The organism is Agarivorans litoreus (assembly GCF_019649015.1).
Classification (GTDB): domain Bacteria; phylum Pseudomonadota; class Gammaproteobacteria; order Enterobacterales; family Celerinatantimonadaceae; genus Agarivorans; species Agarivorans litoreus.
In genome coordinates this window covers 750,515-865,857 of sequence record NZ_BLPI01000001.1, presented here as the reverse complement: position 1 = coordinate 865,857, position 115,343 = coordinate 750,515, and the positions used below count along the sequence as shown (strand labels likewise).

104 protein-coding genes, 3 tRNA genes, 1 pseudogene and 1 other annotated feature (1 of these 109 cut by a window edge) are annotated in these 115,343 nt (G+C 44.0%); of the genes and pseudogenes, 83 read left to right on the top strand and 25 right to left on the bottom strand.

The window, feature by feature from the left end:
* From K5L93_RS03980 to K5L93_RS03965, 4 genes are all read left to right on the top strand, one after another.
* Positions 1-1,151 carry the 3' portion of a methyl-accepting chemotaxis protein gene (locus tag K5L93_RS03980; RefSeq protein ID WP_220718563.1) on the top strand. The gene continues 886 nt to the left of window position 1, outside the view, so the window shows 1,151 of its 2,037 coding nt (coding positions 887-2,037); the start codon falls outside the window, past its left edge; the stop codon is at positions 1,149-1,151.
* Positions 1,152-1,738: 587 nt separating this feature from the next.
* On the top strand, positions 1,739-2,089 hold the full coding sequence (locus tag K5L93_RS03975) for a hypothetical protein (RefSeq protein ID WP_220718562.1): 351 nt from the start codon (positions 1,739-1,741) through the stop codon (positions 2,087-2,089).
* Between the two features lie 42 nt (positions 2,090-2,131).
* Positions 2,132-4,204: a protein-disulfide reductase DsbD family protein gene (locus K5L93_RS03970; RefSeq protein WP_220718561.1), complete on the top strand. Its 2,073-nt coding sequence runs from the start codon at positions 2,132-2,134 to the stop codon at positions 4,202-4,204.
* Positions 4,205-4,300: 96 nt separating this feature from the next.
* Positions 4,301-4,798: a protein disulfide oxidoreductase gene (locus K5L93_RS03965; RefSeq protein WP_220718560.1), complete on the top strand. Its 498-nt coding sequence runs from the start codon at positions 4,301-4,303 to the stop codon at positions 4,796-4,798.
* Between the two features lie 36 nt (positions 4,799-4,834).
* On the opposite strand, the gene K5L93_RS03960 is transcribed toward K5L93_RS03965, so the two are convergent.
* From K5L93_RS03960 to K5L93_RS03950, 3 genes are all read right to left on the bottom strand, one after another.
* Complete coding sequence (locus K5L93_RS03960) at positions 4,835-5,617, bottom strand: substrate-binding periplasmic protein (protein ID WP_220718559.1); 783 nt, start codon at positions 5,615-5,617, stop codon at positions 4,835-4,837.
* A 105-nt stretch (positions 5,618-5,722) separates the two neighbouring features.
* The gene (locus K5L93_RS03955) at positions 5,723-6,253 is read right to left on the bottom strand and encodes a dihydrofolate reductase family protein (protein ID WP_220718558.1); all 531 of its coding nucleotides are present in this window, start codon (positions 6,251-6,253) and stop codon (positions 5,723-5,725) included.
* Positions 6,254-6,379: 126 nt separating this feature from the next.
* Positions 6,380-7,012: a glutathione S-transferase gene (locus tag K5L93_RS03950; RefSeq protein WP_220718557.1), complete on the bottom strand. Its 633-nt coding sequence runs from the start codon at positions 7,010-7,012 to the stop codon at positions 6,380-6,382.
* Positions 7,013-7,181: 169 nt separating this feature from the next.
* Here K5L93_RS03950 and K5L93_RS03945 point away from each other — a divergent pair, with 169 nt between their 5' ends.
* The 3 genes from K5L93_RS03945 (at position 7,182) to K5L93_RS03935 (ending at position 9,610) form a co-directional block, all read left to right on the top strand.
* Positions 7,182-8,126 carry an L-lactate dehydrogenase gene (locus K5L93_RS03945; RefSeq protein WP_220718556.1) on the top strand — a complete coding sequence of 315 codons (945 nt, stop codon included), beginning with the start codon at positions 7,182-7,184 and terminating at the stop codon, positions 8,124-8,126.
* 269 nt (positions 8,127-8,395) lie between these two features.
* Positions 8,396-9,076, top strand: coding sequence for a YoaK family protein (locus tag K5L93_RS03940; protein ID WP_220718555.1), 681 nt, complete (start codon positions 8,396-8,398; stop codon positions 9,074-9,076).
* Between the two features lie 51 nt (positions 9,077-9,127).
* Positions 9,128-9,610 carry an RHS repeat-associated core domain-containing protein gene (locus K5L93_RS03935; protein WP_220721441.1) on the top strand — a complete coding sequence of 161 codons (483 nt, stop codon included), beginning with the start codon at positions 9,128-9,130 and terminating at the stop codon, positions 9,608-9,610.
* On the opposite strand, the gene K5L93_RS03930 is transcribed toward K5L93_RS03935, so the two are convergent.
* Both K5L93_RS03930 and K5L93_RS03925 read right to left on the bottom strand, forming a co-directional pair.
* Positions 9,605-10,705 (bottom strand): ISAs1 family transposase, encoded by a 1,101-nt coding sequence (locus K5L93_RS03930; RefSeq protein WP_220721412.1) that lies wholly within the window; start codon positions 10,703-10,705, stop codon positions 9,605-9,607. The genes K5L93_RS03935 and K5L93_RS03930 overlap by 6 nt on opposite strands.
* A 512-nt stretch (positions 10,706-11,217) precedes the next feature.
* Positions 11,218-12,429: an IS256 family transposase gene (locus K5L93_RS03925; RefSeq protein WP_220718244.1), complete on the bottom strand. Its 1,212-nt coding sequence runs from the start codon at positions 12,427-12,429 to the stop codon at positions 11,218-11,220.
* A 194-nt stretch (positions 12,430-12,623) separates the two neighbouring features.
* On the opposite strand from K5L93_RS03925, the gene K5L93_RS03920 reads away from it, so the two are divergent.
* A complete protein-coding gene (locus K5L93_RS03920) occupies positions 12,624-12,974 on the top strand; it encodes a hypothetical protein (protein WP_220718554.1) in 351 nt (116 codons plus the stop codon).
* 346 nt (positions 12,975-13,320) lie between these two features.
* On the opposite strand, the gene K5L93_RS03915 is transcribed toward K5L93_RS03920, so the two are convergent.
* Positions 13,321-15,309 (bottom strand): methyl-accepting chemotaxis protein, encoded by a 1,989-nt coding sequence (locus tag K5L93_RS03915; RefSeq protein WP_220718553.1) that lies wholly within the window; start codon positions 15,307-15,309, stop codon positions 13,321-13,323.
* Between the two features lie 640 nt (positions 15,310-15,949).
* Between K5L93_RS03915 and K5L93_RS03910 the strand changes: the two genes are divergently transcribed.
* The 5 genes from K5L93_RS03910 (at position 15,950) to K5L93_RS03890 (ending at position 19,413) form a co-directional block, all read left to right on the top strand.
* Positions 15,950-16,414: a hypothetical protein gene (locus tag K5L93_RS03910; protein WP_220718552.1), complete on the top strand. Its 465-nt coding sequence runs from the start codon at positions 15,950-15,952 to the stop codon at positions 16,412-16,414.
* Between the two features lie 185 nt (positions 16,415-16,599).
* On the top strand, positions 16,600-17,868 hold the full coding sequence (locus K5L93_RS03905; protein ID WP_220718551.1) for an ABC transporter substrate-binding protein: 1,269 nt from the start codon (positions 16,600-16,602) through the stop codon (positions 17,866-17,868).
* 86 nt (positions 17,869-17,954) lie between these two features.
* A complete protein-coding gene (locus tag K5L93_RS03900) occupies positions 17,955-18,581 on the top strand; it encodes a helix-turn-helix transcriptional regulator (protein ID WP_220718550.1) in 627 nt (208 codons plus the stop codon).
* Positions 18,574-19,017 carry a hypothetical protein gene (locus K5L93_RS03895; protein ID WP_220718549.1) on the top strand — a complete coding sequence of 148 codons (444 nt, stop codon included), beginning with the start codon at positions 18,574-18,576 and terminating at the stop codon, positions 19,015-19,017. The genes K5L93_RS03900 and K5L93_RS03895 overlap by 8 nt, the downstream gene beginning before the upstream one ends.
* 21 nt (positions 19,018-19,038) lie before the next feature.
* Complete coding sequence (locus K5L93_RS03890) at positions 19,039-19,413, top strand: DUF924 family protein (RefSeq protein ID WP_246614976.1); 375 nt, start codon at positions 19,039-19,041, stop codon at positions 19,411-19,413.
* Here the strand turns inward: K5L93_RS03890 and K5L93_RS03885 are convergent.
* Entirely contained in the window at positions 19,383-20,414 is a 1,032-nt protein-coding gene (locus K5L93_RS03885) for an IS630 family transposase (protein ID WP_220718548.1), read from the bottom strand. The two genes, K5L93_RS03890 and K5L93_RS03885, sit on opposite strands and share 31 nt — an antisense overlap.
* A gap of 29 nt (positions 20,415-20,443) precedes the next feature.
* Here K5L93_RS03885 and K5L93_RS03880 point away from each other — a divergent pair.
* The 7 genes and pseudogenes from K5L93_RS03880 to pstB form a co-directional block, all read left to right on the top strand.
* Positions 20,444-20,677, top strand: a pseudogene (locus K5L93_RS03880) (DUF924 family protein); the annotation flags it as partial.
* Positions 20,678-20,785: 108 nt separating this feature from the next.
* Entirely contained in the window at positions 20,786-22,525 is a 1,740-nt protein-coding gene (locus K5L93_RS03875) for a L,D-transpeptidase family protein (protein ID WP_220718546.1), read from the top strand.
* A gap of 154 nt (positions 22,526-22,679) precedes the next feature.
* Positions 22,680-23,246, top strand: a complete 567-nt coding sequence (gene mepK, locus K5L93_RS03870) for a peptidoglycan L,D-endopeptidase MepK (protein WP_246614975.1) — start codon at positions 22,680-22,682, stop codon at positions 23,244-23,246.
* Positions 23,247-23,463: 217 nt separating this feature from the next.
* Positions 23,464-24,279 carry a phosphate ABC transporter substrate-binding protein gene (locus tag K5L93_RS03865; RefSeq protein WP_220718545.1) on the top strand — a complete coding sequence of 272 codons (816 nt, stop codon included), beginning with the start codon at positions 23,464-23,466 and terminating at the stop codon, positions 24,277-24,279.
* A 77-nt stretch (positions 24,280-24,356) separates the two neighbouring features.
* Positions 24,357-25,292 (top strand): phosphate ABC transporter permease subunit PstC, encoded by a 936-nt coding sequence (gene pstC / locus K5L93_RS03860; RefSeq protein WP_220718544.1) that lies wholly within the window; start codon positions 24,357-24,359, stop codon positions 25,290-25,292.
* Positions 25,292-26,134, top strand: coding sequence for a phosphate ABC transporter permease PstA (gene pstA, locus K5L93_RS03855; protein WP_016402867.1), 843 nt, complete (start codon positions 25,292-25,294; stop codon positions 26,132-26,134). The genes pstC and pstA overlap by 1 nt, the downstream gene beginning before the upstream one ends.
* Before the next feature lie 9 nt (positions 26,135-26,143).
* Positions 26,144-26,893, top strand: coding sequence for a phosphate ABC transporter ATP-binding protein PstB (pstB, locus tag K5L93_RS03850; protein WP_220718543.1), 750 nt, complete (start codon positions 26,144-26,146; stop codon positions 26,891-26,893).
* A gap of 69 nt (positions 26,894-26,962) precedes the next feature.
* Here the strand turns inward: pstB and K5L93_RS03845 are convergent, their stop codons facing one another.
* Positions 26,963-27,175, bottom strand: a complete 213-nt coding sequence (locus tag K5L93_RS03845; protein ID WP_220718542.1) for a DUF1289 domain-containing protein — start codon at positions 27,173-27,175, stop codon at positions 26,963-26,965.
* A 34-nt stretch (positions 27,176-27,209) separates the two neighbouring features.
* Positions 27,210-28,154, bottom strand: coding sequence for a tRNA-modifying protein YgfZ (ygfZ, locus tag K5L93_RS03840; protein ID WP_220718541.1), 945 nt, complete (start codon positions 28,152-28,154; stop codon positions 27,210-27,212).
* A gap of 155 nt (positions 28,155-28,309) precedes the next feature.
* On the opposite strand from ygfZ, the gene K5L93_RS03835 reads away from it, so the two are divergent.
* A complete protein-coding gene (locus K5L93_RS03835; protein WP_220718540.1) occupies positions 28,310-28,555 on the top strand; it encodes an FAD assembly factor SdhE in 246 nt (81 codons plus the stop codon).
* Positions 28,556-28,989: 434 nt separating this feature from the next.
* Here K5L93_RS03835 and nadB read toward each other — a convergent pair whose 3' ends face one another.
* Positions 28,990-30,603 carry an L-aspartate oxidase gene (gene nadB / locus K5L93_RS03830; protein WP_220718539.1) on the bottom strand — a complete coding sequence of 538 codons (1,614 nt, stop codon included), beginning with the start codon at positions 30,601-30,603 and terminating at the stop codon, positions 28,990-28,992.
* A 202-nt stretch (positions 30,604-30,805) separates the two neighbouring features.
* Between nadB and rpoE the strand changes: the two genes are divergently transcribed.
* From rpoE to K5L93_RS03770, 12 genes are all read left to right on the top strand, one after another.
* Complete coding sequence (gene rpoE, locus K5L93_RS03825) at positions 30,806-31,384, top strand: RNA polymerase sigma factor RpoE (protein WP_220718538.1); 579 nt, start codon at positions 30,806-30,808, stop codon at positions 31,382-31,384.
* Between the two features lie 22 nt (positions 31,385-31,406).
* Positions 31,407-31,943, top strand: a complete 537-nt coding sequence (locus K5L93_RS03820) for a sigma-E factor negative regulatory protein (RefSeq protein WP_220718537.1) — start codon at positions 31,407-31,409, stop codon at positions 31,941-31,943.
* 32 nt (positions 31,944-31,975) lie between these two features.
* Entirely contained in the window at positions 31,976-32,989 is a 1,014-nt protein-coding gene (locus tag K5L93_RS03815; RefSeq protein ID WP_220718536.1) for a MucB/RseB C-terminal domain-containing protein, read from the top strand.
* Positions 32,990-33,026: 37 nt separating this feature from the next.
* Positions 33,027-33,437 (top strand): SoxR reducing system RseC family protein, encoded by a 411-nt coding sequence (locus K5L93_RS03810; RefSeq protein ID WP_220718535.1) that lies wholly within the window; start codon positions 33,027-33,029, stop codon positions 33,435-33,437.
* 200 nt (positions 33,438-33,637) lie between these two features.
* Positions 33,638-35,437, top strand: coding sequence for a translation elongation factor 4 (gene lepA, locus K5L93_RS03805; RefSeq protein ID WP_220718534.1), 1,800 nt, complete (start codon positions 33,638-33,640; stop codon positions 35,435-35,437).
* A 1-nt stretch (position 35,438) separates the two neighbouring features.
* Positions 35,439-36,353 (top strand): signal peptidase I, encoded by a 915-nt coding sequence (gene lepB / locus K5L93_RS03800; protein ID WP_220718533.1) that lies wholly within the window; start codon positions 35,439-35,441, stop codon positions 36,351-36,353.
* Positions 36,354-36,360: 7 nt separating this feature from the next.
* Positions 36,361-37,035, top strand: a complete 675-nt coding sequence (gene rnc / locus K5L93_RS03795) for a ribonuclease III (RefSeq protein WP_220721439.1) — start codon at positions 36,361-36,363, stop codon at positions 37,033-37,035.
* Complete coding sequence (gene era, locus K5L93_RS03790; RefSeq protein WP_220718532.1) at positions 37,032-37,931, top strand: GTPase Era; 900 nt, start codon at positions 37,032-37,034, stop codon at positions 37,929-37,931. Before rnc ends, era begins: the two co-directional genes overlap by 4 nt.
* A 2-nt stretch (positions 37,932-37,933) precedes the next feature.
* Positions 37,934-38,641 carry a DNA repair protein RecO gene (gene recO, locus K5L93_RS03785; RefSeq protein ID WP_220718531.1) on the top strand — a complete coding sequence of 236 codons (708 nt, stop codon included), beginning with the start codon at positions 37,934-37,936 and terminating at the stop codon, positions 38,639-38,641.
* A gap of 23 nt (positions 38,642-38,664) precedes the next feature.
* A complete protein-coding gene (gene pdxJ / locus K5L93_RS03780; RefSeq protein ID WP_220718530.1) occupies positions 38,665-39,405 on the top strand; it encodes a pyridoxine 5'-phosphate synthase in 741 nt (246 codons plus the stop codon).
* A gap of 3 nt (positions 39,406-39,408) precedes the next feature.
* Positions 39,409-39,783 carry a holo-ACP synthase gene (gene acpS / locus K5L93_RS03775; RefSeq protein WP_220718529.1) on the top strand — a complete coding sequence of 125 codons (375 nt, stop codon included), beginning with the start codon at positions 39,409-39,411 and terminating at the stop codon, positions 39,781-39,783.
* 14 nt (positions 39,784-39,797) lie between these two features.
* Positions 39,798-40,097, top strand: a complete 300-nt coding sequence (locus K5L93_RS03770) for a hypothetical protein (RefSeq protein ID WP_220718528.1) — start codon at positions 39,798-39,800, stop codon at positions 40,095-40,097.
* Between the two features lie 75 nt (positions 40,098-40,172).
* Here K5L93_RS03770 and barA read toward each other — a convergent pair whose 3' ends face one another.
* Entirely contained in the window at positions 40,173-42,950 is a 2,778-nt protein-coding gene (gene barA, locus K5L93_RS03765) for a two-component sensor histidine kinase BarA (protein WP_220718527.1), read from the bottom strand.
* 94 nt (positions 42,951-43,044) lie between these two features.
* On the opposite strand from barA, the gene rlmD reads away from it, so the two are divergent.
* The 14 genes from rlmD to rpoS all read left to right on the top strand — a co-directional run bounded on the left by rlmD (position 43,045) and on the right by rpoS (position 57,045).
* Complete coding sequence (gene rlmD / locus K5L93_RS03760; RefSeq protein ID WP_220718526.1) at positions 43,045-44,355, top strand: 23S rRNA (uracil(1939)-C(5))-methyltransferase RlmD; 1,311 nt, start codon at positions 43,045-43,047, stop codon at positions 44,353-44,355.
* Between the two features lie 51 nt (positions 44,356-44,406).
* Positions 44,407-46,626: a GTP diphosphokinase gene (gene relA / locus K5L93_RS03755; RefSeq protein ID WP_220718525.1), complete on the top strand. Its 2,220-nt coding sequence runs from the start codon at positions 44,407-44,409 to the stop codon at positions 46,624-46,626.
* Positions 46,627-46,648: 22 nt separating this feature from the next.
* Positions 46,649-47,464 carry a nucleoside triphosphate pyrophosphohydrolase gene (mazG, locus tag K5L93_RS03750; protein WP_220718524.1) on the top strand — a complete coding sequence of 272 codons (816 nt, stop codon included), beginning with the start codon at positions 46,649-46,651 and terminating at the stop codon, positions 47,462-47,464.
* 134 nt (positions 47,465-47,598) lie between these two features.
* Positions 47,599-49,230, top strand: a complete 1,632-nt coding sequence (gene pyrG / locus K5L93_RS03745; protein WP_220718523.1) for a CTP synthase — start codon at positions 47,599-47,601, stop codon at positions 49,228-49,230.
* Positions 49,231-49,293: 63 nt separating this feature from the next.
* A complete protein-coding gene (gene eno, locus K5L93_RS03740) occupies positions 49,294-50,592 on the top strand; it encodes a phosphopyruvate hydratase (RefSeq protein WP_220718522.1) in 1,299 nt (432 codons plus the stop codon).
* A 136-nt stretch (positions 50,593-50,728) separates the two neighbouring features.
* Positions 50,729-51,016, top strand: coding sequence for a cell division protein FtsB (ftsB, locus tag K5L93_RS03735; protein WP_016402841.1), 288 nt, complete (start codon positions 50,729-50,731; stop codon positions 51,014-51,016).
* A 23-nt stretch (positions 51,017-51,039) separates the two neighbouring features.
* A complete protein-coding gene (gene ispD / locus K5L93_RS03730) occupies positions 51,040-51,744 on the top strand; it encodes a 2-C-methyl-D-erythritol 4-phosphate cytidylyltransferase (protein ID WP_220718521.1) in 705 nt (234 codons plus the stop codon).
* Positions 51,745-52,227, top strand: a complete 483-nt coding sequence (gene ispF / locus K5L93_RS03725) for a 2-C-methyl-D-erythritol 2,4-cyclodiphosphate synthase (RefSeq protein WP_220718520.1) — start codon at positions 51,745-51,747, stop codon at positions 52,225-52,227. It begins immediately after the preceding gene.
* Positions 52,224-53,279 (top strand): tRNA pseudouridine(13) synthase TruD, encoded by a 1,056-nt coding sequence (gene truD / locus K5L93_RS03720; protein WP_220718519.1) that lies wholly within the window; start codon positions 52,224-52,226, stop codon positions 53,277-53,279. Before ispF ends, truD begins: the two co-directional genes overlap by 4 nt.
* The gene (surE, locus tag K5L93_RS03715) at positions 53,260-54,015 is read left to right on the top strand and encodes a 5'/3'-nucleotidase SurE (RefSeq protein WP_220718518.1); all 756 of its coding nucleotides are present in this window, start codon (positions 53,260-53,262) and stop codon (positions 54,013-54,015) included. The genes truD and surE overlap by 20 nt, the downstream gene beginning before the upstream one ends.
* Positions 54,015-54,656: a protein-L-isoaspartate(D-aspartate) O-methyltransferase gene (locus K5L93_RS03710; RefSeq protein ID WP_040307426.1), complete on the top strand. Its 642-nt coding sequence runs from the start codon at positions 54,015-54,017 to the stop codon at positions 54,654-54,656. The genes surE and K5L93_RS03710 overlap by 1 nt, the downstream gene beginning before the upstream one ends.
* On the top strand, positions 54,653-55,231 hold the full coding sequence (locus K5L93_RS03705) for a YqaA family protein (protein WP_220718517.1): 579 nt from the start codon (positions 54,653-54,655) through the stop codon (positions 55,229-55,231). The genes K5L93_RS03710 and K5L93_RS03705 overlap by 4 nt, the downstream gene beginning before the upstream one ends.
* Positions 55,232-55,235: 4 nt before the next feature.
* Positions 55,236-56,039, top strand: coding sequence for a peptidoglycan DD-metalloendopeptidase family protein (locus K5L93_RS03700; RefSeq protein ID WP_220718516.1), 804 nt, complete (start codon positions 55,236-55,238; stop codon positions 56,037-56,039).
* A 55-nt stretch (positions 56,040-56,094) separates the two neighbouring features.
* On the top strand, positions 56,095-57,045 hold the full coding sequence (gene rpoS, locus K5L93_RS03695) for an RNA polymerase sigma factor RpoS (RefSeq protein WP_016402833.1): 951 nt from the start codon (positions 56,095-56,097) through the stop codon (positions 57,043-57,045).
* 48 nt (positions 57,046-57,093) lie between these two features.
* On the opposite strand, the gene K5L93_RS03690 is transcribed toward rpoS, so the two are convergent.
* On the bottom strand, positions 57,094-58,404 hold the full coding sequence (locus K5L93_RS03690) for an IS4 family transposase (protein ID WP_220718387.1): 1,311 nt from the start codon (positions 58,402-58,404) through the stop codon (positions 57,094-57,096).
* Between the two features lie 494 nt (positions 58,405-58,898).
* Entirely contained in the window at positions 58,899-61,463 is a 2,565-nt protein-coding gene (gene mutS / locus K5L93_RS03685) for a DNA mismatch repair protein MutS (RefSeq protein WP_220718515.1), read from the bottom strand.
* A 170-nt stretch (positions 61,464-61,633) separates the two neighbouring features.
* Between mutS and recA the strand changes: the two genes are divergently transcribed.
* The 17 genes from recA (at position 61,634) to luxS (ending at position 78,967) form a co-directional block, all read left to right on the top strand.
* Positions 61,634-62,677, top strand: coding sequence for a recombinase RecA (recA, locus tag K5L93_RS03680; protein ID WP_220718514.1), 1,044 nt, complete (start codon positions 61,634-61,636; stop codon positions 62,675-62,677).
* Positions 62,678-62,711: 34 nt separating this feature from the next.
* Positions 62,712-63,161: a regulatory protein RecX gene (locus tag K5L93_RS03675; protein ID WP_220718513.1), complete on the top strand. Its 450-nt coding sequence runs from the start codon at positions 62,712-62,714 to the stop codon at positions 63,159-63,161.
* A gap of 142 nt (positions 63,162-63,303) precedes the next feature.
* Positions 63,304-65,928, top strand: coding sequence for an alanine--tRNA ligase (gene alaS / locus K5L93_RS03670; RefSeq protein WP_220718512.1), 2,625 nt, complete (start codon positions 63,304-63,306; stop codon positions 65,926-65,928).
* 38 nt (positions 65,929-65,966) lie between these two features.
* Positions 65,967-67,181, top strand: coding sequence for an aspartate kinase (locus K5L93_RS03665; protein WP_220718511.1), 1,215 nt, complete (start codon positions 65,967-65,969; stop codon positions 67,179-67,181).
* A 107-nt stretch (positions 67,182-67,288) separates the two neighbouring features.
* Complete coding sequence (gene csrA / locus K5L93_RS03660; RefSeq protein ID WP_016402827.1) at positions 67,289-67,468, top strand: carbon storage regulator CsrA; 180 nt, start codon at positions 67,289-67,291, stop codon at positions 67,466-67,468.
* Positions 67,469-67,711: 243 nt separating this feature from the next.
* A tRNA-Ser gene (locus K5L93_RS03655) sits at positions 67,712-67,804 on the top strand.
* A gap of 11 nt (positions 67,805-67,815) precedes the next feature.
* A tRNA-Arg gene (locus K5L93_RS03650) sits at positions 67,816-67,892 on the top strand.
* A gap of 58 nt (positions 67,893-67,950) precedes the next feature.
* Positions 67,951-68,027, top strand: a tRNA-Arg gene (locus K5L93_RS03645).
* A 351-nt stretch (positions 68,028-68,378) separates the two neighbouring features.
* Positions 68,379-68,621: an OadG family protein gene (locus K5L93_RS03640; RefSeq protein WP_246614974.1), complete on the top strand. Its 243-nt coding sequence runs from the start codon at positions 68,379-68,381 to the stop codon at positions 68,619-68,621.
* A 20-nt stretch (positions 68,622-68,641) separates the two neighbouring features.
* Positions 68,642-70,417: a sodium-extruding oxaloacetate decarboxylase subunit alpha gene (oadA, locus tag K5L93_RS03635; protein ID WP_220718510.1), complete on the top strand. Its 1,776-nt coding sequence runs from the start codon at positions 68,642-68,644 to the stop codon at positions 70,415-70,417.
* Positions 70,418-70,429: 12 nt separating this feature from the next.
* A complete protein-coding gene (locus K5L93_RS03630; RefSeq protein WP_220718509.1) occupies positions 70,430-71,560 on the top strand; it encodes a sodium ion-translocating decarboxylase subunit beta in 1,131 nt (376 codons plus the stop codon).
* 632 nt (positions 71,561-72,192) lie between these two features.
* Positions 72,193-72,798 (top strand): beta-phosphoglucomutase family hydrolase, encoded by a 606-nt coding sequence (locus K5L93_RS03625; RefSeq protein WP_220718508.1) that lies wholly within the window; start codon positions 72,193-72,195, stop codon positions 72,796-72,798.
* Between the two features lie 9 nt (positions 72,799-72,807).
* Complete coding sequence (locus tag K5L93_RS03620) at positions 72,808-73,239, top strand: YqaA family protein (protein WP_220718507.1); 432 nt, start codon at positions 72,808-72,810, stop codon at positions 73,237-73,239.
* Between the two features lie 24 nt (positions 73,240-73,263).
* The gene (locus K5L93_RS03615; RefSeq protein ID WP_246614973.1) at positions 73,264-76,110 is read left to right on the top strand and encodes a M16 family metallopeptidase; all 2,847 of its coding nucleotides are present in this window, start codon (positions 73,264-73,266) and stop codon (positions 76,108-76,110) included.
* A gap of 86 nt (positions 76,111-76,196) precedes the next feature.
* Positions 76,197-77,774, top strand: a complete 1,578-nt coding sequence (gshA, locus tag K5L93_RS03610) for a glutamate--cysteine ligase (protein ID WP_246614972.1) — start codon at positions 76,197-76,199, stop codon at positions 77,772-77,774.
* A complete protein-coding gene (locus K5L93_RS03605) occupies positions 77,761-78,405 on the top strand; it encodes a transglycosylase SLT domain-containing protein (RefSeq protein WP_246614971.1) in 645 nt (214 codons plus the stop codon). The genes gshA and K5L93_RS03605 overlap by 14 nt, the downstream gene beginning before the upstream one ends.
* 52 nt (positions 78,406-78,457) lie before the next feature.
* A complete protein-coding gene (gene luxS / locus K5L93_RS03600) occupies positions 78,458-78,967 on the top strand; it encodes an S-ribosylhomocysteine lyase (protein WP_016403969.1) in 510 nt (169 codons plus the stop codon).
* 63 nt (positions 78,968-79,030) lie between these two features.
* Here luxS and K5L93_RS03595 read toward each other — a convergent pair whose 3' ends face one another.
* Together K5L93_RS03595 and K5L93_RS03590 are read right to left on the bottom strand one after the other, a co-directional pair.
* Positions 79,031-80,308 carry an HlyC/CorC family transporter gene (locus K5L93_RS03595; protein WP_220718506.1) on the bottom strand — a complete coding sequence of 426 codons (1,278 nt, stop codon included), beginning with the start codon at positions 80,306-80,308 and terminating at the stop codon, positions 79,031-79,033.
* Positions 80,309-80,379: 71 nt separating this feature from the next.
* Positions 80,380-81,171, bottom strand: coding sequence for a cytochrome C assembly family protein (locus tag K5L93_RS03590; protein ID WP_220718505.1), 792 nt, complete (start codon positions 81,169-81,171; stop codon positions 80,380-80,382).
* A 142-nt stretch (positions 81,172-81,313) separates the two neighbouring features.
* On the opposite strand from K5L93_RS03590, the gene ffh reads away from it, so the two are divergent.
* Entirely contained in the window at positions 81,314-82,711 is a 1,398-nt protein-coding gene (gene ffh / locus K5L93_RS03585; protein ID WP_220718504.1) for a signal recognition particle protein, read from the top strand.
* 162 nt (positions 82,712-82,873) lie between these two features.
* Here ffh and aroF read toward each other — a convergent pair whose 3' ends face one another.
* Both aroF and hpf read right to left on the bottom strand, forming a co-directional pair.
* Positions 82,874-84,877: a 3-deoxy-7-phosphoheptulonate synthase gene (gene aroF / locus K5L93_RS03580; protein ID WP_220718503.1), complete on the bottom strand. Its 2,004-nt coding sequence runs from the start codon at positions 84,875-84,877 to the stop codon at positions 82,874-82,876.
* Positions 84,878-84,894: 17 nt separating this feature from the next.
* Positions 84,895-85,023, bottom strand: a sequence feature (Phe leader region).
* A gap of 85 nt (positions 85,024-85,108) precedes the next feature.
* Positions 85,109-85,483, bottom strand: coding sequence for a ribosome hibernation-promoting factor, HPF/YfiA family (hpf, locus tag K5L93_RS03575; protein WP_220718502.1), 375 nt, complete (start codon positions 85,481-85,483; stop codon positions 85,109-85,111).
* A gap of 539 nt (positions 85,484-86,022) precedes the next feature.
* On the opposite strand from hpf, the gene K5L93_RS03570 reads away from it, so the two are divergent.
* The 5 genes from K5L93_RS03570 to K5L93_RS03550 are packed head-to-tail and all read left to right on the top strand — an operon-like array spanning position 86,023 to position 93,508.
* Positions 86,023-87,795 (top strand): extracellular solute-binding protein, encoded by a 1,773-nt coding sequence (locus tag K5L93_RS03570; RefSeq protein ID WP_246614970.1) that lies wholly within the window; start codon positions 86,023-86,025, stop codon positions 87,793-87,795.
* A 7-nt stretch (positions 87,796-87,802) separates the two neighbouring features.
* Positions 87,803-88,894 carry a microcin C ABC transporter permease YejB gene (locus tag K5L93_RS03565; protein WP_220718501.1) on the top strand — a complete coding sequence of 364 codons (1,092 nt, stop codon included), beginning with the start codon at positions 87,803-87,805 and terminating at the stop codon, positions 88,892-88,894.
* Position 88,895: 1 nt separating this feature from the next.
* A complete protein-coding gene (locus tag K5L93_RS03560) occupies positions 88,896-89,948 on the top strand; it encodes an ABC transporter permease (RefSeq protein ID WP_152781599.1) in 1,053 nt (350 codons plus the stop codon).
* A gap of 10 nt (positions 89,949-89,958) precedes the next feature.
* Positions 89,959-91,530 carry an ABC transporter ATP-binding protein gene (locus tag K5L93_RS03555; RefSeq protein ID WP_220718500.1) on the top strand — a complete coding sequence of 524 codons (1,572 nt, stop codon included), beginning with the start codon at positions 89,959-89,961 and terminating at the stop codon, positions 91,528-91,530.
* A gap of 37 nt (positions 91,531-91,567) precedes the next feature.
* On the top strand, positions 91,568-93,508 hold the full coding sequence (locus tag K5L93_RS03550; protein ID WP_220718499.1) for a transglycosylase SLT domain-containing protein: 1,941 nt from the start codon (positions 91,568-91,570) through the stop codon (positions 93,506-93,508).
* Here K5L93_RS03550 and pdxH read toward each other — a convergent pair.
* Entirely contained in the window at positions 93,498-94,151 is a 654-nt protein-coding gene (pdxH, locus tag K5L93_RS03545) for a pyridoxamine 5'-phosphate oxidase (protein ID WP_220718498.1), read from the bottom strand. The genes K5L93_RS03550 and pdxH overlap by 11 nt on opposite strands.
* A 196-nt stretch (positions 94,152-94,347) precedes the next feature.
* Here pdxH and K5L93_RS03540 point away from each other — a divergent pair, with 196 nt between their 5' ends.
* The 6 genes from K5L93_RS03540 to msrQ all read left to right on the top strand — a co-directional run bounded on the left by K5L93_RS03540 (position 94,348) and on the right by msrQ (position 100,688).
* Positions 94,348-95,367: a LacI family DNA-binding transcriptional regulator gene (locus K5L93_RS03540; protein ID WP_040307276.1), complete on the top strand. Its 1,020-nt coding sequence runs from the start codon at positions 94,348-94,350 to the stop codon at positions 95,365-95,367.
* A 447-nt stretch (positions 95,368-95,814) separates the two neighbouring features.
* Positions 95,815-96,648, top strand: a complete 834-nt coding sequence (locus K5L93_RS03535) for an SDR family oxidoreductase (RefSeq protein WP_220718497.1) — start codon at positions 95,815-95,817, stop codon at positions 96,646-96,648.
* Positions 96,648-97,661 (top strand): low-specificity L-threonine aldolase, encoded by a 1,014-nt coding sequence (gene ltaE, locus K5L93_RS03530; RefSeq protein WP_220718496.1) that lies wholly within the window; start codon positions 96,648-96,650, stop codon positions 97,659-97,661. Before K5L93_RS03535 ends, ltaE begins: the two co-directional genes overlap by 1 nt.
* 12 nt (positions 97,662-97,673) lie before the next feature.
* Positions 97,674-98,954 (top strand): CinA family nicotinamide mononucleotide deamidase-related protein, encoded by a 1,281-nt coding sequence (locus tag K5L93_RS03525; RefSeq protein ID WP_220718495.1) that lies wholly within the window; start codon positions 97,674-97,676, stop codon positions 98,952-98,954.
* Positions 98,955-99,031: 77 nt separating this feature from the next.
* The gene (gene msrP / locus K5L93_RS03520; protein ID WP_220718494.1) at positions 99,032-100,039 is read left to right on the top strand and encodes a protein-methionine-sulfoxide reductase catalytic subunit MsrP; all 1,008 of its coding nucleotides are present in this window, start codon (positions 99,032-99,034) and stop codon (positions 100,037-100,039) included.
* 10 nt (positions 100,040-100,049) lie between these two features.
* Positions 100,050-100,688, top strand: a complete 639-nt coding sequence (msrQ, locus tag K5L93_RS03515; protein ID WP_220718493.1) for a protein-methionine-sulfoxide reductase heme-binding subunit MsrQ — start codon at positions 100,050-100,052, stop codon at positions 100,686-100,688.
* A gap of 148 nt (positions 100,689-100,836) precedes the next feature.
* Here msrQ and K5L93_RS03510 read toward each other — a convergent pair whose 3' ends face one another.
* From K5L93_RS03510 to K5L93_RS03500, 3 genes are all read right to left on the bottom strand, one after another.
* The gene (locus K5L93_RS03510; protein ID WP_220718492.1) at positions 100,837-101,802 is read right to left on the bottom strand and encodes a GGDEF domain-containing protein; all 966 of its coding nucleotides are present in this window, start codon (positions 101,800-101,802) and stop codon (positions 100,837-100,839) included.
* A 158-nt stretch (positions 101,803-101,960) separates the two neighbouring features.
* Entirely contained in the window at positions 101,961-102,416 is a 456-nt protein-coding gene (gloA, locus tag K5L93_RS03505; protein ID WP_016402238.1) for a lactoylglutathione lyase, read from the bottom strand.
* 38 nt (positions 102,417-102,454) lie between these two features.
* On the bottom strand, positions 102,455-104,329 hold the full coding sequence (locus K5L93_RS03500; RefSeq protein ID WP_220718491.1) for a hybrid-cluster NAD(P)-dependent oxidoreductase: 1,875 nt from the start codon (positions 104,327-104,329) through the stop codon (positions 102,455-102,457).
* 166 nt (positions 104,330-104,495) lie between these two features.
* Between K5L93_RS03500 and dinB the strand changes: the two genes are divergently transcribed.
* Complete coding sequence (gene dinB / locus K5L93_RS03495; protein WP_220718490.1) at positions 104,496-105,590, top strand: DNA polymerase IV; 1,095 nt, start codon at positions 104,496-104,498, stop codon at positions 105,588-105,590.
* Positions 105,591-105,654: 64 nt separating this feature from the next.
* Here dinB and K5L93_RS03490 read toward each other — a convergent pair whose 3' ends face one another.
* Positions 105,655-107,115, bottom strand: a complete 1,461-nt coding sequence (locus K5L93_RS03490; RefSeq protein ID WP_220718489.1) for an aminoacyl-histidine dipeptidase — start codon at positions 107,113-107,115, stop codon at positions 105,655-105,657.
* Positions 107,116-107,520: 405 nt separating this feature from the next.
* Between K5L93_RS03490 and K5L93_RS03485 the strand changes: the two genes are divergently transcribed.
* From K5L93_RS03485 to K5L93_RS03460, 6 genes are all read left to right on the top strand, one after another.
* Positions 107,521-108,810, top strand: a complete 1,290-nt coding sequence (locus tag K5L93_RS03485) for an NCS2 family permease (protein ID WP_220718488.1) — start codon at positions 107,521-107,523, stop codon at positions 108,808-108,810.
* A gap of 95 nt (positions 108,811-108,905) precedes the next feature.
* Positions 108,906-110,135 carry an alpha/beta hydrolase gene (locus tag K5L93_RS03480; protein ID WP_220718487.1) on the top strand — a complete coding sequence of 410 codons (1,230 nt, stop codon included), beginning with the start codon at positions 108,906-108,908 and terminating at the stop codon, positions 110,133-110,135.
* Between the two features lie 76 nt (positions 110,136-110,211).
* Positions 110,212-110,607: a sigma factor-binding protein Crl gene (gene crl, locus K5L93_RS03475; RefSeq protein ID WP_220718486.1), complete on the top strand. Its 396-nt coding sequence runs from the start codon at positions 110,212-110,214 to the stop codon at positions 110,605-110,607.
* A 105-nt stretch (positions 110,608-110,712) separates the two neighbouring features.
* The gene (proB, locus tag K5L93_RS03470) at positions 110,713-111,822 is read left to right on the top strand and encodes a glutamate 5-kinase (protein ID WP_016402228.1); all 1,110 of its coding nucleotides are present in this window, start codon (positions 110,713-110,715) and stop codon (positions 111,820-111,822) included.
* A gap of 10 nt (positions 111,823-111,832) precedes the next feature.
* Entirely contained in the window at positions 111,833-113,086 is a 1,254-nt protein-coding gene (locus K5L93_RS03465) for a glutamate-5-semialdehyde dehydrogenase (RefSeq protein WP_220718485.1), read from the top strand.
* 69 nt (positions 113,087-113,155) lie between these two features.
* Entirely contained in the window at positions 113,156-113,683 is a 528-nt protein-coding gene (locus K5L93_RS03460; RefSeq protein ID WP_220718484.1) for a SixA phosphatase family protein, read from the top strand.
* A gap of 91 nt (positions 113,684-113,774) precedes the next feature.
* Here K5L93_RS03460 and K5L93_RS03455 read toward each other — a convergent pair whose 3' ends face one another.
* The 3 genes from K5L93_RS03455 to K5L93_RS03445 form a co-directional block, all read right to left on the bottom strand.
* A complete protein-coding gene (locus K5L93_RS03455) occupies positions 113,775-114,095 on the bottom strand; it encodes a type II toxin-antitoxin system RelE/ParE family toxin (RefSeq protein ID WP_220718483.1) in 321 nt (106 codons plus the stop codon).
* Positions 114,083-114,340 carry a type II toxin-antitoxin system Phd/YefM family antitoxin gene (locus K5L93_RS03450; protein ID WP_220718482.1) on the bottom strand — a complete coding sequence of 86 codons (258 nt, stop codon included), beginning with the start codon at positions 114,338-114,340 and terminating at the stop codon, positions 114,083-114,085. Before K5L93_RS03450 ends, K5L93_RS03455 begins: the two co-directional genes overlap by 13 nt.
* Before the next feature lie 526 nt (positions 114,341-114,866).
* The gene (locus K5L93_RS03445) at positions 114,867-115,133 is read right to left on the bottom strand and encodes a hypothetical protein (protein WP_220718481.1); all 267 of its coding nucleotides are present in this window, start codon (positions 115,131-115,133) and stop codon (positions 114,867-114,869) included.
* Positions 115,134-115,343 lie beyond the last annotated feature (210 nt).

Sequence of the window (115,343 nt, the reverse complement as noted above, 5' to 3'; positions counted from 1 at the left end):
TGTTTGCCGAAGTACCAGGTTGGAATTGGAAAATACTGGGTGGCACCTTTGTTAGTGAAATTACCAAAGCTAGCCGCGATTTACTGGTGCTTATTGCTTTAGTGTCGATTTCGGTAGCGGTAGTTGTATTACTGGGTTTGGCCTTGTTATTAAAACAAATGACTAAACCCTTAGAAGTATTAAGCGAAAACATGCAGCGCATGGGTAATGGTGAAATTAGCGTTACTTTCCAAGATGGCCGAGCGGAGTCTCGTAACGAAGTGGAGCAACTTAGTGCTGGCGCCAAAGAAATGGCCAGCAAACTTAATGAGTTAGTCGGAAGTATTAGAGATACCAGTAGTGCTTTGCAAGAGCGCTCAAGCGGTGTTTATCAAGATGCTGAGCATAGCCTAGGCCAGTTGGAAAATCAGCAAGCGCAGGTTGACCAAGTAGCAGCGGCTATTGAAGAAATGTCATCCTCTGCGGCGTCGGTAGCTGAACAGGTTGAAGACATTGCTAGCAGTGTGCGCGCTGCTGATGGTAATACTCAGCAAGGGGCAAAACTGGTCGCACGAATGGTGGCAGAGATCGACTTACTTAATGACCAACTAAAATCCTCGGCCGAGGCCATTGAGTTAGTGGGTAAAGAAAGTAACAACATTCAAGACGTTACCAAGATGATCAACGATATTGCCGATCAAACCAACTTATTAGCGCTTAATGCAGCTATTGAAGCGGCGCGAGCCGGTGAGCAAGGGCGCGGATTTGCAGTAGTTGCAGATGAAGTTAGAACGCTTGCCCAACGAACACAAGAATCGGTTAAAGAAGTGGAAACCATTATCGCCAAGTTGCAATCAAGCACTAGCAATGCGGTGAGCATGATGAGCGAAAGCCAAAAGCGCGGTGAGTTTTTTACCGAGCATGCAGCGCAAACTGGTGAAGCCTTAAATGGCATTACCGAGCAAGTTACCAGTATTGCTAGCCAGTCGGAAACCATTGCTGCTACTACCGAGCAACAAGCACAGGTGTCGCAAGAAATTGCTGCCAATGCCTCGCAGATTAGCAACCTTACCAGTGATAGCCGAAATACTGCGGCGCAAACAGCCAGTAGCGCTACCCAGTTGCAAACTCTGTCGCAAGAGCTGCAGCAACAGGTGGCACAATTTAGCTAGGTGGTATAGTAGTGAGTTAGAGCATACTGCGGCATAGCAACTTGGTAACTCATCGGTGAAAGTTCTTTTGGATTTGTGCCGATGATTATTAGGGTCTGTTGATCTTTGGTGTTGCAATTTTGTTCGAGATAAGCGGGCTTTAATCGCGGCGAGCACTTAGAAGCCTAGTGGGCTAAACAAGAAGTGCTTAACAAAGAGTAACGTTCGCTTATCCGAACCCTTCGGGCTGCATTTCTTAGCCATTTATTCAGCGTTAGCGAGTGATTATTAAGCCCACTTAACGGCACACTCACTGCCTTGCCTAAATGGCTAATAAATTGCTGCAAAAAACCATCAGCAAAGATCAACAGACCCTAGGCATGTTTGCTTAATCTCACTGAAATCTTCACAAGCTAATTGCGTGGCAATAGCATAGCTTAAAATAATGTTGCTACATTACATTCTTTTATAGCAGTTAGTTCTTCAGGGATGATGTTTTATTTTAAGCGTTATCCCACTGACATTTTGTTGACCAATTTTGCTGGTATTACTTGTAATTTATAGCGAGTATCAGTAAAAGAAGAACATGACTTTGTTAATCCCAAGCCATGTTTTTTAAGCGCACTACTTTTAAAGCTAAAATTACTTTACTGCTGCTGGCAGTGCTATTGGCTACCTGTTTAGCCAAAAATCTTGGCTTGAGTGTCACTTGCCCCAGTGCGCATTTAGCGGATGAACAAAGCTTTTCCAGCCAGGCATTAAATGAGCAAAGCTGTCACTTTACCGAACATCTACTTAAGCAGTACATTCAAACCTTAGAGCAAGTGTTTGTAGTAGTGCTATTTGCAGCTTTAGCGCTGGTAATCCTGCCTCACTTAAGCGCTTTTCAAACCTTTCTTAAACCTACTATTCCGCCTCCTCGGCGAATGTATCGCTCGGTGTGTCATTTTCGAGAATAAAAACTAACGGCAACCTTTTGCGTTAATTTTTACTAATTGGAGATGATATTGAAAAATTTATTACCTTGGCTGTTGTTATTGAGCTTAACGCCGAGCTTGGCGTTTAGCCAAAGCACGGGTTGGTTAACTCATAAACAACATCCACCTGCGCAAGTTCGGCTTATGCTTACTGGTGAGTTCAATCAGCAAACCAAGCTCTTGCCTGCAGTGTTGCAAGTGAAGTTAGAAGGCGATTGGAAAACCTACTGGCGCTCGCCAGGAGAAGGCGGCGTTGCGCCCAGTATTCGTTGGGATGAGGCAAGCAGCGTGCAATCACTTGAGTGGTTGTGGCCGCGGCCCGAGCGCTTTTCATTGTTGGGTTTGCAAACCTTTGGCTACCAACAAGCGGTCGATTTTCCACTGTTGTTAAGAGTTGGTTCCAGCGCTCAGGCAGGCCCTATAAGCGGGGTATTAACCCTATCTACTTGCACCAATGTTTGTGTTCTCACTGATTACCCTTTTACCGTTGATGTGGACTTAACAACGCTGCGCCCAGACAGTGAAGCGATGTATTTATACAACAAAGCAAACATGGCGGTACCGCCCCTCGCTGAAGCAGGCACTGGTGACTTTGTATGGGATGAAAACAAGCAGCAATTGCAGGTAACGTTGCGTGGTGAATATCAATGGCAGTTGCCGCAACTAGTAGTAGATGGTGACCCTGAAACCACATTTACACTGCTTAATTTGAGCCAACAGCCTAAGCAAGTAAGCGCGGTTTTTAGCGCTGAAAACTGGTTAGCGCCACCGATGCTCACCGACAAAGTATTACACTTAACCATATTTGATAAGCAGCAGGCTGTTGAGTACCAAAGTAAGGTTGTTGCTGGGCAAGTCAGTGTAGAAGCAATCGCTTGGCCTAAGTTATTAGTGTTTGCACTGTTGGGTGGTTTAATCCTCAATGTCATGCCTTGTGTACTGCCGGTATTAGGCATGAAGCTTAGCTCGGTGATTACTGCAGCTAGTGTCGACCAAGGGCGAATTCGCCGCCAATTTTTAGCCTCAGCTGCTGGCATTGTTGTGTCATTTTGGTTGTTGGCTGGCTTTGTTATGTTGCTTAAAGTTAGTGGTCAGGCTGTAGGGTGGGGGATTCAATTTCAGCAACCTTGGTTTATCGGCTTTATGGTGCTGATAACTGCGTTGTTTGCGCTAAATATGTTGGGAGCGTTTGAAATAAGCCTGCCAGCTTCTTGGCAAACGCGGTTAGCAACCAGCGGCGAAAATAGCTATGGTGGGCACTTTTTACAGGGGATGTTCGCCACTCTATTAGCGACGCCCTGTAGTGCGCCTTTTTTGGGAACCGCGGTGGCGTTTGCTCTGGGAGCTGCCCCCTTATCCCTAATCATCATCTTTAGCGCATTAGCGCTTGGCATGGCGTTGCCTTGGCTGTTAGTAGCGGCATTTCCAAGCTTAGCAAAAGCTTTACCCAAACCCGGTAAATGGATGAAGCAAGTAAAGCTGGTTTTTGCGTTGATGTTGCTGGCAACTTGCTTATGGCTGTTAAGTTTACTGGCCAATTTTTTATCTGGTGTTGGGTTGTTACTTGTAACTGCCGTGGTAGTGCTGACCTTTGTTTGGGTACTGCTTAAACAATACGGCGCTAAAGCATTGCTGATAAGTTTTAGTGCCTTGATGTTGATTGGTGGCGGCGTTGCATTAGTGGGTGCTATGACGAGTGAGCGCTGGGCAAAAGTATTGCCTAGCGACTTAGTTTGGCAGCCTCTTCAACAAAGTAATATTGCTGAGCAAGTGGCGCAAGGTAAAGTGGTGTTGGTTGATGTGACTGCTGATTGGTGCATTACCTGTAAGGCAAATAAAGTGGGGGTGCTGCTTCAAGATCCTACTTACAGTCGGCTAAAGCTAGATACCGTGCATTTAGTTAAAGGTGATTGGACTAAGCCCTCTAGTGAGGTAAGTGCCTTCTTACAACGTTACCAACGTTTTGGCGTGCCGTTTAATATTGTCTATGGCCCTGCCGCGCCAAATGGTATCGCTCTCCCCGTTATTTTAAGCCATCAGGTGATTGAGCAAGCACTTGCTCAAGCTGCCGGTGATGCATCTCTTTTTCAGGATTGAATTTATGAACTCTGTAATTTTTATCGTCGCAAAACCAGCGCTATCTAGCTTGCTGTTGAGTGTAAACAAGCCTGCCTTTTTTGCGGAGGAACGCTCATGTTAAGTAAGTTATGGTTTGTTTTTAAGCAACTCATCACTATGGTGCTTTTTGTCACTGTGGTAGGTATAGGTGTGGATTTCTGGCGCTCACAAGATTTACCAGAAGGTGAGTTGCCCAACTTAAGCGCAGTTACTCTAGGTGGTGAGGCAATAGATCTAAAGGAGCTAAGCAAAGATGAACCAGTATTGATTTACTTTTGGGGATCTTGGTGTGGCGTATGTAATTTTGTGAGCCCAGCGGTAAACACCATGGCTAAGCACTTCAATGTAGTGACAGTTGCATTACGTTCTGGCGAGCAAACCAAGGTACAGGCTTATTTAACACATCATGAGTACCAATTCCCAGTGATTAACGATCCGCAGGCCAACTTGGGCGGGCAGTGGGGCATTTCGGTAACACCAACCTTGATGGTGGTTAAAAATGGCGAGCTAAAACACTATACCGCGGGATTTACCACCTTACCGGGCATGTGGTGGCGGATGCTAATGGCATAAGCCTGATATTGAAACTAGGCTGCTCTGTTTGGCGTGTTAGTCGTGCTCAAGTAAGGCAGCATCATCAATAATTTGTTGATAGGCACCAGATTGCTTAAGTTTTTGTAGTCCACGATTAAAGGCAGCCAACAATTGTTTACTACGTTGTTGGTTGTTTTTTGAAAAAATTACATGAGTATAAGTTTGTTGCACCGATTGAGGGTGGTGGGTGAATAAAGCGGCTTTTTCTGCGGGAAAGTGCTGCTCGATTAGTTGGTAGCCAACATGAATATCGGAAGGAAATACGTCAATTCTACCGGCAAGGAGTTTCTTAAGATTTAGTAAATCAGAAGAAACATACTCTACTTTTAGTTCACTTTTTTCAGCTGCTAGGTCAAAGGCATAGCCGTAAGTATATTGCTCTGTTGCGCCTATTGTTAGCTGCTTTAAACTGTCTATATTGTGCCAATTAAAGGGCTGCTGGCTTAAGTGAAAAAACACTTTGTTGTGCCAAAAGACTGGCTCACTAAATAGCACTGCTTTTTCTTTACTGGTGGTTTTTGCCCATGTTAAAGAGCCATCTACCTTGCCCTGTTCAACATACATATAGGCTCTAGCCCAAGGTAAGAATTGATATTGCACTTCATAATCTTCTAGGGCAAAAGCTTGACGAACTATTTCAGAGTAGAAACCTTGATGTGCTAAAGACTTAGACGTAAACGGGGGCCACTCTCCACTAGAAAGGGTAACCAGCTCGGCAGCTTTTGTAGGCTGGGCTAACAATGCAAACACAATGATGGTTTTGCAAACATAAACAAGGCAATAAAAATAGCTGCGCACATTTACTCCATATCTGTTTGTTTTTTAATCATCTGTGTTGTTCTAATTAAAGCAGCTATTGCGGTCTTTTTACAGCTTACTGATAGTTTTATGCCTTCTGGTGCCTTAAGCGCGCACATAGTGGCTTTGTACTAGCTCATTTAGCAACACCTTGGTTTGCTTGTGCTTAAAGCTTTGGCTGTGCAGTAGCTCCCCGAATAACGGCGCTCCGCCGCCTAACAAAATGGGGAAACGAGTAAGAATAAGTTCATCAATCAGCTCTTTTGCCAAAAACTGTTGAATGGTAATGCCGCCATCAATGTATAAATTATGGTAGCCCTGTTGGTTGAGCGATGTTACCAGCTGCTTAAGCTCGCCATTTACAATGCGTACATCGCCAGTAAAGCCTTCTGGCAATTGCTTTAGGCTGTTACTCAGCAGCATTACCGGTTTGTTGTAGGGCCAATCAATGCCAAAGCTCACTACCTTTTCAAAGGTATTTCGCCCCATAACTAAAGCGTCGATACCCGCCATAAACTCGCCGAAGCCTAAGTCTCCGCCATTGGGGTTAGCAACACTTTCTAGCCAAGCTATATCCCCTTCTTTGTCGGCAATATAGCCATCAAGGCTTAGGGCGATATATACGATATTCGACATGGTGTGTTCTCCAGTTGGCTTGCTGAAATGCACTTGCTAAAAACTAACTGCTGAGTTTACTGCAACTAGGTTTACCTCCAGTATAGGCGCCCTATCACGGGGTAATTACTGAACTTTTAGTTGTGGTTAAGGAAAATCGATTTCACTGGCGCTCTCTAACCATGTGGGATGTTTTTGCATAATTGAGCGAAACAATGCAGAGTCAATAAACTGCTTTAACCACGCTTGCAAATGCGGATAGGGGGCTTGCTCAAACCACCTTAGATCGACCGAAGCAAACTGACGAATAAAAGGCAGCAATGCCATATCTGCTAAGCTCTGCTGTTCGCCCATTAGATAATGATTGCGGCTAAGCTGTTGTTCAAGCGCTTGCAAAAATGCCTCACCTTGTTGGCGGTAGTCTTCTGGGCTTTGCTCCGGAAAACGCACCGCGTATTTATACTTATCTAATAAAGGCTTAAATTGCTCATCATTGCGCTGCACCCAATCCAGCATCTTCTGGTAATTAGGGGAGAGCCAAGCCTTAGGATCGTTTTGTTTAAGTGCCCAAAGCATTATCTCAAAGCTTTCTTCGATGACTTGACCATTGGCTAATTGCAAAACAGGAACGGTGCCTTTGGGGGATATTTCCAGCATTTCTGGCGGCTTATGTTTGAGGACTATTTCGCGTAGTTTTACTGGTGTTTGGCTAACTGCAATAGCTAACCGCGCTCGCATGGCGTAGGGGCAGCGGCGAAAAGAATACAAAATAGTGGACATAACTAACTCTCAAACATGGCGTAGGCCGACCTTACCCAGTTACCTTTTATCACGCAAGTGATTGGTTTAAAGGCTTGCTAAAAGTAACACTTAGCACTATCACTAATTCATTATTAATGCATTTCATATTATGCGGCTAGCGGTCGCCAAAAAAAGTAAAGGATGACTAATGGAACATCGAACACGCAGTGTGGGCATTGTAGGTGTAGGCAATGTTGGTGTAGCAGGAGCTTACGCTCTGTATTTACGTGAAGCTTGTGAAGAGCTGGTATTGGTGGATATGAATAAGGCTAGGGCCGAAGGGGAAGCCTTAGACTTAATGCATGGGCAAGGTTTAACCGGCAGAATGCAAGTGAGTGCGGGTGAGTTCTCCGACTTGGCTCGTTGCCAAGTTATTGTTGTTACCGCTGGAGTGGGACAAAAATCGGGCGAGAGCCGCTTAGAGTTGTTAGAAAACAATGCCAAAGTATTTAAATCTATTGCCGAACAACTTGACCGCTATGCTCCTAGCGCCATAGTGGTGGTGGCCAGTAATCCGGTAGATGTATTAACGTTTATGTTGCAGGAGCTGAGTCAGCGCCCTAAACATCGGATTATTGGCACCGGCACTATGCTAGATACTTCACGTTTAAAAACGTTGTTGGGCGAAATCTATCAAGTAGATCCGCAATCGGTGCACGGTTACATTTTAGGTGAGCATGGCGATTCGGAGTTGGCAGCATGGTCAACGGTGAGCATTGGGGGCTTAGCTATTCAAGGAGAAACGGTATTTGGCGTAAGCTATTCTGCAAGCCGTTTAGAGGAGCTAGCCGAGAGTGTTAAGCAAGCGGCTTACAAAATTATTGAAGGGAAAGGTTACACCAACTTAGCAATAGGAGTAGTGATTGCACGTTTGGTCGAAGCGATATTGGATGACAGCAAAACCGTATTGCCAGTATCGGTGCGTTTAAGTGGCGAATACCAACTTAGCAATGTAGCCCTTAGTTTACCGGCGTGTATTGGCTTAAAAGGGGTTGAGAAGTTGATTGAGTTACCACTTGAAAGTGATGAGTTAGCTGCTCTGCAAAAATCAGGTGAAACGATGCGAGAAAGCTTGAGCAAGATTGGATTTTAGTCCAAATAATCAAAGCCATAAATGTTTGCTACTGGATTGTTCGGCTCTTTGAATTATCGTTTAAGGCTCATTTTGCGAAGGGGTTTCTTTAACTTTCATCGATTCTAGGAGAGTTGTTTTTGCCAAGCTCTTAGTTACCAGAGGTGTTTTGGTTGTGTTGCTTATGTTGTCACTACTCTGGCGCTTATTACTTACTTCGGTAACGCTTGGTTATTTGGTAAACTTTTGTTCGCAAGGATTAAAAACGCCTATAAGTTCAAGGAATTGCTGTGATCTCTAAGTTACCTCGCTGGGTTGAGTATGGAACGTTTTTGCTTGCGTTGAACGCGGGCTTTATTAATGCGGTGGGCCTATTGGGATTTAAGCACCAGTCGGTTTCTCATTTATCTGGAACGGCCACTTTGCTGGGCACGAGAGCAATGAGTGCTGGCTTTAACGACTTGTTATATTTGTTTGGCGTGTTGTTTAGCTTTGTTATGGGAGCTGCAATTTCTGGCTACTTCTTACGGGGTGAAGCGTTAAAGTTGGGGCGTAATTACAGCGCTTTACTTTGCTTAGAGGCAACGTTTCTTTTCGGAGCTAGCTATCTACTAATCGGTGATTTCTCTTATGGGATCTACTTAGCATCCGCTGCTTGTGGTTTACAAAATGCCTTGGCAACTACATACAGTGGTGCGGTTGTCCGCACTACTCACGTTACCGGTATATTTACTGATTTAGGGATTATGTTGGGGGCTGTTCTTCGCGGTGATCCGTTTGATAAACGGCGCGCACTGTTGTTCTCACTCATTGTACTCGGTTTTATACTCGGTGGCACTTTAGGAGCATTTGGCTTTGCTAACTTGGCGTTTTACTCTTTATTGATACCAGCTGGAGTATGTTTGTTTTTGGCGCTGTTCTACTCGGTTTATGTAAAAGTCATTAGTTTATCCCAGCTTAAACCGAGATAGTTCGCTTAGCTGTTACAGACCTTGACGGAAAGGTAAAACAACAGTTTGCCTATGATCCTTGGGGAAAACAGTATCTTGGCTCGTTATGGTCGTGTAAATGATATTAGTCACGCGTATACCAACCGCGGTTATACTGGCCACGAAATGCTCGCAGGCGTTGGACTTATTCATATGAATGGCAGGATCTATGATGCTGAAGTCGGTCGTTTCCTCCAGGCCGATCCACACATTCAAGCGCCAAATAATGCACAAAACTATAATCGTTATAGTTATGTATTGAATAATCCGATGAGCTATACGGACCCCAGTGGGTATTTCTTTAAGAAAATTGGGAAGTTTTTTAAGAAATATGGGCGAGTTATAGCCGCCGCGGTAGTTAGTTATATTACCTATGGTGCCGCATCTAAATGGGCTGCAGCGTGGGCTAGTTCTTCACTTGTTCAGGGGGCTGCTGCAGGTGCAATTGCAGGTGCAGTCGGTGGATACGTTGGCACAGGCACCCCAGGGCGGGAGCATACTTTGATGGATTTATAACCCAAAGAAGACTCTTGCCCTATAATCATCGTTCCAACCCGCTTTCTTCAGCTTCACTTTTTGGCTCGGCGCACCACATTCGCATTGCTTGAGCATATTCATCACAAAACGTCTAGATAACGCAATGTTTTCAACGGCACCATCTAAAGTAATACGAGAGCTATCTTCTTTAAAAACAACATCTAAAACATAATGTTGGCTGTTCTCAATCCGCCAATGCTGGCGAATATAATGGCCCAGTAGTTTGTGGTTTGGCGACAAAGAACTAATGTAGTAAGAGGTATCTACAGTACCTTTACCATTGATCACACGATGGCGTTCCACTGCTATGATGCTTCTTATCGTCGGCCATTTCTTCGCCAATTCGTCGGGCAATTTGGCCTTTATCTGAAATACGTATCGCTCTTCGCTGCGACCATGTTTTTTCTCTTTGACCTCGGTGACTATTTTCTCTTTACCTGCATCAAAAATCGCTTGGAACTGCTCCACAACAGCCGCTCTAAGCTTGGGCTGATTATTCTTAACCTGGACAACAACATGCGCTTGTTTTTCTTTGATTTTTTCTAGTGTTTCACGCTGGCAATGCAGTGCATCAACCGTGACAACACTACCCTTTACATTAATGACATCAAGCATTTGACGAACAATGCTTATTTCACCATTTTTAGTCTCAGTCGGCTTTTGGCTTAGAACGAGGCCACGCTCGGTGTCGTAAGCCGTGACCAACTGCAATGCTGTTTTCCTGTCGTTACGATAGGAGCCCCGTAGAACCTTTCCGTCAAAAGCGATAATGGGTTTGTTCTGAGTAGTTCGTTGTTCGTTAATCCAAAGAGCCAAAGCTTCAAGCAAAGATTCCGCAACAACGGAACGCAAGATGCGAGCTATCGTGTGTCTTCGAGGGATGCCATGCTCGAATGGTCGATATTTTCTTAACCAGTCGAGTTTTTCTTCTCCAAAAAATTCAATGTCTTGCCAACCTTCGCATCCCGATGCGATAGCGCTGATCACAAGGAACATAACATCAATAAGGTTGTGTTTCTGGTTGATGTCCGATCGAGTATCTTCTACAACAGATAAGTGTTCAATAAGGTTCAAAATGACTGTGCTGCTGAGGGTTTGGCACAATTAGATCATATTAGTTAACAAAGTGCGATCCCGCCCTGGTGTTGGGGCAGATGTCTTTATACTGGCATTCTCTGGAGTGATCATAAAACATATATCCGATTATTTGAACAATCGCGCTTTGATGATTTCGTTTGGAAGATCTTTAGAAGCGACTGATGAAAATAAGGAATCGAGGGAAATAGCATTTGTTTTTTATATAATTGTTTATCTGCTTTGTGTGGCTATGTTAATTATTCCAGTTTCTTAAAGTGCCGAAAAATAGTAAAGGAATAAATAATAAATAGGGTCAGAGTCATTTTAAATGCCTCAGCTTCTTTCTTAGGTAGTAAGGTTAAAGCTGGAGGCCGGGTTATTGAAGGTGTTGGAGTGGTGACTAGTGGGTTAGTTAGAGCTGGGGAAGATAGATATGAATAATTTTGGTTTTTCAAAAACAAGAACGTTTGTGAAAATAGAGGCTGTAACAGATTCTGTGTATCTGCCATCTAGTTAATGTGTTTTTCTAGACGTTCCTCGAACTCGATAATAAACCGACTCATAGCTTGGCGCCAGTTTTGAATGGGCATTGTCCATTTCTTGCTGGCGTCTTTGATTGCTAAGTACACCATCTTGGTTGCGGCCTCATCGTTTGGGAAGAGTTTCCGCTTCTTTAGTGCCTTGCGTATTACGCTGTTGAGAGACTCAATCGCATTGGTGGTGTAAATGGCCCGACGGATATCTTCAGGGTAGTTAAAGAGCGTATTGAGGTTCTGCCAGTGATTGCGCCAAGATTTGGAGATTTGCGGATACTGGCTATCCCAGACTTCGCTAAAGCGCTCCAGCTCAAGTAAAGCTTCATCTTCTGTAGCTGAGCGATACACACGCTTCAGGTCGGCTGTAACCGCCTTGTAGTCTTTCCAGGATACATACTTCAATGAGTTTCGCACCATATGGACTATGCAAAGCTGGATATGTGTTTGGGGGAAGACGGTATTGATCGCATCAGGGAAGCCCTTCAGGCCATCTACACAGGCGATAAGTATATCTTCAACACCACGTTGATTGAGTTCAGTTAGAACACTCAGCCAAAACTTAGCACCCTCGTTTTCGGCTATCCACATGCCCATTAACTCTTTCTGGCCGTCGGTGTTAATGCCCAAAGCAAGGAAGATAGATTTATTGATAATGCGTTTGTCTTGGCGGATTTTGACCACGATGCAGTCGAGATAGACGATAGGATAAATGGCATCGAGTGGTCTAGATTGCCACTCCACAATTTCCTCCATCACCGCATTTGTGACACGCGAAACTAGGCTGGGTGATATCTCGGCCCCGTACCACTCATCGAAAGCATTCACGATGTCACGCGTACTCATACCTTGCGCATAGAGCCACAAGATCTTGTCATCCATGGAGGTAAATCGTGTTTGATGTTTTTTGACCAGCTTGGGGTCAAAAGAGCCAAGGCGATCCCTAGGAGTATCAAGCTCAAACTCTCCGTCTTCGGTTTTTACGCGCTTAGTGCTCTTTCCATTGCGGGTATTATTCGACTTGGAAGGTTTGTGTTTTTCATAACCAAGATGCTCATCCATTTCAGCGTTGAGTGCCGCTTCAACAGTGATTTTTTTGAGCATCTGGCTGAATTCAGTTAAATCATCGGGAGTTTTGATTCCCTTTGCAGCTTCTATAGCAAAAGCTTCAAGTGCTTTCTTATCCATGTGCCTATCCTTAGCCATTACGGCTTTAAGTTTAGACAGTTACACAGAATTTAGGACAGGCTCTGAAAATAAGAAGAAAACTTTATTTTCTAAACTTTATTTCGTTCCTTTTTTACATTTTTTCGTTGTATATGGTTGTTCCTCTTGTATACACAATAATCCCTACGTATCTTTCAATAGGGGGGTGTTTTCTGTTGTTTGTTTTTTTTAAAGATTGCTCTATATTTGATTTTGTCTATTTTCGTAGCTTTTATGAAAAAGAGAATGGTATATATGCATTTTTAAATGTAGTGTTTAGCTCGTTCTCGTTTTCATTTTTTTCGTTTTCATTTTTTTTGGTTTTTTCTATTTTAAATTGGTTTTTTTACTCATTTGTCAATGGTGATGTTGTAGATGTTTTTGATAATCCGGAGAGGGTTTGTGGATTTGAAAAAACTTGGGGGGAGGAACGATTTATGGTTTCATGCCGTCGTATCAGTGGTGCATCTATTATTGAGGTTAGAGAGGCCCCTGCTGGGTTTGTTTTGAAGCCAATTTTTAAATAAATGGGGGCGGAGTCTGAGGGCTCCCCAGGAAATTATTCATGTGCTTAAAGCATCGTTTTTAACGGGGCTAGTGCTGAGTGTTTATAGTGCATCTAAGGCTTGATACCAATGTTTTTTGTTAGCTTTAGACCTACCTCTATAAGCCTTAAGCTAATCATTTGGTTTAAATGAACATAGCGATGCTTGGTAAAAATAACTTAATAGCGATAGTGTTTACCTGCAGCTTTTACCGCTAGTCCTGTTAAGTTACGCCAGTATGTATAAAATACCTAGCTTAAACTTGTTCGCCGCGCTCTAAAACACTTAATGAAAGGCGCGGTTCCCTTGAGCTTTAAACTTGATTAGTTTATCCCAGCTTAAAGCGAGATAGTTCGCTTAGCTGTTGCTGAGACTGCTGCTGCAGTGCATCGCTAATTTGCTGGGTTTGATTTGCATCTCGGTTGGCCAGCTCGCTCAGTTCGACAATTTTCTCTACGTTGTTTGCTACCTGTACCGCTACGGTGTGTTTATCTTGGGCGTTATTGGCAATGTTCTCGCTACGCTGTTGGATAGCGCTGAGCAATTGGGCCACTTGCTCTAGCTGTTGAGAGCTTTGCTCGGCTTCGTTGATACAGCTTTCCACCATGGTTTCACCTTGTACCATCATGTCCATAGCGTGTTGAGCGCGGCTCTGTAATTGCTCTATCATCGTTAGAATTTCTTGCGTGGCTTCGCGGCTGCGAGTAGCTAAACCTCTAACCTCATCGGCAACTACCGCAAAACCTCTGCCTTGTTCGCCTGCGCGGGCAGCTTCGATGGCGGCGTTTAAGGCTAATAAGTTGGTTTGCTCGGCGATGCCTTGGATAACATCAACGATACGGTTAATGTCATCACTTTGTTGTTTAAGCTCGCTCACTTGTTGGCTGGCATCTACTACTGTGGTTTGTAGTTGATTAGTTGTGGCTAAGGTCGATTGTGCGGCTTGGTGGCTTTGCCCAGTAAGTTGGTTCACTTGGCCAATGTCGTCACGGCTTTGTTGGGCTTGCTCTGATACTTCGTTAACACCCACTTCCATTTGGCTTACCGCAACAGCAACGAGCTGGCTTTGATCTTGTTGCTCTTGAATCACTTTATGTGAATGCTCACTGGTTGCTAAGCCGCTCTTGGCGCTGGCAGCAAGTTGCTTTGCGTTATTGCTCATTTGGCTAATTACCTGGTTCATTTGGGCACTAAGCTCATGTAAGTGAGTGGCTATTTGACCAAATTCATCGTGGGCATTTACACCTTCAACTGTTCTAAAGTCGCCATCTACCATGCGTTTAATTTGAGCCAGGGTATTTGCTAGCGGTAAGCGAATTTGCCTGCTTACGTTCCAAGCTACAAAGAGGGTTATAGCAATTGACAAAAGCAGCACGAGCCCTGTTTGCAATAGCGCAGAACTTGAGCTTTGTTGAGCTTGTAGGTGAGCGGCTGCAATGATTTGGCTTAGTTGCTCAGAGATATTGTCGAGTAAGTTTAGGGCTTGGTCTGTTTGTTGGTTTAGCGTTACTAGTTGTTCGTTTTGACGACTCAGAACTAATTGCTGATTTTTTAGATTGCTAAATAAGCCATTGTTAGCAAAGGCTTGTTTGAGTAACTCGAAATAGCTGGTTAACTCCTCACCACTGGCTGGATCTAGCTTGAGCAATTGTTCCTGCTTTTGCTGAAGAGATTTGTAATAACTAGATACCACACTAAATTGGGAGTCAAACTGCTGGGCATTTTGAGCATAAAACAGTTTCTCGAGAGAGCCAGAAAACGCCGCTATGTCGGCTTGCATGCCGGTGACTACCCATTCGGCATTCTCTTCTACGATTTCAATCAAAAACTCCATATCACCTGCAAAGTTTTTCCACTTTTGATTAAAGCTTTGGCGCTGATTGGTTAACAACTGCTGTGCTTGTTGCGCTTGGTTAGCCAAGGTTAACTGCGTTTGGCTGGTGGTTTTAATGCTATTAAGGTCTTGGTCTAATTGACTTAAACCGCTCACTATTTGCGGGTAAGGTTGGGCTAACTGAGAGAGGGACTCGATACGTTGGCTGTAGCTGCTAAATAGGCTGGTAACTTCCTGTTCTAGTTGCTCTGCTTGTTGGCGGTTTTGGCTATTGCTGTGTAAGCCAACTTTGCGCGCCGAGTTAAGCAATAATCCCGATAGTTGATTCACTTGCTCTGCCATTGGCGCTAAGCGGCTGACGGTTTGATCCAGTTGGCTTTCTAGTTGTCGCATATTAAGTTGGCCAATTAGCGCAACAATCAACAACAACGCAAGTAGCACAGCAAAACCAAGTAGTGTGCGGGTTACAACTTTGAGTTTCATGATACAGATCCCTGTTAGTATTCCTGCTGCTCCCAAGCCAAATCAGAACTACAAAGCTAGCCACAGTTATAAGAATGGTTCACTAATTTACTGATTTTTAGGAATAATTATTACGATTTTTTCGTATGACTAAGTAGTACCACAAGTAACATTGGTTGACCAGATAATGAATTGTAAAATATACAAAGGCAGGTCGATAATTTTTAACTAATGCTTTTAACCTAGTTCAATACTCTGCTTGTTGTGTTCATGAAAGGTCGGGAAATACTACCGTTAAACCTAGCATCTCTGAGTTTAGTTTTTAGTTTAGCTTGTTTTTATGTTTGTTATCGTAGTGTTGAGGTAAACGGTAGAGACAGCGCATATTTTTGAGAAAAAGTGGTTTTTTGGAGCTGTACTGATGTTTTTCTCGATTGAACATGCGATCTTAAGCAATTATTGCACTTGTAAGAAAAGCATCATCAAATCAAAGGTATAGAATGCTTTGAAAGGTGTATTAGGGGCTGTTTATTTTTCGAGCTTTTTTTTACAGCAATTTAACCGCGAAAAATAAATAGCTCCTAGGTATTTTGATTGGAGTGCTACGTAGTTTTTGCTAATGAATATAAGTGTGAAATGGAGCTCTGCTTTAAGGATGAAAATGAGAAATTTACTTGTTGCTATTGCCGTAAGCTGTTTACCGGCATTAGCTTTTGCCAGTGTGTGTTCTAAAGAAGGTTTTGCCGAAGCTTCAGGCAGCAACCAGCGTATACACCAAGACATTCAAACTTTGAGTAAACAATATGTGGCAATATGTTCTTGGGACTATGACATGCCTCGCGACAAGGTATGTAAATTGTTTACTGATAAGCGAAGCCAACTCGCTTTAATTAACCAAGTGCCTCTTAACACAGTATTAGATAATGCCGAGAAAGCCGCAGAACAGTGGTATTCGGTGCATGAGGCCTGCGTTAGTGAAGGCAATAAAAGTAATGCAGATCTAGCCTTTAAAGGCTACGAAGAAAGCTTTGATGTATACCGCAACTTAATCAATGAAATCGATACTCGTTATAAGCTAACTTGCCAGCAGCAAGTTGAAGAAAAAATCAAAGAATACTGTAACTAGTTCAACATGGGATAAAGTTGCAGTTGTTTATTTTTGCAACTTGTTGTGTGCCAAAGAGCTGCTATAACTATAGTTAAATCAATATTTTCCATGACAATAAGCTAACAATTGGTGCTGCCTAACGCGCTGGTTTTTGCTTAATGATTAGATTGTTTTAACTAGCAAGTTTAAGGAGTATTGACGCCTTGAAACATCCGTCTAAGTGGCTAAAGTGCCTGTTACTCTTGTGTTTACTCGTTGGCTCTTGGCAAGTTAAAGCAAAGCATGAACGAGATAAACAATACTCGCTCACCTTGGTACTAATGCCCAGTAGCGGTAAGCAGCGACAAGCCTACAAGCAGCTTATTGAACGTTTTAGTACTGCCTACCCTCATGTTGAGGTGGGGACACAGGTTTACGAAAACGAATACTATAAAAAGAACATTGAAGACATCATGAAGAGCAATGATGGCGAAGGTGATCTGTTTTTTTGGTTTGGTGGTGAGCGGCTTAGAGCATTGGCTAAAAATGACCTAATTCTCGATATTTCATCGTGGTGGCAACAAGCCAATTGGGACAAGACTTTCAGTTCGGCTGCTAAACATGCCTCCCAGTATCAGCAACACTATTACGCCCTGCCAATAAATTACTACCAATGGGGCTTTTATTATCGGCAGTCGATGATTCGCTACCAACCCGATACTTTTACTAGCTGGCAGCAATTTCTGATGAGTTGCCAAAGCTTTGCCAACAAACAACAACACTTAGTCACCATTGGTAGCAAAGAAGCATGGCCAGTGGCTGCTTGGTTTGACTACCTTAATTTGCGCATTAATGGTTTGGCATTTCATCAACAGTTGCTGGCTGGGAACATTGCGTTCACCGATAAACGAGTGGTGCAGGTCTTTAATTACTGGCAACAAGCTATCGATGCTGATTGTTTTGTGCCAAACAGTGATGAAATGGGCTGGAAACAAGCGCTACCAGCAATGTATCGCGAAAAAGCCGCAGCAGTGTTAATGGGAAACTTCTTTCTCGCGACCGTGCCCGATAGAGTGCGCAATGATTTAGGCTTTGCGGCGTTTCCGTCGGTGCTTGAAGGGCAGAAGCAATATGAAGAAGCGCCTATTGACGTTATTGTGGCGCACCCACAAGCGAAAACTAATATCGCCGCTTATTGGTTTTTAGATTTCTTGTCCAAGGGCGATGCCTTAGTTGAGCTTAATCAGCAACTGGGGAAAATTAACCCCTTGTCTAGCAGTAAAGGCAGTGAAGATCGTTTTATTCAAGCCGGCACTCAGTTGCTAAATAACGCCAAAGGAGTGTCACAGTTTTTTGATCGTGATAGCCCTAAACAATTTGCATTGCCTGCTATGGATATAATGGTGGAGTTTTTGGAAGGGAGAGTTACTGCTTCTGAAGCAATTCAACAATTAGAAGCTCTGAGAACTAACGTTTTTAAAAGTATTCACTAAATGGCTTATTAGCTTAATAAAGTACTAGCTTTACAAAGCCGGTAGCAATGACAATAATGTGCTTAATAAAGGCGCAGGACAATTGCATGAAAACCACAGATAACATCTTATATCGAATTAAAAGCCAGGGCGGGCTTACGGTAAAGATGTTAGCCGAGCAGCTTGATATCACAACCATGGGGGTGCGCCAGCACCTACAAAGTTTGGAAAGTGATGGCTTAATTGAACATTTCGACAAAAAAGTAAAAGTAGGTCGGCCTACTCGATATTGGCAGTTAACCGATAAAGGCCATGGACGCTTTCCTGATTGCCACAGCGACTTAAGTGTTCAGCTAATTGGCGCGGTGAAGCAGGTATTCGGTGAGTCTGGCTTAGAGCAATTGGTTAGTCATCGTGAGCAACAAAGTTTTAATGCTTATCAGCAAGCGATGGATGGCATTAGCAGCATTGCCGACAAGTTAGCGCTTTTGAGCAATAAGCGTAGCCAAGAAGGTTATATGGCTAATTGGCAACGTCAGCAAAGTGCTTACCTGTTTGTTGAAGATCATTGCCCTATTTGTATTGCTGCTACCGAATGCCAAGGTTTATGCCGGTCTGAACTAGACATGCTGCAGAAGCTGTTTAGTGAATGCAAGGTAGAGCGCACCGAGCACATTGTTGCAGGCTCGCGTCGCTGCGCTTATACCTTAACGCCTTTGGATGGTTATGAATAAGTTTGTTGTTGGATTCTGCACCGCATTATTAACCATGTTAAGTAGTGTTACTTATGCCTGTGAGTTGCAAGCTATTCCAGTGGCTGAGCAACAATGGGGATGTGGTTGTAGTTACTATTTCCCTTCCAATCTTCCGATTCGTCCAGACATTGTGTTGCAAACTGATCTCGATGGAACTCATGCCATTATGATGCGCCAAGGCAAGCTAGTGAGTTTATGGGGAGCAAAAGAGAGCCCTTTGTTAACCCAAGCTGGATCGAGTTTAGCTCAGACTTTTCGCTACCAAGCGACAGCCATAACAGTAGAAAATCAAGTTCGCCCTGGCTGTACTTGGGGAGAACAAGGCTGTGAAGTTGTAGGGTATATAAGTCAAATTTCCACTTTCGAAAACTACCAGCAATGCCAGTGGAACTTACAAGGCGACTGCGGCTGTTAGCCAGTGAACAAAGAGGTAAGTATGGCTTATCAAGATGTTTTAGATTTTTGGTTTGAACAGTTAAGCCCACAACAGTGGTTTAGCGTAGACGCAAAGCTTGATGAGCTAATAAGTAATCAGTTTTCTGCTCTGTTGCAACAAGCTGCCAGTGGCGAGTTATTTAGTTGGCGTGAGCAAGCGCAAGCAAGCTTAGCCGAAATCATAATATTGGATCAGTTCTCAAGAAATATTCATCGTGGTCAAGCTGATGCTTTTGCTAATGATTCTTTAGCGTTATGCCTCGCGCAGCAAGCAGTAGCAAAAGGGTTTGATCAGCAGCTTAATCTAAGCCAGCGAAGCTTTTTATATATACCGTATATACCCAATCAACTTGAAGATGCAGGCTTGAGTACCTGAAAATTATCGTTCACTCGAGATGCCAAGGAGCCTGCGATCTCCTGAAGAGTCACAGAAAAAAATTGGTCTATCGCCGCCTTAAAGTCTCGTTTATTTTTGAAATAAACGTTGTTTCTCGACTTCTCGTTCATTACCTTCCATAACCGCTCTATTGGGTTGAGGTTTGGACTGTAAGGTGGGAGGTAATGCAATTCAATATTAAGGACAAACGCGGCATCTTTGACTAAGTTACTACGGTGATATCCCGCACCATCTAAAATGATATGAAGCTTATGGCCTAACGGGTAACTCTCTCTGAGCTTACAGAAAAAACGAACAATATTTTCACTGTTAATGCTTTCGTAATCGCTAACAATCGTCGCTCCAATATCGGATAAATTCAGTGCGCCAATAAGGTTTAACCGACTACGGTTGCCCGTTGTTTCAATCACTTTTTCTTGGCCTGTACGTATCCAGCCATGGGTGATTTTGGTCGATAGCGTCGGGTGAACGGCATCGATAAACAATATCGATTCATCCTCGCCACAGCTTGTCTTTAGAGCTTCATAAGCTTCGATGAACGCCCGTTGTTTTGTCTCATCAAACTTGTGTGGAACGCCTTTCGGTTGCTTGTAGCTAAAACCATTGTGATGAAGCCACTTGTTCATACCAGAAACCGTATAATCAAGTCCAAATGTCTCTTTAACGTAGGCGACAACTTGATGAGTGTGAGAATAGGTTTTCTCGGTCAAATGCTCGATTAGGTGCATGGTTTGAGTAGCAGAAAGTTTACTTTGGCTTCCGCCATTTTCGGGCTTAAGTTTTTCAGAAAGAACATAGTCGCTGAGATGTCGAGCGACTGTCGACTCGTGGATGCGAAGGGCTTGAGAAATCATCACCTGACTCCAACCTTCAGAAGCAAGTAATACCGCTTTGATACGGTCTCGCACTCGACCATCGCGAGTGGAATCATGCATCTGCTCGAGTTGCTGTTTCTGTTGAGGAGTCAGTATAATTTTCATGGTGTGTAGCATGATCCTCATTGACGAAAAAATCAATCACCTTCAATGATCACGGGTATATGCATAGCGAATCCCTAGTTATTCACCAGCAGGCAGAGCTGTTGTTTAAAGCGCCAGGGCTTGAGCAACACTATCAGTTTGAGCTAAAACACAAAGCAATCATCGACCGTTTTGGACGCTACCCACACCGCAATCAAATACTTGGCAGAGAGTCTAACGCTGAAGAGCTTGCTTTCTTGGCGGAGCCCGATTCTTCTTTCTAAATGATCTCAATAACTTAAAGACGTGACATCAAATTGTCATTTTTTTTGTGCTGCTAATGCCCGTTAGACACTAAGCTTAAAGGGTGTTATGTGGTGTTGGAGTAGCCAGTGAGCAGGTTGTTGTTGGGGATTTTTGTAAGTTGTTTTAGTTTGCATGTTCATGCAACGGTAAGCTTGCTCGGGCCTAACGAGCAAACCAGCAATGTATTTACACAAGCCAATCAAACTCATCTTAATACCGATATTTCTCAAGTGGCTATTAAGGGAATAGATACCCCCCCACATAGCGAATTAGGTGTAGGCGAGCGCTTATTAAGTCGCTTAAGTTGGCCAGATGAAGCGGGAAGAGAGTCAGCCTTGGTACTTAAGGCAGAAGACTACCAAGTTCGTTATCCAGAACTTCAACAATCTATTCAATATTTTCATCCCGATTCACTTTGGTATGGTTACCCGAAGGCGAGAAATACCCGTGACCAACTGCAGTGGATGTTGTTGGAATTTAGTTTAGCCGGTGGTCCAAAGCAGTTAAGTGATTGGCTGGCGCAAATAAATGCGATAAATAACGATAACCCGCAGTGGGAAGCCTTATATACCGATGCCTTTTTGGGCTTAATGGCATTTTGCCAGCAGTTAATGGGTTTAGATTATGCCCAAAGTATGGCCTTAAATAACATCACTTCTACACCTTTGGTGATACTAATTGATGAGCCTTGGCTGGCTCACTTAAGCCGAGAAGATTTATATCAGCAGTTAAGTAGTATGCGCGGTGAACTGAATATTGAGCGTTTGCGTTATCGCCAGCAGATTTTGCATTGGTTAAATGTGCAACAGCAGCGAAAACAACAAGTGAATATTGCAAGTGGACCGCTGATTAGCTTAAACAGTCGCGATTGGCGGGTGCCCTTAATTCGCCAGCGTCTTGCTGAGTTTGATATCGCTAATCAGTTTGTTGATTTGCAATTAGATACTATGGATGCAGACACTGTAATTGCGTTAAAGCGTTTCCAAACGCAGCATGGTTTAAAGGCTGATGGCATAGTAGGGAGCGACACCCTGTATTGGCTAAACTTTAAGCCTGTGAATCGCTCTAAAATGTTAGCCAGAAATTTACTGCGTAAGCAGTTACTCGAGCGCTTTATGCTCAGCTCAAATCAGCAGCGGATTATGGTTAATGTTCCAGCTTACCAGATGACTTACTTAGACGACGATAATGAAGTTTTTCAATCCAAAGTTGTAGTGGGACGCGCCTCTAGAGCTACCCCCTTATTGGTTAGCGAAATAAGCAGTGTGGTGATAAACCCTTATTGGAATGTGCCAAGAACCATTGTTCGAAAAGATATTATTCCTAAGCTGCGCCGTGACCCAAGCTATGTTGATCAGCAGCGTTTTGAGTTATTTGATTATCAGGGACAAGCCGTGCCCAGTGAGCAAATCGATTGGACACGAGTTAAAGACACTGGTGCTTTTCCTTATCGTATGCGCCAGCGCCCAGGGCCTGGAAATGCTCTAGGCGCCTATAAGTTCCACTTTGACAATCAATTTGCAGTGTATTTACATGATACCTCTTCACCTGAGTTGTTTTCTGAACAACAGCGGGCTTTTAGCTCCGGTTGCGTGCGGGTTGAGGCGGCTGATTACCTAGCAGAGACTTTGCTCAAACAGGCGGGTTATAGCGAACAGTATAAACAACGTTTAATTGCTAAAGGTGAGCCTAAATGGGTTCCCTTGAAACAAAAAGTACCGGTTTACTTGGTGTATTTTACCTCTTGGTTTGATGGCAGTGGCGGACTACATTATCGAAAAGATATTTATAATTTTGCCTCTGTTGATTCTTTTTTAGCGAGCTAGAAAACCTAGTTTAAACAAACTATTAGCTGGCTTCTGTAAACGATCCTTTTGCAAATAGTATGACTAAAATCTAGAGCTTTGTTTGCTTTTTAGGCTGTTTGTCGGTATTTTTCTCCAAATTGATTGTTTTTTGATCCATTTGGAGTGAGTGTTGATGTTAGACCGAAATATAAAACGGCGGTCGTTGTTGTTAGGGTTGGGCGCTGGGTTAGTCGGTCTTGGAATACCAAAAAGCTATGCGAGTTCTAGTATTGCTAGGGAGTTGCCGGGAGAGCGCTTTCTAAGCATGACCAATTTACATACCAACGAAAGCTGTGAGGTGTGTTTTTGGAAAAGTGGTGAGTTTCAAGATAAGGAAGTAGGGCAGTTGGATCAATTGTTACGTGATTTTAGGCGTAATGAAGCCACCGAAATGGATAAGGCCTTATATATGCAAATGGCTTTGCTGCAAGATCGCTTGGGCGGAAAGGTGCATTTTGACATTATTTCCGGCTATCGTTCACCAGCAACCAATGAGATGTTGCGTAAAAACGGTGGTGGGGTTGCCAGAAAAAGCTTTCATATGACCGGACAAGCCGTAGATCTGCGAGTTAAGGGGCAATCTCTAGCTAAGGTTCACCAACATGCGCTTGATTTAAAACTAGGTGGTGTGGGCTATTACCCTACTAGTGGTTTTATCCACTTAGACACCGGAAGGGTGCGCAGCTGGCGCGGGTCTTAATACTTAGGGCGAACTGCTAATGCTGTGTTCGCCCTTTTATTAGTTAAATTTTAGTCATAAAAACCGCTTTAAATATAAAATCCAAATAAAAACTCCAGAATAAATCCAAAAAATCTCCTATTAATTCTTTTTGTAATCTATCTGTCATATTTGATTGTTTCAATGCATCCCGACTTAGACAAATTGATTGTTATTTTTAATTGCAAAGAGAAATGTTATGAAAACCAAGTTAATCACGGCATTAAGTGCTGCTTCTATGTTGTTTGCTACTAGCGCTTTTGCGGGTAACACGGTGACCGTTTCGGGTTCTACCTCGGTATCGGGAATAATGGAAGTATTAGCTGAAAAATACCAAGCAACGCAGCAAGACGTTGTTGAAGTTCAAAGTACTGGTTCTTCTGCAGGTATTCGTGCTGCTAAAGAAGGCACTAGCATGATTGGTATGTCTTCTCGTGATGTTAAAGATTCTGAAAAGAATGAAGTAACTCAAGAAATTGTTATGGCAATGGACGGAATTGCAGTAGCTGTAAACAATGCTAATGAGATAAAAGACTTAAGCATTGAGCAGGTTAAAAAAATCTATATGGGTGAGATTAATAACTGGAAAGACGTAGGTGGCGCAGACCAACCTATCGTGGCAGTTACTCGCGAAGTAGGTTCAGGGACTCGCGGTGCATTTGAAGACATTATGGGGCTAACTCGTAAAATCAACGATGTAACTGTTACAGCTATCTCTCCACGTGCACAGGTTGCTAGTGGTAATGGTGCAATTAAAACTTTAGTGGCTAACAACCCTTACGCTATTGGTTTCATCTCTTTAGGTTCGGTTGATGACTCTTTAGCAGCAGTATCTATTGAAGGTGCCGCAGCGACTAAAGACAACATCAAATCTGGCTCTTACGGCATTGCACGTCCATTCGTATTGTTGGTGAACAACCAACCTGCTCCTGAAGCTCAACAGTTCCTAGATTTCATTATGGGTACTGATGGCCAAGCGATTGTTGCTGAAGAAGGCTACATCGAAGTTAATTAAGCTTCCCATTTGGAACGAAGAAAAGAGGCATTGTTTAATGCCTCTTTGTTGTACGTTGATTTTGGAATAATTTTAAAATGAATCAAACGATTGCTGCTCCAACTCTAGAATTTGGGTTGAAAAATTCTGCGCTATTAGAAGCGCTTAGCCAGTCTTCCCAAAAGGTCGACTGGGTTGGTCGTTTCTTTAACTTGCTGTTTTTGCTGAGTGCACTAATTGGTGTGCTATCGGTAGCGACCATTGGCTACTTCTTGGTGCTTGAGGGCTTACCGGCCATTCAGTTTGCCGGATTAACTAACTTCTTACTTGGTGTAGATTGGTATCCGCCAGCTTTATATGGCATTGGTGCCATGGTTGTTGCGTCGGTGGTATCGGCCTTAGGTGCGGTAGTTATTGGCGTGCCAGTAGCCTTACTAACGGCAATATTCTTAGCTGAAGTTGCGCCGAAATGGTTGGCAAATATCATTCGCCCTGCCGTAGAGCTGCTAGCTGGCATTCCGTCGGTAGTATATGGTTTCTTTGGTTTGGTTATTATTGTTCCGGCAATTGAATCAACGTTTAATGTTCCTGCTGGTAGTACTTTGTTAGCTGCCATCATTGTTTTGGCGGTGATGATTTTACCTACCGTAATCACTATTGCAGAAACGTCTATTCGCGCTATTCCTCGTACTTATAAAGAAGGCTCTTATGCTTTAGGTGCTTCACCTATGTTCACCATTTTTAAGGTGATGTTACCAGCTGCTCGCTCGGGGATTTTGGCAGGCGTAGTACTGGGTGTAGCTCGCGCAGTTGGGGAAACCATGGCAATTATTATGGTGATGGGTAACTCAACGGCTATGCCTGGTTCATTGTTAGATTCAGCCCGTTCGCTTACCGCCAATATTGCATTAGAGATGTCGTATGCTACTGGTATTCACGCTAGCTCTTTGTATTCAACGGGTATTGTTTTATTGGTATTTGTGATGATTTTGAATATCAGCTTAGTGGTATTAAACCGTAAGAGGGTGAAGTAATGCGCCGCCGTATTGAAGACAGAATTGCGCTTAGCCTAATTTGGGGCGGAGCTGGCATGACCATTTTATTCTTGGTATGGATGCTTTGGCATATTTTAAGCAACGGTTTAAGCCATGTTAGCTGGGAGTTTATTAGCTCTGCTTATACAACCGTTGGCAAAACATCGGGTATTTTCTCGATGATTGTTTCAACTATTTACATGGTTGGATTGTCTATCGCAATTGCCGCGCCTATCGGCATTATGACTGCTTTATACCTGACCGAATATGCAAAGCCAGGTAGTAAACTAGTTAAGGTTATTCGCTTCTGTACTGAGTCGCTAGCGGGCATACCGTCGATCATTTACGGTTTGTTTGGTATGACCTTCTTTGTAGTTACTTTAGGTTTGGGTTTCTCTATTTTGTCGGGCGCCTTAACGCTAGCTATTTTGATTTTGCCAGTGATTATTCGTACCACTGAAGAAGCGCTAATTGCGGTGCCTCAAGCTTATCGCGAAGCCTCTTATGGTTTGGGAAGCTCACGTATTTATACCATTTGGCGTGTAGTACTACCGTCGGCAATGCCGGGCATTGTTACCGCGGTTATCTTAAGTACTGGTCGAATTATTGGTGAGTCTGCACCGGTATTCTTAACCGCGGGTATGGTTACTCGCATCCCTGAATCAGTGATGGATTCAGGTCGAACTTTAACGGTTCATTTATACAAATTAACTCAAGAGTTGTTCACCGTTCATGAATGGAATCAGGCTTATGCAACTGCAACAGTACTGATTGTTTTAGTACTGCTTATTAACCTAACAACTAAGCTAATCGCTAGCCGATTCAACAAAGCTTCTTACTAAGAGATTGATATGAATAAGTTTGACGTTAACCAACTAGACCTACATTACGGTGACACTCACGCCCTTAAAGGGATTAACTTACCGATCCCTGAAAAGAAAGTTACTGCGTTAATTGGCCCTTCTGGCTGTGGTAAATCTACTTTATTGCGAACGTTAAATCGTATGAACGATTTAATTGAGAACGTAACCATTAAAGGTGACGTAAAGCTCGAAGGCAAAGACATTTATCAAGATCGCAATGTCGCCGCGCTTCGGATGAAGGTGGGCATGGTATTCCAAAAAGCGAATCCTTTCCCAATGAGCATTTATGAAAATGTAGCCTACGGCTTGAAAGCCCAAGGTATTCGCAATAAAAAAATTCTAGATGAAACGGTAGAGACAGCGCTACGCAGCGCTGCTTTATGGGATGAAGTAAGTGATCGCTTAAATAGCCCTGCATTTGGTTTATCTGGTGGACAACAACAGCGCTTGTGTATTGCGCGCACCATTGCGATTCAACCAGACGTGATTTTGATGGATGAGCCAACCAGTGCCTTAGATCCTATTGCTACTCACAAGATTGAAGAGTTGATGGACGAGTTGCGTAAAAAGTTCACTATTGTGATTGTGACGCACTCAATGGCTCAAGCTAAGCGTATTTCAGATAAAACCGCCTTCTTTTGGATGGGCGAGTTGGTTGAGCATGGCGATACCGAACAAGTATTTAATGCGCCAGTGGATGAGCGTACTCGCGGTTATGTGAATGGCGATTTTGGTTAAATCTTAGATAGTTAAATAAAAGCCGCAGAGCTATGTCCTGCGGCTTTTTTATCGCTATAGTTTGGCTTTCTAGCGCTTAATAATACTGTGATTAAATTGCCATTGCGGCGCTAGTTTTCGGCGTTGTTCGCAGCGCTGCAAAATCGCTTTTCGAGATGCATTGTCAGAACTACTCCAAGCGCAAATCTCATCTAGGTGGCGAAAGCAGCCAACACAAACATCATCACCGTCAAGGGTGCATTGCCTAATACAGGGCGAATCAATAAGTTTGTGTAATTCCATGGCTTGGCAATCTCTACAGGCGCTTAATACTAGTTTAGTCTACTAAGCTGTAGGGCAGTTGAGCGATGGTATATAAGCTTTGCTCATCGCCAGCTAAGCGAAACTTAGCCTCTGCATCGGTATCGTTGTTTAGCACAGCCAATAGCTCTACGTAACCCGGTTCTAATTGAACTGCTTGTAATACAGTACCTTTGCCGCGCCAGTTGTCACCCATTTGCTGCTCTAGTCTATCACCTGCTTTTGGTAGGGTATTGCCGTGACCGGCTAAACGTAGCGAAGCGCGTTTATTAGCGCCGCGATACTTGGCTCGAGCAATGGTTTCTTGACCGGTATAACAGCCCTTAGAAAAACTTAAAGCATTTAAATGCTGCAAGTTAAGCGCTTGAGGAATAAATTGCTGCTGAGTGGCTTGCTCAATGGTGGGTAAGCCGGAAACGATCTGCAGGGCACGCCAAAGCTCATTGGCATCAAGATCACTGTTGGGGGCATCTGTCCCCCAATTGTTATCTTCTGTGATTACTAAGTAGCGGCGTTTTGGGCCGTCAATATGTACACAAATACCTTGCTCAATTAAGCCGCCATGGCTGGCAATTTCTTCACCAAATTTCTTAGCAATATAGTGAGGTGCTTCGGCTCCCATTACCGCAACCGTATGTAGTGTGGTTTCGGTTTCAATATTTACCTTCGAAAACACTGCATATTTTTTTAGTTCTTTTAATTGCGTTTCGGCTAACGATTTCGGTTGCAGGTATAGGTAATCTTGTTCTAAGCGAAGTAGTCGCAAAACGGACCACATTTTGCCGGTAGGATCGCAATGTGCTGCCAAGCTTTGTTGGCCTGGTAATAGGCTATTTACATCGCAGCTAAGCTGACCTTGTAGATAGCTTTGGGCGTCCTCACCACTGACTCTAACTAAGTGCCATTGATCTAATGGCTGAACTAATAATGGAGGAAGAGTACATAAAGTTTGTTGAGACATATTCGGCTTCCGTTGAGAGCTAAGTCAAGCTTATAAAGGTGTAATTTTGTTGCTGAAATGGTATCTTCGTCAATACTTTTACAGCACCCTATATAAGGCTTTAGGTCGAAATAAGTTGATGCTGACCAGTGTAACTCATGTCTACAAGGAACAACATGCAGGAAAATAAATCACGTTTAAAATGGGCTTGTCGTCGTGGGATGTTAGAGCTAGACGTTTTGTTTATGCCCTTTGTTGATGAAGCCTACGATGAACTAAGCGATGAGCAAAAACTCACCTTTACGCGCCTACTCGCCTGTGACGATCCTGATTTATTTGCTTGGTTTATGGGCCATAAAGAATGTGAAGATGCTGAGCTAGCGGCCATGGTCGATGTAATTTTAAAGCGTGTCAAAGTGTAACTTCTCAGCTGATCGCTCGCGCAGTTACTTTTTTTTAGTAGCTGCTAGTATGTGCTTTCAGGCGATGGTTATCATCCTCTATTCAGAACTATTCCCTCTCGTTGTTTTTTCATTTTTGACCAGTGCGGTGCTATTGAATCATTGGTGGCATTACCAACCTAGTGGGTACTTCAGCCCTGACAAAGTGGTTTTTGACCAACAAGGTGAACAAATTGAATGCGCATGGTCAAGTTACTCAAGAGTGGCATTCGGCTGTTGTTTGCTCATTGTGTTCGAACAACAAGTACCTAAATGTAAACTGATTTTTTCTGACAGTTTGCCTGAACACATATACCGACAGTTGTGCTTCGTGATTAATTTTCCGAAAGCAGATCCCAAGCTTTAGTTTGTCAAAAGGTTTACAAAAAAGGCTTACATTAGTAAGCCTTTTTTGATTACGCTTCGTTGTCTTCTTCCTGATAGAAGGTATTGGGGTCGAGAATGGTGGGTTTGGCTTTATCTAGTTTATCTGGGTAATCTAGATTGTAGTGTAAGCCTCGGCTTTCATGTCTGCGCATTGCACAGCCAACTATCAACTCGGCGACTTGCAGCAAATTACGCAGCTCCAACAAGTTATTACCCACTTTGAAGTTTGAGTAATACTCAAAAATTTCTTGCTGAAGTAAGTGAATACGGCGCATGGCGCGTTGCAGGCGTTTGTTAGTGCGAACTATACCCACGTAGTCCCACATAAATAACCGTAGTTCATGCCAGTTGTGGTTAATAATGACCTCTTCGTCAGAATCGCTTACTTGGCTATCGTCCCAGGGCTGAATGGTATTGCACAATTGAACATCTTCTAGACGTCGTTTGATGTGTTCACTGGCCGCACGAGCAAATACCACGCATTCCAACAGTGAGTTACTGGCCATTCTATTCGCGCCGTGTAAACCTGTGTAAGCTACTTCACCAATAGCATACAAGTTGGCTAAATCTGTTTCGCCCTGCAAGTTGGTAACTACTCCACCGCAAGTATAATGGGCAGCGGGTACTACAGGTATTGCCTGTTTACGTATGTCGATCCCCAGTTCTAAGCAGCGCTTGAGAATAGTGGGAAAGTGTAGTTCGATAAATTCATTGTCGCGGTGGCTAATGTCGAGATAGACACAATCTGCACCTAGCCGCTTCATTTCATAATCGATAGCTCGAGCAACTACATCGCGTGGAGCTAGTTCTTCACGTGAATCGAAGTCTGGCATAAAACGGCTGCCGTCGGGGCGTTTCAATAACGCCCCTTCGCCGCGCAGCGCTTCGGTGAGTAAGAAATTACGCGCTTCTGGATGGAATAAACATGTGGGGTGGAATTGATTAAACTCCATATTGCCTACCCGGCAGCCTGCGCGCCAAGCCATGGCAATGCCATCGCCGCTACTTACGTCGGGGTTGCTGGTGTATTGGTAAACCTTACTTGCGCCGCCAGTGGCCATGGCAACAAACTTGGCTTTAACCACTTCTACTCGTTCTTTATTGCGGTTCCAAACATACGCGCCAACTACTTTTTTCTGCTCGTTGTCAGTTTCTGTAATTAAATCAACTGCGTTGAAACGCTCTAGTAAAGTGATATTTGGATGGCTTAATACCGCTCGAACTAACGTTTTTTGCACCGCTTTTCCTGTAGCATCGGCGGCATGCAATATCCGACGGCGGCTGTGCCCACCTTCGCGAGTTAGGTGGTATTTAGATTCACCATTGGTGGCGGTTTCTTGGTCAAATGGAACACCTAGGTTAATTAGCCAGTCGATGCATTGTTTGCTGTTTTCTGCAGTAAATTTAACCGCGGCTTCGTCACATAAGCCGTCACCCGCAATCAAGGTGTCATTGACATGTTCTTCTACGCTGTCATTCTTATCAAATACTGCGGCAATGCCTCCTTGGGCGTAATATGTGGAACCTTCTTTTAGAGGACCTTTGCTCAATACGTGGACTTTGGCATAATCAGCTAAGTTTAAGGCCATTGTTAAGCCTGCAGCGCCACTGCCTATTATTAGAACATCGCTAGTGTATTCCATTAGATGCGCTCTTATACGTAGTTAAAAGAAAAATTGGAGTATCAGCTAGTTTAACTGAAACTTACGCAAGTTTGCAGTGTCTCAAAGAGGCGCAAAAATTTTATTTGGTTGGAAGAGAACTTTTTTGAAAACAAGCAGTCTGAAGAGATGTGCCGCCAAAAAGGCTACCGAATCTCAAGCATTAGGAGGACGGTAGTTACAGATGTCAGAACAGTGGACAGATCAAACGTTAGTCGAAAGGACACAACGTGGTGATAAGGCGGCATTTAATTTGTTGGTGCAAAAGTATCAACACAAGGTAGCAAACCTAATATCACGCTATATAGTGAATCACGGTGACGTGGCCGATGTAACGCAAGATGCGTTCATAAAAGCTTACCGTGCACTTCCAAACTTTAGAGGTGAAAGTGCGTTTTATACATGGTTATACCGAATTGCAGTAAATACTGCTAAAAATCACATTGTCGCTCAAGGTCGCAGGCCCCCAGCAAATGATGTGGATGCTGATGAAGCAGAGTTTTATGATGGCGCAGATGCTTTGAAAGAAGCCGACACTCCAGAAACTTTGTTGTTATCTGATGAAATAAAAGAGGTAGTTTTTGCTACAATGGAAGGACTACCCGATGATTTGCGCACTGCAATTACTCTTCGAGAAATAGATGGTTTAAGTTACGAAGAGATTGCGAATGTAATGGATTGTCCTGTCGGTACCGTAAGATCACGGATTTTCCGAGCAAGGGATGCAATTGAAAAGCGAATACAACCGCTTTTAAGTAGGTAACTTTGGGGATTAATGACTAATTATGGCAAATAAAGAACAGTTATCCGCACTGGTTGATAACGAGTTAACCGACGCAGCACTGTTAGATCTGTTAGCCAATGAGCCAGAGCATGCAGAACAATGGAGTAATTACCATTTAATTGGTGATGTACTTCGCGGAGAAACACCCAAGCAAATTGATATAGATATTGCTAGTGGCGTGGCTGCAGCTTTGGAACAAGAGCCAGCGATTGTAGCCCCTAAACCTCAGGCAACAGAACAAAAAGAATCGTCGGTACGTGTAGTTCGATTCTTCAAGTACGCAGGGCAATACGCTATCGCTGCTTCTGTTGCGGTAGCCGCTATTATTGGTGTTCAGCAATACTCGTATCAAGCTAATGATGCCGATCAGCCTTTACCTGTATTTAATACTGTACCTGTTGGCGGTGCTGTAGCGCCGGTTAGTTTGCAGTCTAACCCGCAGCCTCGCGAGCTAAGTGAAGCTGAAATAATGGAACAGCGTAAGCGTATTAGCGCTTATTTGCAGGATCATCGCTTCCAGCAACGAATTGTAGAGTAAATAAATAGCCTATGCGCTTTAAGACTATCTCGATGCCAGTAATCTTTTTACTGGCATCTTTTTCTGTTTCGGCAGAGTCCTCCGTAACCACCTCTGATGCAGCGGCTACTTCAGTTAGCCAAACTAGCCCTGCGGTGGGTTTGTTACAAGATTATCAACAAGCTTTTCATCAACGTCAGTATGAGCTCTCTTATATAGTGGTTCGTCAGGGGCATATAGAACCCGTGCGCTTAATTCACGGTGTAGTTAATGGGGTAGAAGTTGCCCACAGAGTATATTTAAATGGTCCGGCTAACGAAGCAGTATATCGTGACGGCACCGTAGCTTTTTTTGAGCCGGGCCAATCACCATACAGTTTGGCGTCTAGTCGTCTGCCTGGTATGTTTGGCAACTTATCTGCAGTAAAGCTGGAAGATTTACAAAATAATTATGACTTGGTTATTGCTGGCAAAAGCCGTGTTGCGGGCAGACCTGCTCAGGTAATGCGCATTGTACCCAAGTCATCAGATTTATATGGTTTATACCTATGGATTGACTACGCGTCTCACTTGCCTTTGCGTTTAGATGTAGTTGATCAAAACGGAGAATTGATAGAACAACACATGGCAGTAACGCTGGCTGAATATGAAAACCCCAGTGAATGGATGACAGAATTGGCCAGCTTGGAGTTGCCAAGTACCGTTATGGGTAAAGAATCGGTAGATAAACAAGAGCACCAAATTAATTGGCGCTTGGGTTGGTCACCAAAAGGGATGAAAGTTGCTCAAAAAGAACAGCATTCCTTGGCGGCGATATCAGAATCGGTTGATTACATAAAACTTAGTGATGGCCTGTTTGATATTTCGGTTTATGCCAATGCTGTTGGTAAAACTAACCCCTTACGTGAACAATTGGTTCGCCAAGGTGCGACCAGCTTACATACAGTAGTACGCAAAGGTATAGAAATCACCGTTGTTGGTGAAATTCCACCAGAAACCGCCTCAAAAATGGCCGATTCAGTAACCATTGGTCCTTACTTCGAGAAGCCCATTGAACCGGCCCTGTGATCCCGCTTTAATCATCGAAACAGCCAAAGTTGTTGAGGTGATTGACAATTACGCAATGGTGGAATGCGTAAGCAAAAGCGCTTGTGGCAGTTGCGCCAGTGCCGATAACTGTGGAAATAGCGCCATAGCTAAAGCCTTTCCTACCCGGGTTCATCAACTTCAGGTAAAGCTTACCGAGGCTGTTGAAGTGGGTGATAATGTGGAATTAGCGTTAAATGCTAAAAACATGCTGCAAAGTGCAGTGATTGTGTATTTGTTACCGCTAGGTATGCTGATTATTGGCGCAGCGCTGGGAAAAGTTGTTACCGCACAAGGTATTGCTGGAGAGTGGGTGATTGCTTTAAGCACTTTAACCGGTTTAGCGCTTGGTTTTTTAACTGTGCGGCGATTCACTGGTTATTTTTCTCGGCATGCACGTTATCGACCCAAAATGCTTGCTAAGCAATAAGCTTCTTTCTAGAAAACGCCCAACAATGGGCGTTTTCTGATTTTGGAGAAGGCAAAACAATTGCCAATTTAAGCACGCATTTTTTTTGGTTCTGAGTGGATTGTGGTAGTATCCGCGTCAACGATATAATGCGCCATTGCCGCATTTTTAAGAAAAGCGAATTTTGATTCGCTTATAGATGATTTTTTATAGGTAAGCTCTTGATAAATAAGAATATTCGCAATTTTTCGATTATTGCCCACATCGACCATGGCAAATCGACCTTATCTGATCGCCTGATTCAACACTGTGGTGGATTGAGCGCGCGCGAAATGGAAGCGCAGGTTCTTGACTCTATGGACTTAGAGCGCGAACGCGGAATTACCATTAAAGCACAAAGTGTAACCTTGGATTACACCGCTAAAGACGGTGAAACCTATCAGCTTAACTTTATTGATACTCCAGGACACGTTGACTTCACTTATGAAGTATCACGTTCACTGGCGGCATGTGAAGGTGCTTTACTGGTTGTTGACGCTGCGCAAGGCGTAGAAGCCCAAACCTTAGCGAACTGTTACACCGCTATGGAAATGGACTTAGAAGTTATTCCAGTACTAAATAAAATTGATTTACCACAGGCAGATCCAGACCGCGTAGCCGAAGAAATTGAAGATATCGTAGGCATTGATGCCACCGATGCAACGGTTTGTTCAGCTAAAACTGGCTTAGGTATCGAAGATGTATTAGAAACCATTGTACGTGACGTACCGCCACCAGAAGGTGATGATACGGCTCCGCTACAGGCGCTTATTATTGATTCGTGGTTTGATAACTACCAAGGCGTTGTATCGCTGGTGCGGATTAAAAGCGGAGAGTTAAGAGCGGGCGAGCGTATGACGGTAATGTCTACAGGCCAAGCGCACGTGATTAACGAAGTGGGTATTTTTACTCCTAAACAAACCAATACCGGTGTATTAAAAACCGGTGAAGTAGGTTACGTAATCGCTGGCATCAAAGAGATCTTGGGCGCGCCAGTAGGTGATACCCTAACTACCCAGAAAAACGGTGCTACCGAGGCCTTACCGGGCTTTAAAAAAGTAAAACCACAGGTATACGCAGGATTGTTCCCAACCAGCTCTGATGAATATGAAAACTTTCGTGACGCCTTGGCTAAGCTAAGTCTTAATGACTCTTCGCTATTTTATGAGCCAGAAAACTCTACTGCACTGGGTTTTGGTTTCCGTTGTGGCTTCTTAGGTATGTTGCATATGGAGATCATTCAAGAGCGTTTAGAGCGTGAATACGATCTTGACTTAATCACTACCGCACCAACCGTAATTTACGAAGTAGAGATGAACAAAGGCGAAGTTATCTATGTAGATAGCCCTGCTAAGTTACCACCTACGAACAATATTGCAGAGATTCGCGAACCTATTGCCGAAGTAAATATTCTGGTTCCTCAAGAATATTTAGGTAATGTAATTACCTTGTGTGTGGAAAAGCGCGGCATCCAAAAGAATATGGCTTATCACGGTAAGCAAGTTGCCTTAACTTACGAAATACCTATGGCTGAAGTGGTGTTGGATTTCTTCGATAAACTTAAGTCTACCAGTCGTGGCTATGCTTCATTGGATTATAACTTCAAGTACTTTAATGCGGCTAACATGGTGCGTGTAGATATCATGATTAACGGTGATAGGGTTGATGCGTTAGCCTTGATTACTCACAAAGATCACTCTGAATCTCGTGGGCGTCAGGTAGTTGATAAGATGAAAGAGCTTATTCCGCGCCAAATGTTTGATATCGCGATTCAAGCATCTATTGGTATGCACATTATTGCTCGTTCAACGGTTAAACAGCTGCGTAAAAACGTAATCGCCAAGTGTTATGGCGGTGACGTAAGTCGTAAGAAGAAGCTGCTAGCGAAGCAGAAAGAAGGTAAAAAACGTATGAAGCAAGTAGGTAACGTTGAAGTGCCTCAAGAAGCGTTTTTAGCCGTACTGCATATCGGTAAGGATTAACATGGCCACAATATTTCCGCTAATTCTGGTAATTGCTACGTTGGTTACGGGCATTATTTGGGTCTTAGATAAGTTTCACTGGGAGAAGCAGCGCGAGCTGAAACTACAAGATGCTCGCACCGCCGCTGGTGGTGAGTTACCTAACGATGCAGAAGAAAAGATAACTACACCGCCGAGCTGGATTGAGAATGGCCGTTCGGTATTTCCGGTTATTGCGATAGTGTTAGTATTGCGCTCGTTCATTTACGAGCCTTTCCAAATACCCTCCGGCTCGATGATGCCAACCTTGTTAGTGGGCGACTTTATCTTGGTTGAAAAGTTTGCTTACGGCTTAAAAGATCCAGTTACTCGTAGCACTATTGTTGAAACTGGTTCGCCTGAACGTGGCGATATTGCGGTATTTAAGTACCCGCAAGATACCCGTATTGATTACATTAAGCGCATTGTTGGCTTGCCTGGCGACAGAGTGATTTATCGTGGTAAGCAGTTGTTTATCCAAGCTAAATGTGAAACCACACCTTGCCCCGAGTTGAAACCAGTGCCGCTAGACTTTGAAGTGTCTGGTCGCTTTAAACAAGGTCTGATGCCTCTGGAAAATTATCGTGAGCAATTGGCAGAGGTTGAACATGAAATATTAATTAACCCAGCAGCACCAGATCGTGTGCAATACTTTTATCAGCAACCCGGCACAGCTCAAGACGAGTGGATAGTGCCCGAGGGCCACTATTTGGCTTTTGGAGACAATCGAGATAACAGTACCGATAGCCGCTACTGGGGCTTTGTTGCTGATGAGCACTTAGTGGGTAAAGCAGTAGCAATATGGATTAGCTTTGAATTTGAGCGTGCTGAAGATTCAGTATTACCGGGATGGATACCCACTGGTGTTCGATTTAATCGCATTGGCGCGATCAAGTAGGTAGATGATGATTAGCTCAAACCCAGAACGCTTACAGCGTGCCATAGGGTATACATTTAAAAATGACAGTTTATTACACCTAGCGCTTACTCACCGCAGTGCTGGTGGGGTACATAACGAGCGTCTAGAGTTTTTAGGGGATGCAGTGCTTAGTTGGGTAATTGCCGACGAATTGTATCACCGCTTTCCAGATGTGTCTGAAGGCGATTTAAGCCCCATGCGCTCAACTTTGGTAAAAGGCAAAACGCTGGCTGAGTTAGCGCGTAGTTTTGAATTAGGCGAGTATATAAAACTTGGTCCTGGTGAATTGAAAAGCGGTGGTTTTCGCCGTGAGTCAATTTTGGCTGATGCCGTTGAAGCGATTATCGGCGCAGTATATTTAGATAGTGGTAACGATAGCGCAAAAGAAATGCTATTGCGTTGGTATAAAGAACGTTTAAGTACTATAAAGCCAGGCCTTAGCCAAAAAGATCCTAAAACTAGATTGCAGGAAATACTGCAGTCCAGAAAGCAAGCTTTACCTGATTATCAAGTCGTTGAAATTAAAGGCGAAGCTCATAATCAGCAATTTACCGTAAGCTGCTCAGTAGAAGGTTTGGACAAGCCAGTCATTGGCACAAGCACTAGCCGGCGCAAAGCAGAGCAAGTGGCGGCTGAGTTGGTATTGGAGCGTTTAGTATGAACTATGATACCCGTTGTGGCTTTGTAGCCATTGTTGGTCGTCCAAATGTGGGTAAATCGACCTTACTGAATGCTATTTTAGGCCAAAAGGTAAGCATTACATCTAAAAAGCCACAAACTACGCGCCACCGTATTTTGGGCATTGATACCGATGATATCTATCAAACAATTTTTGTTGATACGCCGGGATTACACATTGAAGAACAGCGGGCAATTAACCGCTTAATGAATCGAGCTGCTACCAGTTCGCTGGGTGATGTTTCGATGGTGATCTTTGTGGTTGAAGGTACCAAGTGGAACCCCGATGATGAGTTGGTTTTAGGCAAGTTGCGCCACTTGAAAGTGCCAGTTGTATTGGCAATTAACAAAGTGGATAACGTACAAGAAAAAGAAGAGCTGTTTCCGCACATGCAAATGATGCAGGAGAAATTCGACTTTTCTCATATTCTGCCTATTTCTGCTAAGCAAGGGAAAAATGTTGAACAGCTGCGTGAGTGGGCACAACAAACCTTGCCGGAGAACGTGCACTTTTTCCCAGAAGATTACATTACCGACCGCTCATCACGATTTATGGCGGCAGAAATTGTGCGTGAAAAGTTGATGCGTTTTACTGGTCAAGAGCTGCCATATTCTACCACTGTAGAAATAGAGCAGTTCAAAATGCAAGAAAATGGTGTTTACCAAATTAACGCGCTTATTTTGGTAGAGCGCCCTAGCCAAAAACGTATGATTATTGGCAGTAAAGGCGACAAACTAAAAACTATTGGTAAAGAAGCTCGCTTAGATATGGAGCGCTTGTTTGATAACAAAGTGTTCTTGGAAATGTGGGTTAAAGTTAAATCTGGTTGGGCTGACGACGAACGTGCTTTGCGTAGTCTAGGTTACGGAGACGAATAAGCTTGCCTGAACAGGCACTCACACCTGCGTTTGTTATTCATACGCGGCCGTACCGAGAAACCAGTTTGTTAGTACAGCTGTTTACCCTCGAATATGGCAAAGTGAGTGCTGTGGCTCGCGGGGCTAGAGCTAAACGCTCTAAGTGGCGAGGCATATTGCAACCCGGCGTTCCGCTATTAGTTGAGTTGAGTGGTAAAGGCAGTTTACGTAACTTTAAACAGGTCGAAGCCAGTAACTTAGCGCTACCGCTGTTTGGGCAATACCTGTATAGCACCCTTTATCTTAATGAGTTGCTTTATTATTTGCTGGAAGAAAATACCGCTTACCCAAGCTTGTATCATCATTATCAAGACAGCTTAATGGCCTTAGCCAAGCAACAGCCTCTAGAGGGGTGTTTGCGCGAGTTTGAGCTGTTGTTGGTGGCTGAGTTGGGTTTTGCCCTAGCCGAGCCGCAAGAATTCGCTCAAGGTCTTAGCTATCAATACCGATTACATGAAGGTTTTGTGGTTAGCAACAGCCGCTTTTCACAGGTGGAATTTAGCTATCAGGAAATACTTATGTTATTAGCTTTTGACCCACAGCAAGCACAACACTTATTATGTGCCAAAAGATTTTGTCGAATTGTGATTGCCCAACTGCTCAATGGCAGAGAGTTGACCAGTCGCAAATTGTTCAGTCAAATTAAAACAACTAATAGAGCCTTCAATTAAAGGCTTGTTGAAAAGGAAAACTCGTGAGTGAAATTTTATTAGGCGTTAATGTTGACCATATCGCTACACTTCGCCAAGCACGTGGTACTACCTATCCTGATCCAGTTCTGGCGGCGGGTATTGCCGAAATGGCTGGCGCAGATGGTATTACCATTCATTTAAGAGAAGACCGTCGTCATATTGTTGACCGTGATGTTGCTATCATGAGTCAAACAGTGCAAACCCGCTTAAACCTAGAAATGGCGGTCACCGACGAAATGGTCGCCATTGCTTGCGAGCACAAACCTCACTTTGTGTGTTTGGTGCCAGAAAAGCGTGAAGAGTTAACGACCGAAGGTGGTCTGGATGTTGTTGGTAATCTTGAAAAAATCACCGAAGCAGTTACTAAGCTAACTAACGCCGGTATTTTAGTTTCGCTATTTATTGATGCCGACGATGAGCAAATTGATGCTTCTATTGCATCTGGCGCGCCATTCATTGAGCTGCATACTGGTCATTATGCTGATGCAGAAGATGAAGCCGAGCAGCAAGCTGAACTGAAAAAGATTGCCGCTGCGGCCAGTTATGCTGCAGACAAAGGCTTAAAAGTAAATGCTGGCCATGGCTTGCATTACCATAATGTATTGCCGATTGCTGCGATGCCAGAAATTATTGAGCTTAACATTGGCCATGCGATTATTGCCCGTGCTGTCATGGTAGGTATGGATGCAGCAGTGCGTGAAATGAAAGCCTTAATGGTTCAAGCTCGTCAAGGTGATGCATAAACTGTGGCAATAGTAGGCTTAGGTACCGATATCGTTCAAGTAGAGCGAATAGCTAAAAGCAAGCAAATGCATGCTTTGGCTAAGCGGGTATTAACCCAAGCTGAATGGGATAGTTTTGAGCAACATGTTGCACCTGCTCGCTTTTTGGCGAAGCGATTTGCTGCCAAAGAGGCCGCCGCAAAAGCGCTAGGAACCGGGATTGCTAAAGGTGTTGGTTTTCAGCAAATAGAAGTATCTAATAATCAGTTTGGAAAACCTGAGTTGGTATTCAGCGGCGCTGCACTGGCCTTGTGTGAGCAGCTCGGGGTAAATAGCCAGTTTATTAGTATTAGTGATGAGCGTGATTACGCGGTGGCTACCGTAGTGTTAGAGCGCTAATTAGGAGAAGGACATTGGTTGAACGATATCGTGTTCAGTTAGATTTATTTGGTCTAATGAAGTTACTAGCCTTAGTAGGTTTTGGTGTGGGTGTGATTGCTGGGTTGGCATTACTCATATACACAGTAATGAATGGTGGTAACATTATTCAGGCAGTGTTACCCATGATTGTTTCGCCATTTAGTAATGCTTTAGTAACAGCTTTGTTTGGCTTAGTCAGTTATCCATTTTATAACTGGTACTGCAATCGTAATCGCGGTCAAGTATTAACAGGTAGGTTTCTTAAAGAGCAAGAAACCAATCAGGATATGTAATTAGCTCTATCTGGAACCGCTTACATATTAAAAATTTAAAAGCCGCTGTAACGCGGCTTTTTGATTTTTAGCAGCTCAGTTAAGCTGTTTGTTTAATAGTTTAGCCGCTTGCTTAACTTTTTCTATTTCATCACTTAATTCCAGTAGCTCAGGCTCCACTTGAGCAACATCGCCGTGTTGGCGAAGGCTGTCTTCGATGGTAGTTGTAAGTGATTCTAGGCGCTTACAACCGCTGTAGGCGCAGCCACCTCTAAAGCGGTGAACTAACAGCACAAATTCATCGGCATTTATTTTCTGGTTTAGCGTTTGCTCTATGGCTTCAGATATTTCAGCAAAGCTATCTTGCAGCATACTAAACATGTCTATCGCTAAGGCTTGGTTGTTGTTGGCCCGCTGCATGGCTAGTTGCCATGATAAGCTAGCATTTTCAAATTCGATAAGTTTAGGTTGCTCTAGCGTTGCTGCTAGATTTTCTTTACTCAATAGCTTGGCGTTAGGCTGCCAGCGATGGATAAGCTTCTCTAGCGACGACTCATCTATCGGTTTAGCTAAGTAGTCATCTACCCCTTGTCCTAATAATTGTTCTTTTTCACCTGCTAGGGCGTGTGCAGTAACTGCAATAATCGGGGTTTGTTGGTTGTTACTATTTTGACGGATTTTCTGGGTGGCGCTAATACCATCTAAAATCGGCATTTGAATATCCATCAAGATGAGGTCGTAATGGTATTCTTCAGCTTTAGTTATTGCTTCTAAGCCATTGGTACAGGTATCAACTTGCGTTACTAGTTCATGCAACATCGCTGAAATGAGTTTTAAATTAGCGGCGTTGTCATCTACTGCTAGTACTTTTAGCACTAATTTTGAGCGTGAAACCTTGGCCATTGGAGTGACCACATCGTTTACAACTAGTTTCTCGTCAACTAATGCTTGTGCCAGCTTGCGATGATTAACTGGCTTGCTAATGCAGTGTTTGGCGCCAGCTTCAATAATTCGCTGGTGTATATCTGGATCACTGGAGTTGATTAACACAATCACTTCCGAACTGCGCTCTAGTGCTTCGGTTATTTTGTGTTGTAATGGCTCGAGCGTTTGCCAGTCGCTATGGCCAATGATTACGGTGCCCGAGAAGTCTTTAATTGCGCTTTGCCATTGAGCATCGTTAGTTGCGGTTTGCAGTGGCAATTGCCACTGTTGGGCTAAACCGCTAATCACAGACTGACTGACTTGGTGCGGTTCATATAGCAACACCGATAGCTGACTTAGCGCGGTTAATGGCAGCGGGGCTCCCAGTACCATGTTGGCCTGCTCTAGGTGAATATCGAAACTAAACACTGCGCCTTTTTCTGGTTCGGAGCTTAGTTTGATATCGCCACCCATATGTTGAACCAGCTTTTGAGTAATGACTAAGCCTAAACCGGTGCCGCCGTATTCGCGGTTAATGCTAGTATCTGCTTGTTTAAAGGCTTGGAACAATTGCGATTGCTGCTCTTTAGAAATGCCAATGCCAGTATCTTTCACCGCAGCATTTAGCACGACTTGCTGGCCTTGTTGCTTGATTAAACTAATCGCAACGGTGATCTCACCTTGGTGGGTGAACTTAATGGCATTGCCTAGTAGGTTAGTGAAAACTTGTTGTAAACGCAGTGGGTCGCCACGTAAACCTTCAGGCACATTAGGTTCTATCAGCAGGTTAAGCTCTAAGTTTTTATCTTGAGCACTTGGTGCTAGTAGTGTTACCACGTCGTTGATGGTATCGCGGAAGTTAAAATCAATGCGCTCGAGCTTGAGTTTTCCTGCTTCTAATTTAGAGAAATCAAGAATGTCATTAATGATGGCAAGTAGATTGTTAGCTGACTTTTCAATGGTGAGCAGGTAGTCGGCTTGATTACTGTTTAGCTGAGTTTTAAGCAGTTGACGAGCAAAGCCAATTACACCATTTAACGGAGTTCTTAACTCGTGGCTCATGTTGGCTAAAAATTCCGATTTCGCCTTAGCGCCTTGTTGCGCCTCTTTTTTGGCAATGTCTAACTCAATGTTTTGAATTTCAATTTGTTCAAGTGTTTCGCGCAAATCACTAGTGGCTTGGTCAATGCTTTGATGCATTTCTTCGTGGTACTCAGCCAGTGACTTTGCCATGGAGTTAATGCCGTGTTTTAGCAAACCTAGCTCGCCGGTATAACTGCCATCAACACGGGCGTCTAAGCGACCTTGGCGGATCCGATCGACGATATTCACCATGTTGGTAATCGGTTGGGTAACTTGTTTACTTAATTGGAAGGCGAACAGCACACTAATGAGTACGCCAAATAACACAATAAACAGCGCTACCGTGGTATCCCTAAACTGCAGCAGCAAGGCGCGGTCTTTGTTGTACTGCATTGAGATGTAACCCAGCAGTTCTGGTTTGCCATTACTAAAGGCGGCAAAACTTCCTTCTGCTTCGGCCCAGATGGGCGCACGCAAAATAATCCGATTGGGGTAAATTTCTACCTGAGTTGATTGTGGCAGCGGTAATTCTGGATCGCTTTGTAGTAAGCGAATATTGCGGTGATAGTTACTGGTTACAAACAGCTGGTTGTGTTTATCGTACACCGCAATACTTTTAATTAACGGTGACATTTTTCGATGAGTAACGCTAATTAGCGATTTTACTTTTTCCCGGTTATAGCGGCTTAGCCCAACTTCACTGGCTATGGCGAGAGGCTCAATAACATTCACACCTTGCTCGATAACAAAGTTATCCAATTGCTGATTTCGGTTAAAGGTGAAGTAGCTCGCCAACAAGATACCGACAAAAAGTGTAGGTATAATAGTGAGAATATATACGCGGGCGCGTAAGCCATACTTGGTCATAAACGTTTCTTATGGGAAAATGACATGGTTCCAATCGCTTATGATGACATAAGCCCGTCCTTTTTTGTATTCACCGAGTAAATAAGTCTCTTCTATGGCCCAATTTTTTAAAGCAAAAGCAAAATCAACCTCGATAAAGGCAATTAGAGACGCTCAGGTTCTAGCGCTTGATCACCATTTAAACGGAGTGGTAAAACACCAAGGCAAAACCTATTTTGTTGACGGGGTGTTGCCTGGAGAGCGGGTTGATGTATTGCCAAGCGCTAAATCGGGCCCAGCTAAGTTACTTAAACGTTTAAATGATGCGCCCCAGCGTATCGAGCCTGCTTGCCAGTTCTACCAACAGTGTGGCGGATGTAGTGCCCAGTATTTGTCGGCCCAAGCTCAGCGAGATTACAAACTAAAAGCGGTAGCTGAGCTCATCAGCCGCCAGTCTGGTTATCAAGACTTGCCCGAGTTTGAAATATTAAGTGGAGATGATTGGCATTACCGACGCGCTACCCGTTTGAGCACTTGGTTTGATAAGCAGCGTGGTTGGCAGCTTGGTTTTCGTCAAAAATCCAGCAAAGACATTGTGGCTATATCAGAATGCATTGTGCTTAAACCACAACTGTCGGCTCTACTGGTGCCCCTTCAGCAATTATTAAAAACATGGCCAAAGTCTATCAATTTAGGTCATATCGAGCTTATTGACTGCCAGCCGCAAATTGTTTGCCGGATCCGTGTTCGTAACCAGCCTTCCGATAAAATTGCAGCGCAATTACGCAGCTTTGCTCAGCAATATTCAATAGCCCTAGTCATTGCCACCGATGAGCAATCGAGTTATTTGATGGGCGAGCAGGCTTACTACGATTTGGCTGAACAGGGCTTGCGCTTAGCTTTCACGCCCGGTGATTTCATTCAAGTGAATGAAGCCATGAACCAAGCTCTGGTTTCTCAGGCTTTAGAGTGGTTACAGCCTTGTGCAAAGGACCAAATATTGGATTTGTATGCCGGCATCGGTAATTTTAGTTTGGCTCTGGCACAAAATGCGCAGCAAGTGATTGCGGTTGAAGGCGTTACAGCAATGACTAAGCAAGTGCTCGTTAATGCTGAAGCAAATGGTTTTAGCAACATTAGCGCATTTAGTGGCGATTTAGAACAAGTTGAAACGGCTAAAGCCTGGCAGAAAACCAAGGTTAATAAAGTATTACTCGATCCTGCTCGAGCTGGGGCAAAACTAGCCATTTCACAGGTTGCCAAGCTTAGTCCAAGCACCGTAGTATATGTCTCATGTAATCCTGCTACCTTAGCCAGAGATGCCAAAGTGCTTAAACAGGCGGGTTATCGCTTAAGTAAAATAGCTTTAGTAGATATGTTCGCACACACTGAACATGTAGAAACAATGGCTTTATTTGAGCGTTAATGGTTGATGAGCAACCAGTGTTGGTAGCATTGATATAGGAATTTTTGTTGTATGGTTTCGGTACGAGAAACACATCTAAATGAACAACTTTTATTTGATGAGAATCAGTGGGTTGCTAGCCTTGATATTGCGGTAGAAGATCAACAGCATTTGTTTGCCGCCAGCAACTACTTTCGTGCTTTAGATGCAGATAAAGACCAAATCCATCGTTGTTTGACTAAGGGTAAGGAGATGGTGGAAATCTTAATTACCCTTAACATGGATCTGCCAACTTTGGAAGCTGCGCTGCTATTTCCTTTTGTTGATGCTAAGTTACTGGCAGAAGAAAAACTTAGCCCACAATTTAGTGATGAAGTGATTAAGTTGCGTCACGATGCGGCGCAAATGGACGCAATGAAAGCTCTGAGAACAGGTCAAAACAAAAACCTGTCATCGGGGCAAATTGATAACGTGCGACGGATGCTACTGGCTATGGCGGGCGATGTGCGCGCTATTGTGATTAAGTTGGCCGAGCGTATTTGCTTTTTACGAGAAGTAAAAAATGAAGAAGAAGAGATCCGCGTATTAGCGGCCAAAGAAAGCCAGGATATTTATGCTCCGCTAGCGAACCGCTTGGGTATTGGCCAATTAAAGTGGGAGTTAGAAGATTTTACCTTTCGCTACTTGCATCCGGTTACTTACAAACAAATCGCTAAGCAGCTGGACGAAAAGCGCCTTGCAAGAACCCAATATATTGAAGATTTTGTAGCTAAGTTACAGCTGGATATTGAAGCTGCAGGCATTGATGCGCAAGTTTATGGTCGACCAAAGCACATTTATAGCATTTGGCGAAAAATGCAGAAAAAAGACCTATCTTTCGATAAGTTATTTGATGTGCGTGCAATTAGGATTGTGGCAGAGAAACTACAAGATTGTTATGCCATATTGGGCATAGTACATACCTCTTGGCACCATATTCCTAGCGAATTTGACGACTACGTGGCCAATCCAAAACCCAATGGTTATCAATCTATTCATACCGTGGTGATTGGGCCGGAAGGTAAGTCGATAGAAGTACAAATCAGAACCAAGCAGATGCACGAAGAATCTGAACTTGGTGTGGCCGCGCACTGGAAGTATAAAGAAGGTGGTACTGGTGGCCGAAACGACTTTGAAGACAAAATTGCTTGGCTGCGTAAACTATTAGCATGGCAAGACGATATTGCAGAAAATGGCGCCATGCTTGAGGAACTGCGCTCTCAAGTGTTTGACGACCGGGTATATGTATTTACACCTAGTGGGGAAGTGATTGATTTACCCGCCGGCTCTACGCCGCTAGACTTTGCTTACTACGTACACAGCCAAGTGGGGCATCGTTGTATCGGCGCTAAAATCGGTGGACGAATTGTACCCTTTACCTATCAGTTACATACTGGTGAACAGGTAGAGATTATTACCCAAAAAGAATCTAGCCCTAGCCGTGATTGGCTCAATCCAAATTTGGGCTATGTAAAGTCTTCACGTGCGCGCAATAAAATTGCTACTTGGTTTAAAAAACAAGATAAAGATAAGAACCAAGTTGTTGGTAAAGAGCTGCTTGAAGCAGAGCTACATAAACACGGTTTTAAACTTAGTGATGCCGAGCTTTGTATTGAGCGATTCAATGTAAAAAATCTTGATGATTTGCTTGCCGCAGTTGGCGCTGGTGACGTAAAGCTCAATCAGCTTGTTCATCACCTGCAGGCCTTACTTAATAAACCAACCGCAGAAGAAGAAGATCGCCAAGCATTAGAAACCATAGCTAAAAAGGCTGTGCATCACGGTCAAAAGAAAAAGCGGGCTAAAGATTCCATCGTGGTAGATGGGGTCGGTAATTTGATGACTCATATAGCTAAGTGCTGTCAACCGATTCCTGGTGATGTGATTAAAGGGTTTATTACCCAAGGCCGTGGCATTTCTATTCATAATCATGACTGTGAACAGCTAGCTGAGTTGGCAAGTCGCACCCCAGAGCGGGTGATTGATGCTGTATGGGGCGATAATACAGCCAGCAGTTATAGTTTAACCATTCGCATTATTGCTAATGATAGAAGCGGTTTACTGCGTGATATCACTACCGTATTAGCTAATGACAAAGTCAATGTAATGGGAATGCAAAGCCATTCAGATGTTAAAAGCCAAACTGCGACTATCGATATGGAAGTAGAGATATATAATCTTGAAACCTTGTCGCGGGTATTAGCTAAAATAAATCAGCTAAACCACATTATCGAAGCGCGTCGCTTACGCTAAAAACATAGGAAATTTCATTTCAATGTCACAACGCCCATATAGCATAGAGACGCTGTTAAGCATTATGTCGAAGCTGCGCGACCCTGAAACCGGCTGCCCTTGGGACCAAAAACAAGATTGGCAAAGTATTGTTCCTTATACTATTGAGGAAACCTACGAACTGGCAGATGCAATTAACCAAGCTTTAGAGCAAGCAGACTTTTCAGAAGTGAAGCTTGAGTTAGGTGATGTGCTATTTCAAGTGGTGTTTTACGCGCAATTTGCTAAAGAGCAAGGCGACTTTGACTTTGCCGATGTGGTGGATGGCATTTGTGAGAAGCTTATTCGCCGTCATCCCCATGTTTTCACTGAACAAGCTTTTAAGAATGAAGCGGCCATTAAAGAAAATTGGGAAGCTGAAAAAGCCAAAGAGCGCGCCAGTAAAGCGCACTCTAGCAGAGTGAGTGTTTTAGATGATGTGCCCTTGGCGCTTCCGGCTTTAAGCCGAGCGCAAAAACTACAAAAGCGTTGCGCCAATGTTGGTTTTGATTGGCCAGGTGTCACTCCAGTGATTGATAAGGTAAATGAAGAAATACTGGAAGTTACACAAGCTATCGCGGAGAAAAATCAACAGCATATTGCTGAAGAAATTGGCGATTTGTTGTTTTCTTGCGTAAATTTAGCCCGCGCCTGTGACTTTGATGCAGAAGACTTGTTGCGCCAAGCTAATCAAAAATTCACGAGGCGATTCCAGGGTGTAGAGGCGCTAGCGAGGTATTTGGGAAAAACACTCGAAGAAATGAGCCTAGAAGAGATGGACGCGCTGTGGGATAAAGTGAAAGAAAATTACAAAAATTGATTTACAACAAAACCACTAAATCTTAGTCTTGATAGAGTGACATTGATTGTGGTGTTAAAGAGGCTTTGCTATACTATGCCCCCGTCCAAGTATCGCAGATACGCCCTTAACACATCCAACTTCTCAGGTTAGACATGACAACAAAGTACATTTTCGTCACTGGAGGCGTAGTATCCTCCTTGGGTAAAGGTATTGCTGCAGCATCATTGGCTGCGATCCTTGAAGCTCGTGGTCTTAAAGTGACCATTATGAAGCTTGACCCATACATCAACGTTGATCCTGGCACAATGAGCCCGATCCAACACGGCGAAGTATTTGTCACTGAAGACGGCGCAGAAACTGACTTAGATTTAGGTCATTACGAGCGCTTTATTCGTAACAAAATGACTAAGCGTAACAACTTCACTACTGGCCGTGTTTACTCTGATGTATTAGCTAAAGAGCGTCGTGGAGATTATCTAGGAGCCACTATTCAGGTGATCCCTCATATCACTAACGCAATTAAAGAGCGTGTTGTGGCGGGCGGCGAAGGTGTAGATGTAGCCATTGTTGAAATTGGTGGTACCGTGGGTGACATCGAATCGCAACCGTTCTTAGAAGCTATTCGTCAATTAGGTACCGAGATTGGCCGCGAACGCGCCATGTACATGCACCTCACCTTAGTTCCATATTTAGGTGCCGCTGGTGAAGTAAAAACTAAGCCTACTCAGCACTCGGTTAAAGAGTTGCGCTCAATTGGTATTCAGCCAGATATTCTTATTTGTCGTAGCGACCGTGCCATTCCTGCTAACGAGCGCGCTAAAATAGCCTTGTTTACCAACGTTCCAGATCGCGCGGTAATTTCCTTAAAAGATGTTGATAGCATTTATAAAATCCCAGCGTTGCTCAAGTCACAAGGTTTAGACGCTTTGGTCACCGAACGTTTTGGCATTGAGTGCGAAGAAGCCGATTTGAGTGAGTGGGAACAAGTTATTTATGAAGAAGCTAACCCAACCAATGAGATTGTTATTGGTATGGTGGGTAAGTATGTTGAATTACCTGATGCTTACAAATCAGTTAACGAAGCACTTAAGCATGGCGGGCTTAAAAACCGTTTAAGTGTAAAAATTCAATACATCGATTCTCAAGATCTGGAAGTAAAGGGTACCGATGTACTAAAAGACTTAGACGCGATTTTAGTACCAGGCGGCTTTGGCGAGCGTGGTGTAGAAGGCAAGATTTTGGCCGTGCAGTACGCGCGTGAAAATAATGTTCCTTACTTAGGCATTTGTTTGGGTATGCAAGTTGCGCTAATTGAATACGCACGTAACGTAGCTGGTCTTAAAGGTGCTCACTCAAGCGAATTTGATGCTAAGTCAAAATACCCAGTGGTTGGTCTAATTACCGAATGGATTGATGAAGACGGTAAAGTAGAAACCCGTGATGTTGATTCAGACTTAGGTGGTACAATGCGCCTAGGTTCGCAACTGTGTCATTTAACTGAAGGCTCAAAAGTAGCTGAATTATATGGCAGTGTAGAAATTTATGAACGTCACCGTCACCGTTATGAAGTAAACAATACTTTATTGCCAAAAATTACCGCGAAAGGCTTACAAGTAACCGGTCTTTCTTCGGACAAAAAGTTAGTAGAAATCATTGAAAACCCAGCTCACCCTTGGTTTGTGGCAGCACAATTCCACCCTGAATTCACGTCTACGCCCCGCGATGGGCATCCGTTGTTTGCAGGTTTTGTAAAGGCAGCTGGTGAATTTAATAAAGCTCGCTAGACTCAATTAGCGAGTAATGTTTTTTAGAGAGTTATAAGTTCATTTATATAGAGGAAATTAGTAATGTCTAATATCGTAAAAGTACTTGGTCGCGAAATCATGGATTCACGCGGTAACCCAACTGTAGAAGCTGAAGTACATCTTGCTGATGGTTCTATCGGTATGGCTGCTGCTCCATCAGGCGCATCAACTGGTTCACGTGAAGCCCTAGAATTGCGTGACGGCGATAAAGCTCGTTACTTAGGTAAAGGTGTATTGAAAGCTGTTGAAGCTGTAAACGGCCCAATCGCAGAAGCACTTACTGGTAAAGATGCATTGGCTCAAGCTGAACTTGACCAAATCATGATCGACCTAGATGGCACAGAAAACAAAGCTAACTTTGGTGCAAACGCTATTTTAGCTGTTTCTCTAGCTGCTGCTAAAGCTGCTGCTGCTTCTAAAAAAGTACCACTATACGCTCACATCGCTGATCTAAACGGTACTTCAGGTGTTTACTCTATGCCTCTTCCAATGATGAATATCATCAACGGTGGTGAGCACGCAGATAACAGCGTAGACATCCAAGAATTTATGATCCAACCTGTTGGCGCTGCTAACTTCCGTGAAGGCCTACGTATGGGCGCTGAAGTATTCCACAGCTTAGCTAAAGTTCTTAAAGCTGCTGGTCACTCAACTGCTGTTGGTGATGAAGGTGGTTTCGCTCCAAACCTAGAGTCAAACGAAGCTGCACTAGCAGCAATTAAAACTGCTGTTGCTAATGCAGGTTACGAGCTAGGTAAAGACATCACTCTAGCTATGGATTGTGCTGCTTCTGAATTCTACGACAAAGAAGCTAACATCTACGACCTTAAAGGCGAAGGTAAGAAATTCACTTCAGAAGAGTTCAACTTCTTCCTTAAAGATCTTACTGAACAGTACCCAATTGTTTCTATCGAAGACGGCTTAGACGAGTCTGATTGGGACGGTTTTGCTCACCAAACTAAACTTCTAGGTGACAAAATCCAATTAGTTGGTGATGATTTGTTCGTAACTAACACTAAGATCCTTAAGCGTGGTATCGACAACGGCATCGCTAACTCTATCCTAATTAAATTCAACCAAATCGGTTCTTTAACTGAAACTTTGGCTGCAATTAAAATGGCTAAAGACGCTGGCTTCACTGCGGTTATCTCTCACCGTTCAGGCGAGACTGAAGATGCAACTATCGCTGACCTAGCTGTTGGTACTGCTGCTGGCCAAATCAAAACTGGTTCACTAAGCCGTTCTGACCGTGTTGCTAAGTACAACCAACTTCTACGTATCGAAGAAGCTCTAGGTTCAAAAGCACCTTACAACGGTCTTAAAGAAGTTAAAGGCCAGTAATTCTTTAGAATTAAGCCGATAGCTTTAAAAATCCTCGCACTAGCGGGGATTTTTTTTGCCTAGGATTTAGATAAATAACACGCTGCTTATGGAGTAACAAACGGCTTTATGGGATTATCTCTGTTAGGGAGGAACCATGCGTTCGTTTAAGATTTTACTGATATTGATTGTTTTGCTGTTGCAGTATCAACTGTGGTTTGGCAAAAACTCGCTTAATGACTACTTCGCGCTGCGTGAAGAGGTCACCAAGCATGACTTAGCAAATCAAGAATTAGCGCAGAGAAACTCGGTGTTAGTTGCCGAAATTGCTGATTTACGCAGCGGTTTAGACGCGGTAGAAGAGCATGCGCGTAATGAACTTGGCATGATTAAGCAGGGTGAAACTTTTTATCGCATAATTCCGTCCTCCGAAATAGAACAATAAGTGGCTCCGAGTATCAACATTTCATGAAATCCCAATGCAAGCAATATACTGCGCTGTTACCTGCCGCAGGTATTGGCAGTCGTATGCAAGCCTCTCTTCCTAAACAATATTTGCGTTTAGGTGAGCAGACCATTTTAGAAACTACCGCTAAGGTATTTTTATCCCACCCTGCAATTAAAAACTTAATCATTGTATTGCACCCCAAGGACACTTGGTTTAACCAATTACCCTTAGCCAAAGACGGACGCATTAATACGGTGGTTGGTGGTGATGAGCGGGCTGACTCTGTGTTAGCTGGGCTCAAGGCGGCTAAGCAAGATGAATGGATTTTAGTCCATGATGCGGCCAGGCCTTGTATTACCCAAAGTGACATTAGCAAATTAATTAGCGCGGTAGAGCAACAGCAATGTGGTGGCATTTTAGCCACTCAAGTTCGCGATACGATGAAACGCGGTGCCGGTGGCAAAATTGCCCAAACAATATCTAGAGAACAGCTTTGGCATGCATTAACCCCGCAAATGTTTAAGGTTAAGCAGCTTAAAGACAATATACAAAATGCCTTGTTAACTGGCGCAGTGATTACCGATGAAGCGTCTGCTATGGAGTGGGCAAACTGCCCGGTGAGCTTAGTGACTGGGCGTAGCGATAATATTAAAGTGACATGCCCAGAAGATTTGGCCTTAGCAAAATGGTTTATCAGCCAGCAACAGAATGAAGAGGAAATATAATTGAGTATTCGCATTGGCCACGGTTTTGACGTTCACAAGTTTGGTGGAGAAGGCCCATTAATGGTTGCTGGTGTTGCCATTCCTTACGAGCAAGGATTTGTTGCTCACTCTGATGGCGATGTTGCTCTTCATGCTTTATGTGACGCGTTGTTAGGCGCACTAGCCTTGGGCGATATTGGTCACCATTTCCCCGATAATGATCAGACGTATGCCGGCATAGACTCGCGAATTTTATTACGCCAAGTGGTCGCGCAGATAGTTGAGCGCGGCTTTAAACTGGCAAATCTTGATTTAACCATTGTGGCCCAAGCACCTAAGATGGCGCCGCACATAGGAGCTATGCGGCTAAATATTGCTGCAGACTTGCAGGCCGATATAAGCCAAATTAATGTAAAGGCCACAACAACCGAAAAGCTTGGTTTTGAAGGGCGTAAAGAAGGCATCTCTAGTCACGCCGTTGTATTGCTGGAGAAAATTAAGTGAGTGATTATCTAGAGCAAATTAACCAGCTCAATTATCTCCATGGTAAACCACAAAGTAGCGGTATCTTAAAACAACAAGCCGCTGATTTTTGTGTGGATGAAGTATTGCCCTTTGAGTTTAGTGGCGATGGCGAACACATGATGGTTAAGGTGGAAAAAACCGGTGAAAATACTTCATGGGTGGTAAAAATGCTGGCCGATGCCTGCCAAGTAAGCCCTAAAGTGATTAGCTACGCGGGTTTAAAGGATCGTCACGCGGTAACGACTCAATGGTTTAGTATTCAGTTGCCCGGAAAGCCTAATGTTGAGTTACCCGAGCTCTTGGGCGAAGGGGTGAAAGTTGTTGCCGTTGAGCGGCATAACCGGAAGTTAAAACGCGGGGCCTTGTCTGGAAACAATTTTAAGATCCGTTTGCGTGATGTATCAGATGCGAAAGATGCGTTATTCCGCGCCGAGTTAGTTGCAAAAGCGGGAGTGCCAAATTACTTCGGAGCGCAGCGTTTTGGACGAGGCGCCAGCAATATAGACAGTGCTTTAGCTATGTTTGCCGGTAAGCGCATTAAAAACCGCGATAAACGCAGTATTTACCTCTCAGCTGCGCGTAGCTTTGTGTTCAACCGAGCAGTAAGTGAACGAATAGCGCAGCAGCATTTTTCTGAGCTACTAACTGGTGATGTGATGAAGTTCTCTAGCAGCAATGCTTACTTTGTTGCTGAGCAAATTGATGCAGATATTGTTGAGCGTTTCCAGCAAGGTGAAATTGAGCTTTCTGCACCTATGGTGGGGAAGGGAGAGTTAGCTTGCCTAGCGGATGCTTTGCGTTTTGAGCAAAGTGTGCTGAGTCTCTACCCACTAATTATCTCAGGCTTGAGTGAAGCAGGTTTGAAGATGGAACGCAGGGCTTTGGCGCTTAGACCACAACAGTTTAGCGCGAAGCTTGATGGCAATGACTTAGTACTGAGCTTCTACCTAAGTGCTGGAAACTACGCAACAAGCATATTGCGTGAAATAGTAAATTGCCAAGGTGAAGGTCATGACCATATTAGTGAGTAATGATGATGGTATTCATGCACCTGGCATTCAATGCTTAGCGCAGTGCTTAAAGCAACTAGCGCCAGTGTTAACAGTTGCTCCAGACCGCAATTGTAGCGGTGCCAGTAACTCTTTAACTCTAGAAAACCCCTTACGCATTGTGCATTTAGATGAACAAACTATCTCTGTTAAGGGGACGCCCACAGACTGCGTGCATCTGGCGATTAACGAGTTAGTGGATGAGCCGCCAGAACTCGTGGTGGCGGGTATTAACGCAGGGGCCAACCTAGGTGATGACGTACTATATTCTGGTACCGTTGCTGCAGCAATGGAAGGAAGAAACTTGGGTTTACCCGCGATTGCTGTATCGTTAGTAGGCAGTGAAGGGAAGCACTATCAAACCGCTGCAGAAGTAACTTTAAAGTTGATTAAGCAACTGCGCGAGCATGCCTTACCGAGTAATCAAATTCTTAATGTGAATGTTCCTGATTTAGCAATGGAGCAGATTAAGGGCGTAAAGGTAACTCGGGCTGGTAGCCGGCATCGTGCAGAAGTGATGGTTAAACAACAAGACCCACGTGGCCATGACATTTATTGGCTTGGTCCACCTGGAGAAAAGCAAGATGCAGGAGAAGGCACCGACTTTCACGCAGTTGCTCAGGGCTATGTATCAATAACACCTTTAACAATAGATATGACAGCCCACAGCTTTATTGGCAAACTAGACACATGGATCAAGGATTGGGAGGCAAGGTAATGCAATTTGGCGAAAGCCCAAATAGTGTGAAATTGGTGAATCAACTACGTCAACACGGTATACAAAATCAAGCCGTTTTGAACGCTATCGCTAAACTACCCCGACAGTATTTCATTGATGAAGCACTTGCACATCAAGCTTGGGATAATACGGCCTTGCCAATTGGTCAAGGGCAAACCTTATCTCAACCTTATATTGTGGCCAAAATGACTGAAATATTGCTGCAAACACAGCCAAAAAAAGTGCTCGAAATTGGCACCGGTTCGGGTTATCAAACTGCGGTTTTAGCTTCTTTAGTCGACCAAGTTTACTCAGTTGAACGGATTAAAACGTTGCAGTTTCAAGCTAAACGCCGCTTAAAAATGCTCGATTTACATAATGTTGCAACAAAACATGGCGATGGTTGGCAAGGTTGGGCAAGCAAAGGGCCATTCGACGCAATTATTGTAACTGCCGCTGCAGCAGCTATTCCGCAAGCATTAGTTGAGCAATTAAGTGTAGGCGGTCAAATGATTATTCCAGTAGGTGAGCAACAGCAGCAACAGTCGCTTATCTTAGTAGAAAAACAAACCCAAGGTTTTACCCAACGTAATCTTGAACCCGTTCGTTTTGTTCCTTTAATTAATGGTGAATTAGCGTGAAAATTTTTAGTGCCTTATACGATAGAGTGATGACGTGGTCTGAGCACCGCCATGCGGTACGTTATCTTTCAGGGATGAGTTTTATAGAATCTATCTTTTGGCCTATTCCTGTCGATGTCATGCTAGCGCCTATGGCGCTTTCTCGCCCTAATAAAGCATTACGCTTTGCTATGTTGGCAACTATTTTCTCAGTATTAGGGGCGGCTTTGGGTTATGCCTTAGGTCAGTTTTTCTACGAGCCTCTTGTGGAGCCGCTGATTAAATCGGTCGGCTACCAACACAAAATGGATGTGGCCTTTGAATGGTTTGAAAAGTGGGGGGTATTAGTAATTTTTGTGGCTAGCTTCACCCCAGTTCCCTACAAGGTCTTCACTTTAACTGCCGGTATTCTGAATATGGCATTCATCCCGTTTTTGCTTATCTCTTTAGTTGGTCGCGGTATGCGCTTTTACCTAGTGGCTGGCTTGATGATGTGGGGTGGCGAAAAAATGGAAGCCCAACTTCGTAAATATGTAGAAATATTAGGCTGGTTAGTTGTGGTGTTAGCTGTGGTAGCGTACTTGCTGCTTCGTTAACACTATGAATTACTGGCGCTATTTGGGGTTAATCGTTCTCGTTTGCTTGCTACAAGGGTGTAGTCGAGAAGGCGGCCCCGCGCCAGTTACTAATGCTGGAACTTATAACGACGAGACCCGAGGTGTCCTAAATAGCGCCAGTTATAAAGTAAAAAAAGGCGAAACACTGTACTCGATTGCTTGGCGGGCTGGGATCGACCCCGAACAATTAGCAAAAAGAAATAATATTCCGCCACCATACACAATATATGTTGGTCAAACTATAAATCTAAAAGCTAGCAGTGTTAAAACCAGCAAAGCTAAAACCAACAAGCATAAAACTGTGAAGCCGCAAGTTAAAGATGTTAAAAAATCATCAAAAGAACTTGAATCAACGTCAACAAAGGCATACGCTAAAAACTCGTCGAAGCTTACAAACAAGGCTCAAACAGGTTCCGTAAAAGGTTGGGTTTGGCCAACAAAAGGCAATATTATCAAGGGTTTCTCCAATAAAGAGAATGGTAATAAAGGTCTAGATATTGGTGGTAAGCAAGGCCAAAAAATCGTAGCTTCAGCACCGGGTCGAGTGGTGTATGCTGGTAGTGCATTACGGGGTTACGGAAAACTAATAATAATAAAACACAACGATGATTATTTAAGTGCTTACGCTCATAACAGTCGTTTACGTGTCAAAGAAAAACAGCAAGTAGCAGTAGGACAACACATCGCCGATATGGGCGATACAGGAACAACCGATACGCGATTACATTTTGAGATCCGTTTCAAAGGAAAGTCAGTAGATCCAGCTAAGTATCTACCGGCACTCTAGCCTAGATTGCACATAACAATAATAGCAATCAGGTCTTGTTCAGGGAGGTTATGCTATGACCCAAGTAAAAACTGCTGTAAAACTTAAAAGCGTTTCAACAGAAAATTCAAAGAATCAAACTGTTGATAAAAAATCAGATAAAGATGACATCATGCAAGCCGATGTTTCCAAGAGTTTAGATGCTACTCAGCTCTATCTTGGCGAAATTGGTTTCTCTCCATTACTTACCGCCGAAGAAGAAGTCCTATATGCCCGCCGCGCCTTAAGAGGTGATGAAGCCGCGCGTAAAAGAATGATTGAAAGCAATCTTCGTTTGGTAGTAAAAATTGCTCGCCGCTACAATAACCGTGGTTTAGCACTGCTAGATTTAATCGAGGAAGGGAACCTTGGTTTGATTCGAGCAGTTGAAAAATTTGACCCCGAGCGTGGTTTCCGATTCTCTACCTATGCTACTTGGTGGATTCGTCAAACCATTGAACGGGCAATCATGAATCAAACTCGAACTATTCGATTACCGATTCATGTGGTGAAAGAGCTAAATGTATATTTACGTACAGCACGTGAATTAGCACACCGTTTAGATCACGAACCAACCGCCGAGGAAATTGCTGAAACACTAGATCGCCCGGTTGAAGATGTCACTAAGATGTTACGTCTAAACGAACGCATCAGCTCAGTTGATACGCCTATCGGTGGGGATAATGATAAAGCCCTGCTTGATATCATTTCAGATGAGAATGACCACGGACCTGAACACCGCACCCAAGACGACGATATGAAAAATAGCATCGTTGGTTGGTTAGGCGAGCTAAACAGCAAGCAACGCGAAGTATTAGCACGTCGCTTTGGTTTACTTGGTTACGAAGCGTCTACGCTGGAAGATGTTGGCCGTGAAATTGGCTTAACTCGTGAGCGTGTTAGACAAATTCAGGTTGAAGCACTACGTCGCTTACGCGATATACTTTCTCTACAGAATCTATCTATCGACTCGTTATTTAAAGTGTAGATAAAGAAATATTAGATAATAAAAAGGAAGCTTAGGCTTCAATGCCGTTCACTTAAGGTGAACGGCATTTTTGTTTCTAGCGTATCGCTGCGGTCTGGGCTTAACGCACCTTGGAAAGGTTCGTTCTCGCCTTGGCGGAAGAATGAGGCTTTCTGCCATCCCATAAAAATGCTTGAGCTGCCGAGGAATTGCCCCTGGGCTGGAATAAGGCAGTCCTACCAATAACCTCATGACATGCGCTAACGCGCCATTAAAACTCAGCTGGTAAGGTAAGTAGCTCCCTTTCAACACAAAGCACATTTCAACCATTTGATACCGTATCAAATTATAGCTCAGCAAAATGCCCCATAGCTCTTGGCGCACCAGCTCCGGTTTACGGCTTCTGAGTGTCAAACGCCTTCCCAACATAAACTGTTTTTGCTCTCGGTATCCCAGTTCGATTTCCCAACGGTGTCCATACAATGAACCAATATCTGCTGCGGGAAAGCGCATCGGGTCAATCATGGAGGTGAGTACCTCAAATGTCTTGCCATTGATTTTGCGGGTCACGAGACGAGCAGTCATCGTTTCGGATAGTTCTGGCCATAACTTACGCGCTCTAGGATTACTAGTAAGGGTGACAAGTTTATCGTTACGCCCAAAGCTTCTCAGCACGGTATATTGAGTGTTTTTCTTTAATGGCAGAAGCCAGTGGCGCTCTGTACCTGCACTCTGCCAAGCATGCAGTAACCCCATCGAATAAAAGCCACGGTCGAACATCGTTAGGCTATGGTCTGGCGTATCTTTAATCAGCTTTTCGGCTAACACCATTTCGTTGACGTTGTAGTCGTCGAAAGCACTGGCGGTGATGAGATGTGTGCTTAACTCCATCTGACACACCATGCGCACTTGTGGGTATTGTGTGCCTTTAGGTCGAGAAAATGCATCGCTGTTCTCTTTAGAATCATCAGTACGCCAAGTGACACCATCAACACCGAGTAATGTTAAACCATTCCAGTGAGCGAAGTTGGCTTGTTGGCACCAGCGCTTTGACATGAGTTGAAAGACATCGTGTATCGCTTGTTCGCCTAGCTGTTTACGCCGTTGCGTGAGTGCACTTGGCGCAACGAAAGGCTTACCTTCACGGTCAACAATATCGAGCTGATTCACGATATTGGCTATCGATTTGTCATTATAAAGCGCCATTCCAACAAGCAACCAGACCAGTGACTCAAGCGACAGCTTGCGTTTTCTCAGCGTAACCGTATCGGACAAAGCATAGGCATCATTGATGAGCTCAAGGGGTAACAAATCAGCCAGTGTTTCAATTTGATTGGGCTTCCAGTCATTGATGATGTTGAGTGCTTGTGAGACGTCCATAAACGAAAAAATCCGATGCCATTAATGACATCGGATTTTGCTATACCTAGAAAGATCGTCAATGGATCTGTCTTAACTGATCGGCATTAAAGCTTAGGCTTCCTTTTTTAGTTGCTGGCTTAATACCTATCGTATTAAGTAACTGTTCATTCTATCTGGTTAAAATACTCGATAACTGCGTTAGGATTTTTGATTGTAGAATACTACTTAACCTGAGCTTGGGATAATAAGTCGGTTTCTAGCGGCTACTTTTACTTATTTCGGTGTTGAAGCTACTTGCAATAGGCTAGCTATTGGCGCGCAGCTTCGCCCTGAACTAAGCAAAACTATCTCGCTAGAAACATGAAGCTAGATTAAGTACTGGGTTGCAGAGTTATCGTCACTTCTTTATCCCGAGCTCAGGTTACTTATCAATAAAACTCTGCCTTATTCTCGAGTATTCTTCCTGCGTTATTTCTCATCACTTACTTAGTGTGATTGGTATAATAAGCGGTTTAATGACTTTGCTGTTTTAGTTTAAATAATAAGTCTAAAGCTGCTTTGGGAGTTAGTTCGTTGGGGTCGAGCTGTTTAAGCTGCTCAACAACCGGGTGAGGTTCTGGTTCGCCTAAGTCCATGTTTAACTGAGCAGCTAAGTCTCCATTTACTGCATTTGAGCCAGCAGGCTCAATCGCCTCAAGTTGTTTGAGCTTTCGTTTCGCTTGGTTAATAACTGCTTTTGGAATGCCAGCAAGAGCAGCTACTTGCAAGCCATAGCTTTTACTCGCCGCGCCATCTTGTACTTGATGCATAAATGCGATGGTATCCTGATGTTCAACCGCGTCTAAGTGCACATTAGCTACCCCTTCCAATAATTCCGGAAGCTGAGTTAACTCAAAATAGTGAGTAGCAAAAAGCGTTTGTGATTTAAGTTTAGCTAATGCCTGTGCGACAGCCCAAGCTAATGACATACCATCATAAGTGCTTGTTCCTCGGCCAATTTCGTCCATCAGTACTAGGCTATTGGCAGTGGCGTTATGCAATATATTTGCAGTTTCAGTCATCTCAACCATAAAGGTAGAACGACCACTTGCCAGATCATCGGACGCCCCAATACGAGTGAAAATCTTATCTATTGGTCCAAGCTCTGCGCTATCAGCCGGAACATAACTTCCCATGTAAGCCATCAAACAGATAAGTGCTGTTTGGCGCATATAAGTCGATTTACCGCCCATGTTAGGGCCTGTAACTATTAATAGCTGGCGCTGTTTGTTTAGTTGAATAGGGTTGGCAATAAATGGTGTTTCATTTACATGCTCTACAACCGGGTGACGGCCGCCTTGGATACTAATACCTGAGTTTTTCACAAAGCTTGGGCGAGAATAGTTTAGGCTTTCCGCTCTTTCTGCCAAACAAGCTAGAACATCTAGTTGAGCAATGGCTTGAGCACTTTGTTGCATTTTGCTTAGCTCTGGCATTAACAGGTCGAGTAGTTGCTCGTATAACTGTTTTTCAAGGGCTAGCGCTTTACCTTGACTAGAAAGCACTTTTTCTTCGTGCTCTTTAAGCTCGGGGATGATGTAGCGCTCCATATTCTTTAAAGTTTGGCGACGTATATAGTGCTCTGGAACTTGTTCTGCATGGGCTCGACTAACTTCAATATAAAAACCATGCACTTTGTTATAGCCAATTTTTAGATTAGCTATGCCGGTTTGCTCACGCTCACGTTGCTCTATGTCACTTAAAAACTGAGTAGCCCCGTCACTTAAGTCACGCCACTCATCCAGCTCTTGATTGTAGCCTGGCGCAATAACCCCACCATCTCGAATGAGTACTGGAGGATTATCTATAATTGCATTTTGTAGTAGTGCCAGAGTCTCTGGAAACTCACTGATGGTGTTAGCTAAAGGGGCCAAAGCTTGGCAGTTAAGTAAATAACTTTGTAGCTCGGGCAGTTGGTCAAAAGCATTACGTAGGCGAGCAAGATCTCGAGGACGAGCAGAGCGCAGTGCTAAGCGCGCTAAAATACGCTCAATGTCGCCGATGGATTTAAGAATACTTTGTAGCTGTGGATAGAGGTCGGCACTTAAGATCTCGGCAATACAATTTTGGCGAGCTATAACTTCTTGTTGATTGCTCAACGGTTGATGGATCCAGCGGTTGAGCAAACGACTACCCATGGCGGTGGCGCTGCGATCTAAAATGGCGCTGAGAGTATTGTCATAAGTGCCGGCCAAGTTTCGAGTAAGTTCTAAGTTCTTACGACTAGCTGCATCTAACTGAATAAATTGGCTTTGGCTTTCAATAATAATTGCATTGATATGTGGCAATGCAGTGCGCTGGGTATCCTGTACATATTGCAATAAGCAACCCGCTGCAGACAGGGCGAGGGGATATTCACTCACGCCAAAACCATCTAGATGACGAGTACCAAATTGCTGGTTTAGCACTTTTTCTGCTGTGGCTAAATCAAACTCCCACTCACCGCGTCGGCGTAGGCCTTTGTAGCTTTGCAAACTTGGGTAAAATTCAAAATCGTCGGGGTAGAGCAATTCGGCTGGGTTTAGTCTCTGTAGTTCGGCTTGAAGTTGATCCTCACCATTAAACTGATTGATAACGAAGCGACCACTGGCAATATCCAGATAAGCAAGACCGATTTGTTCCTGTTGGTTCACCACGCTGACTAATAAATTGTCTTGCTTTTCCTCTAGTAGTGCTTCGTCACTTACTGTACCAGGGGTGATGATTCTAACTACTTTTCGTTCGACCGGCCCCTTACTGGTGGCTGGATCGCCAATCTGTTCACAAATCGCGACTGACTCGCCTAGTTGTACAAGTCGTGAAAGGTAGTTCTCGGCTGCGTGATAGGGAATGCCTGCCATGGGAATAGGCGTACCAGCAGATTGTCCACGTTTGGTTAGAGAAATATCCATTAATTCAGATGCGCGTTTAGCATCGTCATAAAACAACTCATAGAAATCGCCCATCCGATAGAACAGCAGAATATCAGGGTGTTGCGCCTTTAGATTAAGGTACTGGCGCATCATTGGCGTATGTTTTTCTAGGTTTGTTTCAGTCATCAGCGTAATCGAATTATTGGCTATTTAGTTGAACGAAGCTGCAAGGATAAAAGCTGCCAGCTAATTAGGCAAAACTCTTTTAGGAATTTTATGGAATAAACTTGATACTGTATGAATACCCAGTATACTACTGTTCAACAAGATAGTTAAAAGCACCTAACGAGGGCGATATGGATCAGAACAAACAAAAGGCATTAGCTGCGGCCCTAGGCCAAATTGAGAAGCAATTTGGTAAAGGCTCAATCATGAAGCTTGGTGATAACCGTACCATGGATATTGAAACCATTTCTACTGGTTCTTTATCAATTGATATTGCATTGGGTGCAGGTGGCTTGCCAATGGGCCGCGTGATCGAAATCTATGGTCCTGAAAGTTCTGGTAAAACCACACTTACTTTAGAAGCTATTGCGCAAGCCCAAAAAGTGGGTAAGGTATGTGCATTTGTTGACGCGGAGCATGCCTTAGACCCTATCTATGCGAAAAAGCTAGGTGTAGATGTAGACAACCTATTGGTATCTCAACCTGATACTGGTGAGCAAGCGCTAGAAATTACCGATATGTTAGCGCGCTCTGGTGCTGTAGATATGATTGTTATTGACTCGGTAGCAGCCTTAACACCAAAAGCAGAAATTGAAGGTGACATGGGCGATAGCCACGTAGGCCTGCAAGCACGTTTGATGTCTCAAGCGTTACGTAAGCTAACTGGTACTCTTAAGCAAACAAACTGTATGTGTATCTTCATTAACCAAATTCGTATGAAGATTGGTGTAATGTTTGGTAATCCAGAAACTACAACCGGTGGTAATGCGCTTAAGTTCTACGCCTCAGTTCGTTTAGATATTCGTCGCATTGGTGCGGTGAAAGTGGGTGATGAAGTGGTTGGTAATGAAACCCGGGTTAAAGTGGTTAAAAACAAAATTGCTCCACCGTTTAAGCAAGCTGAGTTCCAAATTATGTATGGCGAAGGCTTTAATCGTTACGGTGAACTGATTGATCTAGGTGTTAAAGAGAAGCTGGTTGACAAAGCCGGTGCTTGGTTCTCTTACAAAGGTAATAAAATTGGTCAAGGTAAAGCAAACGCATCTACTTACTTAAAAGAACACCCAGAAGTTGCTAAAGAAATTGAAATGACTATCCGAAATAACCTGCTTACTAAGGTTGAGCCAAACGAGCAAGAACCTGTAGCTGAAGCACCTGCTGATCAAGAAGCATAAGCGAGACAAAGGAGCCTAAGGGCTCCTTTTTATTATGACTAATCGTAGCGCCTTACATACCACCATCGATTTGCTATCAAGGCGTTCCTATAGCCAACAGCAGCTGTTGCAAAAATTGCAGCAAAAAGGCTACCAAGATGACGAAGTTAGTGATGCTCTAGAGTACGCGCAACAAAATGCTTGGTTAGATGATAGAAGCTACGCAGCATCGTTAACCCGCGCTAGAGTTAGCAAAGGCTACGGCAAAAACTATATTAAGCAGTATTTGCAAACCAAGGGTATTAGCGGCGATTTAGCGATTGAGGTTTTGGAGCAGGATGACTGGGATTGGTATAAAGCCATCGAACTTTGTTTTAACAAGAAATTTAAGCAAGGTTTACCCAGCGACCGAATGCAAAAGCAAAAATGTACAGCCTACTTGTTTCGACGAGGCTTCGATTTCGAACTAATCAATCTCTTGTATAACGAACTACAACAGCAATAAGCCTTGAACACTTTGCCTGCAAAGGTCTGCATGATATATTGTCGCGATTAATAACGGTTTCACCTTTTTTAGCGCTTATCGACGGGTAACTTTAGGTTTCGCCGCTATGTCGACTTGCTACAAACCCCCAGGAAAGAGTTTCATGAAGATGACTTCAGCTGAAGTAAGAGATGCATTTTTAAGCTTCTTTAACAGCAAAAATCACCAAGTAGTTGCCAGTAGTTCATTAGTGCCTCACGACGATCCTACCTTACTGTTTACTAACGCGGGTATGAATCAGTTCAAAGACGTATTTCTTGGTATTGATAAGCGTAGCTATAGTCGGGCCACTACCTCACAACGCTGTGTGCGAGCAGGCGGTAAGCACAATGATCTAGAAAACGTAGGCTACACGGCGCGTCACCATACTTTCTTTGAAATGTTAGGTAACTTCAGCTTTGGTGATTACTTCAAAGAAGAAGCCATTGGCTATGCATGGGAGTTCTTAACTGAAGTTGTTAAGCTACCTAAAGAGAAGCTTTTAGTCACCGTTTACCAAACCGATGATGAAGCATTTGATTTGTGGGCAAACAAAATTGGTGTGCCTAAAGATCGCATTATTCGTATCGGCGATAAGTCTCCAGAGAAGAAGTTTGAGTCAGATAACTTCTGGCAAATGGGTGACACCGGGCCTTGTGGTCCTTGTACCGAAATCTTTTATGACCATGGTGAACATATCTGGGGTGGTCCTCCAGGAAGTCCTGAAGAAGATGGCGACCGTTTCATTGAGATTTGGAACGTAGTCTTCATGCAGTTCAACCGTCAAGCCGACGGAACAATGGACCCCTTACCAAACCCATCGGTTGATACCGGTATGGGCTTAGAGCGAATCGCAGCCATTTTACAAGGCGTACACTCTAACTACGAAATTGATATTTTTCAGAACCTGATTGCTGCAGCAGCTAAAATTATTGGCACCAATGATTTGGAAAACAAATCGTTGCGGGTAATTGCCGACCATATTCGCTCATGTGGATTCTTAATCGCAGATGGTGTTATGCCAGCTAATGAAGGTCGAGGTTACGTACTTCGCCGTATCATTCGTCGAGCGGTGCGTCATGGTAATAAGTTGGGTGCTACTGATGCATTCTTTTATAAATTATTGCCTGCACTAATCGCTGAAATGGGTGAAGCTTACCCTGAACTGCAAACTCAGTTACCGGTTATTGAACGTGTTCTTAAGCTAGAGGAAGAGCAGTTTGCCAAAACCCTTGACCGTGGTTTGTTAATTTTGGATGAAGCACTTAGCGAATTGGAAGGTTCGGTTATTCCTGGTGACTTGGTGTTTAAGCTTTATGACACTTATGGCTTTCCAGCAGATTTAACCGCTGATATCGCCCGCGAGAGAGAGCTAAGTGTCGATGAGGCCGAGTTTGAAGCGGCTATGCAAGCTCAACGTGAACGCGCTAAGCAAGCCAGTAACTTTGGTACCGACTACAACGACAATCTAATTATTGATAGTGCTACCGAGTTTCTAGGTTACCAACACCTAGATGCTGACGTTAAGATTATTGAAATGTTTAAAGATGGCGAGCCCCAACAGTCACTTTTAAGCGGTGAACAAGGCATTATTGTTTTAGATAAAACGCCGTTTTATGCCGAGTCAGGTGGTCAAGCCGGTGACGCTGGCGAGTTAATGTATGAAGGCGGAAGCTTTGTTGTACAAGATACCCTTAAAGTGGGTAAAGCTTTTGTACATAAAGGTTATGTTCAAGGTAGTGACTTATGTTTACAAAAATTAGTGACTGCAAAAGTAGATTCGCGTCGTCGTTGGAACACAGCCTTAAATCACTCTGTGACTCACCTATTGCATTCAGCATTGCGTCAAACCTTAGGTGAACATGTTACGCAAAAGGGATCTTTAGTAGAGGCTGCGCGCTTGCGTTTTGACTTTTCTCATTTCGAAGCTATTTCAATGAGTTCAATTCGTCAGGTTGAACACCTAGTTAATCAACAAATTCGTCGTAATTTGCCGGTTGTTACCAAGGTAATGAACTTGGATGAAGCTAAAGCAGCCGGTGCGATGGCCTTATTTGGCGAAAAATATGATGAAGATGTTCGTGTTGTGAGTATGGGGGACTTCTCTACAGAGCTTTGTGGTGGCACCCACGTAAACCACACCGGTGACATTGGTTTCTTTAAGATCACTAGCGAAGCAGGCATTGCTGCTGGCGTCCGTCGTATTGAAGCAGTAACCGGGCAATTTGCTATTGATTTGATTCACCGCTTAGCTGAAGAAACAGAAAAAGCTGCTAATTTGGTTAAAGGCGACCAATTCAACATTGGTGAAAAAGTCATTCAACTAGTAGATCGCAACAAAATGCTGGAAAAAGAAGTCACTCAGCTTAAAGCTAAGCTTGCTAGTGCAGCCAGTAATGATGTGTTAGATCAAATACAAACTATTAACGGTGTGAAAGTATTAATTGCCTTTTTAGATGGCGTAGAAGGTAAAGCGCTGCGTAGTAGTGTAGATGAACTTAAAGTGAAACTCGAAAGTGGCGTGGTATTACTGGCGGCAGTAAATGAAGGTAAAGTGAGTCTTATTGCAGGTGTAACCAAAGATCTAACTAGCCGCGTTAAAGCCGGCGAAATGGTAAATATTGCTGCGCAATGTGTAGGTGGTAAAGGCGGCGGGCGTCCAGATATGGCACAAGCCGGTGGTTCAAACCCTGATGGTTTGCCAAAAGCGCTGCAAGAAGTGAAAGAGTGGCTTGTTGAGAAGCTTTAAATAGTTATGCATTAAGTGTTAGAGAATAAGGAAAGCAAGTGGCACTAATTGTTCAAAAATATGGCGGCACCTCGGTAGGTACCATAGAGCGTATTCAAGCGGTGGCTGATCGTGTTATTCGCTGTAAAGAAGCGGGCGATGACATCGTGGTTGTCCTTTCAGCAATGTCGGGTGAAACTAACCGGTTATTGGGCTTGGCTCAAGAGATTGACGAAAACGCCAGTGAGCGTGAAAAAGATGTATTGGTTTCAACAGGTGAGCAAGTAACTATTGCCTTGCTCAGTATCGCTTTGCAGAAAAAGGGGTGTGATGCCATTTCGATGACGGGCGACCAAATTCGTATGCATACCGATGACGCCCATGGCAAAGCTCGCATTACCAACATTGACGACCATAATATTCAAGCCCACTTAAAAGATAACAAAGTGGTAGTGATTGCCGGTTTCCAAGGGCGGAGCCCAGATAATCACATCACTACTTTGGGACGTGGTGGCTCGGACACTACTGCAGTGGCTATCGCAGCAGCCTTAAAGGCCGATGAATGTCAGATATATACTGATGTTGATGGTGTTTATACTACAGACCCACGAGTCGAACCCAAAGCTCGTCGCCTGGAAAGCATAACGTTTGAAGAAATGCTAGAAATGGCCAGTTTAGGCGCAAAAGTTTTACAGATCAGAGCCGTAGAATTTGCGGGTAAATACAATGTACCGTTGCGTGTTCTATCAAGTTTTACCGAAGGTAATGGCACCTTAATCAGTTATGAGGGAAATAAAATGGAGTCACCCGTAATTTCAGGCATCGCATTTAATCGTGATGAAGCAAGTTTAACTATTTTGGGTGTACCAGATAAACCTTCCGTAGCTGCATCAATTTTGGCGCCAATTGGTGATGCTAATATCGATGTTGATATGATCATTCAGAATTCGATGGGCGATAATACAGCAGACTTTACCTTTACCGTTCACCGTAATGATTACAAACGAGCAAAAGAGTTGCTAGAAGCAACCTCCAGCAAACTAGGCGCTCGTGAAGTTCAAGGTAAAGATTCCTTGGCAAAAATTTCTATCGTTGGGGTGGGCATGATGAACCACCCTGGCGTTGCTAAAACTATGTTTGAAACTTTAGGAGACGAGGGCATTAACATGCAACTTATCTCGACTTCTGAAATCAAAGTGTCTGTCGTAGTGGACGAGAAATATTTAGAGTTGGCTGTACGTGCTTTACACAGTGCATATAACCTAGAGCAATAATAATGACTCTTTGGCTTAAACAAGCTAGTCTATACGCTTAATATTAGAAAAATAATAGCTTAGATAAGTCGCTAAAGAACAAGTAAATGAATTTAAGGAGATAGTGAATGCTAATTTTGACGCGCCGTGTAGGCGAAACGTTAATGATTGGGGATGAAGTAACCGTAACTGTATTAGGTGTTAAAGGTAACCAAGTACGTATCGGCGTAAACGCACCAAAAGAAGTATCTGTGCACCGTGAAGAAATCTACATGCGCATCCAAGCAGAGAAAAGTGCTGGCGCCTAAGCAAGCCTTACATTGCCACGATTTATCTTTAAGGAAGCCCATGGCTTCCTTTTGTTTTTGGGGCTTATAATGCTTATTGATAGCAACTAGTAAATCACTACGGGTTAGCCAGAATGATTGCTTTATAGTCAGTTGCTAAACAAATACATAGCTAACTGTTCGAAAGCTGAACGAACAAAAGAAAAGTGACAAAAAAGGTTTGACTATATTTTTGGAAGCAGTAATATCTGCATCCGAAATCGCGGTGAGGTGGCCGAGTGGCCGAAGGCGCTCCCCTGCTAAGGGAGTATAGGGTTTGTAGCCCTATCGAGGGTTCGAATCCCTCCCTCACCGCCATCGATTTCAACGCGCGTGTAGCTCAGCTGGATAGAGTACCTGGCTACGAACCAGGCGGTCGGAGGTTCGAATCCTTCCACGCGCGCCATTTTCGGTTTTTATTTGATGCATTGCCTTTTATCTTCTAGGCTTGTGTCATGCCCCACGCGCGTGTAGCTCAGCTGGATAGAGTACCTGGCTACGAACCAGGCGGTCGGAGGTTCGAATCCTTCCACGCGCGCCATTTTACTTTCTTCTTTTTGTTATCTTTAGCGCCATAGATCACTATTCACCTCTTATTCATCTTAAAAATCTATCTCTTGTGATCGCGATTACTACTTTTGAGGTAGCTAAGCTGCTAGATTAGTTAATCAATTCTGCTGTCGTACAGCTGTAAAACAGTTGTTAACTAAATGTTATCGCTTGGCGATTTAAACTGTGTAATGAGCGATGTGGCGTATAATTGCGGATTTTGTCATTGGCAAAATAAAGTTAACAATACCAAGGTTTTGAATATTTATTCAAAATTCTAGTTTGATTTTTGTTGTTTAGCATGTAATTCTTACGCCAATCTCAAAGGATGTGGATTAATAATATGATGGACTTGACTGAGCTGTTGATTGAAGCAGCAACGTTAATGGGGGTCGGGATGATCGCCGTATTCGCTTTTTTATCGCTACTTATTATTGCGGTGAATGGTTTAGCTAAACTTGCGCCACCGCTAGTTGAAGTTGCTGAAACCAAGCAAACTTCGTCTGCAACTCCCCAACCAGCCAATAATGCCACTGTAGTAGCCGCTATATCAGCTGCTGTTCAACAGTACCGGAAGGCCCAATAACTAAAAGAGGATTTAACGCAATGTCTAAACCACTTGCATTAACCGATGTTGTATTGCGCGACGCGCATCAATCATTATTAGCAACCCGTCTTCGTATTGAAGATATGTTGCCTATTGCTGAGCAACTCGACCAAATTGGTTATTGGTCTTTAGAAACTTGGGGTGGGGCAACCTTTGACGCCTGTATCCGTTACCTTGGTGAAGATCCTTGGGAGCGTTTACGTGAGCTGAAAAAAGCCATGCCTAATACTAAACAGCAAATGCTGTTGCGTGGCCAAAATTTACTCGGCTACCGTCACTACGCCGATGATGTAGTTGAACGCTTTGTTGAGCGAGCGGTTAAGAATGGTATGGACGTATTCCGTATCTTTGATGCGATGAACGATCCACGAAACTTCCAAACGGCGGTAAAAGCTGCTCTAGATTGCGGCGCCCACGCCCAGGGGACGATTTCTTATACCACTAGTCCAATTCACACCACAGATAACTGGGTAGATTTAGCTAAGCGTTTAGAAGACATTGGTTGCCACTCTATTGCAATTAAGGATATGTCTGGTTTATTGAAGCCGTATGAAGCTGAAACCTTGATTAAGCGCCTTAAAGCGGAAACTGATGTAGAAATTGCCTTGCATTGCCACGCAACTACCGGATTGAGCTTGCCTACCCACATTAAAGCCATTGAAGCGGGCGTAGACATCATTGATACCGCAATTTCCTCAATGAGCTGTACTTATGGTCATAGCCCAACAGAAACCATTGTGGCGATGCTAGAAGGTACTGAGCGCGATACCGGCTTAGACCTAACTAAACTTGAGTCGATTGCTGCTTACTTCCGCGAAGTACGTAAGAAGTACGCCAAGTTCGAAGGCAGCCTTAAAGGTGTTGATTCACGCATTCTTATCGCGCAAGTACCAGGCGGCATGTTAACAAACATGGAAGGCCAGCTTAAAGAGCAGGGCGCGGCAGACAAATTAGATGAAGTGTTGCTAGAGATCCCTAAAGTACGTAAAGATTTGGGCTACATCCCGCTGGTAACTCCTACTTCGCAAATCGTTGGTAGCCAAGCTGTACTTAACGTTTTAACCGGTGAGCGTTACAAAACGATTACCAAAGAAACTGCTGGTATTTTAAGTGGTCAATACGGTAAAGCACCTGGTGAGCTGAATGCTGAACTACAAGCAAGAGTATTAGATGGTGCAGAAGCGATTACTTGCCGGCCTGCAGATTTACTGGAAGCTGAAATGGAGCGCTTAGAGACTGAAGTTGTGCAATTAGCTAAAGAAAAAGGTTTTGCACTGGCTGAAGATCAAATTGATGATGCTTTAACTTACGCTTTGTTCCCACAAATTGGCCTTAAGTTCTTAGAGAATCGTGGCAACCCTGATGCCTTTGAGCCTGTGCCAAGCGCAGATGACGTAAAAGTTGCCGCTCCAGCTAAAGCTGGTGCTGTAGAAACTTACTCGGTGCGTGTAGACGGTCAGTTGTACACTGTTGACGTTGGCCCGGAAGGTTCTATCGATGGGGTTGCTCCTGCTGCTGGTTCTGCACCTGCCGCTCCTGCCGCTGCTCCTGCAAGCGGTAATGGTGAAGCCTTACCTGCCCCGTTAGCGGGTAACATCTTTAAGGTGTTAGCTAAGCCTGGTGCTAAGGTGCAAGAAGGCGACGTATTGCTGATTATGGAAGCAATGAAAATGGAAACCGAAATCCGTTCCGCTAAAACCGGGGTTGTTGACGAGGTATTCGTTAAAGAAGGTGATGCCGTTGCAGTAGGCGAAGTCCTGCTTAGCATCGCGTAAGGGAGCGAGAACGTGGAAGGAATTACTAAGCTATGGCTAGAAACCGGCCTAGCTAACTTCGAAGCCGCACAATTGGTTATGATGGCAGTGGGTTTACTACTGCTGTATTTAGCAATTGTGCGTAAATTTGAGCCTTTATTATTGTTACCCATTGGTTTTGGTGCGGTGCTGGCCAATATTCCAAATGCTGGATTTAACGATGAAGGTGGTTTGCTTTACTACGTTTACCATGTAGGAATCGAAACGGGTGTTTTCCCGCTACTGATCTTTATGGGAGTTGGCGCCTTAACTGACTTTGGTGCGCTTATCGCAAACCCAAGAATGTTATTGTTAGGTGCTGCGGCTCAGTTTGGTATTTTTGCGACGCTATTTGGCGCAATTTTATTAAACATGATCCCAGGTTTTGATTTCACGCTGGCTGATGCTTCTGCGATTGCCATTATTGGTGGTGCTGATGGCCCTACAGCTATCTTCCTCGCTTCTAAACTTGCACCCGATTTACTAGGTGCGATCGCGGTAGCTGCTTATTCATACATGGCGCTGGTTCCAATTATTCAGCCGCCGATTATGAAGGCCTTAACCTCTAAAGAAGAGCGCGAAATTCAAATGGAGCAATTGCGTCCAGTAAGCGTGCGAGAAAAGATTGTTTTCCCTATCGCAGTACTTGGCTTAACCATTTTGTTCTTGCCAGCAGCAACGCCTTTAGTAGGTATGTTCTGTTTAGGTAACCTAATGCGTGAAAGTGGGGTAGTTGACCGTTTAAGCAAAACTGCGCAAAACGAGCTAATCAACGTAGTAACCATTTTCTTAGGTTTAGCGGTAGGTTCTAAGTTATCTGCAGATAAGTTCTTAACCGTAGAAACTTTAGGTATTCTTGGTCTAGGTGCTGTGGCATTTGCTATTGGTACTGCTTCTGGGGTACTTATGGCTAAGCTAATGAGCCGGTTAAGTGGCGGTAAAATTAACCCACTAATTGGTGCTGCTGGTGTATCAGCGGTGCCAATGGCTGCACGTGTAGTAAATAAGGTTGGTTTAGAGTCAAACCCTCATAACTTCTTGTTGATGCATGCAATGGGGCCAAACGTTGCTGGGGTACTAGGTAGTGCTGTAGCTGCGGGTGTATTGCTGTCTTTAGTTGGTTAATACTCAAGCGCTAAATAAAAAGCTTGCCTCGGCAAGCTTTTTTTATGTCTGGCTAATGGGTTAACCAAATCATTAAAGTGAAAAATCCTATTAACGCAGTGCTAATCCCAATAATCCAATAGTAGCCTTTTAAACCTTGTTTAAAGCTTAAGCCGTAGTGGAATAGAAACAGTGTCCATAAAATGGTTAATAACAAGGGCAACAAGAAAAATCGCACCATAATTGTACCTACTGGGTCACTTAAGTAATTGAAGAACTTTTAGTTTACCTTCATTACTTACAAATTGAAGTAATACCAATCACACTAAGTAAGTGTTCAGAAATAACGCAGGAAAAATACTCGAGAATAAGCCAGGATTTTTCGATAAGTAGTTATTCTACAATCAAAAATCCTAACGTAGTTATCGAGCATTTTAACCAGATAGGATGAACAGCTACTTAGTACGATTGGCATAAGCTAATCATTAACTTCGCTACGCTTCACACAGATTACTCGTTTTCACTCAACTAACTTTAATTGCTGGTTTCCGGTGTTACCACGCTTAATAAAATATTCTAGTTAAATTGTCGCTAATTGGTATGATGCAGGCTAAATCGGCTGCCGTTCAGTCCGACCACATACAGAGTTGATTATGAACTTCCAAGATTACCAAAACTATGCCGCCTTTATTTTTGACATGGACGGAACCTTGATTGACTCCATGCAACATCATCAAAACGCGTGGCAGTCTGCTCTAGATCAGTTTTCTATTCCTTTTAGCTCTGAGCAAATGCTAGCCATGAGTGGTATGCCAACCTTACAAACAGTTGAAAACTTGCTTGCCGATGCCCATATAAAGGGGGTGGATGTTAACAAAGTGGTTGATGCTAAAGAGCAGTGTTACCACCAGCTAGTGAATAGTGAAATACTGCCAACACCTTTAATTAAAGTGTATCAGCATTTTTTAGGTGAAAAACTGATGGCTGTGGGGACGGGTGCGAGCCAGCAGCAAGCCGAGATGATACTCAGTAAATTAGGTATAGCTGATAAGTTACAGGCGATTGTTGGTGCCGATCTCGTCGCTGCCCATAAACCAGCTCCTGACACTTTCTTAAAGTGTGCAGAATTGATGCAGGTAGAACCGCACGCATGCTTGGTATTTGAAGACGCTGATGCCGGCATAGCGGCTGCAAAAGCCGCCGGGATGGCGGTGGTTGATGTAAGAAACTTGTGGCCAGCGAATTATTTTGTTGATTAGGCGGTTCTATTGTTAGTTGTTTTATTTTTTAGCGCCTTCGTATCGGCTACCTTGTTACCCGGTAGCTCAGAAGTTGTGTTGTTGGGTTTAGCTAGCCAAGTTCCTGAACAATGGCTCAGCTTGTTAGTGGTAGCTACCTTAGGCAATACCCTAGGTGGCTTGGTTACCTTTGCTATGGGCTGGGGCGCTTTTTACTTTGGTAATAGGCATTTTAGTTGGTTACCTAACTTGAACGAACAAGCCAAGGCTAAGCCTTGGTTGGTCAAATACGGTGCCTGGAGTTTACTCATGAGCTGGGCTCCGGTAATTGGCGATGCGCTTTGTTTTGTTGCGGGCGCGGCTAAGCTTCCGGTTTGGCAAAGCACTATTGCCATGCTTATTGGCAAAGCGATTCGTTACGCTTTGCTGTTGGCATTAGGCAACGCAGTTGTGAATATTTAATAAATGATTAGAGAGGTCAATATAGTGCTTAGATGGTTAAGTGTGCTTAGCATCCTGTGGTTAGCTGCTTGTACTCAGATAGACCCTAACTCTTCAGTTGAGCTACCCAAAGGTGTGGAGTTAGTCGAAACTTCACAGACCAATAATAGCGACATCCAGATAGCTTACAAAAAGTATCGCTTAGCTAATGGCCTAACGGTATTGCTCTACCAAGATGATAATGCGCCTTTAGCGCATGTAGATATTACTTATCATGTTGGTTCTAACCGCGAAGAGCCGGGTAAATCGGGCTTTGCCCACTTCTTTGAACACATGATGTTCCAGGGCTCTAAGCATGTTGGAGACCAAGAGCACTTTCGTATTATTAACGAAGCGGGTGGAACCATGAATGGTTCTACTACAAAAGATCGCACTAATTACTACCAAACTGTTCCTGCTAACCAGCTTGAGAAGGTGCTGTGGTTAGAGGCTGATAGAATGGGCTTTTTACTTGAAGCGGTAAGCCAGAAAAAATTCGAAATCCAGCGCGATACCGTAAAAAATGAACGTGCGCAGCGAGTCGATAATGCTCCCTATGGTTTATTGTCAGAGCGGGTAGATGAAGCGCTTTATCCTCGAGAACATCCTTACTCATGGCAACCCATCGGTTATATAGAGGATTTAAATCGGGTAGATGTAAATGATTTAAAAGCATTTTTTCTTCGTTGGTACGGGCCAAATAATGCTGTGTTAAGCATTGGTGGTGATATTGATGAGTTGCAGACCCTAGAGTGGATAAACAAATATTTTGGTGGGATCCCCAGTGGCCCAGAGATCCCGAAAATTACGCCAAGCCCAGCCAAGCTTAGTGAAACACGCTATATTTCTCTAGAAGACCGTATCCATATCCCTTTGCTCTATATTAGCTACCCAACGGTGTATGCCGGCGCTGAAGACGAAGTCGCCTTAGATATGTTTTCTGAGATCTTAGGTGGGGGCAAAAGCTCATTACTGCATCAATCATTGGTTGAATCAGGTAAAGCTTTGTCTGCGGGCAGCTCGCATTATTGTCGTGAAATGGCCTGTACATTGTCGATTTACGTGCGTGCTAATCCGCAAGCTGGCTTAACCTTGGCCCAGCTGGAGCAAGATGTCGACCAAGCCATTAACGATTTTGCTGAGCGCGGAGTAAGCGCAGAAGATTTACAACGTGTTCGCTCATCGCTTAAAGCTTCAACTATTTATAGCTTAGAAAGTGTCTCTGATGTAGTCACTCAGCTTGCCTTTGGTGAAACCTTCTTTGAACAGCCTTTATATATCAGTGAAGTATTGCAACAGTTTCAAAATGTAAATGATCAACAGGTACAAGAGGCTTATCAGCATTACATCATAGGTAAACCTAGGGTGGTGATGAGTGTGGTACCCAAAGGGCAAACTCAGTTAATAGCTGGCGAAGACAACTTTACACCTGCTCCTCGTACTCTGCCTGAGCAGCAGCACATTGATGACAGTGAGCTAGCACTGCGCGAAGTGAAAGATAACTTTGACCGTAGCATTGAGCCGCCTTCTGGCCCAGCTGTGGCAGTTAAATTGCCTGAGTTATGGCATGCAGAGTTAACTAATGGCTTACAAGTATTAGGCACCTCTGAGCAACCAACGCCTACAGTTACCTTGCAGTTCAGGTTACCTGGCGGCAGTATTTCAGAGCCCAAAGGCAAAGAAGGCTTGGCTAAGTTCACTGCGCAAATGTTGATGCAAAGCACCCAGCAAACCACCGCCGCTGAGATATCAGATCAACTTACCGAGTTGGGCGCGTCAGTGAGCTTTAGTAGCGGGCTATATAGCCAAAATATTAGTCTGTCTTCATTAACCGAGAGCTTGCCTCAGGTTCTGGATATTTTGCAGCAGCGCTTATTAACCCCAGCGTTTAATAGTGCCGAGTTCGAGCGTGAAAAAGCCCGCCACTTGCAAAGTATTGAGCAGAAATTTAATCAGCCAAATTGGCTAGCCAGTATTGCTAGTCAAAGCTTGTTCTTTGGTGAAGGTAGCCGTCTAGCAACCTCTAGCTGGGGAAGTCGTGATAGCGTCGCTGCGCTTACCCTAGAAGATGTGAAGCAGTTTTGGCAACAGCATTACCAACCAAACGGCAGCCAGCTGGTTGCTGTGAGCAATCTAAAGCAAACACAGATTGAGCAAGCATTGCAGCCTTTACAAAAAGAATGGCAAGGCGAGGCGAGTAAGGCAGCTCATTTAACGGCGAAACCTTCTGCCGATAACAACACCATTTACCTGCTCGATAAGCCGGGTGCGGTTCAATCGGTGATTCGGATTGGCCGTTTAGCGATGCCTTACGATGCTACCGGTGAGTATTTTAAAGCTAACTTGATGAACTTTAATTTTGGCGGAAACTTTAATAGTCGAATTAACATGAACTTGCGAGAAGACAAAGGTTATACCTATGGCGTAAGTAGTGGATTTGGCGGTTTTAAAGATAGCGGTAGTTTTGTTATCTCAACCGATGTGCGACAAGATGCCACGGCTTCGGCTATTCGAGAGTTATTGGCTGAGCTAGAAGCTTACTCAAAAAGTGGCCCAAGCGATGAAGAGCTGGCATATATGCGCAGCGCAGTCTCCCAGCAGGAGGCTCTGGCCTATGCAACACCATCGCAGAAAGCTTCATTTTTGATGCAAATGTTGACCTTTGATTTGGGGCCAGAGTTTGTCGCTACCCAGAATCAAATTACCGCCAATATTAGCCAAGCTGAATTGCAGCAATTGGCGGCGAAGTACTTCTCACCAGAAGAAATGATAGTGGTGGTAGTGGGCGATAAACAGCAACTACTTCCAGAGCTACAGAAAATAGGTATGCCAGTTCAAGAACTTGCATTGTAACTTAGCAACGCACAGTGGTGGCAAAACATGGGCGATCTCGCTATGCTTTGCCACATTACGCGTTTTAACAAGATAGTGAGTTCAACTTGACTCAACAGTTTACTACTCGGCTGACGCAATTGAGCGCAGCAATGGCAGATACCGGAGTGCTTGGCATTAAACGCGGTATTGAACGTGAAGCTTTACGTATTTGCGAACAGGGAAAGCTAGCACCTAATGGCCATCCTAAAGCATTAGGTTCAGCGCTTACTCATCCTCTGATTACCACCGATTATGCAGAAACCTTGTTAGAGTTTATTACTCCGGTTTCTGACAGTGTTGAGCAGGTATTATCGCGTCTTACCGATATTCACCATGAAACACTAAAGCAGCTTGATGGACAACGTTTGTGGCCTTTGAGCATGCCTTGTTACATTGGTGACGAGCAAGACATTGTGTTAGCGGATTACGGCCAATCAAACATTGGTAAGATGAAACATGCTTATCGTCAGGGGCTACGTCATCGATATGGCAGCGCCATGCAGGTGATCTCTGGTGTGCACTATAACTTCTCTTTGCCGCAAAGCTTTTGGCAGCAACTACAAAAGGTTGATGGTGACCAACAGCCGCTTTCTGAGTACATCTCGCAACGTTACATGGCTTTAATTCGTAACTTTTATCGCTATGGTTGGATGGTGGCTTATCTTTATGGTGCCTCACCTGCGCTATGTGGCTCATTTATGAACGCTGGCGAGAGCCAACTCGCTTTTGAAAAAATGGGCAAAGGAACGCTTTATCTACCGTATGCTACCTCGTTACGTTTAAGCGATTTAGGGTATACTAGTTCTGCGCAACACGAACTGGATATTAACTACAACAGCGTTAGTGAATACGTTCAAAGCGTTCGCAAAGCGGTGAGTTCTCATTCTGAAGAGTTCGCCAAAATTGGGGTGAAAGTTGATGGTGAATATCGTCAGCTTAACGCCAACATATTGCAGATAGAAAATGAGTTGTATGCGCCTATTCGGGCCAAGCGTGTCGCTAAGTCTGGTCAAACTCCTTCTCAAGCTCTAGCTGAAGATGGTATTGAATACATCGAAATTAGAGCGCTAGATGTCAACCCCTTTGATGCTGTAGGCGTAACTGAGGCGCAGGTGCGAGTGATAGATAGCTTGTTGCTGGCTTGCGTTTTGATGGACTCACCAGAAATGTGCAAAGAGGAGTTACAAGCTTGTCGTGACAACTTCAATGCGGTGGCTATTGAAGGGCGTAATCCCGAGTTGATGCTAACTATTGCTGGTGACCAACAAAGCCTGCCAGTGCATATCGACAGCTTATTGATTAAGATGCAACAAGCTGCTCAACTGCTTGATACTCAGCGTGCAGAGCCAGACTTTAGCGCTTCGCTAGAGCAGGCGATAGCTGATGTTGCTAATGACAACACCTATTCTTCACGTTTTCTGCGTTTGTTAAAATCACACTCAGTAGACAACAGCAGCTTGGGCTTGCAATGGGCTGCACAATATCGCGAAGAGATGCTTGGTCATAAAGCGATTAACTGGCAAGATCAAGACTTTAGCGCGATGGCTGAACAAAGCTTTGCTGAGCAACAAGCAATAGAAGCTAGTGACGACCTCGATTTTGATCACTTTTTAACGAAGTATTTTGAGAATGCCAATAAGTAGGGATGTATCACTTGTTCACTGGGCTAAGGTAGCCTTGGCAGTTTTAGGTTTAAGTGTATTGGCGGGATGCAGTAGTGCGCCGCCAAAAGATCCTGAGAACCTATGTAGCATTTTTGAAGAAAAGCGCGATTGGTATAAATCAGCGAAAAAAATGAACAAGAAATGGGGCACGCCAGTACATGTTCCCATGGCAATGATGTATCAAGAATCCAGCTTCAAGCATAATGCTCGCCCACCAATGCAATATTGGTTTGGGTTTATTCCTGTAGGTCGTGCTAGTAGCGCTTATGGCTATAGCCAAGCTAAAACCATGACCTGGGATGACTATGTGCGCGAAACCGGCAACTCTTGGTCGTCACGAACTAACTTCGATGATGCCATCGACTTTATGGGTTGGTTTACCAATAAAACCCACAAGATTAATGGTGTATCGAAATGGGATGCGCGCAACCAGTATTTAAACTATCACGAAGGCTGGGGCGGCTATAAGCGTGGTACTTATCATCAGAAACAATGGTTGGTGAAGGTAGCGGGAACAGTCGACCAGCGATCGAAACGCTATGCGGCCCAGTATAATAAGTGTAAAGACGATCTAGATAGTAGCTGGCTATGGCGTCTATTCTTTGCTTAAATACACCCAAATAATGAGTCTCAGCTACGCTGAGATATGAAGAGAGAAAATCATGCCTTTATTAGATAGTTTTACCGTAGACCACACCCGCATGCATGCGCCAGCGGTTCGCGTAGCCAAAACCATGTCTACGCCTAGCAAAGACACTATTACTGTATTTGATTTACGTTACTGTGTGCCTAACGAAGAGATTTTATCTGAGAAAGGTATTCATACCCTAGAGCACCTTTATGCCGGCTTTATGCGTGAGCACTTAAACTCTGCCGACGTTGAAATCATCGATATTTCGCCAATGGGTTGTCGCACAGGCTTTTACATGAGCTTAATAGGTAGCCCTAACGAGCAACAAGTTGCTGACGCTTGGTTAGCCTCAATGCATGATGTACTTGCAGTAGCCAATCAAAATGACATTCCAGAGCTCAATGAATACCAATGTGGTACTTACGCTATGCACTCTTTAGATGAGGCGAAGAGCATTGCTACAAGCATCATTGAACGCGGTATTAGCGTAAACAAAAATGATGAACTGGGATTATCTGACGAGATTCTCGGTAAGCTTTAAATGGTATTTCTATAATAAAAAAGCCAGCATTAAGCTGGCTTTTTTATTATTTTGCTAACGGCGCTATTTTTTGGGTTTACTGTAAAACGCTGGGATGATTCGCGCTAAACTCACGGTATTATTCTCTATTTCTACTATCTCGATAGGGTAACCAGCTAAGCGGAGACATAGGTTTGCATCTGGGATGTCTTCTAAGTGCTCAACAATTAAACCGTTTAAGGTTTTAGGACCATCGGTTGGTAAGTTCCAGCTCATTTCTTTATTTAAGTCTCGAATGTTTACAGTACCATCTACTAAGTAACTGCCATCAATTTGTGGATGAATTTCGTCGCTAGGGTCAGGCGCAATGCTAGTGGTAAAGTCACCAACAATTTCTTCAAGAATATCCTCTAATGTCACCAAGCCTTGAATGTCGCCGTATTCATCGACAATAAGTCCAATTCGCTCTTTACGACGCTGAAACTTTAGTAGTTGCACATTGAGCGGTGTGCCTTCAGGAATGAAATAGATCTCTTTAGCAGCACGCAGCATAGAGGTTTTATCAAACTGCTCTCTAGATAACAGACGCAAAGAATCACGTGAATGGACAAAGCCTACTGAATCATCAATGGTGTCGCGAAATAGCAGAATTTTGGTGTGAGTGCTTTGGGTGAGTTGGCGAAGAATACTGTCCCAATCATCGTTAATATCAATGGCCGCAATCTCGTTGCGCGGAATCATGATGTCATCAACGGTTACTTTCTCTAAGTCCAAGATACTGAGTAACATATCTTGGTGGCGCTTAGGGATAAGGGTTCCTGCTTGGTCAACTACGGTACGTAACTCTTCAGGGTTTAACGCTTCATCATCTTTGTTTGTGGGATTTACCCCTAGTAATCGTAGTAAACCATTAGTGACGCCATTGGTTGCCCAAATAAATGGGAACAATAATTTCATTAATGGGCGTAGTAATATTGAAGCTGGGAAGGCAACTTTTTCTGGGTAAAGTGCAGCCATGGTTTTGGGCGTAACTTCAGCAAAAATCAAAATGACAAAAGTAAGTACAAGAGTAGCGATAGCAACCCCGACATCGCCAAATAAGCGCAAACCGATTATCGTAGCAATCGCTGAAGCAAAAATATTAACGAGGTTGTTGCCAATTAAAATTAGGCCAATTAATCGGTCGGGGCGTTCAAGCAGTTTGTCTACTCGGCTAGCGGCTTTATGTTTAGTATTAACTAAATGCCGAAGGCGATAGCGGTTAAGCGACATCATGCCAGTTTCGGAGCTAGAAAAGAAAGCAGAGCAAATTATGAGGAACACGAGAAGGAGCAGTAAGCTACTCGTAGATATGTCGTCCAAACAGGAGAATCCTTGATTAATATAACAGGGCTAATTTATATGTAGCCCCAAAGGGCTGTCAAGGTCTCATTTTAGTTGAGAATGATTTCCTTAACAAAGCGTGAACCAAAATAGGCTAAACTCAGCAAGATTGAACCAATTACCGTCAAGATCACCACTAGTTTCCCACGCCAGCCTCGGTAATGGTGTCCCCAAAGAAGACTTGAGTAGATAAACCAAGCAATTAAGCTGAATATTGCTTTATGACCACGGCCATTGGCAAAAAAGTCGGTTAAAAATACAAAGCCGCTCAACAACGACACGCTAAGCAGTATTAGCCCTACACGAATCAAGGTGAATAACTGTTTCTCAATGCTCATTAATGAAGGCATTGCTGGGTGAATTGCCCCAGGCTTGTGGCGTTTTAAGGTCCAGTCTAAATAGGCCATCTGCAAGGCATACAAGCTTGCAATCATTAGTACAGTAAAGGCGGCTAACGCAACGCTGATATGAATTAGTACTTGCGGCTTTAACTCTAAGTGGATGATGTAGTCACTCGGGATCATTACCGCTAATAACATGCTAACAATGGAAAACAGATAAACCACTGGCAAAATAAACCATAGTTTGAAGGGTTTAGCTAAGGCGGTAACGGTAAGAGCAATCAGTAAGCTGACTAAACCTGCCACATTAAAGATGCTTAAATCTTGGCCTTGCGCCAAAAATAAATGCTCTACTTCCCAAATGCCATGCATTAGCATAGCGCAGCCAGCGCTAAGCCATAGCCATTTGTTTGCACCGCTTTGTTTATTCAGCAAGCCAGTAATGCAAACATAAGCGGCCAACAGATAAAACACGGTGGTAGGAAGTACCAATAGATTCATGATTTGAAGCTAACTATCTGATTGTTTGGGTTCAGTATACTCGCCCTGTACAGTCAGAGCTAGAATTAGCTTTTAGAATATCGGCGCTTCGGTATAATGTGGCGGCTAAACAGTGCTCGCTATATGATCAACAGGAAAAAGCATGTTTGAAAACTTATCTGATCGACTCTCGAAAACTTTAAAAAATATCAGCGGCCGTGGCCGACTCACTGAAGACAACATTAAAGACACTTTGCGCGAAGTGCGTATGGCCTTGTTGGAAGCGGATGTTGCCTTACCCGTAGTTCGCGAGTTTGTTAAAAAAGTAAAAGAACGTGCTCTAGGCCAAGAAGTAAATAAGAGCCTTAGCCCTGGTCAAGTATTCGTTAAGATTGTTCAGCAAGAGCTGGAATCGGCTATGGGCGAATCTAACGAAAGCCTTAATTTGGCAGCCCAGCCTCCAGCGGTCGTTATGATGGCCGGTCTGCAAGGTGCGGGTAAAACTACCTCTGTTGCAAAACTAGCTAAATATCTAAAAGAGCGCGAAAAGAAAAAAGTAATGGTAGTGAGCGCTGATATTTATCGCCCCGCTGCGATTAAACAGCTAGAGACTCTAGCATCAGAAGTTGACGCTATTTTCTTCCCAAGTAATGAAAAGCAAAATCCAGTAGATATTGTTAACGGTGCTATCGCCGAAGCCAGAACTCAATTTGCTGACGTACTGCTTGTCGATACCGCGGGTCGTTTACATGTTGACGAAGACATGATGGACGAAATTAAAGCGCTTCATCAGGCAGTTGAGCCGGTCGAAACCTTGTTTGTCGTGGATGCGATGACTGGTCAAGATGCGGCAAATACCGCTCAGGCCTTTAACCAAGCGCTGCCACTTACTGGTGTAATCTTAACTAAGACCGATGGTGATGCGCGTGGTGGTGCAGCTTTATCTATTCGTCATATCACCGGTAAGCCAATTAAATTTATGGGGGTTGGTGAAAAAACCGATGCCTTAGAGCCGTTCCATCCTGATCGTATTGCCTCGCGTATTTTAGGTATGGGAGATGTACTTTCTCTTATCGAAGAAGTAGAGCGCAAGGTTGACAAAGAGCAAGCGCAAAAGCTGGCCAAGAAGGTTCAAAAAGGTAAAGGTTTTGATTTAGAAGACTTCCGCGAGCAGTTGGTACAGATGAAGAATATGGGCGGCATGATGGGCATGATGGATAAATTGCCAGGCATGGGCCAAGTTCCTGACAGCGTTAAAAACCAAATGAACGATAAGCTTACCAATCAGATGGAAGCGATTATCAATTCTATGACTCCGGGTGAGCGTCAACGCCCAGAAATTATTAAAGGTTCGCGTAAGCGTCGTATTGCTGCTGGTTCTGGTACCCAGATCCAAGATGTGAACAAGTTGTTGAAACAGTTCACTCAAATGCAAAAAATGATGAAGAAAATGTCGGGTAAAGGCGGCATGCGTAAGATGATGAGCCAAATGAAAGGCATGATGCCTCCAGGCGGTATGGGCGGATTTGGTGGCGGTGGCCGAGGTCCTGGTCGCTTCTAAACAATATCGATAGCAATAAGCCCGGCATCTAGTTGGGCTTTTATTTTTATGTCTCGTATCGCTTATATAGCGTTAGTTGAGCAACTATTTAGATAGCGGCACATTTGCACAGTAAAAAGCCCAGTCAAAAATTGGCTGGGCTTTTTACGTAGTGGAGAGCTTTTAGTATAGCTCGCTCATCAAGTGTTGTAGTTGTTTAAAATCTAATGATTTATCAGCATCTACACTGGCATCACTTGGCGATGGGTGAGCACAAAGTACAATACCATCGGCGCCTAGTAACTTGGCAGCTTTGGCCATAGGACCCACCGCACTTAGCTCGTCTACTGCTTCACCTGGGTTTACCACAATCGGTAGGTGGGTTCGTTGGCGCAACAAGCTAATCGCGCCTAAGTCCAAGGTGATTTTATTCTTGCCTTCAAGCGTTCTTACGCCTGCTTCGCATAAAATCACCTGTTGGTTGCCTTGTGCCAAAATGTAGTCCGCAGCATGTAACCACTCATCAAGAGAGGCCATATTATTGCGCTCTAAAAGAATAGGGCGAGTAGACTTACCCAGTTCTTTTAACAGGTTAAAGTTTTTCATGTGGCGCGAGCGAACATGCAGTATGTCTGCTTTAGCGGCTAAAGAGGCAACCTGATCAACCGAGCTTACTTCGGTCATCGTAGGAAGCTTATACTTTTTACCTGCGGCGTTTAAATAACTTAGGCCTTCTTCACCTAAACCTTGGAAGCTATAAGGCGAACTGCGAGGTTTAAAGCAACCTGCGGCAAGTACTGCAGCACCACTTTCTTTGGCTGCTCCTGCACAGTTTATGATTTGTTGTTCAGACTCTACTGCACTAGGGCCAGCAAAGGTAACAAAGCCACCATCACCAATTTTAACATCGCCAACGCGTACTACCGTGGCACTGGCCTTGTGCGAGAGGCTAGAGAGCGCACCATCTTCTTGTACGGTGCTAATTAGGCTTGGTTCGCTACCTTTATTTTTGTCTTTGTTGGCTAAGGCTTCTAGCGGAATAAGCGTTGGGTCAACATTTTCACTTGGGTAGCAGCCAAGCACTTTAATGTAGCGGGTAAGGCGTGTTAGCTCTGCCAATGCCGATTGCATTTGGCTAGACTTAACATTGGCGGAAACATCCACATAAAACATTTCTTCCCAAGGGTTACCTTGTACTGGGCGAGATTCCAATTTGCTCATGTTGATATCGTGCTCGCGCAATACCAACAGCGCTTCTACTAACGAACCTGCTTGCTGTGCCGTTGACATAATAAAAGTTGTTCTTGCTGGCACTTGCTCTGCAACCTCCACCGGTTTGCGGGAAACAACAATGAAGCGAGTGTAGTTTTGTTGTTGATTGGCAATATCGGTTTTTAAGGCTTGTAAACCATACATTTCACCGCCCACTTTGCTGCCAATGGCACCAACGGTTAAATCGTCGCCTCCGGCAACCACTTCCATAGCTTTGGAAGAGCTATCTACAAAATCTACTCGGGTATTCGCTAAGGTGCGCAAATAAAGGCTGCATTGAGCATAAGGTTGAGGGTGAGCATACAAGGTAGTAATTTGCTCTAGTTTGGCTTTTGGATGAGCCAAAATACAGTGGTCAATAGGTATTGATAACTCGCCAACAATCGACAAACTGGTGTGCTGCAAAACATCGTATACTTCATTAATGCTGCCAGAGCTGGTGTTTTCAATCGGTAACATGCCGTAGTCAGCTTGACCAGATTCCACGGTATCAACAATGTCTTGAAAGGCACTGCAGCCAAACTCAACAATTTGCTTTTTATAACGCGAGAAGTATTGATGAGTTGCAATATTACTGTAAGAGCCTTTGTTACCTAAAAATGCCACTCTTACCGCTTGCGCATGAATATCTGGATTAGTAATACCTTGCAAAAATGCTTGTTGCGAAAGTACCGAATCTTCGATGATGGTATGGTAAAGCTGAGTCACATAGTGGGCGTCTAAGCCTAACTCTCTGCCTTTATTTATTAGCTTAACCAGCAGTAACTGTTCGCGTTCTTGGTCGCGAATCGCTTTGGGGTTTTCTATTTTACTTTTTGCTACTTCAACACTGAGTTGGCGACGCTCAGTCAGCAGTGTTAATAATGATTGGTCGAGCGCTGTTATTTTTGTTCGGATCTGCTCTAAGTCTGCCATCTGTTGTATTCCCTGTTAACAAAAAAGCCTCCTAAGAAGGAGGCTTTATGGATTCTGTGTGTTTTCGTTTTTACACCAATTCCGTTCGCCTCCCTAAAAGGGTGGAGTAAAAAAGAAACCAAACAAAAATCGGGTGTTGAATATTTTCATGACGCCAGACTAAAAAGCAATCAGGGGAAAGTCAAGTAATACCAAGCGATTAGTTGCTTGGTATTACTCTTTATTTAGCCTTTATGCGGCTTGTTCATCCTCGGGATTAGGCTCGCCATCGTCTACTTCACTCGGCGAGCGTAAAAAATCTTTTCCAGAGCGGCTAGCGCGGTGCGCATTAGGCTTATCTTGGAAGCGGTGTAACTGGCGTTCAAGTTTTTGCCCTAAATTGTTAATGGCAACGCTCAGGTCTTGATGTTCATCGCTGGCAAACAATTGTCCGTTTGGCAGATTGATCTTCGCTTCTACTTTTACCTTTTTATTGTCGGTGGTGATAATCACTTTTGGTGATATGAGCGGAATTTGGTTTTTTTCTAGCTTCTCAAAGCGCGCGGCAATGTGCTCACGAATGGTTGGGGTAATAGAAATTGTTTTGCTGGTAATATCAATAATCATAAGCCTCCCAAAGACTCTCTAGTAATTATTTCAACTCCAGAATACGACTTTCATAAATAAAAAACCAGATCTAGATCACTATTTCTTAAGGGTTAAATTGGCTGAGCTTGTGAATGTGATTGCTTAGCGAAAAGTGTTATAAATTACTCAAAATCGCTTGAATGTTATGGCGAACTTGGGCACATTGGAATGAATAACAAATGCTTGTTGTTCGCAATTTGATGGTTGACTGTTTAACTATGAAAGGATGTCTTGCTCCGTTGGTGGTGACTGCAGCTAATTGTTATTCCAAGACCTCCGTTTTGAATTCCCCTGCGTATTTTCATCGTCATATCCGCTAAAACCAAAGGGCTGTACTTTCTATCAAGGCTATTTATCCATCAAAGCAATAACTGCTGAGGCCTTGGAGTAATATATTCAGCGTTTTCAGAGAAAATTTGGCTAATAGCCCTTTATCTTTTGCTTTCGAGTCGGTTATAACTAGAACTAGATATTAGTTAAGTTGATGATTCGACTCACTCAATAAGGAACCGCGTATCATGAAATGGCTGTTATCGGCTTTTGCACTTTTGGTTTTAAACGTAGCTCATGCCGAAGATTTTGTTCGCTCCCACGCCCTAGTGATGCACGGTGAACCTGCCTTAGCCGCAGATTTTAGCCATCTTCCTTATGTGAATGTTAATGCGCCCAAGCAGGGCAGTGTGACCCATGAAGCACAAGGCACCTTTGATACTTTTAACCCCTTCATCGTTAAAGGCAATTCTGCCGCAGGTGTTGGCCAGATATACGACACCTTGTTAACCAGCAACGATGATGAAGCATTCGCTCAATACGGTTTGCTGGCCGAGAGTATCGATTTACCAGCGGATCGTTCTTGGGTTCGCTTTAACCTTCGTCCTGAAGCGCGTTTTCACGATGGCAAACCAGTCACTGCAGAAGATGTTGTTTTTACCTTTAACTTATTGATCGAAAAAGGTGCACCTTTTTATCGTGCTTATTACGGCAGTGTTAAAGAGGTAAAAGCCGAGTCTGCATCTAGTGTGCGTTTTACCTTTGCTGATGGCACCAATCGCGAGTTACCACTTATCTTGGGGCAACTGCCGATATTGCCTAAGCACTTTTGGCAAAAACATGACTTTTCTAAAGCCGATTTAACCATTCCGCTTGGCTCTGGTCCTTATAAACTGGGCGAGTTTGATACTGGCCGCTCGGTGAGTTACCAACTGGTAGAGGATTATTGGGCTAAGGATTTACCGATTAATCGAGGGCGACATAATTTTGCTGAGATTAAATATGAGTACTACCGAGATTCGTCAGTAGCGCTAGAAGCGTTTAAATCGGGCCGTATTGATTACCGCATCGAAACCAGTGCTAAGGACTGGGCAACCGCATATACCGGCCCAATGTTTGATAGCGGCAAAGTACATACCGACACCTTAAGTAACGAAAATCCACAAGGCATGCAGGGCTTTGTATTTAATACCCGTCGCGATTTGTTCAAGCAAACCGAAGTGCGTAAAGCGATTGGTTTGTTGTTTGATTTTGAATGGACTAACGAGCAACTTTTTTACGGGGCATACAAACGCACGAACAGCTATTTTGCTGCTTCAGAGTTAGCATCAACGGGCTTACCAGAGGGGGGTGAGTTGGCATTGTTGGAGCCTTTTAAAAAGCAGCTGCCGCAAGAGTTATTCACTAAAGAATTTACTTTAGATAAAACCCGTGGCGACGGTAATATTAGGCCACAAATGCGTCAAGCTTTAGCGCTGCTAAAAGAGGCGGGTTGGAGTTTAAACAAAGGCAAACTGCTGGATGCTAACGGCAAGCAAATGCACATTGAGTTTTTGCTATACCAAAAGAGTTTTGAGCGCATCGTATTACCTTACACGCGCAACTTACAAAAAATTGGCATTAGCACCGAAGTTCGCGTAGTTGATGTATCTCAATATGTGAATCGGGTGCAGAACTTTGATTTTGATATGGTGGTTGGCAGCTTTGGTCAGTCGTCATCTCCGGGTAATGAACAGCGTGACTTTTGGGGAAGTAAAGCGGCTGAGCAAGTTGGTTCGCGTAATATCATTGGTGTAAATAGCCCGGTTATCGACTCGTTGATTGAAGCGGTAATTGCTGCCGAGGACCGACAAGCACTTATAGATGCAACCCGTGCCTTAGACCGAGTATTGTTGTGGTCTTATTACGTAGTGCCGCAATGGCACTTAAATGCTTGGCGAGTGGCCTATTGGGATAAACTTAAACGACCTGAGCGTAACCCTAAATATGCGCTGGGTTTAGATAGCTGGTGGGTTGAATAGTTACCCAATGACTAGCTACATTCTTCGACGTTTATTATTGATGATCCCCACATTGCTGGGGATCATGACTCTTAATTTCATTATTATTCAATCTGCACCGGGTGGGCCGGTTGAGCAAGCCATTGCTAAGATACAAGGCATTGATACCTCAGCTACTCGCCGCGTTGATTCCGGTGTAGATACCGAGATTATTCAATCTAATAATGGCGGGAGTTCTAGCCAGTATCGCGGAGCACAAGGTTTACCACCAGAGCTGGTTGAAGAGCTAGAGCAACTGTATGGTTTTGATAAACCCTTACACGAGCGCTATTTTGAGATGCTAGGCAACTACCTTCGTTTCGACTTTGGCGACAGTTTTTATCGTGACAGCTCTGTCGTTGATTTAATTCTAGAAAAGATGCCGGTGTCTATTTCCTTGGGCTTATGGACCACTCTACTAGTCTACGGGATCTCCATTCCATTAGGCATCCGCAAAGCGGTGCAACACGGCAGCCGCTTTGATATATGGAGTTCAACGGCGGTTACCATTGGTTTTGCCATTCCCAATTTCTTATTCGCGATTATGCTGATTGTGCTTTTTGCTGGTGGCAGTTATTGGGATTGGTTCCCGTTGCGTGGGTTAACGTCCAGCAACTGGGACGAACTAAGCTTGCTAGGCAAAGTGGGTGATTACTTTTGGCACCTCGCCTTACCGGTAACGGCAATGGTAATTAGCAGTTTTGCCACCCTAACTATGCTGACCAAAAACTCCTTCCTAGATGAGATTAACAAGCAATATGTGCTTACTGCGCGCGCTAAGGGCTTAACCGAAAATCGGGTACTTTACGGCCATGTTTTTCGTAATGCGATGTTACTGGTTATCTCGAGTTTACCTGCAACTTTAATCAGTATTTTCTTAACCGGTTCATTCATGATCGAAGTTATTTTCTCTCTCGATGGCTTGGGTTTGCTGGGCTTTGAGGCGGTGGTTAATCGTGATTACCCTGTGGTGTTTGGTACCTTGTATATGTCTACCTTAATTGGTTTAGTGCTTAAGCTGATAAGTGATATTACCTATACCATGATTGACCCTCGGATTAACTTTGAGGGGAGGCATTAGCATGGGAGTTGTAGCTCAATGGAAACGTGCTAAAGCAAGCCCGCTCAATCAGCGTCGTTGGTTGCAGTTTAAAGCTAACCGTCGTGGTTACTGGAGTTTTTGGCTATTTATTTTGCTGTTTTTCACTAGCTTATTTGCTGAATTTATTGCTAATGATAAACCCGTGTTAATTCGCTACCAACAGCAATGGATGATGCCGGTAGTGAGTGAATACACCGAGCTAGATTTTGGAGGAGACTTCGATTTAGCGGCTGATTATTCGGACCCTTACATTCAAGAGTTGATTACAGAACAAGGTGGGTGGATGTTGTGGCCACCGGTGCGTTTTTCTTACGGAACCATAAATTACAACCTTAATGTGCCATCGCCTTCTCCACCTACTGGTGTTAACTGGTTAGGTACCGATGACCAAGGCCGAGATGTTTTCTCGCGCTTATTGTATGGCTTTCGTTTGTCGGTATTGTTTGCCTTAGTTCTGGCGATTAGCAGCTCGGTAATTGGTGTAGCGGTAGGTGCTATGCAAGGCTACTTTGGCGGACGTGTCGATCTGTTTGGCCAGCGCTTCATTGAGATTTGGTCAGGCATGCCGCAAATGTTCTTGCTAATCATTCTTTCTAGCTTAGTGCAGCCAAACTTTTGGTGGTTATTAGGCATATTGCTGCTATTTAGCTGGATGAGTTTGGTTGATGTAGTACGTGCAGAGTTTTTACGAGGCCGTAATTTAGAGTATGTAAAAGCGGCCCGTGCCTTAGGTGTCGGCGACCGAGCGATAATGGCACGACATATCTTGCCTAATGCGATGATTGCTACGTTAACCTTTATGCCGTTTATTTTTATTGGCGGGCTTACTGCTTTAACGGGTTTAGATTACCTAGGCTTTGGTTTGCCGCCAGGCTCGCCTTCGTTAGGTGAAATGGTGGCGCAAGGAAAGAACAATCTGCAAGCGCCTTGGTTAGGGATAACTGCATTCTTTTCTATGTCGATTATTTTAGTGTTGTTGGTATTTATTGGTGAAGCAGCCCGTGATGCTTTCGACCCTAGAAAACGAGTGTAGGTAGCTAACAATGAACAAGTTATTAGAAGTAAAACAGCTATCTGTTTGTTTTGGTTTGCCAGAGCCGGTAGTAAAGCAAGTTAGTTTTGATGTCTATGCTGGTGAGATCTTGGCCTTGGTGGGGGAGAGTGGTTCCGGGAAATCGGTGACTGCGCTGTCGGTATTGTCTTTGCTGGGCGATAAAGCCGAGGTTAAGGGCGAGATTTTACTGCAGCAGAAGTCGGTGCTAAATCAACCAAAAAAACTGCTGCAGGCCTTACGTGGCGACCAAATCGCAATGATATTTCAAGAGCCTCTTACCTCGCTTAATCCTCTTCATAGTGTTGAAAAACAAATAAGCGAAGTATTGTGTGTACACCGAGGCATGCATAAACAACAGGCGCGCGAGCGGGTGTTAGAGTTGTTAAACTTGGTGGGCATTGTTGAGCCAGAAAAACGTTTAAACAGCTTTCCTCATGAGCTTTCTGGTGGGCAAAGGCAACGGGTGATGATTGCTATGGCCTTAGCCACTGAGCCAAAGCTACTCATTGCTGACGAGCCGACCACAGCCTTGGATGTCACAATTCAATTGCAGATTTTGGAGCTGCTTAAAGAGCTACAGCAAAAACTAGGCATGGCAATTTTGCTTATTACTCACGATTTAAATGTTGTGCGTAACTATGCCGATCGAGTCGCAGTAATGAAGGCTGGTGAATTGGTAGAGTTAAACGCTTGCCAGCAACTATTTGCCGCTCCGCAACATGCGTATACAAAGGTATTGTTAGATTCTGAACCCGTGCGTGAGCAGCTTCCAGCAGCTAAACAAGAGCTGTTACTTGAAGCCAGTAAGCTAAAAGTATGGTTTCCGATTAAGCGTGGCTTTTTGCAGCGTACGGTTGATCATATAAAAGCAGTTAACAGTATCGATTTTCATCTAAAACGCGGAGAAACACTGGGTATTGTAGGTGAAAGTGGCTCAGGTAAGAGTACCTTGGCCCAAGCGGTACTAAGGCTAATTGATAGTGAAGGTGAAATTGCGTTTAAGCGTGAGTTTATTCATGACTATGGGGTAAAACAGATGCGACCGCTGCGTCGTTTTATGCAAATTGTGTTTCAAGATCCCTTCTCCAGTTTAAGTCCTCGTATGTCGGTGCTACAGATTATTGGCGAAGGCTTAAGTTTACACTTTTCGCTTAACGAGCAGCAGCTTAAGCAACGCGTTTCTGAAGCCTTACAGGATGTTGGTCTCGAGCCAGAAACTATGCATCGTTATCCACACGAATTCTCAGGCGGGCAACGTCAGCGGATCTCATTGGCGCGAGCATTGGTATTGAAACCTGAAGTGCTTATTTTAGACGAGCCTACTTCAGCTTTAGACAGTACGGTACAAAAGCAGTTATTGGAGTTGCTTAAAAAACTTCAAGTAAAATATAACCTTAGCTACCTGTTCATTAGCCACGATTTAGCTGTTATCCGCGCCTTGTGTCATCGGGTGATGGTGATGCAACACGGCCAGTTGGTTGAGCAGGGAGAAACCGAGCAAATTTTTTCTAATGCAAAGCAAGATTATACTCGCCGATTAATCAATGCTGCGTTAATCTAAATATCAGTAGTTTCTTTTTGATAGGGCGCCACTAGTAATGCTCAAGCGGTTTTGGCGAGTACTGGTTTGTTTGGTGTGTGGCAGCTTGGGCATGGCTCATGCTGCAGAGTTAAGTCCCCAACAGCAGTCTTATAAAGATATAAGAAAACTGCAACGTGCCGATAAGTGGGCACAGGCAGAAAAGTCTATTGAAAAGCTTGGCGCTTACCCCTTGGTTGACCATTTGCAGTACTATCAGTTGCGTGGTCAGTTGCCTAAGGTCTCACGTACCCAGATTGAGCAGTTTATTTCAGAAAATCCTCAGTCTTACTTAAGTAATGCTCTGCAGCGCCGTTTTTTGTTGGAATTAGCGAGGCGTAAGCAGTGGCAAAGCTACTTGGAGTTTTATCCAAAGCTACCTAATAGTATTGATTTGCAGTGCCACTATTATTTCGCTCAACTTAAAGTGGGAGACGCTAGTCAAGCTTGGCAAGGCGCAAAGAAATTATGGGTACATGGCCGTTCTCGCCCGAAAGCCTGCGACCCTTTATTTGACAGCTGGCAGAAAGCTGGAAAGATTAGCGATCAACTACGTTGGCAACGAATGCTGTTGAGTTTTCAAGCCAGCAAGCCTAGTTTAATGAAGTATGTGGCTAAATCTTTATCTGATTCCAAAAAAGCCGATGCCAAGCTATTAGCTGATGCTTATGTTAAGCCAATGGCGGTGCTAAGCTCTGGTAAGTTAAAATTAAATCAATCTAGCCGCCACCAAGAAATAGCCTTGTTAGCAATCAAGCGTTTAGCTCGCTCAGACTTGGAGTCGGCAGTAGAGCATATTGAGCGCTGGTCGAAAGTACTGGCTAAATCAGACGCCTTGTATCTTAATGTTGAACGTTATCTTATCCGCAAAGTAATTAGTGACAAAAGCCCTGAGCTATTGAAATGGGCAGATCGGCAGTTACGCCTTAATCCTGATACTGCAACAATTGAGCGTCGAATTCGCCTAGCCATAGCTGAGCAGCAATGGGACCAAATAGGCTTGTGGATTGCCCGCCTTCCTGAAGCAAAGCAAAAGCAAGAGCGCTGGACCTACTGGCAAGCTCGTTCATTGGTGGCTTTGGGGCAGAAAGAACGTGCCCAACCTACCCTAGAGCTGCTGGCTAAAGAACGAAGCTATCACGGCTTTTTATCTGCGCAATTTCTACAGAAACCCTATCAACTAGGTGAGCAACGCCATATAACTAGTGAAGATACTTTAAAACAGCTCAATCAACACCCTGTGGTGCTTAAAGTTACTGAACTACTTGCTTTGGGTGAGTATTATTCTGCCCGAACCGAGTGGGATACCTTGTTACGTCGCTCAAGCTTGTTACGCCAACTAGATCTAGGTGTATTAGCACTTAATAACGATTGGCAAGACCTCGCGGTTCAAGCCTCCATTGTTGCAAAGCAATGGGATCAGCTGGAAATGCGTTTTCCTCTGAGTTTCGCTAAAGAGTTTGAGTATTTTGCTAATAAACGACAGGTTGAGGCAAGCTTGCTATATGCCGTGGCTCGTCAAGAAAGTGCCATGTATCCCTTGGCACAAAGCTCGGTAGGCGCGCGTGGGTTAATGCAACTCATGCCAGCTACAGCTAAAGAAACCGCGAGAAAAATAGGTTTCCGTTATCGTTCACGAAGCCAATTGTTCGAACCCGAAGATAATATACGCTTAGGCAGTGCCTACTTCGATGGTTTACTTAATCGTTATCAAGGCAATCGAATTCTTGCCGCAGCAGCTTACAACGCAGGCCCACACCGAGTTAATCGCTGGTTGAAAGAGCGTGGTAATGTGCCTGCCGATGTATGGGTCGAATCTATTCCATTTAAAGAAACCCGTCATTACGTGCAAAGTGTATTGGCCTACCAAGTGGTATACCAGTATCGGCGTAAGCAGCAACTTACACCGTTTTTAACACCTAATGAACTTGACTATCAATACGGAAACACTAAGGGCTAAGTCGGTCTATCTTCCAACCCTTGGCATCACTGGTGTAGCGAAAGCGATCATGGAGTCGATCTGCTTTTCCTTGCCAGAACTCGATCGTGTCGGGGATGACTCGATAACCGCCCCAAAACTCCGGCAATGGCACCTGTTTATCGGCAAACTGCTTTTTGAATTGTTCGACTTGTTGTTCAAGCATTTCGCGATTTGCAATAACTTGGCTTTGATGACTCGCCCAGGCACCAATTTGACTACCTCGACCACGACTATGAAAGTAAGCTTCTGACTCTTCAGGGCTAACGCGTTCTACGCGGCCTTCTATTCGTACTTGACGCTGTAAGATGTTCCAATGAAAAGTAAGGCAGGCGTATGGGTGCTTCTCTAACTCTTGGCCTTTTCTACTGCCATAATTAGTATAAAAAACAAAACCTTGTTTGTTAAAGTCTTTGAGCAACACCACTCTTGCGGAGGGGCGACCATCGGGCCCAACTGAAGAAATAGTCATTGATTCGGGCAGTACAATGCCCGATGTTTCTGCTTGTTTAAACCAATCACCAAATAGCTCGAAAGGATCTTCATTTCCTTTAGGTTCTGGTGGGGAAAGTAGCACCCCTTGGCCTAAGGTTAGTGCACAACGTATTTTACTTAAGAGTGACATAATTGATTTGCTTAATTAATTGATGCAACAAACAAAATTTGCATAAAAGGGTGAAAATAGCGTAACTGACTAAAGATCATAGTTTACACTCTGTAGCACGGTTTCACTATCAAGTTTTGCTTTGGCTTGATATAGTTTTGCCTTGTTCGAATTTCAGGTTTAATTCTGCTTAGCAGACGAAAAGAGGGTAAGTAATTTGGCCACAATTAAAGACGTTTCTCAGTTGGCGAATGTATCTATTTCGACAGTATCCCGTGTTATTAACAATACTGCCCAGGTTGCCCCGGAGAAGCGAGAGGCTGTACTCAGAGCGATGGAAGAACTGCATTATCGCCCTAACAGCTTTGCCCAAGCTTTAGTTAGCAAGCGCTCAGATTGCATTGGCTTGATTGTTGGTGATTTAGGTGGCGGCCCATTCTTCGTGCAAATGATGAAGGGTATTGAAGAAGTTGTTGATGAGTCAGATAAATATACCATTGTGATGTCTGGTCACCATAGTGCAGAAAAAGAACGCCATGCCATCGATATTTTATTGCAGCGCCAATGTGATGCGGTAATTGTTCACTCGATGGCCTTAAGTGATGAAGAGCTACGTGAAGTGGCCGATTGTGATACGCCATTTATTTTCATTAACCGTTTAGTACCTGGTTTTGAAAACCGTTGTGTGTATTTAGACAACCATGAAGGTTGTTATAAAGCGACGTCCTTCTTGTTAGAAAAAGGCCATAAAGATATTGCGTTTATCACCACCGATGACTTGTCATTTGCTGATGGCGTTGAGCGTTTATCCGGCTATCGTCAAGCAATGGAAGAAAGCTCTGGCCCACTTAACGAGCAGCTAATTGCACGAGCTTATCCCGATGAAGTAGGGGGGAGCCAGGCCGTTGATAAATTGCTAGAGCGCGGCGTAGAGTTTAGCGCAATTGTGGGTTACAACGACTCGATGGTGGCAGGTGCCTTATCAGCACTGCGTGACAAGGGTTATGATATTCCAGGGCAAATCTCTGTAGTGGGTTACGACGACAACCACTACGCGCGCTTTGTTCACCCTAAACTAACCACGGTTCGCTACCCAATTGAAGACATGGGCAAACGTGCTGCTCAGTTAGCGATTGATATTTTGGAGTCGAAAGATGACGAAATGGGACCAAATGTTATGGATCTAAAATTCCATCCAGAATTGATCGTTCGCGACTCCGCTAGCGATAAATCGTGATCTAATTCAAAAAACAATCAATAAGGCTGCTTGCAGCCTTTTTTATGACTTGTTTTGAAAAGGTTTTCTGGTATCGTTTTCATATCGAGTGCAACTGTTAGCCGCATTTGAAGATTGAGTTTGAGATGACTTAATTGAAACTTTCCCGCTGTATAGAGTTGTTTGAATTACTTAGCCTTTTCTAGGTATCAACAATTCTAAAAACTTGCTGTTACGACCTAATTTATTAGGTCGTTTTTTTTGTCTGCGTTTTGGCGAAGCTGATTTTTAACAGCTCTATAAAAGCCGCTAATGAATGCTCCCTCTATTCGAAGATGTAAACAATTAATGCTGAACTCACCGATCTTTAACGCTATTAGGCTAAGGTTATATTTTTATTCTTAATAGTGATCAGCCACATAGCTAGATAGGTATACTATGCAAACCTAAGGCACAGAAGGAAACGCAGTGATTAAGCGAATTAGTATTGTAGGTTGTGGTTGGTTAGGGATGCCGTTGGCAAAGTCATTACTTGAGCAAGGCTATCATGTGCTTGGCTCTAAGCGACGCAGTGATGAGCTGGCAGAACTCAGTGCCGCAGGCATAGAAGCTTACCGCCTAGAGCTAAACCCGCAGCTTGATTCAAACAATATTGAAGCTTTACTGAACAGCGACTTGCTGATCATCAATATTCCTCCGGGCCGCAAAACCAACACTGCTGAATTTCATATTGCACAAATAAGTCATTTGCTCGCTGCAGCCAAACGACAAGGGCTGAAAAAGGTGCTGTTTGTTTCGTCTACTTCTGTATACGGGCCGATGCAGGGCGTGGTGGATGAATCCAGCCCACGGCTGCCAGAGACTACCTCCGGTAAAGCTTTAAAGCAGATAGAAGATGAGCTAATCAATGATGTTGATTTTGATGCTTCGATACTGCGTTTTTCAGGTTTGGTGGGCGGGCAACGTAAACCAGGGCGTTTTCTCTCGGGTAAAACGGTGAGTGGCCCTAGTAGCCCGATTAATATTATCCATCGCAGCGATTGTATTAAGATCATCAGCCAAATCATTAAGCGCGATTGTTGGGGAGAATCCTTTAATGCCAGTGCAGATCTTCATCCCACTAAGCAAGCTTTCTACCAACTAGCAGCAGAGCAGTTAGGCTTAGCGGCTCCCAACTTTGTTGATGGAACAGCAAGTAACAAGGTTATTGCCAATAACAAACTTAAAGCCAGCCTAAATTTTCAATTTACCTATCCTGACCCTATGGCATGGTTGCAGGACAACATCGAAGAGGCAGAATAATGAGCGATTTTAGAAGTGATACTGTAACCCAGCCTAGCCAAGCGATGCGCCAGTTAATGAGTACTGCTCCGGTAGGTGACGATGTTTATGGAGATGATCCAACGGTAAATCGCCTGCAAAGCTACGCTGCAGAGCGCATGGGTAAGCAGGCTGCGTTATTTTGTAGTTCTGGTACTCAGGCCAATTTACTGGCCATAATGGCCCATTGCCAACGTGGAGATGAGTATATTTGTGGGCAAAATGCTCACAACTATAAATACGAAGGTGGCGGTGCAGCGGTACTTGGCAGTGTTCAGCCTCAGCCTATTGAAAATGAAGCCGATGGCAGCCTTAATTTAAATAAAGTAAAAGCCGCTATTAAATCTGATGATTTCCACTTTGCGAAAAGTCGCTTGTTATCGCTAGAAAACACCATTGGTGGAAAAGTATTGCCAATGGACTATTTAGCTACGCTACGTCCTTTTGTTGAGCAAAATAACTTGGCTTTGCATTTGGATGGCGCACGCATTTTTAATGCGATAGTTAAAAGCGGCGAAGATGAACGAAAACTTGTTGACCCTTTCGACAGCTTTACAATTTGTTTATCCAAAGGACTTGGTGCACCCATTGGCTCTTTATTGCTGGGTAGCGAAGAGTTTATTGCACGTGCTACTCGAATAAGAAAAATGTTGGGTGGCGGGATGCGTCAAGCAGGTATTATTGCAGCTGCTGGCCAATATGTTTTGGAAAACAATGTACAGCGTTTAGCCGATGATCATGCCAACGCGCTTTACCTAGCTGAGCAACTTGCAACTATTGAGGAGTTAAGTTGTGAGCCAAACCTTGTGCAAACTAATATTGTATATGCCACGTGTTTAAAGCAGCAGTCTAGCGCATTGGCCGCTGCATTAGCTGAGCAAGGGATTTTGATGACCGCTGGTGCGCCAATGCGATTTGTTACCCATTTAAATGTGAACAAACAAGATATAGATACTCTGATAGCCGCAATTAAACAGTTTTACGCAGGACAATAAGGGCTCGATGCTATGAAAATTGAAATGCTGAGTACTGGTGACGAAGTATTACAAGGTGATATCGCCGATACCAATGCTGCATGGTGTGGCCAAGAGTTAAATGAGCTGGGTTTAAGCTTTAGCCGTCGCCAAACGGTGGCAGATAATATGGATGATATTGTTGATGCGCTGCAGCAAGCGGCTGAGCGCAGTGATTGGGTATTAGTTAATGGTGGCTTAGGCCCAACCAGCGATGACTTGAGTGCTGAAGCCGCAGCGCGGTTAACCGCTTGTGAGCTAGAGCTTAACCAAGATTGGCTAAAACAGCTTGAAGCTTGGTATGTGGCACAAAACACTAAAATGCCTGAGAGTAATATCAAGCAAGCTATGTTACCTAAGGGCGCAGTGTTAGTAGATAACCCTATAGGCACTGCATGTGGCTTTATAGTGGAACATGCTGGGGCAAAACTTATCTTTACCCCGGGCGTGCCTAGCGAGTTTAAGCGAATGCTCAAAGAACAGTGGTTTCCACAGCTAATCGCCGCAGCACCCAATGCGCAAGCCAAGGTTAAGCGCTTTTATACCTTTGGTTTGTCTGAGTCATCTCTTAGTGATCGCTTTAACGATTTAGCGCTGCCAGAAGGTGTTCACCTAGGGTATCGCTCGGCGCGTCCAAGTATTGAAGTTAAGCTGTTTTATCCGCGAGAGGCACCTCAATATGAGCAGCTAAGCCAGGTTGTTCGCAATGAGTTAGCCGATCATGTATTTACCGAAGACCAAGGCAATTGGGCCTTACATCTGCAACAGTTGATGATAGCGCAGGGCAAAAAGCTGGCCTTAGCTGAATCTTGTACCGGCGGGATGTTAGCTGCAGAACTGATTGCGGTTGCGGGAAGTTCTGCCTACTTAGATCGCGGCTTTGTTACTTACAGTAACCAGGCAAAGCAGCAAAGCATAGGGGTTCCAGCAGCAACTATTGAGCAATACGGTGCAGTATCAATTGAAACCAGTCAAGCAATGGCTCTAGGCGCGCTTAAACATAGCGAGGCAGATATTGCTTTATCGGTCACTGGCATCGCAGGGCCAAGTGGCGGTAGTGAGGATAAACCGGTAGGTACCGTTTGTTTTACCCTAGCAGAAGGCGATAAATGTATTAGCCAGCAGTTATTACTTAGTAATCGAAGTCGCTCGGTAGTACGTATTATGTCTACCGCCGTTGCTATGGATATGTTGCGTCGTTACTTAACCGGCTCGCCGGTACTCGGTGATTATCAGCACTTAAAACGTATTTGTAGCGCCGATAGAATCCTATAGCTGTAATTAGTTTAACAGCGCTTAGTTTCACGAAATTTATTTGGCACTAGTGTGGTCTGTTATAAAAAGGAGATGCTATGTGGTTGAAATTTAAACGTGATTGGGAAGAGCCTGAGTCGGCTGTTACCCCTGAAGCGCTGTTTAAGCAGCGCCGCAATATTATCAAAGGCTTTGGCCTTGCAGGAGCTGCCAGTTTGCTTCCTGTAACGGGGCAGGCTGCATCTTGGTTTGGTGGTGACGACGAAGAGCCAGCAGCAATAGTGCGACGCGCTCTCAATAAAACTGATATCCCTCCTTTGCATAACGATGCCTTAACGCCAGAGGCAAAAGCCATTAGCCATAATAATTTTTATGAGTTTGGCACTGCAAAAGATGACCCCGTTAAAAACAGCCGCCAGTTTAACCCTAATCCTTGGTCTTTCACCATCGACGGTTTAGTGGAAAAACCACTGACCTTAGATTTAGATGACGTAATGGCTAAAATGGCTTTAGAGCAACGTATTTACCGATTACGATGTGTAGAAGCTTGGTCGATGGTTATTCCTTGGGTAGGCTTTTCTTTGAGTGATTTGCTCAAACAGGTTAAACCCTTGTCATCGGCGCGTTATGTTGCTTTTGAAACGCTGTACGATCCAGAACAAATGCCAGGGCAGAAAAGCCGATTTGTTGGGGGCGGTATTAATTACCCTTACGTAGAAGGTTTGCGTTTAGATGAAGCCATGAACCCCTTAAGCTTTATGGCTGTGGGCATGTATGGCAAAACCTTACCTGCGCAAAACGGTGCGCCATTGCGCTTAGTTGTGCCATGGAAGTATGGGTTTAAGAGCATTAAGTCGATAGTGCGAATTCGCTTTACTGATGTAGAGCCGCCCACCACTTGGAATATTCTTTCACCTTATGAATATGGCTTTTATGCCAACGTTAATCCCAAGGTCGACCACCCTCGATGGAGCCAAGCGTCTGAACGTAGAATTGATGACGCGGGTTTATTGGGACGCAAGCGTATCGATACCGAAATGTTTAACGGTTATGGTGAGCAGGTTGCCCACTTATACAAAAACATGGATTTAACCCGCTACTTCTAATGGTGCTTAGGTGAGTAAAGCTATAAACAAAACGCTTGCTAGCTATCGATGGCAACTAAAAGGCTTGTTGCACCTGCTGTTATTATGCCCGTTGTTTTATTGTGTATTAGCGGTCGTTAATGGCTGGTGGGGAGGAGATCCGGTTCAGGCTATTATCCATTACCTAGCGAACAGTGCATTAAACATTTTGCTCATTACGCTGTGTTTAGCACCTGTGTCACGCAAGTTTAAATTACCTAGCTTATTAGCTTATCGGCGTTTAATTGGCCTTTATGTGTTCGTTTATGCACTGTTGCATTTAGCGGCTTACTTGGTGATTGATTTAGGTTTAGATTGGCAGCTATTTTGGCAGGAGAATTTACAACGACCTTACATTTGGTTAGGTATGATTGCCTTTGTGGTATTGCTAGCAATGAGCATTACTTCGCTTAAAGCCTTACAACAAAAACTGGGGCGCCGTTGGTTGCAATTGCATGGCTTAGTTTATCCTATAACCCTACTTGTTCTGGTTCACTTTTGGTGGTCATTAAAGTCTGGGTGGTTAGAACCGGTGCTTTACTTAGTCGTGGTTGCTGGCTTGTTTTCACTGCGAAAGATGCAAATTCAGCGTTGGTTGGGTAGTTTTAGTAATACCAATCACACTAAGTAAGTGATCAGAAATAACGCAGGAAAAATGCTCAAGAGTAAGGCAGGATTTTTTGATAAGTAGTTATTCTATAATCAAAAATTCTAACGCAGTTATCGAATATTTTGACCAGATAGAATGAACAGTTACTTAGTACGATTGGTATAAATAGCTACTTTGGGGTAGGGGCCTTCCACAGCGCGTAGTTGTTTTTGCCATTATGTTTAACTTGGTACATAGCTTGGTCTGCGCGATGGAGAATTTGGTTAAATTCTTCGTTGTGGCGGTGAAAACTGCACATGCCAATGCTAAGGCTTACCGCAACTTCGATATGGTTAAAGTTGTGTGGTTGATTGAAGTTATTAATCAATGTTTCAGCTAGTTGCTCCAGTTCCTTTCGATCACTAAAGGGTAGTAGCAGGGCAAACTCATCACCGCCAATGCGCCCCGCTTTGCCTCGTTTAGGGCAGCAATCATGGATACGTTTAGCACAAGCTTTTAGAATGTGATCGCCCGCAGTATGACCATATTGGTCGTTAATTGGTTTAAATTGATCTAAATCGATAAACATCAAGGTGCCGCCATTGGCATCTATGGTTTGGCAAAATCGGTTGAATTCCGTTTCAAATGCATGGCGGTTAAGTAAACCCGTCAGGGTGTCATGGTGGGCCAGCTTGGATAAGCGGTGTTGATCCACACGCAGTTGCGTGACATCGATATGCGTGCCTATCACTCGAAGTGGTTTGTTATCGCGATCATACTCTTGAATGGTGCCGCGGTCTTTAATCCAACGAGTACTGCCATCTTGGTGCACCATGCGGTATTCAATATTGTATTCATCGCTATGCCCACGAATCATCGATTCAAAAGCATCAATAGCTAGTTCTTTGTCTTCGGGGTGAAGGTTAGATTTCCAGTTTTCGTAGAGTGCTTCCTGCTCAGATGGAGAAATGCCACAAATTTTGCCGTATTCACAATTGTAAAGGCTAAGCCTACCGCTAGGGATATCCTGCTCCCAAAGCACAAGTCCGCTGTCGTTTAGGGCAATATTAAGAAGGTTTTTAGTGTCATCGAGTTGGGATTGTAGATGCCGATTTTGCTCACGCAACTCGGCGATTATCTTGTCGCTTTCATCCATAAATGCGGCTTCACAATGTGTTTACAATTGTAAGCAGCTTATCAAATTTTACTCTCGCTTTCCTATGATTATTTGACTCTCTGGTCAAATCTAAAGGGCGATACAGTTTTTTATTCCGTATCGCCAAGTTTACAAGTTGTTATTTAAGACCTTAATTCTTACCAAGAACCTGTGCTTGGCATAGATGCCCAAGGCTCTTGTGGAGGTAGAGATTCACCTTGTTGCAACAGCTCTACGGAGATCCCATCTGGAGAAACGATAAATGCCATGTGGCCGTCTCTTGGTGGGCGGTTAATGGTTACACCGGCATCTTGCAGTTTTTGACACAAGCCATAAATGTCTTCTACCGACACCGCAATGTGACCAAAGTTACGACCGCCGGTGTAGCTTTCCTGTTGACCATTTTCATCTGGCCAGTTGTAAGTTAATTCTAAGCAAGGCGCGTTTTCGGCTTTTACTCGCTCAATGTCTTCATCGGCAGCCAAATAGATAAGAGAAAAACGCCCCTGTTCGCTTTCGTAACGACGCACTTCGCTCATGCCAAGTAAATCGCAGTAGAATCGCATGGATTCGTCGAGATCTTTAACTCGAACCATGGTGTGAAGAAACTTCATATTGTCTTCCTGTTAGTTTAATAATGATTAGATTTTTGCTAATCCTGAGTAATGCAGAGATCCCCTTTGGGAATACAGCTACAACTCAAGATATAGCCTTGTTGTTTTTCATCGTCGGTTAATCCGCTATCTTCTAATACTTCAACTTCACCACTTTGCAGCTTAACTTTGCAGCTGCCACAAAAGCCGCCACGACAAGAGTAAGCTAAGTTTAGGCCTGCTTGCTCTGCTTGCTCTAACAAGTTTTGCTGATTGTTGCCTTGAAGGTAGGTATCCCAACTGTCGAATAAAATATTTAGTGCTTTAGTCTCTGAGCTGGTGGTTGCGTGATGACCAAAGCTCTCTTCGTAATAATCGTCTTCATGTAAACCTAAAGCTAACAGTTGTTCTTTAGCGCTTTGCATAAAGGTTTGCGGGCCACATACATAAACAGCGCGTTGCTCTAAATCTGCTACATCCATCAACATGCCACGGTTTAGGCGGCCTTGATAGCCTTGCCAGTTTTCAGGGGCTTGTTGGGTGAGTGTATAGCGGATACTACAGTGACTAAAGCTTTGGCTAAGTAGCGCTAGTTCTTGCTCGGCAATGAGATCCTTTTCACTATGAGCACTATGCAAAAACACAATGTCGCGGTCGATATTCAAATCACTTAAATAGCGCAGCATAGACAACATAGGGGTAATACCGCTACCGGCGGAGAGTAAAAGTAATTTGGCATTGTTGCTTTGCTTAACATGAAAATCACCATCGGGGGCATGGGCTTTTAAGCTCATGCCTGGCTTGAGGGTATCATGAAGCCAGTTAGACACTTGGCCATTTAACACCCGTTTAACGGTTATGGCTAAGCGTTGTGGGCGAGTGGGGGAGCTAGAAAGCGTGTAGTTGCGGCGCAGTGGCTTTCCGTCAACTTCAAACTCGAAGCCTATATATTGGCCTGGCAAATATTCGCTTAAGGCTTTCTCGGGGGCTTCAAAGATAAAGGTTTTTACATCGTGAGTTTCTTGTTTTACTGCTAAACAACGTAATTCAAGTGCCTCAGCTTGTTGCCACTGTTGTTTGTCTGGGGAAGCTTGGCTTGGTTTATTTACGTTTTCTGGGTAACGCTCTGGTGTGCGAGTTTCAAGCACTTCTACTGGGTCGCATAAGCTAATATTTCCGCTGTTAAGCGCAACGACATTTTGCCCAAAATAAAGATTCCCGTCTTCACCTTGGCGATACTTAGCTAGAGTACTAAGTGGTTCTTTATTGGCATCAAACTCACCGGTGCGCTGATCAAGGGTGGTAAATACACAACGTGAGCAAGGGTTTTGCACTTCAAATTCTACTTCACCAATCTTAAAGCGCTTCCAGCCGTCCTCGGCAAAGGCTTCAGTATTTTTTACCACTAAGTTGGGGCGAAATTGTTCCATGCTGTGTTTGGTGGTAGAGCGTAGGTTCAAGTCTTCAAGTGATGCTTCTGAGATCAATAACAGTGGGTAACCATCGGCAAAGGCGACTTGGCTGTCACGCTGTTTTACCAAACGAGATGAGTGTTCACCAAAAAATACTAAATGGCACTTTTCCCCCAAATAGCGACTAAACCATTGGTCGTAAGATTCACTGCAATGCTGGGCTTGCACTGTATCTTTCCAAATCATGATTTCTTTGTAGTTATGTGAGAACTCGGCATATTGTATCGTTAGGTTTGGCATGTTTTTGGCTCTTAGCTGCAAACCCGTTTGGGTAAGCGCAGCATGAACTTGAGCCAGCTTGGGATGAGTACGTGCGGTAATTTGTTTGCCATCCGGTTGGCAAACCACAAAGCGCCGATCAAAGGCTAAGCCATGTTCTTCAACAAAGGCATGATTTAGATGAATACCTGCGGTTGATTTAATCGGATAAACACTTAATTGACTAACACGAGCATCATTCACTGCTTGAGTTTCCTTTTGCCTATTTAATCTAGCAATAGTACTCAAGGTGATTTCATCAAGCTATAGCTAACGGGTGGTTTCCTCATGCTATTGGCTAAATAGTTCACTTGGCAAATTGAACACTAATATTTATACTGTTTTTATATACAGTTTTGAGGCGATAGCTGTGGCCGATTTACAGCCAATACAACGTAAAATAATCCATGTAGATATGGACTGTTTTTATGCAGCTGTTGAAATGCGGGACCAGCCAGAGCTAGCCAACGTTCCTCTGGCTGTGGGCGGTATGCGCAGCGGTCGCGGGGTGTTGACAACTTGTAACTACCTTGCGCGTGAATACGGTGTTCGCTCAGCCATGCCAACCCATAAAGCACTACAACTTTGCCCACATTTGGTATTAGTGCCTCCACGCATGCAGGTTTACCAAGCAGTGAGTAAACAAGTACAAGGCATTTTTCATCAATACGCCGATGCTATAGAGCCGCTGTCTTTAGATGAAGCTTACCTAGATGTAAGTAATAGTGAGGCCTGCAGAGGTTCGGCCACACTTATCGCGGAACAAATCCGCCAAGATATCTTTGCTAAAACAGGGCTAACAGCATCTGCTGGTGTGGCGCCTGTGAAGTTTTTAGCCAAAATTGCTTCAGATTTAAATAAACCCAATGGTGTATATGTTATTAAACCGCAGCAAGTCAGTGAGTTTATCGAGACCTTAGCGCTCGAAAAAATCTCAGGCGTTGGCAAGGTGAGCATTGAAAAACTGCATCATCAAGGTTTGTATACCGGCGGTGATGTTCGCCGTGCAGATAAAGACAAGTTAAAGCAGCTATTTGGTAAATTTGGCGAGATGTTGTGGCTGCGTTGTCAGGGGGTAGACGAGCGAGCTGTAAGTAACGACCGTAAGCGAAAATCGGTGGCGGTAGAGCGCACCTTTGCTAAAGACGAAGATAACCAAGCTATTTTGGTAGAGCGCTTGTTAGCCTTGCTGCCTGAGCTTAAGCGTCGCAGTGAAAAGCACTTAAAACAAGCCAAGATGAATAAGCTTGGGGTGAAGGTAAAATTTGCAGATTTTCAACAAACCACTAAAGAGCAACAGTGTCAGCATATTGATGAGTCGGCATTATTGGAGTTGTTTGAAGAGGCGCTTGCTAGAGGGAAGGGAAAGGCGGTGCGGCTAATTGGTTTGCATATTGGTTTGGCTTATGAGCAGCAAAACCAGTCGCCACAACTGGTTTTGCCGTTTGAATCGTTAACTACTTAACTTCATGCTGAGGATGATAAGCAAACTGGCACAGAAACCAGTTTGCCTTCTTAAACAGGGTTTACTATTTAGTTGGGATGTTTTTCAGCACACTGAGTAATAGTTGCCAGTATTTTTCTACAGCGGCAATTTCTACTTTCTCATCAGGGCTATGTGGGAATTTAATGGTAGGGCCAAAAGAAGCCATGTCCCACTCTGGGTAAGCGCTTTTAAATAAACCGCATTCTAGGCCGGCGTGAATAACCATTACATTTGGGCACTTGCCAAATAGCTCTTGGTAGCTTTGCTGAACCACATTTTTCATTACCGAGTTAGCTTCTGGTTTCCATCCAGGGTAGGCGCCAGTATGGCTAATTTCAGCGTTGGTTAAGCTGAACAATGACGCCAAGCTCGCTTCAACTTGTAAACGGCTTGAATCGATGAGCGAACGCACTAATATTTTTGCATCAATGGTTGATTCTGTTTGGCTAATTACGCCAAGGTTAAGTGAGGTTTCTACTACACCGGTAACGGTTTGACTCATGCTTACCACACCATTGGTGCAGGCATTTAAGCTGGCGATAATTTGTTGAGATAAGCTGGTGTTCAAGCTTGTCTCTGGAGTAGCAACCTGCTGGCTAGTAATGCTTAAAGCCGTTTCAACTAGGCCAAACTCGTCAACTATCTCAAGGGTTTGAGCTTCGATAACTTGCTCAAGCTCTGCGTGTTTGGCTGCGTTAAACACCAATTTACAGCAGGCTTCGCGAGGAATCGCATTGCGCAGGCTTCCGCCTTGTATCTCGCAAATGATTGGCTCAATGCCTTGCTGTTGCATGGCTGCCAGTAAACGCACTAATAATTTGTTGGCATTGGCGCGGCCAGTATCAATGTCGCAACCCGAGTGACCGCCTTTTAGGCCTTTAACGCTTAATTCAATGGCTAATTGATTACTTTGAGTTGCTTGGTACTCAATAGGAAAGCTCACGTTGGTATCGCCGCCACCAGCACAGCCCATGTAAACTTCACCTTCTTGTTCTGAGTCGGTGTTGATTAGCAGTTTACCTTCAAGCACTCCGGCTTGCAGACCAAAGGCGCCTGTCATGCCAGCTTCTTCATCAATGGTAAATAAGGCTTCAATAGGGCCGTGAGGGATGTCGTTACTGGTTAAAATGGCCAATATAGATGAGCCGCCAATGCCGTTATCTGCGCCCAGCGTTGTGCCTTCAGCGGTAACCCATTCGCCATCGATATAAGGGCGAATAGGATCTTTGGTAAAGTCGTGTTGGGTATCATTATTGGCTTGCGGCACCATGTCTAGGTGAGCTTGTAGTATTACGCCTTGGCGATCTTCCATGCCTGCGGTGGCCGGTTTCTTAATAATTACGTTGCCCACTTCATCTTGAAAATGTTCAAGTTGGTGTTCGGCAGCTAAACCCATTACCCAGTCAATCATTGCTTGTTCGTGCTTAGAGGGGTGAGGGATAGAACACATGGTTTCGAAGTGTTGCCATAATCCCTGGGGATGTAGTGAAGATAGTGTAGACACAAAGCCACCTTTTAAACTGTATTACTAGAATTAATAGAACTCTAGCAGCTCAAAACTTTGAATATAAGTCTGTTAATGTTCTTTTTAGTGGGATAATTGTTTGGGCGCAATAAAATATCTCTTTAACTAATGGTTTTGTTACTAGTGGCTAGCATGATAATCACTATCAAGAAAGCATCAAAATTCCCATATAAACTAAATAATTACCGCATTTCGAAGCATATTAACGTTATGAGTTGGTGATTTTAGCTTTTTTTGCTGATCTAGCGCAGGTTGGTTGCATCATCGGCTAGCTTCTTAGATTTGGGATGAATATAATGCCTCGCGATTTCTGCTAGCAGCATAATGGAATGCCTGTTAGTGGCCCAAAATAACCAACTGTCTGTCCAAGGAACATACGCCGTTATGTTAGAGAAACTATTTAAGCTAAAAGAGCACGGAACCAATGTGCGCACAGAGGTCATTGCAGGTTTAACCACCTTCTTAACCATGGCCTACATTATCTTTGTTAACCCTAGCATGCTTGCTGCCACCGAGATGGATCAAGGTGCAGTTTTTGTTGCAACCTGTTTGGCTGCGGCCATTGGCTGTTTCATTATGGGCTTGTACGCTAACTACCCAATTGCTCAAGCGCCAGGCATGGGCTTAAATGCCTTCTTCACCTATGGCGTTGTGCTAGGCATGGGCCACACATGGCAGGTAGCTTTAGGTGCGGTGTTCTTGTCGGGTGTTATCTTCATGTTGCTAAGCCTATTTAAAGTGCGTGAGTGGATTATTAACTCGATTCCGCAAACTTTACGTGTAGGTATTGCTGCAGGTATTGGTTTATTCCTTGGTTTTATTGCGCTTAAAAACGCAGGTATTGTGGTTGATAACCCTGCTACCTTAGTAAGTTTAGGCAGCGAAAACCCGCACCAGATGATTCTGGCTGCTTTAGGTTTCTTTTTAATCATTGGTCTTGAATACCGCAAGGTAAAAGGCGGTGTATTAATTTCTATTTTGGCGATTACGGTACTGTCTATCGTATTGGGTTACACCCAATATGGCGGCGTTGTTTCTATGCCACCAAACCCAGCGCCTACCTTTTTGCAGTTAGATATTATGGGGGCTTTAGATGTCACCATGATTAGCGTTATTTTTGCCTTCTTGTTTGTCGATTTGTTCGATACCGCTGGCACCTTAACTGCAGTTGCCCAGCGCGGAAACTTGCTTGATGAGAAAGGCCGTTTACCTAACCTTAAGAAAGCGTTGATGGCTGACTCTAGTGCCACTATCGCCGGTTCGCTATTAGGTACTTCTAGCACGACTTCTTACATCGAAAGTGGAGCTGGTGTAGAAGCTGGTGGCCGTACTGGCTTAACTGCGGTGGTTGTAGGCATTTTGTTTATTCTTGCTCTATTATTCTCGCCACTAGCGGGTATGATCCCAGCTTATGCTACAGCTGGTGCACTGTTCTATGTGTGTACTTTAATGCTGTCGGGCTTAATTAATGTAGATTGGACCGACCTTACTGAAGCCGCTCCAGCAGCGATTGTGGCTATCTTAATGCCATTGTCGTTCTCTATCGCTGACGGTATTGCATTAGGCTTTATTTCTTACGCGGTTATTAAGTTACTCGCTGGCCGTTATAAAGAGGTACCCCTCAGTGTTTGGGTACTGGCCGCTGTATTTGTGCTTAAGTTCGCGTTCTTCTAAAGCTTAGTCATTTTGAATGCATCCTAAGCCGTCACCTAGTGGCGGCTTTTTTTGTGATATATTTTATAAGTTGATAAGCAAGTGAGTAGATTGTTTTGAAAGAAAACCTGTCGGAAGTATTGTTTAAACCTCGAATTAATGTGGTGGAAACATCCACCGTGTCTAATTCGAGCGCGGCTCAATTAAGCGCTGTAGGCCAAGAAGAAGGTCGTAACTGGTACCGTATCTTGCGCAGAGAATACTGGGCTTGGCTAGGCTTGGATCCTATTGAAACCGAAAGCCTGTTTGCAGATATCGCAATGTGCGATAAACCACGTACTAGCGAGTTGCTTGATACCATTGGTGGGTACCAGCCGGGCAACTGGAACTACGAGTGGATGCAACGTGCAGTAAAACACCAAATTACGGCTAAAGATGCCGAGCAAAGTGGCCAGCAGCAAAAAGCCTATCAAGAGTTCTTACTCGCTAGCTATAGCGCCACTATTGCCGCGTACCCGCACTTTAAAGGCGACGATTTAGTTGCTTCTGCTCATGCTTTAGCTCACAGCAATTTAATGGCTGCTACAGAGCAAAGTAAATATCAATGTAAAACCATTAATATACCTATAGACGGTAAACAAGTTGCCTGTTACTTACACCTTCCTGATACCGATTCGGTAAAGCCTGTGGTGATGGTTAGTGGCGGCTTAGACACTATTCAAACTGAGCTTTATCCGTTTTTTGAACGCTTCTTAGCGCCTGCAGGTATTGCCATGTTAACCGTAGACATGCCAGGAGCGGGGCATTGTCTTAACTGGAAGCTACAGCAAGATAGCAGCCGTATTCATTTGGCTATATTAGATCACTTGCCAAAGGTGCCTTGGGTCGATGATGCGCGTGTTGCTATGCTGGGTTATCGTTTTGCCGGTAATGTCGCTGCTCGTTTGGCTTTTATTGCTGCCGAGCGTTTACGTGCTGTAGTCACTATCGGTGCGCCAGTGGACAGGCTATTTAGTGATATTCAGCGCTTCAAAAACTTACCGCAAATGTATCATGATTGTTTAGCTAACCGCAGTGGCGTGAATGCCGCAAATACTGAAGGGCTCTATTATCGCTGTTTACCTTTGTCCTTGAAAACTCAAGGCATACTGGGCGGGCCAAGAACAAAGTTGCCAATGTTTGTGGTTGGCCGTAAAAACGACGCAATATGCCCAGAAACCGATGTTTCTTTGCTTAGTATGGCTTCGCCAAATTGCAAGGTTGAAGTGCTGAAAGAGCTTGATTCACTACAAAATTACAATCAGATCTTCACTAAGGTCACGCATTGGCTACAAAAGCAATTGTGATTTAGCTTAATTGTGGTCATTATGGACATACGGTACGTTATACAAACTATTGTCCTACTGTGGAGAGATTAAGCGCATGGAAGTGACTTGGCCAAGCCATGGAAAGTTAACATCGAGATTTACGGCCATGGGTCCGTATTTTCGTAAAGAACACAGCAGCAAAGAAATGTACTTTTTTGATTGCCTTGCCTCTTGTGTAAGCTCTAAACCTGCAGCTGATGAACGCGAGTTTTATGGCTGGTGGTTTGAATTACGGGTAAACGAAGACAGTTTTGAATATCACTACTGGTTTGGTTTATACGACAAGCAAGGCGAATGGCAAGAAGGTACTATTCCGTCTAAACATCAAAAAGAAGTGCAGCAATCACTCGACATCTTTTATCAAAAGTTGTTGGATACACTGCAAAAGTTGGAGTTAGACCTAAGCGCTGCCCCCTCTTTGTCCCCCAATTTAGCTCTCCCGGCAGCGTAAGCCGAAGAGTTCCGCAAAAAAATGGCGCACAGGCTCTGTGCGTCGGTTTAATATCAGGTAGAATACTCGCTTTGCATTTTAGCCGAGTTGGAATAGTAAAATAGCATGTCGAAGCAAACCATCGTCGTTAAGTTAGGCACCAGTGTGTTAACCAGCGGCACGTCTAAACTTGACCGCGCCCACATGATAGAGCTGGTACGCCAATGCGCGCTGCTGCGAAAGGCGGGTCATCAACTTATTGTGGTTACTTCTGGAGCCATTGCCGCCGGTCGCGAACACTTATCGCTAACCCATGGCAATATCGCGCCCACCATTGCCAACAAGCAAATGCTTGCCGCAGTGGGGCAAAGTCGACTCATTCAAGTATGGGAAAGCCTGTTTAGCATCTACGATATTCACGTAGGCCAAATGCTGTTAACCCGCGCAGACCTAGAAGACCGTGAGCGTTTTCTTAACGCTAAAGACATGCTTAAAGCGCTACTCAATCATGGCATTGTACCGATCATCAACGAAAATGACGCAGTAGCCACTGCAGAAATTAAAGTGGGTGATAACGATAACTTGTCGGCGTTAGCGGCTATTTTAGGCGAAGCAGATAAATTGTTATTACTAACCGACCAACCTGGTCTATTTACTGCCGACCCGCGTAATAACCCGGATGCAAAACTCATTGAAGAAGTGGCAGAAATTGATGCCTCTATTCGCTCTTTAGCTGGCGATAGCGTAAGCGGTTTGGGTACTGGTGGCATGGCAACTAAACTGCAAGCCGCCGAAATAGCCGGCAGAGCAGGCATTGAAGTGGTGATAGCCGCAGGCCACAGTGAGAACGTAATTACCCGCTTAAGTGAAGGAAAAAGTGTTGGCACTCGTTTCCCGCCAACCAATAGCCCACTGGAAAATCGCAAACAATGGATTTTGGCTGGGCCTCCTCCACATGGCGAGTTAGTATTGGATGATGGCGCATGTAAAGCAGTAGTAGAGCGTGGTTCTAGTTTGCTGCCCAAAGGGATTACCGCGATTAACGGCGAGTTTAACCGCGGCGATGTGGTACGCATTGTAAATCCGCAAGGTGTTGAAATTGCCCGTGGCATTTGCCGCTATCCGGCTAAAGATATGAATTTAATTAAAGGGCTACATTCAGAGCAAATTGATAAGACTCTGGGTTATGGCTACGGATCAGTTGCGGTGCACCGTGACGATTTAGTTTTAAAATAGGAATTGTTAGATGAGCTTACAAACACTTGGTCAAAAGGCTAAACAAGCCAGCTTTGATTTGGCCACCTTAAGTACTAGCCAAAAAAACGCAGCCTTGGCGGCAATTGCTGATCAGCTTGAAGCTCAGCAAGAAAGCATTTTAGCGGCTAACAAAATTGATTTAGATGCAGCTCGCCAATCGGGTTTATCTGAAGCTTTACTCGATCGCTTAATGCTAAACAGTGAGCGACTAGCAGGTATTGCTAGCGATGTTCGCAACGTTATTTCGCTTAACGATCCTATTGGTAGCGAAATGGATTGCCGCGTATTAGAAAATGGCCTGCGCTTATCACGCCGCCGTGTGCCGCTTGGCGTAGTAGGGGTTATTTATGAAGCCCGCCCTAACGTAACTATTGATATCGCAGCGCTATGTTTAAAAACTGGCAATGCCAGCATTTTGCGTGGCGGTAAAGAGACCTTCCACTCAAACATGGCCTTAGTTGCTGTTATTCAATCTGCTTTAGAGCAAAGTGGATTGCCAGCAGCTGCGGTTCAATACATCGAAAAGCCTGATCGTGAACTGGTGGCAGAGCTGCTTCGTTTAGACGAATACGTAGATATGATTATTCCTCGTGGTGGTGCTGGGCTACACAAGATGTGTCAGGAAAACAGCACCATTCCGGTAATTATTGGCGGCTTTGGTATTAGCCATATTTACGTTGATAACTCGGTAGACTTAGCAGCAGCACTAGATGTTATTGAAAACTCTAAAGTGCAGCGTCCATCGGCATGTAATGCCTTAGACAGCCTGTTAGTTGACCAAAACGTAGCAGCCGAGTTACTGCCAATGCTAGCGGAACGCATGAACAAAGCCTCGGTTAAGTTAGTAGCTACCGAAAACGCCATGGCTGGCTTGGCAAATGCGCAAGACTTACAAGCTGCAGGCGAAGGTGATTTTGATACAGAATGGCTAAGCTACACTTTGGGTGTAAAAGTGGTTGCCGATGTAGAAGAAGCCATTGCTCACATGCGTACGCACAACGCGAGCCATTCTGACGCAATTTTGTCGAATAACTTAAATGCTGTAGAGCGTTTTGTGAATGCTGCTGGCTCTGCCGCTGTTTACGTTAATGCTTCAACCCGTTTCACCGATGGTGCGCAATTTGGTTTAGGTGCCGAAGTAGCAGTATCTACCCAAAAGCTGCATGCTCGCGGCCCAATGGGTTTAGAAGAGTTAACCTCTTACAAGTGGATAGGTATTGGTGACATGTTAGCTCGCCCTTAAGTTTTAATTCACTTATGCTAAAAGCCTGCTTTGCAGGCTTTTTTGTTTTTGGAATGCAGGAGTATGCGTATGTCTCGCCAACTTTGGTTAATTCGCCATGCTAAATCCAGTTGGGACGACCCAAGCTTAAGTGATAAACAACGCCCCTTAGCAGAGCGCGGCCACAAAGCTGCACAGCTTATGGCAAACCACTACGCTAGCCAGTTTTCTCAGCTTGAATTAGTACATTGCTCACCAGCACTGCGAGCCCAACAAACCTGCGAATATTGGTTAGCACAGCGCAGCCATTACCTAAAAGGCAGAGAAGTAGAAGTTGACCTTCAAACTTGTTGTGAAAATAGCCTATATACATTTCGCTGGGCAGATTTGCTGGTACATATACAAAGCTTGCCCAAGCAAACAAACAAAATTGCGCTAGTAGGGCATAACCCAGCCTTTGAAGACCTCGTTAACTACTTAACCGGTGAAGACTTAATTAAGTTCCCTACCGCAAGCCTAGCGGTGATTGAGGCGGATTTAGATTGGCACAATTGGAGTGAGCAGAGCGCCTATTTAAGTTTGTTTGATACGCCCAAGAAGTTGGCGGCGAGCTTGTAGGTTAGCTCTTATCTTAAGGCTCTTTAGCTTAGGTTAGCTCTAGAAGAGTGAAATCAAATTCCAGCGTTTTGCTTCCTTTTGAGTCACTTTGTTAGCGGCTCACTTTTACTTGGTGCTTACTTAATAAGAACTTACGTAAGTCTCGTTCTTCTCGCATGACATACAAGACATAGGCTTTATCAAGTTCTAACTTATAAAAAATCCGGCATGGACTAGCCATAACTTCACGATAGCTCAGATGCTCTAGCTCAGGAGGGATGCGACCAGACTCAGGGAACAACTCTAGCCTTTCAACTTTCTCGAAAACAGATTGAACCAAGAGCTTCGCAGCAACAATATTTTCTAGTGCAATATACTCAGCGATATCATTTAAATCTGATAATGCTGGATCAGTCCAAATTACTTCAGCCATTTAGACATCTTTTTCTTCGCGTCAGAGTGTGATGTAACTTTTCCATCGGTAATAGCACGCTCACCTCTAGCAATACCCTCAAGGATAGCTAAACGCTTTTGCATAAATTCATAGTCTTCAACATCAACTAAGTACGCCGAAGGCTTGCCGTGTTCTGTGATTAATACAGGCTCTTTGCTGTTATGTAGATCAGCAAGGATCTTCGTAGCTTGACGCTTAAGTGATGTCACTAATTCAACTTTCATGTTGTCGCTCCAAAGAATACTAAAGTGATACTATTCTATCACTTTAAGTTTCACAAGCATCTCGACAGCTAACGCGAGGCTATAATCACGAAGTGATGGCTAATAGTTATTTTCCGACTTAAGCTACCTGCGTCAGTCCAGCATGGATACAAACAGAGAACCAAAGTAAGAAACCTGATGCGTAGAGGTGTGCATATTCAAGCCGCAGTAGCCTGTGGCATAACCAGCAAAGGCCATGGATAAGCTCGAAAACACCGGGGATCTAGCAGGCATTATCAAATACTTATCTAAAACATCAGGGCTTATTTGCGCTTCGAGATTGAGGATAAAGCTTCACCATTTTACGTGACACGCCCTTAGCGGAGCCGCATGCAGGGTGTTGTGGGGCTGGAGGCTAGATACCTCCGACTATCCGATTAGATGTTTTCTAGCAAACTAATTTTGATTAAATAATTAAAGTTGTCCACATCTTTAGACTGCCAAAAATTTGAAAATTGAAATATACGTGCTTCTTTAAAACTAATTTTTAAGCTTTGAGGCGAATCCCATTCCACTTTGAAATATTTAACTTTTCAGCAATAAATAATGGTTCCTGATCTTTTATACTTTTACCTTTTGCAACGATAAATACTTGAGTGGCTGTACTGGCAGTTGCACCACAATTTTTATGAATAGATACGAAGTCAACTTTGCCTGCTTGATTGCTAACCCTTTCGACTTCTTCGATGCCACATAAACTATTTTCACAGCCAGTGATAAAAAAGAAAGTAAGCACCAAAACTAGAATTCTCATAAACAACTAACCGCTTATTAAGAGGAAAATTGCCTTGTTTAAACAAGGCAATTTTCCTACTTGCACTCATTTGATAAAGGTCAGATTACCACCTTTCCTAAGCTACATCAGCCATCTAGCTCTAAAAGTAACAAAAATGTCATTATGGAGGTGTGCTGGCGTCTGTGGAAAACCGTAACTGCCATTTGCAGGAGTATAAGCGCAGTGTTT

Bases quoted from the DNA above. Each gene is read 5' to 3' on its own strand.
- K5L93_RS03975 (WP_220718562.1), top strand. From the start codon at position 1,739: ATGTTTTTTAAGCGCACTACTTTTAAAGCTAAAATTACTTTACTGCTG.
- K5L93_RS03970 (WP_220718561.1), top strand. From the start codon at position 2,132: ATGATATTGAAAAATTTATTACCTTGGCTGTTGTTATTGAGCTTAACG.
- K5L93_RS03965 (WP_220718560.1), top strand. From the start codon at position 4,301: ATGTTAAGTAAGTTATGGTTTGTTTTTAAGCAACTCATCACTATGGTG.
- K5L93_RS03955 (WP_220718558.1), bottom strand. From the start codon at position 6,253: ATGTCGAATATCGTATATATCGCCCTAAGCCTTGATGGCTATATTGCC.
- K5L93_RS03950 (WP_220718557.1), bottom strand. From the start codon at position 7,012: ATGTCCACTATTTTGTATTCTTTTCGCCGCTGCCCCTACGCCATGCGA.
- K5L93_RS03945 (WP_220718556.1), top strand. From the start codon at position 7,182: ATGGAACATCGAACACGCAGTGTGGGCATTGTAGGTGTAGGCAATGTT.
- K5L93_RS03935 (WP_220721441.1), top strand. From the start codon at position 9,128: ATGATCCTTGGGGAAAACAGTATCTTGGCTCGTTATGGTCGTGTAAAT.
- K5L93_RS03925 (WP_220718244.1), bottom strand. From the start codon at position 12,429: ATGGATAAGAAAGCACTTGAAGCTTTTGCTATAGAAGCTGCAAAGGGA.
- K5L93_RS03915 (WP_220718553.1), bottom strand. From the start codon at position 15,309: ATGAAACTCAAAGTTGTAACCCGCACACTACTTGGTTTTGCTGTGCTA.
- K5L93_RS03910 (WP_220718552.1), top strand. From the start codon at position 15,950: ATGAGAAATTTACTTGTTGCTATTGCCGTAAGCTGTTTACCGGCATTA.
- K5L93_RS03900 (WP_220718550.1), top strand. From the start codon at position 17,955: ATGAAAACCACAGATAACATCTTATATCGAATTAAAAGCCAGGGCGGG.
- K5L93_RS03895 (WP_220718549.1), top strand. From the start codon at position 18,574: ATGAATAAGTTTGTTGTTGGATTCTGCACCGCATTATTAACCATGTTA.
- K5L93_RS03890 (WP_246614976.1), top strand. From the start codon at position 19,039: ATGGCTTATCAAGATGTTTTAGATTTTTGGTTTGAACAGTTAAGCCCA.
- K5L93_RS03885 (WP_220718548.1), bottom strand. From the start codon at position 20,414: ATGAAAATTATACTGACTCCTCAACAGAAACAGCAACTCGAGCAGATG.
- mepK (WP_246614975.1), top strand. From the start codon at position 22,680: ATGTTAGACCGAAATATAAAACGGCGGTCGTTGTTGTTAGGGTTGGGC.
- K5L93_RS03865 (WP_220718545.1), top strand. From the start codon at position 23,464: ATGAAAACCAAGTTAATCACGGCATTAAGTGCTGCTTCTATGTTGTTT.
- pstC (WP_220718544.1), top strand. From the start codon at position 24,357: ATGAATCAAACGATTGCTGCTCCAACTCTAGAATTTGGGTTGAAAAAT.
- pstA (WP_016402867.1), top strand. From the start codon at position 25,292: ATGCGCCGCCGTATTGAAGACAGAATTGCGCTTAGCCTAATTTGGGGC.
- pstB (WP_220718543.1), top strand. From the start codon at position 26,144: ATGAATAAGTTTGACGTTAACCAACTAGACCTACATTACGGTGACACT.
- K5L93_RS03845 (WP_220718542.1), bottom strand. From the start codon at position 27,175: ATGGAATTACACAAACTTATTGATTCGCCCTGTATTAGGCAATGCACC.
- ygfZ (WP_220718541.1), bottom strand. From the start codon at position 28,154: ATGTCTCAACAAACTTTATGTACTCTTCCTCCATTATTAGTTCAGCCA.
- K5L93_RS03835 (WP_220718540.1), top strand. From the start codon at position 28,310: ATGCAGGAAAATAAATCACGTTTAAAATGGGCTTGTCGTCGTGGGATG.
- nadB (WP_220718539.1), bottom strand. From the start codon at position 30,603: ATGGAATACACTAGCGATGTTCTAATAATAGGCAGTGGCGCTGCAGGC.
- rpoE (WP_220718538.1), top strand. From the start codon at position 30,806: ATGTCAGAACAGTGGACAGATCAAACGTTAGTCGAAAGGACACAACGT.
- K5L93_RS03820 (WP_220718537.1), top strand. From the start codon at position 31,407: ATGGCAAATAAAGAACAGTTATCCGCACTGGTTGATAACGAGTTAACC.
- K5L93_RS03815 (WP_220718536.1), top strand. From the start codon at position 31,976: ATGCCAGTAATCTTTTTACTGGCATCTTTTTCTGTTTCGGCAGAGTCC.
- lepB (WP_220718533.1), top strand. From the start codon at position 35,439: ATGGCCACAATATTTCCGCTAATTCTGGTAATTGCTACGTTGGTTACG.
- rnc (WP_220721439.1), top strand. From the start codon at position 36,361: ATGATTAGCTCAAACCCAGAACGCTTACAGCGTGCCATAGGGTATACA.
- era (WP_220718532.1), top strand. From the start codon at position 37,032: ATGAACTATGATACCCGTTGTGGCTTTGTAGCCATTGTTGGTCGTCCA.
- barA (WP_220718527.1), bottom strand. From the start codon at position 42,950: ATGACCAAGTATGGCTTACGCGCCCGCGTATATATTCTCACTATTATA.
- rlmD (WP_220718526.1), top strand. From the start codon at position 43,045: ATGGCCCAATTTTTTAAAGCAAAAGCAAAATCAACCTCGATAAAGGCA.
- relA (WP_220718525.1), top strand. From the start codon at position 44,407: ATGGTTTCGGTACGAGAAACACATCTAAATGAACAACTTTTATTTGAT.
- mazG (WP_220718524.1), top strand. From the start codon at position 46,649: ATGTCACAACGCCCATATAGCATAGAGACGCTGTTAAGCATTATGTCG.
- pyrG (WP_220718523.1), top strand. From the start codon at position 47,599: ATGACAACAAAGTACATTTTCGTCACTGGAGGCGTAGTATCCTCCTTG.
- eno (WP_220718522.1), top strand. From the start codon at position 49,294: ATGTCTAATATCGTAAAAGTACTTGGTCGCGAAATCATGGATTCACGC.
- ftsB (WP_016402841.1), top strand. From the start codon at position 50,729: ATGCGTTCGTTTAAGATTTTACTGATATTGATTGTTTTGCTGTTGCAG.
- ispD (WP_220718521.1), top strand. From the start codon at position 51,040: ATGAAATCCCAATGCAAGCAATATACTGCGCTGTTACCTGCCGCAGGT.
- surE (WP_220718518.1), top strand. From the start codon at position 53,260: ATGACCATATTAGTGAGTAATGATGATGGTATTCATGCACCTGGCATT.
- K5L93_RS03710 (WP_040307426.1), top strand. From the start codon at position 54,015: ATGCAATTTGGCGAAAGCCCAAATAGTGTGAAATTGGTGAATCAACTA.
- K5L93_RS03700 (WP_220718516.1), top strand. From the start codon at position 55,236: ATGAATTACTGGCGCTATTTGGGGTTAATCGTTCTCGTTTGCTTGCTA.
- rpoS (WP_016402833.1), top strand. From the start codon at position 56,095: ATGACCCAAGTAAAAACTGCTGTAAAACTTAAAAGCGTTTCAACAGAA.
- K5L93_RS03690 (WP_220718387.1), bottom strand. From the start codon at position 58,404: ATGGACGTCTCACAAGCACTCAACATCATCAATGACTGGAAGCCCAAT.
- mutS (WP_220718515.1), bottom strand. From the start codon at position 61,463: ATGACTGAAACAAACCTAGAAAAACATACGCCAATGATGCGCCAGTAC.
- recA (WP_220718514.1), top strand. From the start codon at position 61,634: ATGGATCAGAACAAACAAAAGGCATTAGCTGCGGCCCTAGGCCAAATT.
- K5L93_RS03675 (WP_220718513.1), top strand. From the start codon at position 62,712: ATGACTAATCGTAGCGCCTTACATACCACCATCGATTTGCTATCAAGG.
- alaS (WP_220718512.1), top strand. From the start codon at position 63,304: ATGAAGATGACTTCAGCTGAAGTAAGAGATGCATTTTTAAGCTTCTTT.
- csrA (WP_016402827.1), top strand. From the start codon at position 67,289: ATGCTAATTTTGACGCGCCGTGTAGGCGAAACGTTAATGATTGGGGAT.
- K5L93_RS03640 (WP_246614974.1), top strand. From the start codon at position 68,379: ATGATGGACTTGACTGAGCTGTTGATTGAAGCAGCAACGTTAATGGGG.
- oadA (WP_220718510.1), top strand. From the start codon at position 68,642: ATGTCTAAACCACTTGCATTAACCGATGTTGTATTGCGCGACGCGCAT.
- K5L93_RS03625 (WP_220718508.1), top strand. From the start codon at position 72,193: ATGAACTTCCAAGATTACCAAAACTATGCCGCCTTTATTTTTGACATG.
- K5L93_RS03605 (WP_246614971.1), top strand. From the start codon at position 77,761: ATGCCAATAAGTAGGGATGTATCACTTGTTCACTGGGCTAAGGTAGCC.
- luxS (WP_016403969.1), top strand. From the start codon at position 78,458: ATGCCTTTATTAGATAGTTTTACCGTAGACCACACCCGCATGCATGCG.
- K5L93_RS03590 (WP_220718505.1), bottom strand. From the start codon at position 81,171: ATGAATCTATTGGTACTTCCTACCACCGTGTTTTATCTGTTGGCCGCT.
- ffh (WP_220718504.1), top strand. From the start codon at position 81,314: ATGTTTGAAAACTTATCTGATCGACTCTCGAAAACTTTAAAAAATATC.
- aroF (WP_220718503.1), bottom strand. From the start codon at position 84,877: ATGGCAGACTTAGAGCAGATCCGAACAAAAATAACAGCGCTCGACCAA.
- hpf (WP_220718502.1), bottom strand. From the start codon at position 85,483: ATGATTATTGATATTACCAGCAAAACAATTTCTATTACCCCAACCATT.
- K5L93_RS03570 (WP_246614970.1), top strand. From the start codon at position 86,023: ATGAAATGGCTGTTATCGGCTTTTGCACTTTTGGTTTTAAACGTAGCT.
- K5L93_RS03565 (WP_220718501.1), top strand. From the start codon at position 87,803: ATGACTAGCTACATTCTTCGACGTTTATTATTGATGATCCCCACATTG.
- K5L93_RS03560 (WP_152781599.1), top strand. From the start codon at position 88,896: ATGGGAGTTGTAGCTCAATGGAAACGTGCTAAAGCAAGCCCGCTCAAT.
- K5L93_RS03555 (WP_220718500.1), top strand. From the start codon at position 89,959: ATGAACAAGTTATTAGAAGTAAAACAGCTATCTGTTTGTTTTGGTTTG.
- K5L93_RS03550 (WP_220718499.1), top strand. From the start codon at position 91,568: ATGCTCAAGCGGTTTTGGCGAGTACTGGTTTGTTTGGTGTGTGGCAGC.
- pdxH (WP_220718498.1), bottom strand. From the start codon at position 94,151: ATGTCACTCTTAAGTAAAATACGTTGTGCACTAACCTTAGGCCAAGGG.
- ltaE (WP_220718496.1), top strand. From the start codon at position 96,648: ATGAGCGATTTTAGAAGTGATACTGTAACCCAGCCTAGCCAAGCGATG.
- K5L93_RS03525 (WP_220718495.1), top strand. From the start codon at position 97,674: ATGAAAATTGAAATGCTGAGTACTGGTGACGAAGTATTACAAGGTGAT.
- msrP (WP_220718494.1), top strand. From the start codon at position 99,032: ATGTGGTTGAAATTTAAACGTGATTGGGAAGAGCCTGAGTCGGCTGTT.
- K5L93_RS03510 (WP_220718492.1), bottom strand. From the start codon at position 101,802: ATGGATGAAAGCGACAAGATAATCGCCGAGTTGCGTGAGCAAAATCGG.
- gloA (WP_016402238.1), bottom strand. From the start codon at position 102,416: ATGAAGTTTCTTCACACCATGGTTCGAGTTAAAGATCTCGACGAATCC.
- K5L93_RS03485 (WP_220718488.1), top strand. From the start codon at position 107,521: ATGTTAGAGAAACTATTTAAGCTAAAAGAGCACGGAACCAATGTGCGC.
- crl (WP_220718486.1), top strand. From the start codon at position 110,212: ATGGAAGTGACTTGGCCAAGCCATGGAAAGTTAACATCGAGATTTACG.
- proB (WP_016402228.1), top strand. From the start codon at position 110,713: ATGTCGAAGCAAACCATCGTCGTTAAGTTAGGCACCAGTGTGTTAACC.
- K5L93_RS03465 (WP_220718485.1), top strand. From the start codon at position 111,833: ATGAGCTTACAAACACTTGGTCAAAAGGCTAAACAAGCCAGCTTTGAT.
- K5L93_RS03460 (WP_220718484.1), top strand. From the start codon at position 113,156: ATGTCTCGCCAACTTTGGTTAATTCGCCATGCTAAATCCAGTTGGGAC.
- K5L93_RS03455 (WP_220718483.1), bottom strand. From the start codon at position 114,095: ATGGCTGAAGTAATTTGGACTGATCCAGCATTATCAGATTTAAATGAT.
- K5L93_RS03450 (WP_220718482.1), bottom strand. From the start codon at position 114,340: ATGAAAGTTGAATTAGTGACATCACTTAAGCGTCAAGCTACGAAGATC.
- K5L93_RS03445 (WP_220718481.1), bottom strand. From the start codon at position 115,133: ATGAGAATTCTAGTTTTGGTGCTTACTTTCTTTTTTATCACTGGCTGT.